Annotated in this window: 107 protein-coding genes (1 of these 107 running past the window's edge); 55 read left to right on the plus strand and 52 right to left on the minus strand. The window is 58.1% G+C overall.

Annotation, left to right across the window (positions count from 1 at the left end):
- The 7 genes in view from arnB to arnF are tightly spaced (at most 1 nt apart) and all read left to right on the plus strand, a layout consistent with a single transcriptional unit that may run on beyond the window.
- Positions 1-69, plus strand: the 3' end of a protein-coding gene (gene arnB, locus P346_RS03445; RefSeq protein WP_032662159.1) for a UDP-4-amino-4-deoxy-L-arabinose aminotransferase. It extends 1,071 nt beyond the left edge of the window; the window shows 69 of its 1,140 coding nt (coding positions 1,072-1,140); its start codon lies off the left edge, out of view; its stop codon occupies positions 67-69.
- A 1-nt stretch (position 70) separates the two neighbouring features.
- Positions 71-1,054: an undecaprenyl-phosphate 4-deoxy-4-formamido-L-arabinose transferase gene (arnC, locus tag P346_RS03440; protein WP_023333737.1), complete on the plus strand. Its 984-nt coding sequence runs from the start codon at positions 71-73 to the stop codon at positions 1,052-1,054.
- Positions 1,051-3,033, plus strand: coding sequence for a bifunctional UDP-4-amino-4-deoxy-L-arabinose formyltransferase/UDP-glucuronic acid oxidase ArnA (gene arnA / locus P346_RS03435; protein ID WP_032662160.1), 1,983 nt, complete (start codon positions 1,051-1,053; stop codon positions 3,031-3,033). The genes arnC and arnA overlap by 4 nt, the downstream gene beginning before the upstream one ends.
- Positions 3,030-3,932: a 4-deoxy-4-formamido-L-arabinose-phosphoundecaprenol deformylase gene (gene arnD / locus P346_RS03430; protein ID WP_032662162.1), complete on the plus strand. Its 903-nt coding sequence runs from the start codon at positions 3,030-3,032 to the stop codon at positions 3,930-3,932. Before arnA ends, arnD begins: the two co-directional genes overlap by 4 nt.
- The gene (arnT, locus tag P346_RS03425) at positions 3,929-5,584 is read left to right on the plus strand and encodes a lipid IV(A) 4-amino-4-deoxy-L-arabinosyltransferase (RefSeq protein ID WP_032662164.1); all 1,656 of its coding nucleotides are present in this window, start codon (positions 3,929-3,931) and stop codon (positions 5,582-5,584) included. The genes arnD and arnT overlap by 4 nt, the downstream gene beginning before the upstream one ends.
- Positions 5,581-5,919 (plus strand): 4-amino-4-deoxy-L-arabinose-phosphoundecaprenol flippase subunit ArnE, encoded by a 339-nt coding sequence (gene arnE / locus P346_RS03420; RefSeq protein WP_071995995.1) that lies wholly within the window; start codon positions 5,581-5,583, stop codon positions 5,917-5,919. The genes arnT and arnE overlap by 4 nt, the downstream gene beginning before the upstream one ends.
- A complete protein-coding gene (gene arnF / locus P346_RS03415) occupies positions 5,916-6,305 on the plus strand; it encodes a 4-amino-4-deoxy-L-arabinose-phosphoundecaprenol flippase subunit ArnF (protein WP_032662177.1) in 390 nt (129 codons plus the stop codon). The genes arnE and arnF overlap by 4 nt, the downstream gene beginning before the upstream one ends.
- Here arnF and acpT read toward each other — a convergent pair.
- The 20 genes from acpT to P346_RS03315 form a co-directional block, all read right to left on the minus strand.
- Entirely contained in the window at positions 6,253-6,870 is a 618-nt protein-coding gene (acpT, locus tag P346_RS03410) for a 4'-phosphopantetheinyl transferase AcpT (RefSeq protein ID WP_032662180.1), read from the minus strand. The genes arnF and acpT overlap by 53 nt on opposite strands.
- Before the next feature lie 2 nt (positions 6,871-6,872).
- Positions 6,873-8,102 carry a beta-ketoacyl-ACP synthase gene (locus tag P346_RS03405; RefSeq protein WP_032662184.1) on the minus strand — a complete coding sequence of 410 codons (1,230 nt, stop codon included), beginning with the start codon at positions 8,100-8,102 and terminating at the stop codon, positions 6,873-6,875.
- On the minus strand, positions 8,099-8,830 hold the full coding sequence (locus P346_RS03400) for a 3-ketoacyl-ACP reductase FabG2 (RefSeq protein WP_032662188.1): 732 nt from the start codon (positions 8,828-8,830) through the stop codon (positions 8,099-8,101). The genes P346_RS03405 and P346_RS03400 overlap by 4 nt, the downstream gene beginning before the upstream one ends.
- On the minus strand, positions 8,827-9,300 hold the full coding sequence (locus tag P346_RS03395; protein WP_032662192.1) for an ApeP family dehydratase: 474 nt from the start codon (positions 9,298-9,300) through the stop codon (positions 8,827-8,829). The genes P346_RS03400 and P346_RS03395 overlap by 4 nt, the downstream gene beginning before the upstream one ends.
- On the minus strand, positions 9,297-10,466 hold the full coding sequence (locus tag P346_RS03390) for a beta-ketoacyl-[acyl-carrier-protein] synthase family protein (protein WP_032662196.1): 1,170 nt from the start codon (positions 10,464-10,466) through the stop codon (positions 9,297-9,299). The genes P346_RS03395 and P346_RS03390 overlap by 4 nt, the downstream gene beginning before the upstream one ends.
- Before the next feature lies 1 nt (position 10,467).
- Positions 10,468-11,046, minus strand: coding sequence for a DUF3261 domain-containing protein (locus P346_RS03385; RefSeq protein ID WP_032662197.1), 579 nt, complete (start codon positions 11,044-11,046; stop codon positions 10,468-10,470).
- Positions 11,043-13,367, minus strand: coding sequence for an MMPL family transporter (locus P346_RS03380; protein ID WP_032662199.1), 2,325 nt, complete (start codon positions 13,365-13,367; stop codon positions 11,043-11,045). Before P346_RS03380 ends, P346_RS03385 begins: the two co-directional genes overlap by 4 nt.
- Complete coding sequence (locus tag P346_RS03375) at positions 13,336-13,941, minus strand: outer membrane lipoprotein carrier protein LolA (protein WP_032662200.1); 606 nt, start codon at positions 13,939-13,941, stop codon at positions 13,336-13,338. Before P346_RS03375 ends, P346_RS03380 begins: the two co-directional genes overlap by 32 nt.
- A complete protein-coding gene (locus P346_RS03370; protein WP_023309526.1) occupies positions 13,938-14,360 on the minus strand; it encodes an acyl-CoA thioesterase in 423 nt (140 codons plus the stop codon). The genes P346_RS03375 and P346_RS03370 overlap by 4 nt, the downstream gene beginning before the upstream one ends.
- A 3-nt stretch (positions 14,361-14,363) precedes the next feature.
- Positions 14,364-16,055: a glycosyltransferase family 2 protein gene (locus tag P346_RS03365; protein WP_032662203.1), complete on the minus strand. Its 1,692-nt coding sequence runs from the start codon at positions 16,053-16,055 to the stop codon at positions 14,364-14,366.
- Complete coding sequence (locus P346_RS03360) at positions 16,046-16,399, minus strand: ApeI family dehydratase (RefSeq protein ID WP_032662205.1); 354 nt, start codon at positions 16,397-16,399, stop codon at positions 16,046-16,048. The genes P346_RS03365 and P346_RS03360 overlap by 10 nt, the downstream gene beginning before the upstream one ends.
- Positions 16,386-17,747, minus strand: a complete 1,362-nt coding sequence (locus tag P346_RS03355; RefSeq protein ID WP_032662208.1) for an AMP-binding protein — start codon at positions 17,745-17,747, stop codon at positions 16,386-16,388. The genes P346_RS03360 and P346_RS03355 overlap by 14 nt, the downstream gene beginning before the upstream one ends.
- A complete protein-coding gene (locus tag P346_RS03350; RefSeq protein WP_208399516.1) occupies positions 17,740-18,279 on the minus strand; it encodes a hypothetical protein in 540 nt (179 codons plus the stop codon). Before P346_RS03350 ends, P346_RS03355 begins: the two co-directional genes overlap by 8 nt.
- Before the next feature lie 54 nt (positions 18,280-18,333).
- Complete coding sequence (locus tag P346_RS03345) at positions 18,334-18,585, minus strand: acyl carrier protein (RefSeq protein ID WP_032662212.1); 252 nt, start codon at positions 18,583-18,585, stop codon at positions 18,334-18,336.
- Positions 18,586-18,595: 10 nt separating this feature from the next.
- Entirely contained in the window at positions 18,596-18,853 is a 258-nt protein-coding gene (locus P346_RS03340; RefSeq protein WP_008503081.1) for a phosphopantetheine-binding protein, read from the minus strand.
- Entirely contained in the window at positions 18,834-19,649 is an 816-nt protein-coding gene (locus tag P346_RS03335; protein ID WP_032662215.1) for a lysophospholipid acyltransferase family protein, read from the minus strand. The genes P346_RS03340 and P346_RS03335 overlap by 20 nt, the downstream gene beginning before the upstream one ends.
- Positions 19,646-20,368: a beta-ketoacyl synthase chain length factor gene (locus P346_RS03330; protein ID WP_032662217.1), complete on the minus strand. Its 723-nt coding sequence runs from the start codon at positions 20,366-20,368 to the stop codon at positions 19,646-19,648. Before P346_RS03330 ends, P346_RS03335 begins: the two co-directional genes overlap by 4 nt.
- Before the next feature lie 68 nt (positions 20,369-20,436).
- Positions 20,437-21,501, minus strand: coding sequence for a methyltransferase (locus P346_RS03325; protein ID WP_032662220.1), 1,065 nt, complete (start codon positions 21,499-21,501; stop codon positions 20,437-20,439).
- A 69-nt stretch (positions 21,502-21,570) separates the two neighbouring features.
- Complete coding sequence (locus P346_RS03320; protein ID WP_032662223.1) at positions 21,571-21,960, minus strand: hypothetical protein; 390 nt, start codon at positions 21,958-21,960, stop codon at positions 21,571-21,573.
- A gap of 337 nt (positions 21,961-22,297) precedes the next feature.
- The gene (locus tag P346_RS03315) at positions 22,298-23,347 is read right to left on the minus strand and encodes an AI-2E family transporter (RefSeq protein ID WP_032662225.1); all 1,050 of its coding nucleotides are present in this window, start codon (positions 23,345-23,347) and stop codon (positions 22,298-22,300) included.
- Between the two features lie 145 nt (positions 23,348-23,492).
- On the opposite strand from P346_RS03315, the gene P346_RS03310 reads away from it, so the two are divergent.
- Positions 23,493-24,710 (plus strand): MFS transporter, encoded by a 1,218-nt coding sequence (locus tag P346_RS03310; RefSeq protein WP_032662228.1) that lies wholly within the window; start codon positions 23,493-23,495, stop codon positions 24,708-24,710.
- 4 nt (positions 24,711-24,714) lie between these two features.
- On the opposite strand, the gene P346_RS03305 is transcribed toward P346_RS03310, so the two are convergent.
- Together P346_RS03305 and P346_RS03300 are read right to left on the minus strand one after the other, a co-directional pair.
- Complete coding sequence (locus tag P346_RS03305) at positions 24,715-25,272, minus strand: DcrB family lipoprotein (protein WP_023309515.1); 558 nt, start codon at positions 25,270-25,272, stop codon at positions 24,715-24,717.
- A 72-nt stretch (positions 25,273-25,344) separates the two neighbouring features.
- Positions 25,345-26,010, minus strand: coding sequence for a 7-cyano-7-deazaguanine/7-aminomethyl-7-deazaguanine transporter (locus P346_RS03300; RefSeq protein WP_032648297.1), 666 nt, complete (start codon positions 26,008-26,010; stop codon positions 25,345-25,347).
- A gap of 167 nt (positions 26,011-26,177) precedes the next feature.
- On the opposite strand from P346_RS03300, the gene tusA reads away from it, so the two are divergent.
- Positions 26,178-26,420: a sulfurtransferase TusA gene (gene tusA, locus P346_RS03295; protein WP_008503071.1), complete on the plus strand. Its 243-nt coding sequence runs from the start codon at positions 26,178-26,180 to the stop codon at positions 26,418-26,420.
- A 142-nt stretch (positions 26,421-26,562) separates the two neighbouring features.
- Here the strand turns inward: tusA and yhgN are convergent, their stop codons facing one another.
- Complete coding sequence (gene yhgN / locus P346_RS03290; RefSeq protein ID WP_003861574.1) at positions 26,563-27,156, minus strand: NAAT family transporter YhgN; 594 nt, start codon at positions 27,154-27,156, stop codon at positions 26,563-26,565.
- Positions 27,157-27,335: 179 nt separating this feature from the next.
- Here yhgN and asd point away from each other — a divergent pair, with 179 nt between their 5' ends.
- The 6 genes from asd (at position 27,336) to glgP (ending at position 38,057) form a co-directional block, all read left to right on the plus strand.
- Positions 27,336-28,439 carry an aspartate-semialdehyde dehydrogenase gene (gene asd, locus P346_RS03285; RefSeq protein WP_032662235.1) on the plus strand — a complete coding sequence of 368 codons (1,104 nt, stop codon included), beginning with the start codon at positions 27,336-27,338 and terminating at the stop codon, positions 28,437-28,439.
- A gap of 249 nt (positions 28,440-28,688) precedes the next feature.
- The gene (gene glgB / locus P346_RS03280; RefSeq protein WP_032662352.1) at positions 28,689-30,875 is read left to right on the plus strand and encodes a 1,4-alpha-glucan branching enzyme; all 2,187 of its coding nucleotides are present in this window, start codon (positions 28,689-28,691) and stop codon (positions 30,873-30,875) included.
- The gene (gene glgX, locus P346_RS03275; protein WP_032662237.1) at positions 30,872-32,845 is read left to right on the plus strand and encodes a glycogen debranching protein GlgX; all 1,974 of its coding nucleotides are present in this window, start codon (positions 30,872-30,874) and stop codon (positions 32,843-32,845) included. The genes glgB and glgX overlap by 4 nt, the downstream gene beginning before the upstream one ends.
- Positions 32,846-32,862: 17 nt before the next feature.
- The gene (gene glgC / locus P346_RS03270; RefSeq protein ID WP_023309510.1) at positions 32,863-34,158 is read left to right on the plus strand and encodes a glucose-1-phosphate adenylyltransferase; all 1,296 of its coding nucleotides are present in this window, start codon (positions 32,863-32,865) and stop codon (positions 34,156-34,158) included.
- Positions 34,158-35,591 (plus strand): glycogen synthase GlgA, encoded by a 1,434-nt coding sequence (gene glgA / locus P346_RS03265; RefSeq protein WP_023309509.1) that lies wholly within the window; start codon positions 34,158-34,160, stop codon positions 35,589-35,591. The genes glgC and glgA overlap by 1 nt, the downstream gene beginning before the upstream one ends.
- Before the next feature lie 18 nt (positions 35,592-35,609).
- On the plus strand, positions 35,610-38,057 hold the full coding sequence (gene glgP, locus P346_RS03260; protein WP_029740650.1) for a glycogen phosphorylase: 2,448 nt from the start codon (positions 35,610-35,612) through the stop codon (positions 38,055-38,057).
- Positions 38,058-38,143: 86 nt separating this feature from the next.
- Here the strand turns inward: glgP and glpD are convergent, their stop codons facing one another.
- Positions 38,144-39,652 carry a glycerol-3-phosphate dehydrogenase gene (glpD, locus tag P346_RS03255; RefSeq protein WP_032662239.1) on the minus strand — a complete coding sequence of 503 codons (1,509 nt, stop codon included), beginning with the start codon at positions 39,650-39,652 and terminating at the stop codon, positions 38,144-38,146.
- A gap of 255 nt (positions 39,653-39,907) precedes the next feature.
- Between glpD and glpE the strand changes: the two genes are divergently transcribed.
- Genes glpE through P346_RS03240 form a run of 3 tightly spaced genes read left to right on the plus strand, consistent with a single transcriptional unit; the run spans position 39,908 to position 41,893 of the window.
- Positions 39,908-40,240 carry a thiosulfate sulfurtransferase GlpE gene (gene glpE, locus P346_RS03250; protein ID WP_006177908.1) on the plus strand — a complete coding sequence of 111 codons (333 nt, stop codon included), beginning with the start codon at positions 39,908-39,910 and terminating at the stop codon, positions 40,238-40,240.
- A 47-nt stretch (positions 40,241-40,287) separates the two neighbouring features.
- Positions 40,288-41,118, plus strand: a complete 831-nt coding sequence (gene glpG / locus P346_RS03245; protein ID WP_032662243.1) for a rhomboid family intramembrane serine protease GlpG — start codon at positions 40,288-40,290, stop codon at positions 41,116-41,118.
- Between the two features lie 16 nt (positions 41,119-41,134).
- Positions 41,135-41,893, plus strand: coding sequence for a DeoR/GlpR family transcriptional regulator (locus tag P346_RS03240; protein ID WP_008503060.1), 759 nt, complete (start codon positions 41,135-41,137; stop codon positions 41,891-41,893).
- A gap of 81 nt (positions 41,894-41,974) precedes the next feature.
- Here P346_RS03240 and malT read toward each other — a convergent pair whose 3' ends face one another.
- Positions 41,975-44,680: an HTH-type transcriptional regulator MalT gene (gene malT, locus P346_RS03235; RefSeq protein ID WP_032662245.1), complete on the minus strand. Its 2,706-nt coding sequence runs from the start codon at positions 44,678-44,680 to the stop codon at positions 41,975-41,977.
- 586 nt (positions 44,681-45,266) lie between these two features.
- On the opposite strand from malT, the gene malP reads away from it, so the two are divergent.
- Positions 45,267-47,660, plus strand: coding sequence for a maltodextrin phosphorylase (malP, locus tag P346_RS03230; RefSeq protein ID WP_032662247.1), 2,394 nt, complete (start codon positions 45,267-45,269; stop codon positions 47,658-47,660).
- A 9-nt stretch (positions 47,661-47,669) separates the two neighbouring features.
- Positions 47,670-49,748 (plus strand): 4-alpha-glucanotransferase, encoded by a 2,079-nt coding sequence (malQ, locus tag P346_RS03225; RefSeq protein WP_032662250.1) that lies wholly within the window; start codon positions 47,670-47,672, stop codon positions 49,746-49,748.
- A gap of 101 nt (positions 49,749-49,849) precedes the next feature.
- On the opposite strand, the gene gntT is transcribed toward malQ, so the two are convergent.
- From gntT to gntX, 3 genes are all read right to left on the minus strand, one after another.
- A complete protein-coding gene (gntT, locus tag P346_RS03220) occupies positions 49,850-51,166 on the minus strand; it encodes a gluconate transporter (RefSeq protein ID WP_032662252.1) in 1,317 nt (438 codons plus the stop codon).
- 394 nt (positions 51,167-51,560) lie between these two features.
- A complete protein-coding gene (gene nfuA / locus P346_RS03215; protein WP_003861601.1) occupies positions 51,561-52,136 on the minus strand; it encodes a Fe-S biogenesis protein NfuA in 576 nt (191 codons plus the stop codon).
- 61 nt (positions 52,137-52,197) lie between these two features.
- Entirely contained in the window at positions 52,198-52,881 is a 684-nt protein-coding gene (gene gntX, locus P346_RS03210) for a DNA utilization protein GntX (protein WP_032662254.1), read from the minus strand.
- A gap of 36 nt (positions 52,882-52,917) precedes the next feature.
- Here gntX and bioH point away from each other — a divergent pair, with 36 nt between their 5' ends.
- Together bioH and P346_RS03200 are read left to right on the plus strand one after the other, a co-directional pair.
- Positions 52,918-53,691, plus strand: a complete 774-nt coding sequence (bioH, locus tag P346_RS03205; protein WP_032662256.1) for a pimeloyl-ACP methyl ester esterase BioH — start codon at positions 52,918-52,920, stop codon at positions 53,689-53,691.
- 111 nt (positions 53,692-53,802) lie between these two features.
- The gene (locus P346_RS03200; protein ID WP_023309499.1) at positions 53,803-54,072 is read left to right on the plus strand and encodes a YdgH/BhsA/McbA-like domain containing protein; all 270 of its coding nucleotides are present in this window, start codon (positions 53,803-53,805) and stop codon (positions 54,070-54,072) included.
- Between the two features lie 33 nt (positions 54,073-54,105).
- On the opposite strand, the gene feoC is transcribed toward P346_RS03200, so the two are convergent.
- The 5 genes from feoC to greB form a co-directional block, all read right to left on the minus strand.
- Positions 54,106-54,342: a [Fe-S]-dependent transcriptional repressor FeoC gene (gene feoC / locus P346_RS03195; protein ID WP_032662258.1), complete on the minus strand. Its 237-nt coding sequence runs from the start codon at positions 54,340-54,342 to the stop codon at positions 54,106-54,108.
- Positions 54,343-54,352: 10 nt separating this feature from the next.
- Positions 54,353-56,671 carry a Fe(2+) transporter permease subunit FeoB gene (feoB, locus tag P346_RS03190; RefSeq protein ID WP_032662260.1) on the minus strand — a complete coding sequence of 773 codons (2,319 nt, stop codon included), beginning with the start codon at positions 56,669-56,671 and terminating at the stop codon, positions 54,353-54,355.
- Between the two features lie 30 nt (positions 56,672-56,701).
- A complete protein-coding gene (gene feoA, locus P346_RS03185) occupies positions 56,702-56,929 on the minus strand; it encodes a ferrous iron transporter A (protein ID WP_008503050.1) in 228 nt (75 codons plus the stop codon).
- A 319-nt stretch (positions 56,930-57,248) separates the two neighbouring features.
- Positions 57,249-59,579, minus strand: a complete 2,331-nt coding sequence (locus P346_RS03180; protein WP_032662262.1) for a Tex family protein — start codon at positions 59,577-59,579, stop codon at positions 57,249-57,251.
- Between the two features lie 88 nt (positions 59,580-59,667).
- Positions 59,668-60,141, minus strand: coding sequence for a transcription elongation factor GreB (greB, locus tag P346_RS03175; RefSeq protein WP_014885539.1), 474 nt, complete (start codon positions 60,139-60,141; stop codon positions 59,668-59,670).
- Between the two features lie 232 nt (positions 60,142-60,373).
- On the opposite strand from greB, the gene ompR reads away from it, so the two are divergent.
- Positions 60,374-61,093, plus strand: a complete 720-nt coding sequence (ompR, locus tag P346_RS03170; protein ID WP_001157751.1) for an osmolarity response regulator transcription factor OmpR — start codon at positions 60,374-60,376, stop codon at positions 61,091-61,093.
- A complete protein-coding gene (gene envZ, locus P346_RS03165) occupies positions 61,090-62,436 on the plus strand; it encodes a two-component system sensor histidine kinase EnvZ (protein ID WP_023309494.1) in 1,347 nt (448 codons plus the stop codon). The genes ompR and envZ overlap by 4 nt, the downstream gene beginning before the upstream one ends.
- Before the next feature lie 124 nt (positions 62,437-62,560).
- On the opposite strand, the gene pckA is transcribed toward envZ, so the two are convergent.
- The 5 genes from pckA to P346_RS03140 all read right to left on the minus strand — a co-directional run bounded on the left by pckA (position 62,561) and on the right by P346_RS03140 (position 68,723).
- Positions 62,561-64,180 carry a phosphoenolpyruvate carboxykinase (ATP) gene (gene pckA, locus P346_RS03160; protein WP_023309493.1) on the minus strand — a complete coding sequence of 540 codons (1,620 nt, stop codon included), beginning with the start codon at positions 64,178-64,180 and terminating at the stop codon, positions 62,561-62,563.
- Positions 64,181-64,536: 356 nt separating this feature from the next.
- Positions 64,537-65,421, minus strand: coding sequence for an Hsp33 family molecular chaperone HslO (gene hslO / locus P346_RS03155; RefSeq protein ID WP_202962607.1), 885 nt, complete (start codon positions 65,419-65,421; stop codon positions 64,537-64,539).
- 17 nt (positions 65,422-65,438) lie between these two features.
- Positions 65,439-65,840: a ribosome-associated heat shock protein Hsp15 gene (gene hslR / locus P346_RS03150; RefSeq protein ID WP_029740483.1), complete on the minus strand. Its 402-nt coding sequence runs from the start codon at positions 65,838-65,840 to the stop codon at positions 65,439-65,441.
- Complete coding sequence (yrfG, locus tag P346_RS03145) at positions 65,837-66,520, minus strand: GMP/IMP nucleotidase (RefSeq protein ID WP_032662264.1); 684 nt, start codon at positions 66,518-66,520, stop codon at positions 65,837-65,839. Before yrfG ends, hslR begins: the two co-directional genes overlap by 4 nt.
- Before the next feature lie 67 nt (positions 66,521-66,587).
- Positions 66,588-68,723, minus strand: a complete 2,136-nt coding sequence (locus P346_RS03140) for an intracellular growth attenuator family protein (protein WP_032662266.1) — start codon at positions 68,721-68,723, stop codon at positions 66,588-66,590.
- Between the two features lie 321 nt (positions 68,724-69,044).
- Between P346_RS03140 and nudE the strand changes: the two genes are divergently transcribed.
- Positions 69,045-69,605: an ADP compounds hydrolase NudE gene (nudE, locus tag P346_RS03135; RefSeq protein ID WP_008503041.1), complete on the plus strand. Its 561-nt coding sequence runs from the start codon at positions 69,045-69,047 to the stop codon at positions 69,603-69,605.
- Between the two features lie 88 nt (positions 69,606-69,693).
- Here the strand turns inward: nudE and mrcA are convergent, their stop codons facing one another.
- Positions 69,694-72,246, minus strand: a complete 2,553-nt coding sequence (gene mrcA, locus P346_RS03130) for a peptidoglycan glycosyltransferase/peptidoglycan DD-transpeptidase MrcA (protein ID WP_032662267.1) — start codon at positions 72,244-72,246, stop codon at positions 69,694-69,696.
- A 120-nt stretch (positions 72,247-72,366) separates the two neighbouring features.
- Here mrcA and P346_RS03125 point away from each other — a divergent pair, with 120 nt between their 5' ends.
- The 12 genes from P346_RS03125 to trpS all read left to right on the plus strand — a co-directional run bounded on the left by P346_RS03125 (position 72,367) and on the right by trpS (position 82,350).
- A complete protein-coding gene (locus P346_RS03125; RefSeq protein ID WP_032662269.1) occupies positions 72,367-73,143 on the plus strand; it encodes a hypothetical protein in 777 nt (258 codons plus the stop codon).
- Positions 73,140-73,634: a PilN domain-containing protein gene (locus P346_RS03120; protein WP_032662271.1), complete on the plus strand. Its 495-nt coding sequence runs from the start codon at positions 73,140-73,142 to the stop codon at positions 73,632-73,634. The genes P346_RS03125 and P346_RS03120 overlap by 4 nt, the downstream gene beginning before the upstream one ends.
- Before the next feature lie 3 nt (positions 73,635-73,637).
- A complete protein-coding gene (locus tag P346_RS23475; RefSeq protein ID WP_032662273.1) occupies positions 73,638-74,093 on the plus strand; it encodes a HofO family protein in 456 nt (151 codons plus the stop codon).
- A complete protein-coding gene (locus P346_RS0121965; protein ID WP_032662275.1) occupies positions 74,083-74,487 on the plus strand; it encodes a HofP DNA utilization family protein in 405 nt (134 codons plus the stop codon). Before P346_RS23475 ends, P346_RS0121965 begins: the two co-directional genes overlap by 11 nt.
- The gene (gene hofQ, locus P346_RS03110; protein ID WP_238555309.1) at positions 74,414-75,637 is read left to right on the plus strand and encodes a DNA uptake porin HofQ; all 1,224 of its coding nucleotides are present in this window, start codon (positions 74,414-74,416) and stop codon (positions 75,635-75,637) included. Before P346_RS0121965 ends, hofQ begins: the two co-directional genes overlap by 74 nt.
- Positions 75,638-75,923: 286 nt before the next feature.
- On the plus strand, positions 75,924-76,445 hold the full coding sequence (gene aroK, locus P346_RS03105) for a shikimate kinase AroK (RefSeq protein ID WP_003861630.1): 522 nt from the start codon (positions 75,924-75,926) through the stop codon (positions 76,443-76,445).
- A 57-nt stretch (positions 76,446-76,502) separates the two neighbouring features.
- Entirely contained in the window at positions 76,503-77,591 is a 1,089-nt protein-coding gene (aroB, locus tag P346_RS03100; protein WP_032662280.1) for a 3-dehydroquinate synthase, read from the plus strand.
- Between the two features lie 92 nt (positions 77,592-77,683).
- Positions 77,684-79,000 (plus strand): cell division protein DamX, encoded by a 1,317-nt coding sequence (damX, locus tag P346_RS03095; RefSeq protein ID WP_032662282.1) that lies wholly within the window; start codon positions 77,684-77,686, stop codon positions 78,998-79,000.
- A 67-nt stretch (positions 79,001-79,067) separates the two neighbouring features.
- Positions 79,068-79,880, plus strand: a complete 813-nt coding sequence (gene dam, locus P346_RS03090) for an adenine-specific DNA-methyltransferase (RefSeq protein ID WP_023309480.1) — start codon at positions 79,068-79,070, stop codon at positions 79,878-79,880.
- A gap of 41 nt (positions 79,881-79,921) precedes the next feature.
- A complete protein-coding gene (rpe, locus tag P346_RS03085) occupies positions 79,922-80,599 on the plus strand; it encodes a ribulose-phosphate 3-epimerase (RefSeq protein WP_008503032.1) in 678 nt (225 codons plus the stop codon).
- Positions 80,592-81,353, plus strand: coding sequence for a phosphoglycolate phosphatase (gene gph, locus P346_RS03080; RefSeq protein WP_024907924.1), 762 nt, complete (start codon positions 80,592-80,594; stop codon positions 81,351-81,353). The genes rpe and gph overlap by 8 nt, the downstream gene beginning before the upstream one ends.
- The gene (trpS, locus tag P346_RS03075; protein WP_032662284.1) at positions 81,346-82,350 is read left to right on the plus strand and encodes a tryptophan--tRNA ligase; all 1,005 of its coding nucleotides are present in this window, start codon (positions 81,346-81,348) and stop codon (positions 82,348-82,350) included. The genes gph and trpS overlap by 8 nt, the downstream gene beginning before the upstream one ends.
- A gap of 142 nt (positions 82,351-82,492) precedes the next feature.
- On the opposite strand, the gene P346_RS03070 is transcribed toward trpS, so the two are convergent.
- From P346_RS03070 to nirB, 4 genes are all read right to left on the minus strand, one after another.
- The gene (locus P346_RS03070; RefSeq protein ID WP_008503029.1) at positions 82,493-82,663 is read right to left on the minus strand and encodes a YhfL family protein; all 171 of its coding nucleotides are present in this window, start codon (positions 82,661-82,663) and stop codon (positions 82,493-82,495) included.
- A 143-nt stretch (positions 82,664-82,806) separates the two neighbouring features.
- Positions 82,807-84,180, minus strand: a complete 1,374-nt coding sequence (cysG, locus tag P346_RS03065) for a siroheme synthase CysG (protein ID WP_032662286.1) — start codon at positions 84,178-84,180, stop codon at positions 82,807-82,809.
- A 136-nt stretch (positions 84,181-84,316) separates the two neighbouring features.
- Positions 84,317-84,643, minus strand: coding sequence for a nitrite reductase small subunit NirD (nirD, locus tag P346_RS03060; RefSeq protein WP_032662287.1), 327 nt, complete (start codon positions 84,641-84,643; stop codon positions 84,317-84,319).
- Positions 84,640-87,183, minus strand: coding sequence for a nitrite reductase large subunit NirB (nirB, locus tag P346_RS03055; protein WP_032662288.1), 2,544 nt, complete (start codon positions 87,181-87,183; stop codon positions 84,640-84,642). The genes nirD and nirB overlap by 4 nt, the downstream gene beginning before the upstream one ends.
- A gap of 238 nt (positions 87,184-87,421) precedes the next feature.
- On the opposite strand from nirB, the gene P346_RS03050 reads away from it, so the two are divergent.
- Positions 87,422-88,738 (plus strand): cytosine deaminase, encoded by a 1,317-nt coding sequence (locus P346_RS03050; protein WP_032662290.1) that lies wholly within the window; start codon positions 87,422-87,424, stop codon positions 88,736-88,738.
- A gap of 3 nt (positions 88,739-88,741) precedes the next feature.
- Here P346_RS03050 and tsgA read toward each other — a convergent pair whose 3' ends face one another.
- The gene (gene tsgA, locus P346_RS03045; protein ID WP_032662292.1) at positions 88,742-89,926 is read right to left on the minus strand and encodes an MFS transporter TsgA; all 1,185 of its coding nucleotides are present in this window, start codon (positions 89,924-89,926) and stop codon (positions 88,742-88,744) included.
- A gap of 278 nt (positions 89,927-90,204) precedes the next feature.
- Here tsgA and ppiA point away from each other — a divergent pair, with 278 nt between their 5' ends.
- The 4 genes from ppiA (at position 90,205) to argD (ending at position 93,369) form a co-directional block, all read left to right on the plus strand.
- A complete protein-coding gene (ppiA, locus tag P346_RS03040; protein WP_023309471.1) occupies positions 90,205-90,777 on the plus strand; it encodes a peptidylprolyl isomerase A in 573 nt (190 codons plus the stop codon).
- Positions 90,778-90,883: 106 nt separating this feature from the next.
- Entirely contained in the window at positions 90,884-91,468 is a 585-nt protein-coding gene (locus P346_RS03035) for a putative adenosine monophosphate-protein transferase Fic (protein WP_032662293.1), read from the plus strand.
- Between the two features lie 30 nt (positions 91,469-91,498).
- The gene (gene pabA, locus P346_RS03030; RefSeq protein ID WP_032662295.1) at positions 91,499-92,062 is read left to right on the plus strand and encodes an aminodeoxychorismate synthase component 2; all 564 of its coding nucleotides are present in this window, start codon (positions 91,499-91,501) and stop codon (positions 92,060-92,062) included.
- 86 nt (positions 92,063-92,148) lie between these two features.
- Entirely contained in the window at positions 92,149-93,369 is a 1,221-nt protein-coding gene (argD, locus tag P346_RS03025; RefSeq protein WP_193743818.1) for a bifunctional acetylornithine/succinyldiaminopimelate transaminase, read from the plus strand.
- On the opposite strand, the gene P346_RS03020 is transcribed toward argD, so the two are convergent.
- Together P346_RS03020 and crp are read right to left on the minus strand one after the other, a co-directional pair.
- Positions 93,366-95,453: a YccS/YhfK family putative transporter gene (locus P346_RS03020; RefSeq protein ID WP_032662299.1), complete on the minus strand. Its 2,088-nt coding sequence runs from the start codon at positions 95,451-95,453 to the stop codon at positions 93,366-93,368. The genes argD and P346_RS03020 overlap by 4 nt on opposite strands.
- A gap of 57 nt (positions 95,454-95,510) precedes the next feature.
- Positions 95,511-96,143, minus strand: coding sequence for a cAMP-activated global transcriptional regulator CRP (gene crp, locus P346_RS03015; protein ID WP_000242758.1), 633 nt, complete (start codon positions 96,141-96,143; stop codon positions 95,511-95,513).
- A gap of 311 nt (positions 96,144-96,454) precedes the next feature.
- Between crp and P346_RS03010 the strand changes: the two genes are divergently transcribed.
- Complete coding sequence (locus P346_RS03010; protein ID WP_032662302.1) at positions 96,455-96,859, plus strand: OsmC family protein; 405 nt, start codon at positions 96,455-96,457, stop codon at positions 96,857-96,859.
- Between the two features lie 86 nt (positions 96,860-96,945).
- Here the strand turns inward: P346_RS03010 and P346_RS03005 are convergent, their stop codons facing one another.
- From P346_RS03005 to P346_RS02995, 3 genes are read right to left on the minus strand one after another with little or no spacing between them, the layout of a single operon-like run.
- Positions 96,946-97,815 carry a phosphoribulokinase gene (locus tag P346_RS03005; protein ID WP_032662303.1) on the minus strand — a complete coding sequence of 290 codons (870 nt, stop codon included), beginning with the start codon at positions 97,813-97,815 and terminating at the stop codon, positions 96,946-96,948.
- A gap of 30 nt (positions 97,816-97,845) precedes the next feature.
- Positions 97,846-98,064: a YheU family protein gene (locus P346_RS03000; RefSeq protein ID WP_008503016.1), complete on the minus strand. Its 219-nt coding sequence runs from the start codon at positions 98,062-98,064 to the stop codon at positions 97,846-97,848.
- The gene (locus P346_RS02995; RefSeq protein WP_032662305.1) at positions 98,061-99,083 is read right to left on the minus strand and encodes a hydrolase; all 1,023 of its coding nucleotides are present in this window, start codon (positions 99,081-99,083) and stop codon (positions 98,061-98,063) included. Before P346_RS02995 ends, P346_RS03000 begins: the two co-directional genes overlap by 4 nt.
- 228 nt (positions 99,084-99,311) lie before the next feature.
- Between P346_RS02995 and mdcA the strand changes: the two genes are divergently transcribed.
- From mdcA to mdcH, 8 genes are all read left to right on the plus strand, one after another.
- Positions 99,312-100,967, plus strand: a complete 1,656-nt coding sequence (gene mdcA, locus P346_RS02990) for a malonate decarboxylase subunit alpha (RefSeq protein WP_032648362.1) — start codon at positions 99,312-99,314, stop codon at positions 100,965-100,967.
- Complete coding sequence (locus P346_RS02985) at positions 100,967-101,824, plus strand: triphosphoribosyl-dephospho-CoA synthase (protein WP_032662307.1); 858 nt, start codon at positions 100,967-100,969, stop codon at positions 101,822-101,824. Before mdcA ends, P346_RS02985 begins: the two co-directional genes overlap by 1 nt.
- 9 nt (positions 101,825-101,833) lie before the next feature.
- Positions 101,834-102,133, plus strand: a complete 300-nt coding sequence (gene mdcC / locus P346_RS02980; RefSeq protein ID WP_014885504.1) for a malonate decarboxylase acyl carrier protein — start codon at positions 101,834-101,836, stop codon at positions 102,131-102,133.
- A complete protein-coding gene (locus tag P346_RS02975; RefSeq protein WP_032662309.1) occupies positions 102,126-102,959 on the plus strand; it encodes a biotin-independent malonate decarboxylase subunit beta in 834 nt (277 codons plus the stop codon). Before mdcC ends, P346_RS02975 begins: the two co-directional genes overlap by 8 nt.
- Positions 102,959-103,759 (plus strand): biotin-independent malonate decarboxylase subunit gamma, encoded by an 801-nt coding sequence (gene mdcE / locus P346_RS02970; protein ID WP_032662311.1) that lies wholly within the window; start codon positions 102,959-102,961, stop codon positions 103,757-103,759. Before P346_RS02975 ends, mdcE begins: the two co-directional genes overlap by 1 nt.
- A 128-nt stretch (positions 103,760-103,887) precedes the next feature.
- The gene (locus P346_RS02965; RefSeq protein ID WP_024907941.1) at positions 103,888-104,847 is read left to right on the plus strand and encodes an AEC family transporter; all 960 of its coding nucleotides are present in this window, start codon (positions 103,888-103,890) and stop codon (positions 104,845-104,847) included.
- Between the two features lie 2 nt (positions 104,848-104,849).
- A complete protein-coding gene (locus P346_RS02960) occupies positions 104,850-105,467 on the plus strand; it encodes a malonate decarboxylase holo-ACP synthase (RefSeq protein WP_032662313.1) in 618 nt (205 codons plus the stop codon).
- Entirely contained in the window at positions 105,467-106,363 is an 897-nt protein-coding gene (gene mdcH / locus P346_RS02955; protein ID WP_032662315.1) for a malonate decarboxylase subunit epsilon, read from the plus strand. Before P346_RS02960 ends, mdcH begins: the two co-directional genes overlap by 1 nt.
- A gap of 63 nt (positions 106,364-106,426) precedes the next feature.
- Here the strand turns inward: mdcH and P346_RS02950 are convergent, their stop codons facing one another.
- Positions 106,427-107,359 carry a LysR substrate-binding domain-containing protein gene (locus P346_RS02950; RefSeq protein WP_032662318.1) on the minus strand — a complete coding sequence of 311 codons (933 nt, stop codon included), beginning with the start codon at positions 107,357-107,359 and terminating at the stop codon, positions 106,427-106,429.
- A 15-nt stretch (positions 107,360-107,374) separates the two neighbouring features.
- A complete protein-coding gene (locus P346_RS02945) occupies positions 107,375-109,279 on the minus strand; it encodes an ABC transporter ATP-binding protein (RefSeq protein ID WP_032662320.1) in 1,905 nt (634 codons plus the stop codon).
- A gap of 138 nt (positions 109,280-109,417) precedes the next feature.
- Here P346_RS02945 and kefG point away from each other — a divergent pair, with 138 nt between their 5' ends.
- The 4 genes from kefG to slyD all read left to right on the plus strand — a co-directional run bounded on the left by kefG (position 109,418) and on the right by slyD (position 112,673).
- Positions 109,418-109,969: a glutathione-regulated potassium-efflux system ancillary protein KefG gene (gene kefG, locus P346_RS02940; RefSeq protein ID WP_014885493.1), complete on the plus strand. Its 552-nt coding sequence runs from the start codon at positions 109,418-109,420 to the stop codon at positions 109,967-109,969.
- Positions 109,969-111,774 (plus strand): glutathione-regulated potassium-efflux system protein KefB, encoded by a 1,806-nt coding sequence (gene kefB, locus P346_RS02935; protein WP_032641069.1) that lies wholly within the window; start codon positions 109,969-109,971, stop codon positions 111,772-111,774. The genes kefG and kefB overlap by 1 nt, the downstream gene beginning before the upstream one ends.
- A 13-nt stretch (positions 111,775-111,787) precedes the next feature.
- Complete coding sequence (locus P346_RS02930; RefSeq protein WP_010436300.1) at positions 111,788-111,988, plus strand: YheV family putative zinc ribbon protein; 201 nt, start codon at positions 111,788-111,790, stop codon at positions 111,986-111,988.
- 94 nt (positions 111,989-112,082) lie between these two features.
- Positions 112,083-112,673, plus strand: a complete 591-nt coding sequence (gene slyD, locus P346_RS02925) for a peptidylprolyl isomerase (RefSeq protein ID WP_014833521.1) — start codon at positions 112,083-112,085, stop codon at positions 112,671-112,673.
- 200 nt (positions 112,674-112,873) lie between these two features.
- Here slyD and P346_RS02920 read toward each other — a convergent pair whose 3' ends face one another.
- The gene (locus P346_RS02920) at positions 112,874-113,092 is read right to left on the minus strand and encodes a protein SlyX (protein ID WP_023309461.1); all 219 of its coding nucleotides are present in this window, start codon (positions 113,090-113,092) and stop codon (positions 112,874-112,876) included.
- Positions 113,093-113,263 lie beyond the last annotated feature (171 nt).

A 113,263-nucleotide genomic window follows, 5' to 3' on the forward strand; every position in this document is an offset into this window, starting at 1 on the left:
TTCCCGGACATGACTCATGACGACACAACCCGCGTCATTACCGCACTCCATCAGCTTGCAGGACATTGATATGTTCAGTGCACCGCCCGTACAAAAAGTTTCCGTGGTAATCCCGGTTTATAACGAGCAGGAGAGCCTGCCCGAACTGATCCGCCGTACAACCGCCGCCTGCGACACGATGGGCAAGGCTTATGAAATTCTGCTGGTAGATGACGGCAGTAGCGATAATTCCGCGCTGATGCTGACTGAGGCCGCGCAGGCAGAAGGCAGCCATATTGTTGCCGTGCTGCTCAACCGCAACTACGGCCAGCACTCGGCGATTATGGCGGGGTTTAGCCACGTCACGGGCGATCTGATCATCACCCTGGACGCTGACCTGCAAAACCCGCCGGAAGAGATCCCGCGTCTGGTCGCCAAAGCCGATGAAGGCTATGACGTGGTCGGCACGGTGCGTCAGAACCGTCAGGACAGTCTGTTCCGCAAGCTGGCCTCACGCACCATCAACCGTCTTATCCAGCGAACGACCGGTAAAGCGATGGGCGATTACGGCTGCATGCTGCGCGCCTACCGCCGCCACATTGTCGACGCGATGCTGCACTGCCATGAGCGCAGCACCTTTATTCCGATCCTCGCCAACACCTTTGCCCGCAAGGCAACGGAAATTCCGGTTCTGCATGCCGAGCGCGAGCACGGGGAGTCGAAGTACAGCTTTATGCGTCTCATCAACCTGATGTATGACCTCATCACCTGCCTGACCACCACGCCGCTGCGTCTGCTGAGCGTTTTCGGCAGCATCATCGCCGTGGCCGGGTTTGCGCTGTCCGTTCTGCTGGTGGTGCTGCGACTGGTCTTTGGCCCGCAGTGGGCGGCGGAAGGGGTCTTCATGCTCTTTGCCGTGCTGTTTATGTTCATCGGCGCCCAGTTTGTCGGGATGGGCCTTCTCGGTGAATACATTGGCCGTATCTATAACGATGTTCGCGCGCGTCCGCGCTACTTTATTCAACGTGTTGTCCGTCAGGAACACAAAGCATCTCAAGAGGAAATTCACCCATGAAAGCTGTTGTATTTGCCTATCACGATATGGGGTGCACGGGCACGCTGGCCCTGCTGGAAGCGGGCTATGACATTGCGGCAATCTTTACCCATCCGGACACGGCCGGAGAGAATAACTTTTTTGGCTCCGTGGCGCGTATCGCCGCCGAGCGCGGGATCCCGGTTTATGCACCGGACGATGTAAACCACCCGCTGTGGGTGGATCGCATCCGCGCGCTCGCGCCTGACGTGATTTTCTCGTTCTACTATCGCAATCTGCTTTCCGACGAGATCTTAGGTCTGGCCGCAAAAGGCGCCTTTAATCTTCACGGCTCTCTGCTTCCCGCCTACCGTGGCCGCGCTCCGCTGAACTGGGTGCTGGTGAACGGTGAAACGGAAACGGGCGTGACGCTGCACCGCATGGTGCGCCGTGCTGACGCGGGCGCTATCGTGGCACAGCAGAAGGTCGCTATTGATGCGGACGAAACGGCGCTGCAGCTGCATCAAAAGCTGAATGCAACGGCGCAGACGCTGCTGCGTGATGCCCTTCCCGCCATCCTCAGCGGCACCTTCAGCGAGACCGCGCAGGATGAGAGCAAGGCAAGCAGCTTCGGCCGCCGCGCGCCGGAAGATGGCCGTCTGGACTGGAACAAGCCCGCCCGCCAGCTGCACAACCTGGTGCGTGCCGTGACCGATCCGTGGCCGGGCGCGTACAGCTTTGCTGGCGTAAGCAAATTTATCGTCTGGAAATCCCGCGTGCGTGACGACATCCCTGCTGCCAAACCGGGCACCGTCGTCTCTGTCTCCCCGCTGATTGTGAGCTGCGGCGAGCAGGCGCTGGAGATCGTCACCGGACAAACCGACAACGGCCTGTACGTTCAGGGCACGCAGCTGGCACAGTCTCTGGGTCTGGTGGCCGGGGCGCTGATCACCAGCGCACCGGTTGTTGCCATCAAACGCCGTACCCGCGTGCTGATCCTCGGCGTGAACGGCTTTATCGGTAACCACCTGACAGAACGTCTGCTCAAAGACGATAACTACGAGATCTACGGTCTGGATATTGGCTCAGATGCGATCAGCCGTTTCCTCGATAACCCGCGTTTCCACTTCGTGGAAGGGGATATCAGCATCCATTCCGAGTGGATCGAATACCACATTAAAAAATGCGACGTGGTGCTGCCGCTGGTCGCCATTGCCACCCCGATTGAGTACACCCGTAACCCGCTTCGCGTGTTCGAGCTGGACTTCGAAGAGAACCTGAAGATCATCCGCGACTGCGTGAAATACGACAAGCGCATCATCTTCCCGTCCACGTCTGAAGTGTACGGCATGTGTACCGATAAGAACTTCGATGAAGACACCTCCAACCTGGTGGTCGGGCCGATCAACAAACAGCGCTGGATTTACTCCGTCTCCAAACAGCTGCTGGACCGCGTGATTTGGGCCTACGGTGAGAAAGAGGGCCTGCGCTTTACTCTGTTCCGTCCGTTCAACTGGATGGGCCCGCGTCTGGATAACCTGAACGCGGCGCGTATCGGCAGCTCCCGTGCGATCACCCAGCTGATCCTGAACCTGGTGGAAGGCTCGCCAATTAAGCTTATCGAAGGCGGGAAACAGAAACGCTGCTTTACCGATATCAGCGACGGTATCGAAGCGCTGTTCCGCATCATCGAAAACAAAGATAACCGCTGCAACGGTGAAATCATCAACATCGGTAACCCGGACAACGAAGCGAGCATTCGCGAGTTGGCAGAGATGCTGCTGGCCAGCTTTGAGCGTCATCCGCTGCGCGATAAATTCCCACCGTTTGCCGGCTTCCGCGAAGTGGAAAGCAGCAGCTACTACGGCAAAGGTTATCAGGACGTTGAGCACCGTAAGCCAAGCATTCGCAACGCGAAGCGCTGCCTGAACTGGACGCCGACGGTGAAGATGGAGCTGACCATCGATGAGACGCTCGATTTCTTCCTGCGCACCGTGGAGCTGTCGGAACAGGACTCATGAAAAAAGTCGGTTTACGCATTGATGTCGACACCTTCAGGGGAACGCGTGACGGCGTACCCAAACTGCTGGAACTGCTGAGCAAGCACGGTGTGCGTTCCAGCATTTTCTTCAGCGTGGGGCCTGACAACATGGGACGCCATTTATGGCGTCTGGTTAAACCGGCATTTCTGTTCAAAATGCTGCGCTCGCGCGCAGCATCCCTCTACGGCTGGGATATTTTGCTGGCCGGCACCGCCTGGCCCGGCAGACGTATCGGCGCGGGTAATGAAGCCGTTATCCGAGAGGCGGCCCGGCTACATGAGGTGGGTCTGCACGCCTGGGACCACCATGCCTGGCAAGCCTGGGCGGGCGTCTGGGATATCCCGCGCCTGTCCCGTGAGGTTGAGCGTGGGATGCTGGAGCTGGAGGCCATTACCGGTCAGCCCGTGCGCTGCTCCGCCGTGGCGGGATGGCGTGCGGATCAGCGCGTCGTGAAGGCCAAAGAAGCCTTCGCGTTTCGCTACAACAGCGATTGCCGCGGAACCGGGCCCTTTTTGCCGCTGTTAGGCGAAAATCGCTACGGTACCGTGCAAATTCCGGTCACGCTTCCTACCTGGGATGAAGTGGTCGGGCGCGAGGTGAAGGCTGATGAGTTCAATCGCTACATTCTGGACCGCATCCATCGTGACGCCGGCACGCCGGTGTATACCATCCATGCCGAAGTGGAAGGGATTGCGTATCAGCATGATTTCGACGAACTGCTGACGATGGCCGCTCAGGAGGGCATTGAATTTTGCCCATTGAGCGAGCTGCTGCCGGACGACCTCAGCACCCTGCCCGTGGGTAAAGTCGTACGCAATGAAATGGCTGGCCGGGAAGGCTGGCTTGGCTATCAACAAACCGTGAGTCCGGTCCCATGAAAACAGCCCGTTATGGCTTAGCGCTTTTCGCACTGTTTATCGTTTACTACCTCATTCCGGTCGATGTCCGTCTGCTCTGGCAGCCTGATGAAACGCGCTATGCGGAAATCAGCCGCGAAATGCTGGCATCCGGAGACTGGGTTGTCCCGCATTTTCTGGGGCTGCGTTACTTTGAAAAACCGATTGCTGGCTACTGGATCAACAGCATCGGGCAGCTGCTGTTCGGGCACTCCAACCTCGCCGTGCGCGCCGGTTCTATATTCTCTACCGGGTTAGCGGCGCTGCTGGTTATCTGGATGGCCTGGCGTCTCTGGCGAGATAAGCGGACCGCCATTTTCGCCGGTCTTATCTTCCTGACCCTGTTCCTGGTGTATGGCATCGGCACGTATGCGGTGCTGGATCCTATCATCACCCTGTGGCTGGTGGCGGCGATGTGCAGCTTCTGGCTGGCCTCACAGGCACAAACCGTTGCAGGAAAAGCGGGTGGCTATGTGCTGCTTGGGCTGGCCTGCGGGATGGGGGTGATGACCAAAGGCTTCCTGGCGCTGGCGGTACCGGTGATTGGCGTGCTGCCGTGGGTGATCGCCCAGAAGCGCTGGAAAGAGGTGCTGATTTTTGGCTGGCTCGCGATCCTGAGCTGCGTGCTGATTGTTCTGCCGTGGGGGCTGGCTATTGCCCAGCGTGAGCCTGACTTCTGGCGTTACTTCTTCTGGGTTGAGCATATTCAGCGTTTTGCCCAGAGCGACGCGCAGCACAAAGCCCCGTTCTGGTACTACATACCGTTCCTGATTGCGGGCAGCCTGCCGTGGCTTGCGCTTTTGCCCGGCGCGTTTCGTCTCGGCTGGAATGACAGACAAAACGCGGGTGGCGGGTTCTATCTGCTGGGATGGGTGGTGATGCCGCTGCTGTTCTTCAGCATCGCCAAAGGCAAGCTGCCGACCTATATCCTGCCGTGCTTTGCCCCGCTGGCTATCCTGATGGCGCGCTATGCCTGCCTCGCGGCGGAAAAAGGTGCCAGAGCGTTACGCATTAACGGCGGGATTAACCTGGCGTTTGGCATTATCGGCGTGGTGGCGGCGCTGGTGGTCTCGCCGTGGGGACTGTCTAAGCATCCGGTCTGGACGTCGGTCGAACTGTATAAAGTCTTCTGTGCGGTGGTGGCGTTCCTCATCTGGGCCGCGGTAGGCTGGTTTACGTTCAGACAGAGCCAGCAGCGCTGGTGGCTGGCGGCACTGTGCCCTGCCGGGCTGGCGCTGCTGATTGGTTTTGCCATTCCGAACCTGGTAGTGGATTCCAAACAGCCGCAGTCGCTGGTCGATACCGTGCGCGAGCCGCTTCAGGAAAGCCGCTTCGTGCTGGCCAATAACGTGGGCGTGGCCGCGGGCCTGGCGTGGGAGCTGAAGCGCAATGACATCACGATGTTCGATCAGAGCGGCGAACTGCGCTACGGGCTGGATTATCCCGATGCGAAAGATCGTTATGTTGATAAAGATGATTTCGCGCAGTGGCTGGCGGAGCATCGTCAGCAGGGGCGCGTATCGCTGGTGATTCTTCTGTCAAAACACGATGAAATCGCGCGCGCAAATCTGCCGAAACCGGACAGCCTGTATATCCAGGGGCGTCTGGCCTTGCTGGAGTACCTGCCGAAGTGATGACCTGGATCTGGCTGATACTGGCAAGCCTGCTCAGCTGTGCGGGCCAGCTGTGTCAGAAACAGGCCACCCGTCCGGCGAAAGCCGGGCGGCGCGGGGCGCATATCGCGCTGTGGCTTGGCCTGGCACTGCTGGCGCTGGGCTGCGGGATGCTGGTCTGGCTGGTGGTGCTGCAACGCCTGCCCGTCGGCATCGCGTACCCTATGCTGAGCCTCAATTTTGTCTGGGTGACGCTGGCGGCGAAGGCGTTCTGGCGTGAGCACGTTGCTGCGCATCACTGGCTGGGGGTGGGGTTCATCATCATTGGGATTGTTATCCTGGGAGGGAGCCTGTGAAAGGTGCATTCTGGGCCTTATGCAGCGTGCTGTTAGTCAGCGCGGCGCAGCTGCTGCTGCGCAATGCCATGCAGGCATTGCCACCGGTCAGTGAGATCCTGGCGTTTGTTTCCGCGCTGTGGCACTTCTCGTCCGGCACGGGTGCGCTGCTGCTGGGGTTGACGGGGTACGTGGCCTCGATGGGCTGCTGGTATCTGGCGCTGCACCGTATGGCGCTCAGCAAAGCCTATGCCCTGCTGAGCCTCAGCTATATTCTGGTGTGGGGCGCCGCGATCCTGCTGCCCGGCTGGGGAGAGCGCTTCTCCTGGCACGGGCTGGTGGGCGTCGGGTTTATTATTCTGGGCGTGTTAGTGATTTTTCTGCCCCGAATGTCCCAACGTGAATAATCGACTCGTGGGTCAGGGTATAAGGGGTCGATGTGCAGACGGCAAGGCTCAGCGAGCCGACCTGTAGCTGACTGACCGCGTGCGTCTGCGCGGTGCTGTCGATGCTGACAATCTGCCAGGCGCTGCCGCCACGCTGTTTCACAATCGCTTCTTTACGCGTCCAGATACGCCAGAAGGCGGAAAGCCGTTCCTCGGGCGCTTCACGCTCCAGCTCGTCATGCTCCGTCATGCTGAATACCGCATTAGCCAGCGCCTGCCAGTTTTTCCTCGGGCGAATCACTTCGATATCGCAGCCGACCTCGCCTTCATCGCTCATCAGCAGGGCGATATCGTCACCGCTGTGGCTCAGGTTAAACCACAGCGGATGACCCTTCGCAAAGGCCGGTTTGCCCTGCTCGCCGTAAATGATGTCGGGGAGTGGGTGAGGGGATAACGTTCTGGCGAGCAGCGTCCTCCCGGCCAGCCAGGAGGCCTGTCGGGCACCCTGAGGCGCCCTGTCTGCGAGCGCTGACGCCAGCGGGTCCTCGCAAAGGGTGGAGATTTTTCCCAGTACAAACTGGTACATAGTTACGCCCAGCGTTTAATGATAATCGAGGTGTTGATGCCGCCAAACGCGAAGTTATTGCTCTGCAGATACTCGCAGTCAATCTGACGGGCTTCTCCCATAATATAATCTAAAGCACCGCATTGCTCATCCGGCTGCGTTAAATTGAGCGTCGGGGCAAACCAGCCTTCACGCATCATCTGCAGGCTCATCCACGCTTCCAGCGCGCCGCAGGCACCCAGCGTATGGCCAAAATAGCTCTTCAGCGAGGACACCGGCACGCTGTCACCATAGATAGCGGCGGTGGCCAGGCTTTCAGCGATATCGCCGCGATCGGTGGCGGTACCGTGCGCGGAGATATACCCCATATCCCTGGCGCTTAATCCCGCCATGGCCAGCGACTGCTCCATGCAAATCTGCATGGTTTCACGCTGAGGCTGGGTGATATGGGCCGCGTCACAGTTAGTGGCAAAGCCCACGATTTCACCGTAGATCGTGGCCCCGCGCGCTTTGGCGTGCTCCAGCTCTTCGAGTATCAGGGTACCCGCACCTTCCCCAATCACCAGACCATCGCGCTGCGTATCAAATGGCGACGGGGTGTGTTTAGGCGCGTCATTGCGCTGGCTGGTGGCGAACAGCGTATCAAATACCGCCGCTTCAGACGGACACAGCTCCTCAGCGCCCCCCGCGACCATGACGGTCTGATAGCCGTGGCGAATGGCCTCCCAGGCGTAGCCAATCGCCTGGCTGCCGGAGGTACAGGCGCTTGAGGTCGGGATGACGCGGCCACGTAGTCCAAAGAACAGGCCGGTATTCACCGCCGTAGTGTGCGGCATCATCTGGACGTAGGTTGTTCCGGTGATGTTATTGGTGTGCTTTTCGGTGAGCATGGTCGCGAATTCGCTGACGGGCCCGGTACTGCCAGTCGAAGAACCGTAGGCGATACCGGTTTGACCGCTGGTGAGCACCGCTTCGCCAATCAGTCCCGCCTGCTCCAGCGCCAGCTCGGTGGCGCGGGTCGACATCAGCGACACCCGGCCCATGGCGCGAATACGCTTGCGGGTATAGTGTTCCGGCAGCGTGAAATCATCGATCGGCGCGCCCAGGAGGGTATGCAAGCCATCATACACCTGCCATTCCGGCATTTTACGCACCGCGTTTTCATACGCCAGCAGCCTGCTGGAAACGGATTGCCAGCTTTCGCCAAAGGCGGTCACGCCGCCCATGCCCGTAATCACCACGCGACGCGTCATAGCATGCCTCCGTTAATGGAAATGACCTGCCGGGTAACGTAGCCCGCAATATCCGACATCAAATAGCTTGCCAGCCCGGCGACCTCCTCAGCCTGGCCCATACGTTTCATTGGGATGATGGACATCGCTTCCTTCAGCGCGGCTTCTTCCATCTCAATCATGCCGGTATCAATCAGGCCCGGGGCAATGCAGTTGACGGTGATTTTGCGTTTTGCCAGCTCAATCGCCAGCGCTTTGGTGGCGCCGATAATGCCCGCTTTGGCCGCGCTGTAGTTGACCTGTCCGCGGTTGCCCATCACGCCGGACACGGACGATAAGGTGATAATGCGCCCCCCTTTACGGGTGCCAATCATCGGCATAATGCAGGGGTGAATGACGTTATAAAAACTGTCGAGATTGGTGTGGATCACGCTGTCCCAGTCGTCTTCGCTCAGCGCCGGAAAGGCGCCGTCGCGCGTAATTCCGGCGTTGCTGACCACGCCATACCATGCGCCATGGGCTTCAATCTCCTGCTCCAGCACCTCGCGGCACTGTTCGCGGTTGCCCACATCAAAGGCGAGTAAACGACCGTTGCCACCCGCCTGCGTGATGGCGTCCAGCGTCTCCTGCGCGCCTGCGGCATCACGATGGTAATGCACGCCTACGGTAAACCCGTCGGCGGCAAGCTGGCGGGCGATGGCGCGCCCTATGCCTTTGCTGGCCCCTGTGACCAGTACGGAACGACTCATGCGTTAGATCCCTGATTAAAAAGCGATGTTAATTCTTCTGCGCTCGGCTGGAAGGTGTTGACCCGGCCCGTGGCCAGCGTTTCTTCATTCGCGGAAATCGCGCATTCAAAACTGCCGAAGCGTTCGTCCTGCATCAGCAGCTTAACGGTGATGTCCAGCGTCAGGCCTGCGGCGAAATGCCCGCTGGCGCAAACCAGCTCGCGCGCGCCGAGCACCATGCCCAGCGCGATATGATCCTGCCCCTGCTGCTGGCGATTCCAGCCTGACCAGACGCCGACGGTCTGCGCCATCAGCTCAAGCGCGTACCAGCCCGGCAGGTCGCCATCGGCATTGAGAAACGGCGCCAGCGCGCTTTGCCCGTTGACGGCCACGCGGCAGACCGCCGTGTCGACCGTGACGCACTCAACGGACCCCAGCAGCATCATTGGCGCCTCGTGCGGCAGATAGGCTTCGGGTGATAAGTAGCTCATGAGGCTCTCCCCAGCAGGATGCTGGCGTTATTGCCGCCAAACGCGAACGAGTTAGACAAAATGACCGGTTTTTTCAGAGCGGTGCGGTGGTGCAGCAGGCCGCACGGCGCCAGCGTGTCGTCCGGTGCGTAGCGAGCGAAGTCCTGCGGCGGCAACGGCAGATCGCGCGTCAGGATCAGCCAGCTCAGGGCCGCTTCGGTAATACCGGCGGCGCCCAGCGTATGGCCGGTAAGGTGTTTGGTTGAGCTGCACGGCACGCCTTCCCCGAAGAGATCGTGAACCACCTGCGATTCAATCTGATCGTTGAGCGGCGTGGCCGTGCCGTGCAGGTTGATGTAGCCGATATCCTGCGGCTGCATACCCGCTTCGTTAAGCGCCTGCGCGATAGCCCTGATCGCCCCTTCGCCCTGCGGATGCGGAGCGGAAATATGGTACGCATCGCTGGATTCGCCCGTTCCGAGCAGCGCCACGTCGGCGGGCTCCCGGCTCAATACCATCAGCGCGGCGGCTTCACCAATGGTGATCCCCCGGCGGTCGCGACCAAACGGCTCGCAGAGCGTAGGGGAGAAGGATTCAAGGCTGTTAAAGCCGTTGACGGGCATCCGGCTCAGGGTATCGGCCCCGCCGACAATGGCGATGTCCACCAGCCCGGCTTCAATCAGACGTTTGCCGCCGATCATCGCCCGCGCGCTGGAAGAGCAGGCCGTGGAGATCGTATAGGCCGGGCCTTCGAGCTGAAGCCAGTTGGCGAGGAAGCGGGACGGATCGCCCAGCTCCTGCTGCGGATACTGCCAGCGCGTGCTCGCTTCGCCATGGGTCATGCGGCGCACGTGCTCATCGCCCTCATCCAGCCCGGAGGTGCTGGTCCCCAGCACCACGGCCACGCGGTCGCGACCGACGCGGGCGATGGCCTCGTCAACGGCGGGCTGAATCTGCGCCAGCGCGGCCAGCAGCAGCTGGTTATTGCGGGTGCGGTGTGCGGAGAAGGCGTCCGGGATGGGCGGCAGCTCGCCTTCCACGCCGCCCAGTACGGCTTCGGGTGAACCCTGCAGCCAGCCGGTCCGGGCGTGCATCCCCGGCGCCACGCCAGCCGTCAGGTTTGCGGCAATCTCGTCAGGCGAGTTGCCCAGCGCGTTGACCATGCCAACAGCGGATATATAAATCATCTCAGTCACCCAGATATTGAATGGTGATGTGGTATTTGAACACGTGCTGCTCGATGCTGATCGGCTCGCGCTTGCCTTTGCGCTGCAGGTAGACAATCTCCGTCACCAGCTTGCCGCTGGCGTTACGAAGCTCGCGTCGATCGCCATTGTCCGTTAACGTCCAGCCCTTCGGCAACTGCGGCTGCCAGGCGCTAATCGGCCAGTGGCTGAGCATCACGTCGGCCAGCACCTGGCTGGCGGGCGGCAGCTGCGGCACGACGATCGACTGCTCGGTATGAATACCGGTCTCATCGTACGTTGCCAGGAACAGGCGAATGCCCACGGAAGAGAGCCCGGCCAGCGTGACCTTATGCGCATCCGCGTTGAGCATCACCAGCAGAGACTGCGTTTGTCCGTTAAAGCTGCCGGTCAGCAGCTGCTGGGAGCTTACCGCCGGGCTGATGCCGGGCGGCGGCAGCGTAACTCTGGTGCCCGGCTGGAGCCAGGCCTGAGGCCGCGTCTCTTTGGTATCGGTCGAATGGCTGCAGCCTGCCAGCAGCAGCGCCGCGGCCAGCGCGGCGGCGCGGTATAAAGCGTTCATTTACGTTTTCTCTCTTTCTTATCCGGCATCGCCAGCGGAGCCAGCAGGAAGGCGGTAAAAATACCGCTCACCAGCACGATGCCAAAGCTGCTGATGGCCTGGGTGGCGCTGAAGACGAGCATGCCGAGCGTCAGCAGCGTGGTCATCATGGCCAGCGTAATCGCCAGCATTGAGGTCAGCGGCGTACCGCGCGGGTTGCTGAAAAACAGCGTGTAGTTAATGCCAATGCCGAGCACCAGTACCAGCGCCAGCAGTGAGAACAGATTCACCGGATGGCCCGTTGCGGCCAGCACCGCCAGGCCGCAGCTCAGTGACAGCACGGACGGCACCAGGCTTATCAGCCCTTTACGCCAGCCGAGGCGCAGCATCGCCCCGCAGGCAATCACCGCCAGCGCGGCAAACAGTAGCCCCGTCAGCAGCGTGCGATAGAGTGCAAACAGGCTGTCAAAGCTGGCTTTGCGATCGACCCAGACGACGCCGTCATGGCGCGCGGCCAGTTCACCGAGGTACGCGCTGTTTTTCGCGCCGTCCACCGGCACCAGCACGCCGCTTTCCCCGTCGGGCAGGGTCAGCCAGAGAAGACGCCAGCCTTCGCTGGCCGGGCTTTTAAGCCACGCGTCCACGCTGACCGGCATGGCGTCGAGATTCGGGGATACGGCGTTGAGCCCGGCGCTTTTCAGCACGTTTGTTACCGCAGGCGCGGCGTTCTGCAGCAGCGTAAGATCGCTTTTCTGGCGGGCCAGCGAGTTCAGCGGCAGGGTGCGCCAGCGGGCGATCTCCCCGGCTTTTTGCGCCTCGGCCAGCGCCGGGGTAAAGGCTTCCAGTCGCTCCAGCGTTTGCTGAGGCGAGGCGCCATGCACCACAAACCATTTCTGATCGACGCTCTGTCCGGTCAGGGCGGTAATGGCCTTCTCCTGCGCCAGAATATCCTTCGGCAGGGCCTGCAGCTGGGTGATGTCGTCGTCCACCATCAGGGTGCTCATCCCCACGGCGGAAAGCAGCGCCAGCGCGACGGGCAGGCCAACGGACAATTTTTTATTGCGTCGCCAGGCGGCCAGCCAGCGCAGCATGATAACCATCAGCGGAACCGGGCGCACCGGTAAGCCCCGGCACAGCCACGGATGCCAGAAAATCACCGTCAGGCAGGAGGCGCTCAGCCCCACGGCGGCGAACACCGCCATCTGGCGGATCCCGGGGAAGGGGGCCAGCATCATAATCAGGTAGGCGGCAACGGTCGTCAGCAGCGCCAGCAGCAGCGCATTGCGTACTTTGGCCAGGCTTTGCCAGGGGGAGTGCTCCGCGCCGTGCACCATCCGTTCGGTCAGGTAGTAGAGCGTGTAGTCGGCTGAAATACCGATGATGCTCATGCTCATCACCAGCGTCATCAGGTGCAGTTCGCCAAAGAGCAGCAGCGTCACCACCGTGCCCGCCAGCGCGCCGATGGCAATGGAGAGCACGCTCAGCAGCAGCGGGCGCAGAGAGCGGAACACCGCCACGATGAGCAGGAACACGCCAAGCAGGGTGGCGATGCCCAGCGTCGAGACGTCGCGTTTGGCCTGCTGGCTGGCGTAATCGCTGTAGAACACGGTTCCGCGTGAGAGCAGCTGCGCCTGCGGGAAACGGGCTTTTAGCGTCTCCTGCAGCGCGTTAAGCGTCGTCACCAGCCGGTGGGTCTGCTGCATATCAAATGACGAGCCCTTCAGCTCGCCGTGAAGCAGATACCAGTAGTTTCCCGCCTCATCTTGTGTGACCAGCCAGCCGTCCATCAGCCGCAGCTTCTGGCCGTTTTGCGCCAGCGCGAGCTGGGAGCCGCGAATCAGCATCAGGGGATCGTTTTGCAGCTCTTTGCCGCTGACGCCGGAAAAGGCCGAATAGAGCTGAGATAAAATCCACTGCGCCTGCGCTTCTCCGCCGTTTTGCAGGCGGGCGCGGGTGGCGGGATCGATCAGGCCATTCCGGTGCTGCCAGAAGAATTCTCCCCAGGCCTTTTGCCCGGCGGCGTCCATCGGGCCTTTGACCTCGCTGAGCGAATCGCTGCTTTGCAGCAGCGCCAGCCACTGCTGCGCCACGCGCGGATCGGGCTCTTTGCCGGGGCTGACCATCCAGACCAGCTGGCGGTCAAGACGCTGCATAAATCCGTCGTTGAGCGCTGGCGGGATCGCCCCCAGCGTCTGTTTCGGCAGCATGGCCAGCACGCTGCTGTTCAGACGCGCGCCGGGCAGCAGCGACAGCAGTACGCCCAGCAGAATGAGGCATAGCGTGGCCCACAGCAGCGCCGGGCGCAGGGATTTACGGTGCGGCAAAGCGTTGGCGTTCGTCATCGGTCAGGCTGGCGGGCGTCAGTTGGTGGCGTGAAAGGGCGATATCGGTACGGTCGCCCTGTTTGTCGTTGAGGCGAATCGTCTCCAGATAGGTCGCGCCGCCCAGCTCGAGGGTGGCGAAAATCTTGTCCAGCGGCGTCGTTTTGGGCGTGAGCACCAGCGACCAGCGGCCCGCGCCCAGGTCTTTAAAATCGATGCGGAAGTTCTCTTCAAGCACCTTGCGGTCGGCCTGGAACAGGGCCCGCAGAAGATGGTTGAACTGGAACATCTGCGGATTATTGTCGGCGGTGACGGTCTGCGGCGGCTGGCCGTTAATCGCCTGCACCATCCGCTTGTCGTCCAGCAGGAGAGTCATCGGAAACGGCGCTTTTTGATCCCACAGCAGGCCGCTGTCGCGGGCGATCAGCATCTCGCCCTGCGAGCGCAGCGGCTGCGGCATATCTTTTATCGTGCGAACCTGTTCGAAGTGCGCGCGCACGACAGGCTGCTCGGTGAAGCGCTGCTGCAGTTCATCCAGCGTCACGGCGCTGACCAGCGGGCTGACGATCAGCGCCAGCAAAGGCAACCATTTCATGGCGTCACTCCCATTCGTTCAAACAGTATTGCCGGGCTCACAAAGCACATTTCGCGGGTAGCTTCTTCTACCGCTACCTGGATGGTGTAACCGGTCGTGGTGCGTTTGCCGGTCTGCGCATCGAAAATTTGATAGGCAATGCGCAGACGGTTTTCATACTCTTCAACGTGCGCGCGGACGCGAATACGCTGCTCAAAGGTCACCGCATCGCGGTATTTCACCCGGGTATCGACGACGGGCCAGACGTAGCCGGAGGCCTTCATCTGGCGATAGCCATAGTCAAACTGATTGAGCAGCGCCTCGCGGGCGATCTCAAAGTAGCGGAAATAGTTACCGTGCCAGACCACGCCCATCATATCGACGTCGTGGAACGGAACGGTGATCTCGACTTCAGTCGTAAAGCGGGGATCGGTCAGCACCCTTTACTCCTTCTCTCTGGACTCTGGCAGATGCCAGAAATCGAAAAAATTAAACCAGTCGAGCGGCGACATGAGGGCGTAATGCTCCAGCCGCTGCGCGTAGCGATCGACGGTCTCCTGCAGCGCCTGCTGGCGTTCACCGCGCGGCAGGCGCAGCGGGTCGGCAAACGGTTCGCAGTGCAGGACGAGCTTCCCCCGCTGGTGCAGGGCAAAAATCAGCACCACCGGGCAGCGCAGGATAGAGGCCAGGATAAACGGCCCCTGTGGGAACGGCGCAGGCTGGCCCATGAACGGGCTCCAGATCACCCGCCACTCGCTGCCACGCTGCGGATTCACCGCGATGCGATCGCCCACAATCGCGACCCACTCTCCGCGCTCAAGCTTCTCTTTGATGGCGATGGCGGTGTCCGGGCCGATGTCGGTAACCGACATCAAATTCACGCCCGCCTGGGGCGCCATTTCGCTCATTATCTGCTTAAAGCGCTGGGCGTTCTCGCTGAAGACCAGGGCGGTGATAGTTTTGCTGCCGTCCAGCTGGGCCAGCGCCCGGCAGGCCTCTACGTCGCCAAGGTGCGAGGCGAGCAGGAGCTTGCCCTGCGGCGCCGCGATATCTAGCGCTTCGCTCGCGCCGGGGGCAAAGACCACGTCGCGATCAAACTTCAGCTCACCGCGCCAGCTGGCGACTTTATCCAGCATCGCGTTGCCGAAGCGCATGAAATGGAAAAAGCTGTTGAGCCGCGGGGGAACGGGCATGTTCCGCTGACGCAGCTCGTGCTTCACCCTTCCAATCCACTGCCGCGAGGCCTGCCGCGCCGGACGCGCGATAAGCCAGTACACGCCGATCGTTGGCCACAGCAGGACGGTAAAGGCCCGGCGCCCCATCAGCTTCCAGACGCGCAGCATCAGGCGCATGCCCCGCAGTCCCTTGACCTCGTCCTGCTGCGCCCAGTGCTGGCGGCGTCGACGGAAAAGCAGGCCGGGCATGCGGGGCAGCATGCCGAAGAACAGCCGGGTATGCATCAGGGAGATCCGCACGTTATCTTTTAACGCGTCGAAGTGGGATAACCCGTCCTGCGGATAGGTGACGCGGGTGGGCAGAAAGACGCTGGTGTTGCCCTGCCAGTAGAGACGGACCATCACTTCGGTGTCAAAGTCCATCCGTTTGCCGAGCGTTTCACGCGCTGCCAGCCGCAGCGTGGGCGCGACCGGGTAGACCCGAAAGCCGCACATGCTGTCTTTAAGCTGCAGGGATAAGGTCTCAATCCACACCCAGACGTGGGTTACCCAGCGTCCGTAGAGCCGCGAGCGTGGAATGGAATCATCGTAAATGGGCTGGCCGGAAATCAGCGCGTCCGGGTGGCGCTCCGCCAGCGCCAGCAGTTTGGGAATATCTTCGATGGCGTGTTGACCGTCCGCGTCCACCTGCACGGCGTGGGTATAGCCCGCGCGCGCGCACGCCTCCAGCCCCCTGATGACCGCGGCACCTTTCCCGGCGTTTTGCGCCAGACGGATCAGCGTCATCTGCGGCTGTTCTGCCGCCAGGCGTTCGAGCTCCTGACGGGTGCTCGCTTCGCTGCCGTCATCCACCACCAGGCACGGCAGGCCGAACGGCGCGAGACGCGACATCACGCGGGCGATCATGGCGCCGTGGTTGTAGCACGGGATCAGCACGCAGGGGCGAAAGATCACTGACATAGACGGATTTTTCCGCTGCTGGCGGTATGGCGTTCCGCCCCGGCGTGACGCTGGTAGCTGAAGGTCAGCATCTGACGTTCGGCATGCCACTCAAGCACCAGCGTCACCGTGGTTTCCGGCAGCAGAGGCGCCTGGAACTTCACGTTTTGAATGCTGTGAAAACGGTAGCCCGGCGCCAGTAACGTCGTGGCGTAGTGCATCACCCAGTCAAGCTGCGCAACGCCGGGCAGCAGCGGCTGTACGGCAAAATGGCCATGAAACCAGAACAGAGCCGCGTCGAGATGCAAAATGATTTCCAGCTTCTCCGGCTGTGTCTGGTGGCGCTCAATTTCATGAATTTTCATGAAATAACTCCTCTAACTGCGCATAGACACGCTTGTTCATACTGTTTACCGGCATTTCATCGACAATGCGCCAGTAGCGCGGAACGGCGACCGGCTCAAGCCACGGCAGCAGGGCGCGACGCCAGGCAAATTCCTGCGCTTTTTTATCCTGCATATACCCGCGCTGGCGAACCGCTTCGTCCAGGACCAGCAGTGCGCCAATCCCCTGACGGCCTCCGCGCGTGACAGGCAGTACAGCCGCTTCGCAAATGCCGTCGAGCTCCAGCAGGCGACGTTCGATCTCGTTAAGCGAGATGCGCTTTTCTTCAATTTTGACCACCCGCCCGCGACGACCGGCGATGCTGAACAGCCCCTCGCTGTCGAAGTGGAGGATATCGTCCAGCTGGAGTCCTTCAGCCTCGTGGATCAGTGGCGACGTGACGCGACAGGCTTCATCTTCCTGATGGAAGATAACGCCGGGGAACGCGAGCCACGGCACGTTATCCTGCTGGCGATGGCGCCAGGCGAGGATCCCGGTTTCGGTGCTGCCATAAATTTCATCCGGGCAGATGTTAAGCCAGCCCGCGGTGGTGGCGACGTCACACCAGGGCAGCATTCCGCCTGCTGAAATCAGCATTCTGACGGGCGGCGCGGGCAGCTCCGTATCCAGGCGCTTCAGGAACGCCGGGCTGCTGATGAACAGGTAATGCCGGTCATGAGGAAGGGCGGCCAGCTGCTCTGCGTAGTAGAGCATCGCGGCATGCAGCGGCAGGCCCAGCGCCATCGGCAATACGATGCGGAATGTCAGGCCGTACAGATGTTGCGGTACGACCGAAGCGACAATGCTACAGCCGGCCAGACGATTGCCGAAGCGGTCAGCCAGCAGACGGGCTTCGCGATCCAGGCTGACGATGTGCTTAATCACCCGGCGCGGTGTACCCGTGGAGCCGGAGGTGAACAGTTCAACGAAGCGGCTTTCGTCAATCTCCGGCAGGGGCGCCCAGCGGCTAGCCGTCTGATGGCTGGAGGCCACCACGATCAGCTTGCCATGGAAATCGAGAGTCCGATCGCTCAGAACGCCGCTAAACAACGACTGCTGTTCTTCAAGCTGCGAGACGCGGCTATGGCCGGGGATGACCGGCGTTTTACCGGCATGCAGCGAGGCCAGCAGCGCAACGATAAACAGGTAGCTGTTTTCAAAGCACAGCGCCCAGCGCTCGCCTTCCTGCTGACGCAGGGTGTCGACCAGCAAGGTCACGTCGTGGCGCAGCTGGCCCAGCGTCCAGGTGCGATCGTCAAGCCAGGCAACGGGCATGTCGTCAGGGCGGGGCGCATTTAACCACTGGCCCAGCGGAAGGGGGTTAGTCATTGTGCATCTCTTTTTTAATCACCCGCTGGCGCACCAGCCACTCGGTCGCCATCAGCGTTCCCATCAGGATATAAGCGACCATACCGTTCCACAGCGTCCACAGATGCATATCGCCGTGGAGCACGGTGAACAGCGCCATCGCGCCGTTTCCGATGAAAAAGCCGCACCAGACGACGGTCACCTTGCGGGTATAGCGCACGCCCTCCGGGGGCAGATCTGGCTCGCGCAGGCGCGCCAGCCGCTCGACCAGCGGCATCGCGGTCCACAGTGAACCGCCGAACACGGCCAGCATCACCAGGTTGACGACCACCGGGTAGAACAGCAGCCACTGGTGGGTTTTCAGCAGGTAGCTTGCCGCGCAGAGCGCAATGCCCGCGAGCGCCACGCACTGCACCACATACCGCATCGGGCCAGCGTTACGCCGCGCCTGGCGCAGCCGCAGCAGCAACACCAGCGCCATCACCGGCAACAGCCACTGCAGGCTGTTGTGGGTTAGCCCAAATCCAATCAGGAAGGGCCACGCCAGCAGCATCAGCCCCGTCAGCAGTGGGATGAGCGGGAACGTCCGTCCACCACGCACGCCGTCTTACTCTTCGCGCAGAAGCTGTTCGACGGCGTCTACCACATCCTGAACGGTACGAACCGACTTGAAGGTTTCCGGCTTGATTTTCTTGCCCGTTTTCTTCTGCAGATGAACAATCATGTCCACCGCGTCAATGCTGTCCAGCTCCAGGTCTTCGTAAAGACGGGCTTCGGGCGTAATGTCCTGCGGGTCGATTTCAAAGAGCTTGGTCAGAAGGCCGCAGACTTCCTGGTATATGTTTTCTTGTTCAGTCATCGTTCACATCTCAGGCGCGTTGAGCGTTGATAAAGGACGCCAGCGTGGCGACGGAAAAGAAGTGCTGGCGCATCTCTTCGCTTTCAGCAGAAAGCACCACGCCATACTGGTTTTTCACGGCCAGACCCAGTTCCAGCGCGTCAATGGAGTCCAGACCCAGCCCATCGCCAAACAGCGCGGCGTCGGTATCAATATCCTCTGCGGTAAGCTCGTCCAGATTCAGCGTAGTGATAATGAGATTCTTAATTTCAAGATAAAGCGCTTGCATCATTAATTCCTGACAAAGATTGAAGGCCTGATGTTAATCGATGCTGCAGATGCCGGTTTAACTGCCTTGCCGCCAGCGCCGGTTCTTGTTCATTTGCATCGTAAAATTCGTCGATGTTCACGCGGTCGCGGACATCCACGGTGAAAACAGGTTTTTCTGGCGGTACATCATACCAGCGGCTTTTTTTATCCAGCAGGTGTTCGCTACAGTGGATCAGCACCACCCGCAGATCGCTGTTACAGCGCACGGCGATATTTGCCGCGCCGCGCTGGAGGGAGATAGCCTCCCCAAACCGGGTACGCGTGCCTTCCGGGAAGATTAACAGCGTGTCGCCCTGAGCCAGACGCTGCTGGCTGGCCGCGAGCAGAGGCTCGGCTTCGCTGTTAATCAGGTAATCCGCCGCGCGGATGACGCCGCTGACAAAGGGATTGCGCAGCAGCGCGCTTTTCACCAGGCAGTCGGTTTCGGGCATCACCGACGCCAGAATCACGTAGTCTATTAACGTGGGGTGGTTTGCCACCACCAGACAACCCCGATCGCTTCGCAGCGCGTCAAGATTGTGAATGCGATAGTCCAGTACTCCGAGGCCGCGCGCCACGGTCAGGAAGAAGCGGAAGCTGGCCGCAATGCTGCGACGCGCCAGGCGACGACGGCTGGCGCGGTCGCGCTGGACGATCAGCAGCAGGTTGAACCAGACCAGCGACAGCAGCAGCCCGCCCACGCCAAACAGCGCGAAGCAGAAGCCGGTCATCGCCAGGCGCCATAACCAGTTGATACGGGCAGCAAGGCGGTTCATGCGCGCGTCCATTGCCACAGCAAACGTTCGCCGGGCACCACAAACTGACGTTCCTCGCTGAGATAGCGCTGCAGGAACATCAGGCTTTGCGGCAGGGCGGGTTCTTCACCCGTGCTGCCGCTGCGGGTTTCACACTGCATTTCGTTGCCGGATTCAATCACCAGCGCCAGCGCGTACGGCCAGGTGGGCATCTGCGGCGGTAGCGCCGGATGGTAAAATTCCGGCAGCGCGCCGTCAAAATCGACCAGCAGGACGCGGGAATAGCCCGCCTGCAGCAGGCTCAGCACTTCGCATAAGGCCTGCTGGAAGGTGTCCAGCCCGGCAGAAATGGATGACGAGACGATGGCCTGGCGTGCGGTGATCGTGAGATTACCGACCGCGGAATTGTGCACGGACATCGCGAAGTCGGTGGGTGAAACGGACTGCCCGGTCGCCAGAGCATGCAGAATACGGTCGTTGCGCTCCAGCTCGCCGTGGCGGCTGGCATAGACGACGGCATCAATAGCGTGGTTTTGCAGCATGACAAGACCAATATCCACCGCCAGCTTACTTCCGGAATTGAGGCGGCGCGCGGTCATCATGGGTAAAGCGGTCAGGCGGGGAAGCGGGGCCGCTGGATCGACGGTTAGCTGCAGGCGCGACCACGCCTGCCACTCTGTGGCATCGCTGAGTCCTGGCGCTCTTGCCTGCCAGTCGATAATGTTCAGTGAAAATTTCATCTACGCGCGTCCGCGACAAATAACCGTATTCAAAGGGCAGGCCTGGCCACCCGGGCAGCTAAGCTGCTCTATTGTTCACGTTTGGTGCATATCAGCAGGGTATGACCGACCCCAAGGTTGTCCAGCCGCTGTTCAACGCTGAAACCTGCGCTCTCCAGATAGCGATAAAACTTCTCTACGCTGTAAAACCGGCTATTACCATTCGCCATACAGGTGAAATAGAGCGAGGTGGCATTCAGGCTGAAAGAGGCTGCTTCAAATTTCTGAGCATCCCAGAAAAGCTCCATGATGCACAAACGTGCGCCTGGCTTCATGGCCTGTGCGACGCGCGTCAGCATGGCGACAATCTGATCCGGAGAGAAACAATCCAGGAACTGGCTCATCCACCAGACGTCGGCGTCACCCGGCAATGTTGCTGGGCTAAGCATATCGACAGCATGGAATGCAATACGATGAGAAAAACCTGCTTTTGCGATGTTTTCCTGCGCCAGCGCTATCTGCTGCGGCAGATCGAGGATCGTCACGGCAACATTTTCGTCATAGCGGCAGCAGCGTAACGACCATTTACCCGTATTTCCGCCCACATCGTACAATTTTGTCGGCGAGCTTGCGAATATATATGGCAAAGCAGCGTCAAAAGCGGCGTCAGAATAGTAATGATCGAAGGCGAACCAGCTCTCTTTCGCCGGAGCAGGCAATTGGGATAACGCCGGGTAGATGGTTGGCCAGTTGCCAAACACGGCTAATCCGGCCGGTTTTTCCTCCTGCAGGGCGTCCGCCAGGTGAAATAGCCCCTGATAACAAACGTCCTGGGTGAAATCCATATTTACGCGGGTCATTTCGTCGTGCAGTAAAAAATGGCCCACTTTCGCCAGGAAATAACGTCCATTCTGTTGGGTAACGATTCGACCGCTTAATCCCATATCCAGCAGTACGCTGACGCCATAGCTGCCGAGCGTGCTGTGTTCGGTTATTTCCTCGAGGCTTGCCCCCTCTTTACCTTGTTTATCGAGCCAGGCGAGAACGCCTGAGTTACGCAGACAAAGCGCAGTCTGGAATAACATCGGAGCAAAGGCGATGCGTTGCGCTTCGGTAATGGCATCCAGTGCGCTGAGTGTGTCCTTTTCGTACATTACTGCGTAACCTTTGAGGGCAATAAAGAGAGGTTATCGGGCCATACGCGGCCCGACTTTAGAAAAATATTACAGCGCTGCGCCTGCGGAGAGGTTCAGCTGAATATCGTGGTCGAGGTTATTCACCCAGCGGTTATAATTTTTGTGGATTTTACCGTCTGCCGCTTTCAGGTTAAGGCTGTTTTCATAGTTGATTGAATAGCTTGTTGCCGTGTACGGAATACTCACCTGGACCGAGTGATCGCGTGACTGCAGACGCCCTTTAATCATTCCCGGGCCGGTTTCCGTCATGATCCAGTCGCGTTTTTGGCCTGCTTTCAAAATTGCCGTTTTTACCTGATCGGCAGTATGGCCTGTGCTTACAATAGAGTGAACCTGAGCGATTGGCGCGGTACGCGCGCAGCCTGCCAGCGCGCCAACGAATACGGCAGCAGCACACCATTTAACGATCTTTTTCATCAACAACTCCATATCAATAATAACAATTAAAGGCAGTAGTTTTTACAAATAATATTCATCCGGCTTTTTGTTAGCGCCAGGTGTAATTTTTAATCAATATTAATGTTTGCATTACGTTGAAGCGAAGGTGGGAATAATAACATGGAAAAGAAATAAGGATTTCATTTTTTATAATTTGCGTTAAATCATGAATTGCGTTTGAACGTAATGCGCGTGGCGTAATTAAAAACAGAAAGAATATCGCCTTAACGCAAATAAAAATACCGCGACGGATTAGGGACGCGGTAATTTACGGTGTATTACTGACGGTTTAAACTTACCTGTACAGGCAGGTCCGTTACCCGGGTAATCGGCTTTTCGGCCTCCCCGGCCCGAGCAGGATCGCCAGCTTGCTGCCGCCTTTGGTGGTCTCCATCCAGATTTTACATACGCTGGTCAGAGGAACCGACAGCAGCATACCGACCGGGCCCAGCAGCCATCCCCAAACCAGTAAGGATAAAAATACCACCAGCGTCGACATGCCCAGCCGGTGCCCCATCATGCGCGGCTCAAGAATATTGCCCAGCACCATATGCACCACGAGGAACAGCGCGCCGACCAGCATGCATTCGTAGAATCCGTTAAACAGAAACGCCTGAATCATCGGCGGTACGGCGGAAAGCACCGCGCCAATATTGGGCACGTAGTTCAGCAGAAAGGCCAGCACGCCCCACATCAGCGCGAACTGCACGTCCATCAGCATCAGCCCCAGCCAGACAATCACCCCGGTCCAGACGCTCAGGAGCGTTTTCAGCGCCAGATATTTGGAGACGCCCTTCAGTGCCCGGTGTAAGCCGGCAATGTGAATTTGTGGATTGTTCAGCGCAAAGCGCAGCTTGTAGGGGACGTGGCGAACTTCGAACAGCATAAACACAACGGTCATGACCAGCAGCAGAATGCTGGCCATCGCGCCGGAAAGCCCCGTCATCAGGGTGGTGGCATAGGTCATGACCTTCTCGGAGTCCATCCTGCGCAGCATCCGTTCGGGTGAGATATGCAGATTAAGGAAGGGGACCATCTCCTGCAGCGCGACAATCTTACGCGTCAGCTCTTTATTGTACTGCGGCAGCATAGTGGAGAATTCGCTCAGCGATGCCGCCAGCACGCCGAAGAGCGCCGTCAGGCCAATCAGCATCACGATGACGACGATGGTGATAGCTACCGGACGGCTGACGCCCCGACGTAAAAACCAGGTGACCAGAGGATTAAGCACGATGGCAAAAAAGAGCGCCAGCAGGAGCTGAACAATAATGTCAGCGGCAGCATGGATACCCGCAAGGATAACCACCAGGCAGGCGAGTTTTAATAAGATGTGGAGTCCAGCTTTGTCGGACGGGTTAGCGATCATGCGTGTTCCTTAATATGATGACCCGATAAGTGTAGTGCCCGGGCTTCGCTTCGTCTGGCACCGTTAATCTGAAAGTCGGGGCTGATTTTCTTATTGCGCCGTGGTAATAGTGAAACACTGTTGTAAAAATTCCAGGTAAAACCCCATGCCCGAACCTGCCGCTGAACCGGCACTGAGCGGACTGCGCCTCAATCTGCGCATCGTTTCCGTTGTGATTTTCAACTTTGCCAGCTATCTGACCATCGGCCTGCCGCTGGCGGTCCTGCCGGGCTATGTCCATGACGTGATGGGCTTCAGCGCCTTCTGGGCGGGGCTGGTGATAAGCCTGCAATATTTCGCCACGCTCCTCAGCCGCCCGCATGCCGGGCGCTACGCGGACACGTTCGGACCAAAAAGCATCGTGGTGGTGGGACTGTGCGGCTGTTTCCTCAGTGGCCTGAGCTACCTGCTTGCTGCCACCACCGGCCACTGGCCGCTGGTCAGCCTGGCGCTGCTCTGCCTGGGCCGCGTCATTCTTGGCATCGGGCAAAGTCTGGCGGGAACCGGCTCAACGCTGTGGGGCGTGGGGGTGGTAGGCGCGCCGCACATTGGCCGGGTGATCTCCTGGAACGGGATTGTCACCTACGGTGCGATGGCGCTAGGGGCGCCGCTCGGCGTGGCCTGCTATGCGCTTGGCGGGCTGTATGGGCTGGCCATCACCATTATGGCGGTCGCGCTGCTGGCAATCCTCTTTGCGCTGCCGCGCCCGAAAGTGAAGGCCAGCAAAGGCAAGCCGCTGCCGTTTCGGGCGGTGCTGGGGCGCGTCTGGCCGTACGGCATGGCCCTGGCGCTGGCGACCACCGGCTTCGGTGTGATCGCGACTTTCATTACCCTGTTCTACGACGCCAAAGGCTGGGACGGCGCGGCCTTTGCGTTAACCCTGTTCAGCTGTGCGTTTGTTGGCGCGCGCCTGCTTTTTCCTAACGGCATCAACCGTCTGGGCGGGCTGAACGTGGCGATGATCTGCTTTGCGATAGAGATTGTCGGGCTGCTGCTGACCGGAATAGCTATGGTGCCCTGGGTCGCGAAAGTGGGCGTGTTCCTCGCGGGGGCAGGCTTTTCACTGGTCTTCCCGGCGCTGGGCGTGGTGGCGGTAAAAGCCGTGCCGCAGCAGAATCAGGGGGCGGCGCTGGCGACCTATACGGTATTTATGGATATGTCTTTAGGGATTACCGGCCCGCTGGCGGGGCTGGTGATGGCCTGGGCAGGGGTTCCGGTGATCTATCTTGCCGCGGCGGGGCTGGTGGTGATAGCGCTGCTGCTGACGTGGCGGCTAAAAAAATGGCCCCCGGTGCAGGCACCGGAGGCCACGTCATCGTCGTGAAGCGTTACTGGATCACGATGGTGTTAATGATGTTTTCAGCAGCCGTCTGCGCTTTCTGCTGATCTTCTGCTGGCAGAGTGATCTGCAGGGTCAGCAGTTTGTTATCAACCTTGCCCAGCACCACAGAAGAGTATGCGGTCTGGCCTTTTGCAGAGATGATGCTGTCGAGCTGTTGCAGCGTGTGGCCTTTCAGCTCGATGGATTTATTGGTGACGACCTGCAGCTGAGGATCGCGGCCGCGCTGCTGATCTTCCAGACGTTTGGACAGGACGGCCAGGTCTTCGCTGGTGTCGTCGCCCACAATCACAATGACCGCTTTCTGCCCGGTTGCGTCGGAGTAAACGTGCATGTTGTTCGCCTGGGTGCCCAGCTTGCCGCTCTGGTCAGTCATATCGGCTGGCAGAGAGAAACTGAGTTTGCCATCCATCAGATTCACCGGCTGGCCGGTCGCGTTGCTCTCTGCGGATGCGCCCTGAGCAGGCGTTTTCGTGTCGCTGTTATCACAGGCTGCAAGACCCACAACCAGCAGGCCAATCCCGACATATTTAACCAGATTGCGCATTGACTTCTTCCTTTCGATAAACGGCCATAACGGCTCATTCGCTCATCTTATCACAACTGATAAAGCGAACCCTTAACCAGCCTGCAATGCCGTGATTTCAGATTTATCTGCCAGCCTTTTCAGCAGCATATTGAGCAGCACGCCGTACATCGGCAGGAAGAACACAATGCTGATGAGCACCTTGAAGCAGTAGTCCACCAGCGCGATTTCCATCCAGTGTTCAGCCATGAACGCATCCGGGCTGCGCCAGAAGGCGATGAAGAAGAAGGCCAGCGTATCGCTCACGTTACCGAACAGCGTGGAGGCGGTTGGCGCCATCCACCAGCGATGATTCTGACGCAGGCGGTTAAACACATGCACGTCGAGGATCTGCCCCAGCGCGTAGGCCATAAAGCTTGCCGCGGCGATACGGGCAACAAACAGGTTGAAGTGGGTTAACGCCTCAAAGCCCTGCCAGCTTCCCATATAAAACAGAGACGAAATCACGTACGAGATGAACAGCGCCGGGAGCATGACCGAAAAAATAATGCGGCGAGCCAGCGGTGCGCCAAAGATACGCACGGTCAAATCCGTCGCGAGGAAAATAAACGGGAAGCTGAACGCGCCCCAGGTGGTATGAAAACCAAAGATGGAGATTGGGAGCTGCACCAGATAGTTGCTGGAGGTGATCACCAGCAAATGGAAAAGCGAAAGCCAGAACAACGCTTTTACGCGCTGTGATTCAGAAAACGACGTCATATTGTGACCTTTTTATACGTTGGGGTGAGGGAACCCAATAAAAACCGCAGCATGATACTGCTTTGGCAGGACATTGCAATGGTTAGTTTTTACGCAATCGTTAACCTGGTTTGCATTGATCGCAACCGGGCGTAAACTACAGCCGTTTTTACCAGACCGAGAAGACCATGACCGACCTGTTTTCCAGCCCAGACCACACTCTTGATGCCCAGGGCCTTCGCTGCCCGGAACCGGTAATGATGGTACGCAAAACCGTGCGCAACATGCAGACCGGTGAAACGCTGCTGATTATTGCCGACGACCCGGCCACGACCCGCGATATTCCAGGCTTTTGTACCTTTATGGAGCATGAGCTGGTGGCACAGCAGACCGAAGCGCTGCCGTACCGGTATTTGATTCGTAAGGGTTAAGTTTTGTAGGCCGGGTAAGGCGAAGCCGCCACCCGGCAAAAATACAGCCTCTGCGGCCTGATGCCCTCACCCCGGCCCTCTCCCACGGGGAGAGGGAGCAAACACTAAAAACGGCAATCTTTGATTGCCGTTTTGCGTTTACCTAGCCTTTCATCCACGCCCTGATCCCGTCCAGGAACATCTGCGTCGCCATCATTACCAGAATCAGCCCCATCAGGCGTTCCAGCGCGTTCACCCCTTTCTCACCCAGCAGGCGCAGGAACAGCGACGACTGCAGCAGGATGATAAACGTCCCGCCCCAGGCGATCAGCAGGGCAATCACCAGATGGCTCATCTGGTTAGGATACTGATGCGACAGCAGCATCAGCGTGGCCAGAATGGTCGGTCCGGCGACGAGTGGAATTGCCAGCGGCACAATGAACGGCTCTTCACCCGCAGGCAGGCCGCTGCTGCTGCCTTCCGCGCTCGGGAAAATCATCTTAATGGCAATCAGGAACAGAATAATCCCGCCGGAAATCGACACGGTTTCGGCGCGCAGGTTCAGGAACGCGAGAATTTTTTCACCGGCAAACAGGAAGATAAACATCACCAGCAGGGCGATGAGCAGCTCGCGGATCATGATCGCCCGGCGGCGCTTCGGCTCGGTGTGCTTCAGCACCGACATGAAGATAGGCAGGTTTCCCAGTGGATCCATAATCAGGATCAATAAAACCGCCGCGGAAATGATTTCACTCATCTTTAAATTATCCCTGATACTTAGTAGTGTTATTCCGATGATTAGCGCTTTTTCTGATTGCCGGGCAATCATCGATTAATTTCGCTTGCGACTTTGGCAGCATTTTGTAATGTGAAGCATATCCCAGTTCAATACTGGCTTGCACAATCAGCACACACCCTCAGCAGGAAAAAAATGCTATGAAAAACGTTGGTTTTATCGGCTGGCGCGGTATGGTCGGCTCTGTACTCATGCAACGCATGGTTGAAGAGCGCGATTTCGACGCTATCCGCCCGGTCTTCTTCTCCACTTCCCAGCTCGGCCAGGCTGCTCCGTCCTTTGGTGGTACCACAGGCACGTTGCAGGATGCTTACGATCTGGAAGCGCTGAAGGCACTCGACATTATTGTGACGTGCCAGGGTGGCGATTATACCAACGAAATCTATCCAAAGCTGCGTGAAAGCGGCTGGCAGGGCTACTGGATTGACGCGGCCTCTTCGCTGCGCATGAAAGACGATGCCATCATCATTCTCGACCCGGTGAACCAGGGCGTCATCACCGACGGCCTGAACAACGGCGTGAAAACCTTTGTTGGCGGTAACTGTACCGTCAGCCTGATGCTGATGTCCCTCGGCGGCCTGTTCGCGCAGGATCTGGTGGAGTGGGTCTCCGTGGCGACCTACCAGGCGGCGTCCGGCGGCGGCGCGCGTCACATGCGCGAGCTGCTGACCCAGATGGGCCAGCTGCACCACAGCGTCGCGACCGAGCTGGCAAACCCGGCGTCCGCGATCCTCGATATTGAACGTAAAGTGACTCAGCTGACCCGCAGCGGCGAGCTGCCGGTGGACAACTTCGGCGTACCGCTGGCCGGTGGCCTGATCCCATGGATCGACAAACAGCTGGATAACGGCCAGACCCGCGAAGAGTGGAAGGGCCAGGCTGAGACCAACAAAATCCTCGCGACCGCGAACACCATTCCGGTTGACGGTCTGTGCGTGCGTATCGGCGCGCTGCGCTGCCACAGCCAGGCCTTCACCATTAAACTGAAAAAAGATGTGTCTATTCCGACCGTGGAAGAGCTGCTGGCCGCGCACAACCCGTGGGCGAAAGTGGTACCAAACGATCGCGACATCACCATGCGCGAGCTGACCCCGGCTGCCGTTACCGGCACGCTGACCACGCCGGTTGGCCGTCTGCGCAAGCTGAACATGGGGCCGGAGTATCTCTCCGCGTTCACCGTCGGCGACCAGCTCCTGTGGGGCGCCGCCGAGCCGCTGCGCCGCATGCTGCGCCAGCTGGCGTAATAATTTGTTAACTACCGGGGGTGATTTTCACCCCTTTTTTTTGCGTACTACATGGAGTAACACGCGTATGTCTTATTTTTTATCAGGAGTCATCTAGAGCGTTGGCTATGCTTTAAGGAAGAGTCATTTCTTACCTGAGGTTCGAACGGAGCAGAATGGATGCACATTTTTGTGCTGTCCCGTTCAGGTCACATTAAAAGTCGTCCCGGAGCGCTTAAAAAGGACGACATAAAAAACAGGATGAATACCATGTCCGATCGTGTGGATAGAGACGTGATTAATGCGCTTATTGCGGGTCATTTTGCTGACCCCTTTTCTGTGCTTGGGATGCATCAAACTGAGGATGGCCTTGAAGTTCGGGCACTGTTACCGGATGCCACAGAAGTCTGGGTGATTGAACCCAAAACCGGCCGCAAGGTGGGTAATCTTGAATGCCTCGATTCCCGTGGCTTCTTCTCGGGCGTAATGCCCCGCCGTAAAAACCCTTTTCGCTATCAGCTCGCCGTTCTCTGGCACGGTCAGCAAAACCTGATTGACGATCCTTACAGCTTTGGCCCTCTGCTTAAAGAGATGGACGCCTGGCTGCTCTCCGAAGGAACGCATCTTCGCCCTTATGAAACCCTGGGTGCCCATGCCGATACCATGGACGGCATTACCGGCACGCGGTTCTCCGTGTGGGCGCCTAACGCCCAGCGCGTCTCCGTTGTTGGCCAGTTCAACTACTGGGACGGTCGCCGCCATCCGATGCGCCTGCGCCGGGAAACCGGCATCTGGGAGCTGTTTATCCCCGGGGCGCACCCCGGGCAGCTTTATAAATTCGAGATGATCGACGCTAACGGCAAGTTGCGCATTAAAGCCGACCCGTATGCCTTCGAAGCGCAGATGCGCCCGGATACCGCGTCGCTGATTTGCGGCCTGCCGGAGAAGGTCGTCCAGACGGAGGAGCGTAAACAGGCCAACCGTTTTGACGCGCCCATCTCCGTCTATGAGGTACACCTTGGCTCCTGGCGTCGCCACACCGATAACAACTTCTGGCTGAGCTACCGTGAGCTTGCCGACCAGCTGGTGCCGTATGCCAAATGGATGGGCTTTACCCACCTTGAGCTGCTGCCGGTCAACGAGCATCCGTTCGACGGCAGCTGGGGCTATCAGCCCACCGGGCTGTATGCGCCAACGCGCCGCTTCGGCACGCGCGATGACTTCCGCTATTTCATTGATGCCGCGCACGCCGCCGGGCTGAACGTCATTCTCGACTGGGTGCCGGGCCATTTCCCGTCGGATGACTTTGCGCTGGCAGAGTTTGACGGCACGAAGCTGTACGAGCACAGCGACCCGCGCGAAGGCTATCACCAGGACTGGAACACGCTGATCTACAACTACGGTCGCCGTGAAGTCGCAAACTACCTGGTTGGGAATGCCCTGTACTGGATCGAGCGGTTTGGCATTGACGCCCTGCGCGTCGATGCGGTGGCGTCGATGATCTACCGCGACTACAGCCGCAAAGAGGGCGAGTGGATCCCGAACGAGTTTGGCGGCCGTGAAAACCTGGAAGCGATTGAATTCCTGCGCAATACCAACCGCATTATCGGCGAGCAGGTGGACGGTGCCGTGACCATGGCGGAAGAGTCGACCGACTTTGCGGGCGTCTCCCGTCCGCCGTCATTAGGCGGCCTGGGGTTCTGGTATAAGTGGAACCTGGGCTGGATGCACGACACGCTCGACTACATGAAGCTGGATCCGGTTCACCGCAAGTACCATCACGATAAGCTGACGTTCGGGATGCTCTACAACTACACCGAAAACTTCATGCTGCCGCTGTCGCACGATGAAGTGGTGCACGGCAAAAAATCCATTCTTGACCGCATGCCGGGCGACGCGTGGCAGAAGTTTGCCAACCTGCGCGCCTACTACGGCTGGATGTTTGCCTTCCCGGGCAAGAAACTGCTGTTTATGGGCAACGAGTTCGCCCAGGGACGCGAGTGGAACCACGACGCCAGCCTCGACTGGCATCTGCTGGAAGGCGGCGACAACTGGCACCACGGGGTGCAGCGTCTGGTGCGCGACCTGAACCTGACCTACCGCCACCACAAAGCGCTGCACGAGCTCGACTTCGATCCGTACGGCTTTGAGTGGCTGGTGGTGGACGACCACGAGCGCTCGGTGTTTGTCTTTGTGCGTCGTGACAAAGCGGGTAACGAGATCGTCGTCGCCAGTAACTTCACGCCGGTGCCGCGCGAACACTACCGCTTCGGCATTAACCAGCCGGGTAAATGGCGCGAGATCCTGAATACCGACTCGATGCACTATCACGGCAGCAACGCCGGTAACGGCGGGCTGGTCCAGAGCGACGCCATCGAAAGCCACGGGCGACCCAACTCCCTGAGCCTGACGCTGCCGCCGCTTGGCACCATCTGGCTGATGCGGGAGGGCGAATGACGCAGCTTACGGCAGGTAAACCCGAACCGCTCGGCGCGCGTTTTGACGGAAAGGGTGTCAATTTCACCCTCTTTTCCGCTCACGCTGAGCGGGTAGAACTGTGCGTGTTTGACGGGGAAGGTAACGAGCACCGTTACGATTTACCCGAGCGCACGGGGGATACCTGGCACGGCTACCTGGCCGGAGGACGGCCAGGCATGCACTATGGCTTTCGCGTGCACGGTCCGTGGGATCCGGCGCAGGGGCACTGGTTTAACCCGGCGAAGCTGTTGATTGATCCGTGCGCGCACCGCGTGGACGGCGAATTTAAAGACGACCCGCTCTTCCACGTGGGCTACGGCGAGCCCGACCACCGCGACAGCGCGCCCGTCGCGCCAAAAAGCGTGGTGGTGAACGATCTTTATGACTGGGAAGACGATGCCCCGCCGCAGACGCCGTGGGGCAATACCGTCATTTATGAAGCCCACGTCAAAGGGCTGACGTACCTGCACCCGTCGATCCCCAAAGAGATGCGCGGCACCTATAAGGCGCTCGGGCATCCAACCATGATTGCCTACCTGAAACACCTCGGCATCACCGCGCTGGAGCTGTTACCCGTTGCCCATTTCGCCAGCGAGCCGCGCCTGCAGCGGCTGGGGCTAAGCAACTACTGGGGCTACAACCCGCTGGCGATGTTCGCGCTTGAGCCACGCTATGCCGCCCATCCGGAAAAGGCGCGGGACGAGTTTCGCGATGCGGTGAAGGCGCTTCATACGGCGGGCATTGAGGTCATTCTGGACGTCGTGCTGAACCACAGTGCCGAAAGCGATCTCGACGGTCCGACGCTCTCCATGCGCGGAATTGATAACCGTAGCTATTATTGGATCAGGCAGGATGGCGATTATGAGAACTGGACCGGCTGCGGTAACACGCTCAACCTCAGCCATCCGGCGGTCACGCATTTTGCTTATGAATGTCTGAAATACTGGGTGGAAACGTTCCACGTCGACGGTTTTCGTTTCGACCTGGCGCCCGTGATGGGGCGGACGCCAGCGTTCAGCCAGCAGGCGCCGCTGTTTGAGGCGATAAAAAACTGTCCGGTGCTCTCGCAGGTGAAGCTTATTGCCGAGCCGTGGGACATCGGTGAAGGCGGTTATCAGGTCGGGAATTTCCCGCCGCTGTTTGCCGAGTGGAACGATCACTACCGCGATGCCGCGCGGCGCTTCTGGCTGGAACGGAATCTGTCGCTGGGGGAGTTCGCCGGACGCTTTGCCGCTTCAAGCGATCTCTTTAAGCGCGACGGCAAACGCCCGTCGGCCACCGTCAATCTGTTGACGGCGCACGACGGTTTTACGCTCCGGGACTGCGTTTGTTTCAATCAGAAACACAATGAGGCAAACGGCGAAGAGAATCGCGATGGCACTAACAATAACCATAGCTTTAATCATGGTATAGAAGGGTTAGGCGGAAGCCTGGACGTCATCGAGCGGCGACGTGCCAGCGTTCATGCTTTGTTGACAACGCTTTTATTGTCGCAGGGCACGCCGATGCTGCTGGCAGGCGATGAACACGGCCATAGCCAGCACGGTAACAACAATGCGTATTGCCAGGACAACACGTTAACCTGGCTCGACTGGGGTGAAGCCAACAGCGGGCTGATTCATTTTACCGCTGCGCTGATCCATCTTCGCCAGCAGATCCCCGCGCTGACCGCCGACCGCTGGTGGGAAGAGGGTGACGGCAACGTTCGCTGGTTGAATCAAGACGCGCAACCGTTAAGCGCGCAAGAGTGGCAACACGGCGTACCACGCCTGCAAATCCTGCTGTCGGATAAATGGCTGGTCACGCTGAACGCGACGGATGACGTCGCAGAGATTGTTTTACCTGAAGGGGAATGGCGAGCTGTTCCCCCCTTTGCCGGAGCGGATAATCCGGTAGTAATGGCTGTCTGGCACGGGCCTGCGCACGGAGTGTGCGTATTCCAAAGATGATAAAAAAGGAGTTAGTCATGGTTAGATTAGAGAAGAACGATCCCTTAATGTTGGCACGCCAGCTACCATTAAAAACGGTTGCCCTGATACTTGCGGGTGGGCGTGGTACCCGTCTGAAAGATTTGACCATCAAGCGCGCGAAACCGGCCGTTCACTTTGGCGGTAAGTTCCGTATCATCGACTTTGCGCTCTCCAACTGTCTCAACTCGGGCATTCGCCGTATTGGCGTCATTACGCAGTATCAGTCGCACACGCTGGTTCAGCATATCCAGCGCGGCTGGTCATTCTTCAGCGAAGAGATGAACGAGTTTGTCGATCTCCTTCCCGCTCAGCAACGCGTCCACGGCGAGAACTGGTACCGCGGAACGGCGGATGCGGTGACGCAGAACCTCGACATCATTCGCCGCTACAGCGCGGAATACATCGTGATCCTCGCCGGGGACCACATCTACAAGCAAGATTACTCCCACATGCTCATCGACCACGTCGAAAAAGGGGCGCGCTGCACCGTAGCGTGTCTGCCCGTGCCCGTTGCTGAAGCGACGGCGTTTGGCGTGATGCACGTGGATGCCGACGACAAAATTATCGACTTTGTTGAAAAGCCGGCGAACCCGCCAACCATGCCGGGCGATGACACCAAATCGCTCGCCAGCATGGGGATTTATGTCTTTGATGCAGATTATCTTTATGAGCTGCTGGAAGACGACGATAAAGACGAAAACTCCAGCCACGACTTCGGTAAAGACATCATTCCGAAAATCACTAAAGCTGGCATGGCGTATGCACATCCTTTCCCGCTGTCCTGCGTGCAGTCCGACCCGAATGCGGAACCCTACTGGCGCGATGTGGGAACCCTGGAAGCGTACTGGAAAGCGAACCTCGACCTGGCGTCGGTCACGCCTGAGCTGGATATGTACGACCAGAACTGGCCGATTCGTACCCATATGGAATCGCTGCCGCCGGCCAAATTTGTGCAGGACCGCTCCGGCAGCCACGGCATGACGCTGAACTCGCTGGTGTCAGGCGGGTGCATTATTTCAGGCTCTGTGGTGGTGCAGTCGGTGCTGTTCCCCCGCGTGCGGATAAATTCATTCTGTAATATCGATTCGGCAGTCTTACTGCCTGATGTCTGGGTAGGACGCTCGTGCCGTCTGCGTCGCTGCGTTATCGATCGCGCCTGCGTCATTCCAGAAGGGATGGTGATTGGTGAGAACGCGGAAGAAGACGCGCGTCGTTTCTATCGTTCGGAAGAGGGGATCGTGTTAGTCACACGGGAAATGTTGCGGAAGCTGCAGATCAAACAGGAGCGATGATGCAGGTTTTACATGTATGTTCTGAGATGTTCCCGTTGTTAAAAACGGGCGGTCTGGCAGATGTTCTGGGTGCATTACCGGCAGCGCAAATTGCCGGAGGCGTGGATACCCGAGTCCTGCTGCCCGCCTTTCCGGATATCCGGCGCGGTATTCCCGATGCAAAAGTGGTGACCCGCCGTGAGACCTTCGCCGGACGCATCACCCTGCTGTTTGGACATTACAATGGCGTAGGGATTTACCTGATCGACGCGCCGCACTTATACGATCGACCGGGCAGCCCGTATCACGATACGAACCTGTTCGCCTACACCGATAACGTGCTGCGCTTTGCGCTGCTCGGCTGGGTCGGGGCAGAAATGGCGACGGGGCTGGATCCGTTCTGGCGCCCGGATGTGGTGCACGCGCACGACTGGCACGCCGGGCTTGCCCCGGCGTATCTCGCGGCGCGCGGCCATCCGGCGAAATCGGTCTTTACCGTGCATAACCTGGCGTATCAGGGGATGTACTATGCCCATCACATGAGTGAAATCGATCTGCCATTATCGTTCTATAACATGCACGGGCTGGAATTTAACGGGCAGATCTCGTTCCTGAAAGCCGGGCTCTATTACGCCGACCATATTACCGCCGTGAGCCCAACCTACGCGCGTGAGATCACCCAGCCGGAGTTTGGCTACGGCATGGAAGGGTTGCTGCAACAGCGCCACCGCGAAGGCCGTCTGTCGGGCATTCTGAACGGCGTGGATGAACAGATCTGGAGCCCGGAAACCGATCTCCTGCTGGCGGCGCGCTATGGCCGTGATTCCGTGGAAGACAAAGCGGAAAACAAACGCCAGCTGCAGATTGCGATGGGCCTGAAGGTTAACGATAAAGTGCCGCTGTTCGCGGTGGTCAGCCGCCTGACCAGCCAGAAAGGGCTGGATCTGGTGCTGGAGGCTCTGCCCGGTTTACTGGAGCAGGGCGGACAGCTGGCGCTGCTCGGCGCGGGCGACCCGGTGCTGCAGGAAGGTTTCCTTGCCGCCGCGGCGGAACATCCGGGGCAGGTGGGCGTGCAGATTGGCTATCACGAAGCGTTCTCGCACCGCATCATGGGCGGCGCGGACGTCATCCTGGTGCCGAGCCGTTTCGAACCCTGCGGCCTGACGCAGCTTTACGGCCTGAAATACGGCACGCTGCCGCTGGTACGCCGCACGGGCGGGCTGGCAGATACCGTATCCGATAGCTCTCTGGAAAACCTGGCGGACGGTATCGCCAGCGGGTTTGTCTTTGAGGACAGTAATGCCTGGTCGCTGCTTCGGGCGATTCGGCGTGCTTTCGTCTTGTGGTCCCGTCCATCGCTCTGGCGTTACGTTCAGCGTCAGGCGATGTCCATGGACTTTAGCTGGCATGTCGCGGCGCAGTCATACCGCGATCTCTATCAACGCTTGATGTAACGAGGCGAAGTTACTGATATGAACGCTCCATTTAGCTACTCTTCACCCACGCTCAGCGTTGAGGCGTTAAAGCACTCCATCGCCTACAAGCTGATGTTCACCATCGGGAAAGATCCGGTTATTGCGAACAAACACGAGTGGCTGAACGCCACCCTGTTTGCGGTGCGTGACCGTTTAGTGGAACGCTGGCTGCGCTCAAACCGCGCCCAGCTCTCGCAGGAAACGCGTCAGGTTTACTACCTGTCGATGGAATTTTTGATTGGCCGCACGCTTTCCAACGCGCTGTTGTCGCTCGGTATTTATGACGACGTCAAAACCGCCCTCGAAGAGATGGGGTTAGATTTAGAAGAACTGATCGACGAAGAGAACGACCCGGGCCTCGGCAACGGCGGCCTGGGGCGTCTCGCCGCCTGCTTCCTCGACTCGCTGGCGACGCTGGCGCTGCCGGGCCGCGGCTACGGTATTCGCTACGACTACGGTATGTTCAAACAGAACATCGTCGATGGGCGCCAGAAAGAGTCGCCGGACTACTGGCTGGAGTACGGCAACCCGTGGGAGTTCAAGCGCCACAATACGCGCTACAAGGTGCGCTTTGGCGGGCGTATCCAGCAGGAAGGCAAAAAATCCCGCTGGGTCGAAACGGAAGAGATCCTGGCCGTAGCCTACGACCAGATTATCCCCGGCTATGACACCGATGCCACCAACACGCTGCGCCTGTGGAGTGCCCAGGCCAGTAGCGAAATTAACCTCGGTAAATTCAACCAGGGTGACTACTTTGCGGCGGTGGAAGATAAAAACCACTCCGAGAACGTGTCCCGCGTGCTGTACCCGGACGACTCGACCTACTCCGGCCGCGAGCTGCGCCTGCGTCAGGAGTATTTCCTCGTCTCTTCGACGATCCAGGATATCCTCAGCCGCCACCATCAGCTGCACAAAACCTACGCCAACCTGGCGGAGAAAACCGCGATCCACCTTAACGACACCCACCCGGTGCTCTCCATTCCGGAGCTGATGCGCCTGCTGATCGACGAGCATAAGTTCAGCTGGGACGACGCGTTTGAAGTGACCTGTCAGGTGTTCTCCTACACCAACCACACGCTGATGAGCGAAGCGCTGGAAACGTGGCCGGTGGACATGCTCGGCAAAATCCTGCCGCGCCATCTGCAGATTATCTTTGAGATTAATGACTACTTCCTCAAGACTCTGCAGGAGCAGTATCCGAACGATACCGGGCTGCTGAGCCGCGCGTCCATCATTGATGAATCAAATGGTCGCCGCGTGCGCATGGCCTGGCTGGCGGTGGTCATCAGCCACAAGGTCAACGGCGTGTCCGAGCTCCATTCGAACCTGATGGTGCAGTCGCTGTTTGCGGACTTCGCGAAGATCTTCCCGACGCGGTTCTGCAACGTGACCAACGGCGTCACGCCGCGCCGCTGGCTGGCGCTGGCCAACCAGCCGCTCTCTGAGGTGTTGGACGAGAATATCGGCCGTACCTGGCGGACCGATTTGAGCCAGCTGAGCGAGCTGGAACAGCACATTGATTTCCCGACGGTGAACAAAGCCGTGCGCGAAGCCAAGCTGCTGAACAAAAAGCGTCTGGCGGTCTGGCTGGCGATGCACCTCAACGTGGTGGCAAACCCGAAAGCGCTGTTCGACGTTCAGATCAAACGCATCCACGAATACAAGCGTCAGCTGATGAACGTGCTGCACGTGATCACCCATTACAACCGCATCAAGGCCGATCCAACGGCCGAATGGGTGCCGCGCGTGAAGATCTTCGCCGGTAAGGCGGCCTCCGCCTACTACATGGCGAAGCACATCATTCATCTCATCAACGATGTGGCGAAGGTGGTTAACCAGGATCCGGACATTGGCGATAAGCTGAAGGTGGTGTTCATTCCGAACTACAGCGTAAGCCTGGCGCAGATGATCATACCGGCGGCGGATCTCTCTGAGCAGATTTCTACGGCGGGTACGGAAGCATCCGGCACCAGTAACATGAAGTTTGCCCTTAACGGCGCGCTGACCATTGGTACGCTTGACGGGGCGAATGTCGAGATGCTGGAGCACGTGGGCGAAGAAAATATCTTTATCTTCGGTAATACGACGGAAGAGGTCGAGGCGCTGCGCAGAAAAGGCTACTCGCCGCGTCAATATTACGAAGAGGATGAAGAGTTACGCCAGGTGTTGACGCAGATCGCGACCGGCGTGTTTAGCCCGGATGAACCGAGCCGCTATCGCGATCTGGTGGACTCGCTGATTAACTTTGGCGATCACTACCAGGTGCTGGCGGACTATCGCAGCTACGTGGACTGTCAGGATAAGGTGGACGAACTGTATCGTCAGCAGGAGAAGTGGACCAGCGCCGCGATGTATAACATCGCCAATATGGGGTATTTCTCGTCCGACAGGACCATCAAGGAGTATGCCGAGACCATCTGGCATATTGATCCTGTGAGGTTGTAAAAACAAAGCCCGGTGGCGCTGCGCTTACCGGGCCTACGGGATCGAGTAGGCCGGGTAAGGCGGAGCCGCCACCCGGCTTTTTTCAATTACGACGCCAGCGACAGCTCACGCTTCCCCGCATTTTGCAGTAACCACTGCGCCACGCGAGACTGCTGCTCGGCGTTGAGCCACATCCCTTCTTTGGTACGACGCCAGATTGCATCATCCAGGCGACGAACCCACTCGTGCTCAACCAGGTAGCGCAGCTCGGCTTCATACAGCTCGTGGCCGAAATGTTCGCCCAGATCCGCAATGTCCTTCGCATCGCCCAGGAACAGCTCGGTATTGCTGCCGTAGGTGCGGGCATAGTGGCGCGCCATTCCTTCGGTGATGAACGGGAAGCGACGGCGCAGCTTCGCGGCGTAATCATCGCGGTTATCGCCGATATCACCGCCGGGCAGTACCGCGCCTTTGGTCCATGCCGGGCCAATGCCTTTATAGTACGGAGCCAGTTTTTCCAGCGCGTGCTCGGCCAGCTTGCGGTAGGTGGTCAGCTTGCCGCCAAACACGGAAAGCAGCGGCGCCTGACCGTCAACGTCGTGAATATCGAGCGTATAGTCGCGGGTAATCGCCTGCGGTGAGTCAGACTCGTCATCGCACAGCGGACGCACGCCGGAGTAGGTCCAGACCACGTCATCGCGTGACAGCTGTTTCTTAAAGTGCGCGTTATACACTTTTAGCAGGTAGTTCACTTCGCTCTCGTCGATCTCGACGTTCTTCGGATCGCCTTTGTACTCCACGTCGGTGGTACCGATGATCGAGAATTCGTCCATCCACGGGATCACAAACACGATGCGCTTGTCTTCGTTCTGAAGAATGTAGGCCTGCTTCTGCGTATGCACGCGCGGCACCACAATGTGGCTGCCCTTGATAAGGCGAATGCCGTACGGGGAAGGCAGATGCATGCCGTCGTCGAAGAACTGCTTAACCCACGGGCCGGTAGCGTTCACCAGGCCGCGCGCTTTCCAGCTGAATTTCTCGCCGGTATCGATGTCTTCCGCTTCCACAATCCACAGGCCGTTTTCACGACGGGCAGCGGTCGCGCGGGTGCGGGTTTTCACCTCGCCACCTTTCTTCTCGACCATCTGGGCATTCGCCAGCACCAGACGCGCGTCGTCCACCCAGCAGTCGGAATATTCGAAACCGCGCACGATTTCAGGCTTAAGGACCGATTCTGAGCCAAAACGCAAACCTTTCGAACCCGGGAGGCTGGTGCGTTTACCCAGATGATCGTACATAAACAGACCAATTCGGATCATCCACGCCGGACGCAGATGCGGGCGATGGGGCAGGCGGAAGCGCATCGGAATAGCCAGATGCGGTGCCATTTTCAGCAGCACTTCACGTTCGGCCAGTGCTTCACTGACCAGGCGGAATTCGTAGTGTTCCAGGTAGCGCAGGCCACCGTGAATCAGTTTGGAGCTGGCGGACGACGTCGCGCAGGCGAGATCGTTAGCTTCCAGCATCAGTACGGATAAACCGCGTCCTGCGGCATCGACCGCAATACCGGCACCGTTGATGCCACCGCCTATCACAATCAGATCTTTGGTTTCCATAACACCCTCATGCACTTTCGTTAAAGCTCAGAAATGTTCGATATCGCTCATAATAGCAAAGGAACGCGCTTTTGGTAACATCAAAAAAACAATTTAGAGTGATATGGATAACATAATGGCGTTTACCCGCCGCCAGGACGTACACTACGGGGTAAAATAGTGCGGTCTGATAGCCCTCACCCCAGCCCTCTCCCACGGGGAGAGGGTATGGTGAGGGGAAAAACGCACCACACCTGAATATAAGATGAGAACACCATGGATCAGTTTGAATGTATTAACGTAGAAGAAGCCCACCAGAAGATGCACCAGGGAAAAGCGGTGCTGGTGGACATCCGCGATCCGCAGAGTTTTGCGATGGGCCACACGCCGGGCGCGTTTCATCTCACCAACGACACGCTGGGCGCGTTTATGCGCGATAACGACTTCGAGACGCCGGTCATGGTCATGTGCTACCACGGCAACAGCAGCAAAGGTGCGGCGCAGTATCTGCTTCAGCAGGGCTACGACGCGGTGTACAGCGTCGACGGCGGTTTCGATGCCTGGCATCGTCATTTCCCGGCAGAAGTTGAATACGCTTTTGAGCGCTGATCCCGCTATACTGTCCCCTTTTGTGTGGAAATAAGCGACCGCTGCCCATGTTGATGATCACCTCTTTTACCAACCCGCGCGTCGCCCAGGCGTTTGTCGACTATATGGCGACGCAGGGCGTTATTCTGACCATTCAGCAACATACGCAGACCGACGTCTGGCTGGCCGACGAGAGCCAGGCCGCGCGCGTAAACGAAGAGCTGGCGCGTTTTCTTGAGAACCCCGGCGACCCGCGCTATCTGGCGGCCAGCTGGCAGTCCGGGCAGACCGGCAGCGGATTGCACTACAGCCGTTTTCCCTTCCTCGCCACCATCCGCGAACGCGCGGGCCCGTTTACGCTGCTGCTGATGGCGGCCTGCATTATCGTCTTCATTATTATGAACGTGGTGGGCGACCAGAGCGTGATGATTGCCCTGGCCTGGCCCTATGACCCGTCTCTTGAGTTTGACGTCTGGCGCTATTTTAGCCACGCGCTGATGCACTTCTCGGTGATGCATATCCTCTTTAACCTGCTCTGGTGGTGGTATCTCGGCGGTGCCGTTGAAAAGCGTCTGGGCAGCGGCAAGCTGATCGTTATCACCCTTATCAGCGCCCTGCTGAGCGGCTATGTGCAGCACAAGTTCAGCGGGCCGTGGTTCGGCGGGCTGTCGGGCGTCGTGTATGCCCTGATGGGCTATGTCTGGCTTCGCGGGGAGCGCGATCCGGAAAGCGGCATCTATCTGCAGCGCGGATTAATAACCTTTGCATTAATATGGCTAATTGCCGGATGGTTTGATCTGTTTGGTATGTCTATCGCCAACGGTGCACACGTCGCCGGGCTGGCCGTGGGGCTGGCGATGGCGTTTGCCGACACGCTCCATGCGCGAAAACGAACATAATTCTCAGGGATAATTGATGAAACAAACACAACGTCATGACGCTATTATCGAACTGGTAAAAAAACAGGGATACGTCAGCACCGAAGAGCTGGTGGAGCAGTTTGCCGTCAGCCCACAAACCATCCGTCGTGACCTGAACGACCTGGCCGATCAGAACCGCATTCTGCGCCACCACGGGGGCGCGGCGCTGCCGTCGAGTTCAGTCAACACCTCCTGGCACGACCGTAAAGCCACGCAGACGGCAGAGAAAGAGCGTATTGCCCGCAAGGTCGCCAGCCAGATCCCAAACGGGGCGACGCTGTTTATTGATATCGGCACCACGCCGGAAGCGGTGGCCCATGCGCTGCTGGATCACGAGAACCTGCGCGTGGTCACCAACAACCTGAACGTGGCCAATACCCTGATGCAGAAAGACGATTTCCGCATCATCCTCGCGGGCGGCGAACTCCGCAGCCGCGACGGCGGGATTATCGGCGAAGCGACGCTCGATTTTATCTCTCAGTTCCGTCTCGACTTCGGCATTCTCGGGATCAGCGGCATCGACAGCGACGGCTCGCTGCTGGAGTTTGATTATCACGAGGTGCGCACCAAGCGTGCGATTATTGAAAACTCACGCCACGTGATGCTGGTGGTGGACCATTCGAAGTTTGGCCGTAACGCGATGGTAAACATGGGCAGCATCAGCATGGTGGATGCGGTTTATACCGACGTGATGCCGCCAGCGGGCGTGATGCAGGTGATTAAGGATAATAATTTGCAGCTGGAATTGTGCTAACGGTTGTGTCGGGTGGCGCTGCGCTTACCCGACCTACAAAACCCGTAGGCCCGTGCAAGCGTAGCGCCGCCGGGCAATGAATTACACTCCGTATCCCATCATCTTCAACAATTGCTGCGCATGCTGCACCGCATCCTGACGATGCGCCACGCCCAGCTTCTGATACAGATTGCGGATATGCGTTTTGATGGTGGTCGCCGCCACCGCCAGCTCGCCGGCAATCTGCTCGTTGCTGTAGCCTGAATAGATCAGCCCCAGAACCTGCCATTCGCGCTGGGTGAGCGGGCTGGTGCGGATAAGCTCCGGCACTTCCGGGTGGTTCAGCAGACGTTCAACGAAGTTCTCATCAAAATGCGCAAACTTGTGCCGATGATGCTGGTTTATCTCGCGCAGAATGCGCTGGGCGCGATGCTGATCCAGCTCCGGCAGCGTGTTGAGCTGAATAAGCTGACGCAGCTGCTGCGCCATCACTTCACCTTCAATCACAAAGTGGCTGATAAACCCGGTGCGGTTAGCCAGCTGCAGCGCTTCCAGCAGCACGCGCTGGGCATCGTTTTTACGACCCGCCTGCCAGTAAAGCTGGTTCAGAAGCAGCAAGTTACGGTTCAGGTCGCTCATCAGACGCAGGCTGCGCGCGTTTTCGTTCAACTCTTCCAGCACAATCTCTGCGGGCTCTAAATCACCGAGCAGGATCTGCACGCGGGCGATGTTGCGCCACTGGCTCTGCAGGAAGTGGTTGTTAGCAAATTCCGGTTTTGGCGTCTGACGCAGCCAGTTGGCGGCGGATTTTTTATCGCCGGTCATCTGCCAGTAAATCACCCGGACCTTATCGGCGTTAGAGACCCAGTCGCTATGATACTGACCGTTGCCGAGCAGGTTCTCCAGGCGGTTCAGATGGTTGCGGGCGTTATCGAGATCGCCGCGCGCCAGCGAGCACTGCACCAGCAGCGCCAGGCACTGCAGCTGCTGCTGAGGCTGGAAGCTGGAAAGGACATCCACGCCCTGGCGGGCGCAGCTTTCCGCTTCATCCAGACGCGACCATGCCCACAGCAGCTGAGCGCGAATACGCAACAGGAACTCGTGCATCGGCAGCTGTTCCAGATGCTGTTCACGAATCAGTTGGAACGCTTTTTCCTGGTTTTCCCAGGCGGCCTGCAGGAACCCCTGCGCGAATAAAATCTCGCTCTGTTGGATCAGGCTCCACAACGCGTAATGCCAGACATCATGACGACGCGCCATCTGTTCGGTTTGCTGCATCAGTGAAAGCGAACGGGTGAGGTCGCCCTTGCAGTGCAGAACCTCGCCGTGCACCGAGGTCGCAACGATGCGGCTGTAGAAGTTAGCCAGCGGCAGTTCATCCAGCGCGACCATCGCCAGCCGTTCAGCTTCGTCCGGGTCGCCGTCGTTAATGGCCACCTGAGCGCGTAGCGCGTTAAATTCGCCGTGCAGGGTGGTATCCATTTCGCTTTCCATCTCCTGCTCGGCGCGCGCCAGCAGGGTGTTCACTTCGCTGTAGCGGTGCTGGCTCTGCATCAGCCAGGCCTGCAGCAGCACCAGACGCGGGTTCTCCAGCAGGCTTTCCCACGGCAGTGCTTTGAGAGACTCTTCCAGCAGGGTCAGCTCGCTGTGGTTAAACAGGCCCCACGCATGATTAAGGAGAATATCGCGCAGCATGCTGGCATCGCCGGCGGCCAGCGCGTGGTGGATGGCCTCGCTCGGGAAGCCTTGCGCCATCCAGCTTTCGGCAGCGGCGCGGTGGATCTCCGGCAGTTCAACCGCCAGTTCCCACTGACAGCGCTGGCGCAGGAAGCTGCCAAACAGCGGGTGATAGCTAAACCACTCGCCCGGATCGTCCATGCGCGTCAGGAAAAGGCCCTGACGTTCAATCTCTTCGAGCTGCAGCTGGCCGTTTTCACAGCCCGTCACGCGCACGATGAGCGCATCGTTCATGGAACGCAGCAGGGAGCTTTTCAGCAGGAAATTCCGCGTCGAGGGATCGACGCTGTCCAGCACCTCATCCACGAGGTAGTCAGAAAGGTGGCTGGCGTTGATGCCCGCCAGACGCCGGGCAGACTGATGAGCCGGACTGTTGTTTTGTCGGGCAGAGAGCGCGATAAGCTGCAGCGCCGTGGCCCAGCCGGCAACGTCATCACACAGACGGCTGCTCTCGGCGGCCTCAATCGGTGATGTCAGGCGGCAGTCAAAGAACTGTTTCGCTTCCTGGTGGGTAAAGGCCAGCTGCTGGCTGCCCACTTCCAGAAGCTGATCGCGCACGCGCAGGTTGGCGATACCCAGCTGCGGCAGGTTGCGTGACAGCACCACTAAAGTCAGGTTTTCCGGCTGATGGCGCAGGAAGAAACGCATCGATTCATGAATCACCGGGTTAGTGATGAGATGGTAATCATCAATCACCACGTAAAGCGGGCGATGCCATTCGGCCAGTTCGATAAACAGCTGAGAGAAAAGGGAGGACAGGCTGGCGTACTGGCGCTTTTGCACCATTACCTCACTGGCGACGCAGTGTCCATGGGTGGCTTGCTGTATGGCGGCAATCAGATAGCTGGCAAAGCGCTCCTGCTGGTTATCGCCCTCGTCGAGGGAGTACCAGCCAAGATCGCTTTTACCCGCGGCCCATTGCGAAATGAGCGTTGTTTTTCCATAGCCTGCAGGGCTCGTAACCAGCGCCAGTCGGAAATTATGCGCGCCGGAAAGTTTAGCCAACAGACGCTCGCGGACCACTGTATGGTCAAGACGAACCGGGCGACTTAATTTAGACGGAATCAACATAGGTTTCACTTCACTGTGGGGAACGAGAGATTTTATTTTTTTTGCGCTTCGTAATTAATAGGATATAAGGTCGAACAGAAAGAGAACTATTGCAAGTTATGTCTGGGTTTTGTGGTTCTGAATTTGCACTCTGTCACAAAACATTCAGGCAAATGTTGGAACTTTCTCGAAAGGGCCGTAACGCCGCGTCACTGCTGGATTGTCTGTACTCGTTACCGCTGCGCTGAAACTGGTTTCAGAAAGGTATAGTGACGTCAAATTTAATAAAGTGCGGGTAAAGTTGAGTGAGAGTAATAGTCTCCTGAGATGTAACCCAATGACTAAATTATTATTCTAGGTAAGTAATCATTTCAGAACGGATTAATTTCACCCGAAACTGCATTTCATTTCTTTGACATTCTCCCCGGTTACTTTTTTATCTTCCGGGCACACTCGAACTATGCTCTGAGAGTGGCCTCGATCACACTTTTATGCTCATCCCCGCTACTCCTCCCTGTCTAATCCCCCACAGGAGGAGGAAGAGGGGAAATGAGCCAGGCACACTAGCGCCAACTTGTGTTTTCTTTCTAAAGGATGCCGATCCCCTATGTCACAGCCTACCTTCAACAAAGCTCAATTCCAGGCTGCCCTGACGCGTCAGTGGCAGCGTTTTGGCCTTCATGCTGCAAACGAGATGACGCCTCACCAGTGGTGGCAGGCCGTGAGCGGTGCGCTCGCAGAGCAGCTGGATGCTCAACCGATGGCGAAGCCTGTTAAAGGCCAGCGTCACGTGAACTATATCTCGATGGAATTCCTGATTGGCCGTCTGACGGGCAACAACCTGTTGAACCTTGGCTGGTATCAGGATGTCGGTGACGTCCTCAAAGAACACGACATTAACCTGACCGACCTGCTCGAAGAAGAGATTGACCCGGCGCTGGGCAACGGTGGCCTGGGGCGTCTGGCAGCCTGTTTCCTTGACTCTATGGCGACCGTCGGCCAGTCGGCGATTGGTTACGGTCTGAACTACCAGTACGGCCTGTTCCGTCAGTCGTTTGCCGATGGCCATCAGATGGAAGCGCCGGACGACTGGCATCGCAATACCTATCCGTGGTTCCGCCACAACGCGCAGCTGGATGTGCAGGTCGGCATTGGCGGGAAAGTGACAAAGCAGGGGCTCTGGGAACCTGCGTTCACCATTACCGGTGAAGCCTGGGATCTGCCGGTGCTCGGCTACCGTAACGGCGTAGCGCAGCCGCTGCGTCTGTGGCAGGCGAAGCACGCGCATCCGTTTAACCTGACCAAATTCAACGACGGCGATTTCCTGCGCGCCGAGCAGCAGGGCATCGACGCCGAGAAGCTGACCAAAGTCCTCTACCCGAACGACAACCACCTGGCCGGAAAAAAGCTGCGCCTGATGCAGCAGTACTTCCAGTGCGCCTGCTCCGTGGCGGACATTCTGCGTCGCCATCACCTGGCGGGCCGCAAGCTGGCGCAGCTGCCGGACTTCGAAGTGATTCAGCTCAACGACACGCACCCGACGATTGCGATCCCGGAACTGCTGCGCGTGCTGATCGACGAGCATCAGCTGAGCTGGGACGACGCCTGGGCCATCACCAGCCGTACCTTCGCCTACACCAACCACACCCTGATGCCAGAAGCGCTCGAGTGCTGGGATGAGAAGCTGGTGAAAACGCTGCTGCCGCGCCACATGCAGATCATCAACAAGATTAACGACCAGTTTAAAACCCTGGTGGATAAAACCTGGCCGGGCAACAAAGCGGTCTGGGCGAAGCTGGCGGTGGTTCACGATAAGCAGGTGCGCATGGCGAACATGTGCGTGGTCAGCGGCTTTGCGGTGAACGGCGTGGCGGCGCTGCACTCGGATCTGGTGGTCAAAGATCTCTTCCCGGAATACCACCAGCTGTGGCCGACCAAATTCCACAACGTGACCAACGGCATCACGCCGCGCCGCTGGATCAAGCAGTGCAACCCGCTGCTGGCCGGTCTGCTGGATAAGACCCTGAAGAAAGAGTGGGCCAACGACCTGGACCAGCTCATCAACCTGGAAAAATACGCCGACGACGCGAAGTTCCGCGAGCAGTACCGGGCGATCAAGCTGGAGAACAAGGTTCGCCTGGCGGAGTTCGTGAAAGTGCGTACCGGGATTGAGATCAACCCGAACGCCATTTTCGATATCCAGATCAAACGCCTGCACGAGTACAAACGTCAGCATCTCAACCTGCTGCATATTCTGGCGCTGTACAAAGAGATCCGCGAGAACCCGCAGGCCGACCGCGTGCCGCGCGTGTTCCTGTTCGGTGCGAAAGCGGCGCCGGGCTACTATCTGGCGAAAAACATTATCCTCGCCATCAATAAAGTGGCGGCGGCGATCAACAGCGATCCGAAAGTGGGTGACAAGCTGAAGGTGGTGTTCCTGCCGGACTACTGCGTCTCGGCGGCTGAAATGTTGATCCCGGCGGCGGATATCTCCGAGCAGATCTCTACCGCAGGGAAAGAAGCGTCCGGCACCGGCAACATGAAGCTGGCGCTGAACGGCGCGCTGACCGTCGGTACGCTCGACGGGGCCAACGTCGAAATCGCCGAGAAGGTCGGTGAAGAGAATATCTTTATCTTCGGCCATACCGTGGAAGAGGTGAAGGCCATCAAGGCCAAAGGCTACGACCCGGTGAAATGGCGTAAGAAAGACAAAGTGCTGGATGCGGTGCTGAAGGAGCTGGAAAGCGGCAAATACAGCGACGGCGACAAGCACGCGTTTGACCAGATGCTGCACAGCATGGACAAACACGGCGGTGACCCGTATCTGGTAATGGCGGACTTCACGGCCTACGTTGAAGCGCAAAAACAGGTTGACGTGCTGTATCGCGACCAGGAAGCGTGGACCCGCGCGTGCATTCTGAACACTGCCCGCTGCGGTATGTTCAGCTCTGACCGCTCAATCCGTGATTATCAGGCCCGTATCTGGCAGGCAAAACGCTAAGGAAGCGCGATGGAGAGTAAACGTCTGGACAGCGCCGCGCAGGCGGCGGGGATCAGCCTCAGTTACATTAATGCGCACGGCAAACCGCAGTCTATTGGCGCCGACACCAAAAGACGTTTGCTGGACGCCATGCACAAAGCCGACGCGAAAGCGTCGGTTGCGCCGGTGCCGAACGTGAAGGTATTCACCGCAGGCAAAAAGATGGCGCTGACGGTGGAGGGGCGCGGCGAGTTTAGCTGGCTGCTTACTACCGAAGAGGGGCATCAGCACAAAGGCCACGCCACCGGCGGCAAAACGCTTAACCTTCCGGCGAAGCTGCCGGAGGGGTATCACACCCTCACGCTCACCCAGGATGACCTGCGCTTCCACTGCCGGGTGATCGTCGCGCCAAAACGCTGCTACGAGCCTCAGGCGCTGCTCGAAGGCAAAAAGCTGTGGGGCGCCTGCGTGCAGCTCTACACCCTGCGTTCAGACAGCAACTGGGGCATCGGTGATTTTGGCGATCTGAAAAAGATGCTGGTGGATGTGGGCGAGCGCGGCGGCGCGTTTATCGGTCTCAACCCGATCCACGCGCTCTATCCGGCCAACCCGGAGAGCGCCAGCCCGTACAGCCCGTCGTCCCGTCGCTGGCTGAACGTGATTTATATCGACGTTAACGCGTTAGAAGACTTCAAAAACAGCAAAGAGGCGCAGGCGTGGTGGAAACTCAGCACCACGCAGCAGGCTCTCAAGCAGGCGCGCGACGCAGACTGGGTGGACTATTCCACCGTCACGGCGCTGAAAATGGCCGCGCTGCGTCTGGCGTGGAAAGGCTTTTCGCAGCGCGACGACGAGCAGATGGCCGCGTTCCGCCAGTTTGTGACGCAGGAGGGCGAGAGCCTGTACTGGCAGGCGGCGTTTGATGCGCTGCACGCGTATCAGGTGAAAGAGGACGAAATGCGCTGGGGCTGGCCGGTCTGGCCGGAAGCGTATCAGTCCGTCGACACGCCTGAAGTGAAAGCGTTCTGTGAAAAATATGCCGATGAAGTGGACTTCTACCTGTGGCTGCAGTGGCTGGCGTACAGCCAGTTTGCCGCCTGCTGGCAGGTGAGCCAGGGCTATAAAATGCCGATCGGCCTGTATCGCGATCTGGCCGTGGGCGTGGCGGAAGGCGGCGCGGAAACCTGGTGCGATCGTGAGCTTTACTGTCTGAAAGCCTCCGTGGGTGCGCCACCGGATATCCTTGGCCCGCTCGGCCAGAACTGGGGATTGCCGCCGATGGATCCGCACGTCATGGCGGCGCGCGCCTACGAGCCGTTCATCGACCTGCTGCGCGCGAACATGCAGAACTGCGGCGCGCTGCGCATCGACCACGTGATGTCCGTGCTGCGCCTGTGGTGGATCCCGTACGGTGAAACGGCCGATCACGGGGCGTACGTGCAGTATCCGGTTGACGATCTGCTGTCGATCCTGGCGCTGGAAAGTAAGCGCCACCAGTGCATGGTGATCGGTGAAGATCTCGGTACCGTGCCGGTGGAAATTGTCAGCAAGCTCCGCGACAGCGGCGTCTACTCCTATAAAGTGCTCTATTTTGAAAACGACCATGAGAAAACCTTCCGCGCGCCGAAAGCGTACCCTGAACAGTCAATGGCAGTCGCGACGACGCATGACCTTCCTACGCTTCGTGGCTATTGGGAAAGCGGCGATCTGACGCTCGGTAAAACGCTGGGTCTGTATCCTGACGAAGAGGTTTTGCGCGGCCTGTATCAGGATCGCGAGCTCTCTAAGCAGGGGCTGCTGGATGCGCTGCACAAGCAGGGCTGTCTGCCGAAACGTGCCGGACATAAGGCGTCCATGATGTCGATGACCGCGACCCTTAATCGTGGCCTACAGCGCTATATTGCCGACAGCAACAGCGCGCTGCTGGGCCTGCAGCCGGAAGACTGGATTGATATGGCGGAGCCGGTGAACATTCCGGGCACCAGCTATCAGTACAAGAACTGGCGTCGCAAGCTGTCCACAACGCTTGAGAAGATGTTTGCCGATGACGGGGTGAACAAGCTGATTAAGGATTTGGACAAGCGGCGAAAAGCAGCCGCTAAGAAGTGATAAAAAAACCCGCCAGTGGCGGGTTTTTTATTGCCCGGTGGCGCCGGGCCTACATGGATCGAGTAGGCCGGGTAAGCGTAGCGCCACCCGGCTTTTTTACATCAAACCACCATATTCAACAGCAGCACCCCGACCAGACCGCACACCGAAATAATGGTTTCCAGCGCGGACCAGGATTTGATGGTTTCACCGATCGTCAGGTTGAAGTACTCCTTGAACAGCCAGAAGCCAGGGTCGTTAACGTGAGAGAAAATCACGCTACCGGAACCGACGGCGATAACCATCAGCTCAGGGCTTACGCCCGTGGTCGCAATCAGCGGGGCAACGATACCGCCCGCAGTGATCGCCGCAACGGTCGCAGAACCCAGCGCAATACGCAGAACCGCAGCAATAGACCAGGCCATCAGGAGCGGCGACACGTTGGTTTCATGCATCATGGCAGCGATGTATTTGTCCACTCCGCTGTCGACCAGAACCTGCTTGAATGCACCGCCGCCGCCGATGATCAGAAGCATCATGGCAATAATTTTGATGGAAGAGGTCAGCGTGTCGTTGATCTGATCCATTGAACGACCGCGGTTCAGACCGAAGGTGAACATCGCGATCAGCACCGCAATCAGCGTTGCCATTACCGGGTCACCCAGGAATTCCGCAACGGCCAGGAACGCGTGACCTTTCGGCAGGATCATCTCCGCCACGGCGCGCATCGCCATCAGGATCACCGGTACCAGAGAGGTCCAGACGCTGACGCCAAAGCCAGGCATCTCTTCTTCGGTGAAGGTTTTGGCGCTGTACAGACCTTCCGGGATCGGCTTATCAATGCCTTTCAGGAAGCGGGCGTAAACCGGGCCGGCCAGAATCACGGTTGGGATCGCCAGAATCGTACCGAACAGCAGGGTTTTACCCATATCCGCGTGGAAAATGGTTGCGATAGCGGTTGGGCCCGGGTGCGGCGGCAGGAAGCCGTGGGTCACGGACAGGGCCGCAGCCATTGGCACACCGACATACAGCAGCGGGATGTTTGCCGCAGCCGCGATGGTGAACACCAGCGGCAGCATCAGCACGAAGCCCACTTCATAGAACAGCGCGAAGCCGACGGTAAAACCGGTTAACACCACGGCCCACTGAATGTGCTGTTTACCGAATTTGGCAATCAGGGTGGTGGCGATACGCTGCGCGCCCCCGCAGTCCGCCAGCATTTTGCCGAGCATGGCACCGAAGCCCATGATCAGCGCCAGGCTGCCGAGCGTGCCGCCGACGCCGGCTTTGATGGAACTGATAACTTTAACCAGCGGCATACCCTGCATCAGACCGACTGCAAGTGCCACCAGAACCAGAGCGATAAACCCGTTCATTTTGAAACGGATCATCAAGAGCAGTAATAACACAACACCGATAGCAACGATGACTAATGGCATGATTTACCTGGCCTTTGAATTGTTATGGGTAACGTCATTGTTTCAACGACAAATTCCGATTGTCCCAACTGGGAACAGAGTGTTAACGGCACTCATACTGATGCCTTCGAAACCATTAAGTTTAGTCGGCTGTTATAAGGATGCTGAGTGCCCACGAGAATGATACGGGTAACATGATGTGATTGAGAATCACCCAGGCAGGCAAAATGTGAATTATGAGACGCAGGTCAACATATAGAAGGAGAGGTAAACGCAAAACGGTAACCACGAGGTTACCGTTTTTAATGTTTTCACCCTCTCCCGTGGGAGAGGGCCGGGGTGAGGGCATCAGACCTCACTATTTTTGTAGGCCCGGTAAGCGCAGCGCCACCGGGCGATACAGACGGATACTGAATTAGTAGTAAGAGTGCTCGCCGCGCTGGTGCTCGGTCAGGTCACGCACGCCTTTCAGTTCCGGGAACTCGTTCAGCAGCTGCTTCTCGATCCCTTCCTTCAGGGTCACATCGACCATAGAGCAGCCGTTACAGCCGCCGCCGAACTGCAGGATCGCCAGACCGTCTTCCGTGATTTCCATCAGGGAAACACGACCGCCGTGGCCCGCCAGCTGTGGGTTGATCTGCGATTGCAGCAGATACTCAACGCGCTCCATCAGCGGGGCATCGTCAGACACTTTACGCATTTTCGCGTTCGGCGCTTTCAGGGTCAGCTGAGAACCCAGCTGGTCGGTGACGAAGTCGATCTCCGCATCTTCAAGATACGGTGCGCTCAGCTCATCAACGTAGGCGGTGAGCTGCTCAAATTTAAGGGCAGTGTCAGTGGCTTCCACAGCGTCCGGAGGACAATAAGAAACACCACATTCTGCATTCGGAGTGCCTGGATTAATCACAAACACGCGGATCTGCGTCCCTTCTTCCTGATTTGCCAGCAGTTTGGCAAAGTGCGCTTGTGCAGAATCGGAAATACGGATCATAGCTTTGGCCTAATAGTTGACTAAATTACCTGGGTATAATCATACGCCCATTGAAGAAGGGCTACAAGGTACGGCACAGACACCATACCTGAACCGACGCGGCGCCGCTTCGCAAAAGCAGTCGGGAAAGTTCAGCGACGGTACTGCCCGTGGTGACGACATCATCCACAATCGCGATATGGAGACCGTCGACCGGCAATTCAAGGCGAAAGGCATTTTTGAGGTTTCTTTTGCGCAGCCGGGCGCTGAGCTGATGCTGGATGGCGGTGGCATGAACGCGTGTCAGCGCGCGGGCCTCATACCGACAGCCGAGCCACCGCGCGAGGGGACGGCAGAGCAGGTCACTCTGGTTATAGCCGCGCCGCCAGTGCCGACGTCGGTATAAGGGGACATTCACCACCATGTCGATTTTCGGCAGTGCCCGGTGACGTCGCGCCTGCAAAACCGCCAGCAACAGCAGTCGGGAAAGGGGCTGTGCCAGCGAGCTCTGCCCGGAAAACTTCAGCGCGTGGATCAGCCTGTTCAGAGGCGGAACATAATCATCCACGGCTACCAGCGCGCTCCACGGTGGGGATTTTTTCAGGCAGCGGCCACAGGGCAACGATGGGTTCGTGGCCGGTAAACCACATTGTGGACAGGTCCCGATACGCCATTCCAGCGCTCGCGTACAGACGGAGCAGACGCCCCACCCGCTGAGCGCCAGCGGCATTTGGCATAGCCAGCACAAGCCGGGTACTGTTAGCATGTGCAACCTCCTTGTGAAAAAAGAGAACAGTAACTGATGAAGACGCTGTGGTGGCAGACCGTAGGGACAGGAAATTGCCATCTTGTGCTGCTGCACGGATGGGGCCTGAATGCGGAGATATGGCATTGCATAAGTGAGGAACTTGCCTCGCATTTCACACTGCATCTGGTGGATTTACCCGGCTTTGGCCGCAGCCGCGGGTATGGCGCGTTGTCGCTTGATGAGATGGCGCAGCAGGTTCTGGACGCAGCGCCGCAAAACGCGGTCTGGCTGGGCTGGAGCCTGGGCGGGCTGGTGGCGAGCCAAATTGCGCTGTCGCAGCCTGAACGCGTAAAAGCGCTGGTAACTGTGGCATCGTCACCCTGTTTTAGCGCGCAGGACGCGTGGCCAGGGATCAAACCTGACGTGCTGGAGGGCTTCCAGCAGCAGCTGAGCGAAGACTTCCAGCGGACCGTAGAGCGGTTCCTGGCATTGCAGACAATGGGCACTGACACCGCGCGTAAAGATGCCAGAATGCTGAAGCAGACCGTGCTTTCGCTGCCGATGCCGGAGGTTGAGGTGCTTAACGGCGGTCTTGAGCTTCTGAAAACGGTTGACCTGCGCGAGCCGCTCGCCGCGCTGACGGTGCCGCACCTGCGTATCTACGGTTACCTCGACGGGATTGTGCCGCGCAAAGTGGTTCCGCTGCTGGATTCACTCTGGCCGGAGAGTGAATCGCAGATCGTTGCCAAAGCCGCACATGCCCCGTTTATCTCCCATCCGACGGAGTTTTGTTCAGCGCTCATTGCGTTAAGTCAACGTTTAGACTGATTATTTTCTATCCAGCCTGGAAAAAGTAACACACCGCAACCATACTCCAGATGTCGTTGCGGTTGTTCTGCCTACGATAATCAAAACAACAATCCTATGGAGAGTCAGGCTATGAAACTTGTTACAGGTATTGTCACTTCTCTGGTTATTGGGTCACTGTCATTTGGCGTCTTTGCGGCAAAAGAGCTGGAAAAAGATAAAGTTGCCGGCATGAATTTGACGAAAATTGGTGAGATTTCTACGTCTGACACCACCGCGCCGATGGACGCGAGAAAAGAGCTGTCGAAGAAAGCGGATGAGCTGGGCGGAACGTACTACGTCGTCACCAGCGCAGAAAAACAGACCAAAAACGTACGCGCAACGGCGGACGTCTACAAGTAATACGATAAAGCCAGGCAGCGATGCCTGGCTTTGTTAACGCAGCGCCCACCACTCCCTGAGGCAGGCCTTTCCTTCCGGACAGCTTTTACAACTGCCGGAGAGACAGCCGTCGGCTTCTTCCTGAATCCGCACGGCTTTCCCAATGGCTTCCAGTCTTTCCAGCATGGCATCGATCATCGGTTGCGGCGTATGCAGGCTAAGGCTCAGCTGTTTCGCCTCCATCCGCCCTTGTAGTGCCAGCAGGTCACGAACCTGAATCAACGATGCCATGGTGTGCTCCTTAGTGACAGTCGCCCGCCGGGCTGCTGCAGCAGGTCGCGGCGGTTTTACGGTTTGCCAGCAGGTCGATGTCGACGCGGCTGCGTGCCCGCCGCAGCAGACCGAGCACGATCGCGTTAAACAGCACAACCGAGAGGATGCAGACCAGGCTGTAGCGCGGATGCTGGCTGAAGTTAACGGTTTGATAAAAGAGCGTCGACAGCGAGTACGCAATGTTTAACCCCCACAGGATGGAGAAGCCCATCCAGCCGCGGCTGGACTCGCGGGCAATCGCCCCCATCACGGAGATGCACGGAATGTAGAGCAGAACAAAGATGAGGTAGCTGTAGGCCGCGGACGCGCTGCCAAATTTCTCGCCCATCACGCCCATGGCACCCGTCGCCATTTCGCCGTCGCCTTTGCTCGCCTCAATAGGGTTCGCCAGCACGCTCAGGCTGAAGGTGTCTTTCAGGCTCTGCCAGGTCTCCTCTACCGCACCCAGCAGTTCATGACCGAGATGAAACTCTGCCGGATTAAATTCCTGTTCCTGAATGTTCTCAGCGGTGTAAAGCGTGTTCAGGGTGCCGACAACCACCTCTTTCGCCATCGCACCGGTGAACAGCCCGACGGTTGCCTGCCAGTTATCCTCATGCACGCCAATCGGTTTGAAGACCGGCGTGATGACGCGGCTGACGGAGGCGAGGGCAGAGTCGTTGATGTTATCTGCCGCCTGTCCGCTGAGGGTGAAGCTGTTCAGCGCGCTCAGGAAAATGCTGACGATGACAATGACCTTACCGGCGCGCAGCACAAAGCCTTTCAGGCGCTGCCAGGTCTGGATAGCCAGGCTTTTCAGATGCGGCACGTGATACACCGGCAGCTCCATCACAAACGGTGACGCTTCACCGCGCATGATGGTGTGCTTCAGCATCAGACCGGTGAGGATCGCCATCACGATGCCCAGCACGTACAGCGAAAAGACCGCCAGCGCGCCCTGCTGACCGAAGAAGGCTGCGGCAAAGACCGCAAAAATGGCCAGACGGGCACCGCAGGACATAAACGGTGCCATCATGATGGTCATCAGACGCTCGCGCGGCGCATCAAGCGTGCGTGCGCCCATCACCGACGGTACGTTACAGCCGAAGCCGACAATCAGCGGGACGAAGGATTTACCCGGCAGACCCAGCGCCTGCATCAGACGATCCATCACGAACGCGGCGCGCGCCATGTAGCCTGAATCTTCCAGGAACGAGAGGAACAGATACATCATGCCGATCTGCGGCACCAGAGGCAGAACGGTGTTGATACCGCCGCCGATCCCCTGTGCGAGGAAGATGGTTAACCATTCCGGGAAGTGCAGGGTGTAACCCACCCACTGAATACCGTGCACGAAGACCGCGACGGAACCCGCGTCGAAAATGGGCTGGAGTGCGCCACCGATGTTAATGGCGAGCAGGAACATCACGTACATGACCAGCAGGAAGATGGGCAAACCGAGGAAGCGGTTAAGCACAACCTTATCCACCGCTGCCGTAAAGCGGCTGGGCTCTGCCGTCAGGGCGTTGCTGACAACGTCGCAAATCGAGGCGATGGCCTGGTAACGCGCATCGGCGATGTGCAGCGCCGGGTCGTCCAGCTCGTCGCTAAGACGGGCCACCGTCGCGTCCAGCTTATCGGCCGCATGCCCGGCGTAAGCGCGGCTGTAGATATCCCCTTCCAGCATCTGCAGGCCAAGCCACAGGCGCTGTTTCGCAGGCATACTGTTGTCCATCTCCTTCGCCAGCACATTGGCTTCGCGCAGGAGAGGCTGCGCGTAATGCACCAGCTCAATGTCATGATTTCCCTGGTGACGGTCAATGGCCAGCTTCAGCGCGTCAATACCGCGAGCGCGCGTCGAGACCAGCGGAACGACCGGGCACCCCAGGCGCGCGGAGAGGGCATCGACGTCGATGCGCAGCTTTTGTTTCTCCGCAATGTCGAGCATGTTGAGCGCCACGATGCAGGGGATCCCCAGCTCCAGCAGCTGCAGCGTCAGATAAAGGTTACGTTCGAGATTGGAGGCGTCGACCACGTTGATCAGCAGGTCCGCGTCGCCGCCAAGAATATAGTGGCAGGCAATCTGCTCATCGAGCGAGGTTTGCGACGAAATGGTGGTTAAGGAGTAGGTGCCGGGAAGGTCAACCAGCGTCACCTGGTTGTCCGTTGTCGTGAACTGGCCCTCTTTACGCTCAACCGTCACGCCCGCCCAGTTGCCCACGCGCTGGCGGGCGCCGGTCAGCTGGTTAAAAAGGGTGGTCTTGCCGGAATTAGGATTGCCAATTAAGCCAATAGTTAACTTTTTCATTTTTTTAGACTCACTGAAACCGCTGGCTTGTTATCGGGATAAGGCTTCGACTTCTATTAACGCGAGGTCTTTCTTACGCAGCACCAGATTCACGCGGCGGGTTTCGATATGAACCGGATCGCCTAGCGGCGCCACGCGCACGACCTGGAATGACGAGCCGGGCAGCATGCCCAGCGACAGCAGCTTTTGCCGATAGGCCGGGCTAATTTCGCGGGTAAAACCGGTAATCTTCCATGCACTGTCTGGAGTGAATTGCATAACGCCTGATTCCACGAAAGGTTAAATTATCTACTATGGGATGATAATGAGAATAGTTTTTATCAGCAATATTAAAACTGTGACGGAATGTTGTTTACGGTATTAATTTACGGCCTGTTTGACCTTGCTCAATATTTGCTGAAATGGCTGGAAAACGAAAAGGGGAGTATTTGTTAACGGGGTGATAATTCGTGGTTTAAATATGGCTACATCCTATTTATTTTAATTTCCTGCGGCCTTCTTGCCGGGCGGCACTGCGTTTGCCCGGCCTACAAAATCGTAGGCCCGGTAAGCGCAGCGCCACCGGGCATTGACAACCTTAGCGTTTCTTACCCATCGCTGCCGCCAGCGCATCCATCATCGCGCTGTTGCCTGAAGGTTGGGCGTCACGGCCGCGCGGTTTTGCCGCCTTCGCGGCCGGGCGCTGCTGCTCGCGGCCACCGCCGTTTCCGCCGCGGCGCGCGTTGGTGTCGCCCGGCTGCTCGTCCAGACGCATGGTCAGCGCGATACGCTTGCGCTGCAGATCCACTTCCAGCACTTTCACCTTCACGATGTCGCCCGCTTTGACCACGGTGTGCGGGTCTTCAACGAACTTGTCGGCGAGGGATGAGATATGCACCAGACCGTCCTGATGCACGCCGATATCCACAAACGCGCCAAAGTTGGTGACGTTGGTCACCGCGCCTTCCAGCACCATGCCGGGCAGCAGGTCGTTCATGGTCTCCACGCCGTCGGCAAAGGTCGCCGTTTTGAACTCAGGACGCGGATCGCGGCCCGGCTTTTCCAGCTCTTTGATAATGTCGGTGACGGTTGGAACACCAAATTTGTCGTCGGTGAAATCAACGGCTTTCAGGTTGCGCAGGGCGCTGTTATCACCCATCAGATCTTTCAGTGCCTGCTGGGTGGCGGCCAGAATGCGTTCCACCACAGGGTACGCTTCCGGGTGAACGGTGGAGGCATCCAGCGGGTTATCGCCGTGGTTGATGCGCAGGAAGCCCGCGCACTGCTCAAAGGCTTTTGGCCCCAGACGGCTCACCTTCAGCAGCTGCTGACGGTTCTGGAACTGACCGTTCTCATCACGCCAGGCGACGATGTTCTGGGCCATCATGCGGGTTAAGCCCGCCACGCGGGTCAGCAGGGGAACGGAAGCGGTGTTCAGGTCAACGCCGACGGCGTTTACGCAGTCTTCCACCACCGCATCCAGCTTGCGCGCCAGCTGGGTCTGGCTCACGTCGTGCTGATACTGGCCCACGCCGATGGATTTCGGGTCGATCTTCACCAGCTCCGCCAGCGGATCCTGCAGGCGACGTGCGATAGAGACCGCACCGCGCAGGGAAACGTCCAGGTCCGGGAACTCCTGGGCCGCCAGCTCGGACGCAGAATAGACGGATGCCCCCGCTTCGCTGACGATCACTTTCTGCGCCGTCACTTTCGGGAACTGCTTCTGCACGTCGAGGTAGAAACGCTCGGTTTCGCGGGATGCCGTACCGTTGCCGATGGCAACCAGCTCCACGTTGTATTTTTCGCACAGCGCCGCCACCACGACGGCCGCTTTCGCTGCCTGGCCGGTGTGCGGATAAATGGTATCGGTCGCCACCAGCTTGCCGGTGCCGTCAACCACAGCGACCTTCACGCCGGTACGCAGACCCGGATCGAGACCCATAGTCGCGCGCAGGCCGGCAGGGGCGGCCATCAGCAGGTCGTGCAGGTTACGGGCGAAGACGTTAATCGCTTCGTCTTCGGCGCGCTCGCGCACGGTGCCCATCAGCTCGGTTTCGAGGTGCATCAGCACCTTGATGCGCCAGGTCCAGCTCACCACGCCTTTACGCCAGCTGTCTGCCGGGGCGTTGTTCAGGCGCAGGCCGAGATGGTCGATGATGATCTGCTCGCAGTGGCTCTCTTTCGGCGGCTCGTCAAACTGCGGGTCGGCGTTCAGGGAGAGCTGGAGCACGCCTTCGTTGCGGCCGCGGAACATCGCCAGCGCGCGGTGTGAAGGGGCGGTAGAGATCGGTTCGTGGTGATCGAAGTAGTCGCGGAATTTCGCGCCTTCTTCCTCTTTACCCGCGACGACGGTAGAGACGATGTGGGCATTCTTCCACAGGTAATCGCGCACTTTAGCGAGCAGGGCGGCGTCTTCGGCGAAGCGCTCCATCAGAATGTAGCGCGCGCCGTCGAGGGCGGCCTTGGTGTCCGCTACGCCTTTGTCAGCGTCGATAAATTTCGCCGCTTCGGTATCGGGATCGTGGGACGGTTCGTTCCACAGCAGGTCGGCCAGCGGCTCAAGACCCGCTTCAATCGCAATCTGCCCGCGCGTGCGGCGCTTCGGTTTGTACGGCAGATAGAGATCTTCGAGTTCGGTTTTGCTCAGGGTACCGTTAATGGCGCTTTCCAGCTCGCTGGTCAGCTTGCCCTGTTCGCCGATGGATTTGAGGATCGCCTGACGACGTTCTTCCAGCTCGCGCAGATAGCCCAGACGGGTCTCCAGGTTACGCAGCTGCGTGTCATCCAGACCGCCGGTGACTTCCTTACGATAGCGTGCAATAAACGGCACGGTGTTCCCTTCATCAAGCAGGCGAACGGCAGCTTCTACCTGTTCGGCTCTGGCCTGAATATCACCCGCAATAATGCGGCAGAGCGAATCTTTCATCATGGCTTTATCATCTGTTGAGTCGAAAAAATCAGGGGATAGTTATACGGGCTGACACGGCAAAATGCCAGCCGGGGAGGGCGCTCTCGGACTATTTTACGTAGACGATCTCATTGACGTACCAGCTGGCTTCACCGGCAGGGGTCTGAACGACGGCCAGATCGCCCACTTCCTTTTTCAGCAGCGCGCGGGCCATCGGGGAGTCGATGGAGATGTAATCCTTACGACCAAAAATTTCATCGTAGCCGACAATGCGAAAACGCAGGGTGTCACCGTCGTCGTTTTCAATCTCCACCCACGCGCCGAAGAACACTTTGCCCTCCTGCTGCGGGGAGTAATCGACAATTTTGAGATTCTCGAGGCACTTCGTCAGATAGCGAACCCGGCGGTCAATTTCGCGCAGCCGCTTTTTGTTGTACTGGTAGTCAGCGTTTTCGCTGCGGTCGCCCAGGCTTGCCGCCCAGGTCACCTTTTTGGTTACTTCAGGACGCTCTTCGCGCCAGAGGTAATCCATCTCTTTTTTGAGCTTTTCGTACCCTTCGCGGGTGATCAGGGGCGTTTTCATGGTAAAGCCTTTGCTGCCTGCCGGTTAACTGTCTTGCGCACAATACGTACCACACAGTGTAACAGACAGGATTAATAATGATTTATGTGATGAAATGAGCAGATAAGCTGCTGTTAAATATGCTTTGTAACAATTTCGACTAGAATTTATACCAGAATTAACTGGTCGAATACGTGCACTTTTTTAGAATACGCTGTTACAAAGACTATCCGAACCTTTGGGAGTACACACAATGCAAGAGAACTACAAAATTCTGGTCGTGGATGACGACATGCGCCTGCGCGCGCTGCTGGAACGTTATCTGACCGAGCAGGGCTTCCAGGTTCGTAGCGTCGCGAACGCTGAGCAGATGGACCGTCTGCTGACCCGTGAATCTTTCCACCTGATGGTTCTCGACCTGATGCTGCCTGGCGAAGACGGGCTTTCTATTTGCCGCCGTCTGCGCAGCCAGAGCAACCCGATGCCAATCATCATGGTGACGGCGAAGGGCGAGGAAGTTGACCGTATCGTGGGCCTCGAAATCGGCGCGGACGACTACATTCCAAAACCGTTTAACCCGCGTGAACTGCTGGCGCGTATTCGCGCTGTGCTGCGCCGTCAGGCGAACGAACTGCCTGGCGCACCGTCTCAGGAAGAAGCCGTCATTGCCTTCGGCAAGTTCAAGCTGAACCTCGGCACGCGCGAGATGTTCCGTGAAGATGAGCCAATGCCGCTTACCAGCGGTGAGTTTGCGGTACTGAAAGCGCTGGTCAGCCACCCGCGTGAACCGCTTTCCCGTGACAAGCTGATGAACCTGGCGCGCGGTCGCGAATACTCCGCAATGGAACGCTCTATTGACGTGCAGATCTCCCGCCTGCGCCGCATGGTGGAAGAAGATCCTGCGCATCCTCGTTATATTCAGACCGTATGGGGTCTGGGCTACGTGTTCGTCCCGGACGGCTCTAAAGCATGAGGCGAATGCGCTTCTCGCCGCGTAGCTCGTTTGCCCGCACCCTGTTGCTGATCGTCACCCTGCTGTTCGTCAGCCTGGTGACGACCTATCTGGTGGTGCTGAACTTTGCGATCCTGCCGAGCCTCCAGCAGTTTAATAAGGTCCTGGCCTACGAAGTCCGTATGCTGATGACCGATAAACTGCAGCTGGAGGACGGCACGCAGCTCGTCGTTCCCCCGGCGTTTCGCCGTGAAATCTACCGTGAGCTGGGCATTTCGCTCTACTCCAACGAAGCGGCGGAAGACGCGGGCCTGCGCTGGGCGCAGCACTACGAATTCCTCAGCCAGCAGATGGCGCAGCAGCTGGGCGGCCCAACGGAAGTGCGCGTTGAGGTCAACAAAAGCTCGCCCGTCGTCTGGCTGAAAACCTGGCTGTCACCCAATATCTGGGTGCGCGTCCCGCTGACCGAAATCCATCAGGGCGACTTCTCGCCGCTGTTCCGCTACACCCTGGCGATTATGCTGCTGGCGATAGGCGGCGCGTGGCTATTTATTCGTATACAGAACCGACCGCTGGTCGACCTGGAGCACGCTGCGCTGCAGGTCGGTAAAGGGATTATTCCACCTCCGCTGCGCGAGTATGGCGCCTCGGAAGTCCGTTCGGTGACGCGCGCGTTTAACCATATGGCGGCAGGCGTGAAGCAGCTGGCGGATGACCGTACGCTGCTGATGGCGGGCGTCAGCCATGACCTGCGCACGCCGCTAACGCGTATTCGTCTGGCGACGGAGATGATGGGGGAAGAGGACGGTTACCTTGCCGAGTCCATTAACAAGGATATCGAAGAGTGTAACGCCATCATCGAGCAGTTCATCGACTACCTGCGCACCGGGCAGGAGATGCCAATGGAGATGGCGGATCTGAACGCGGTGCTGGGCGAGGTGGTGGCGGCGGAAAGCGGCTACGAGCGTGAGATTGATACCGACCTGCAGGCGGGGGAGATCCAGGTACGCATGCACCCGCTCTCGATCAAACGTGCGGTCGCCAACATGGTGGTCAACGCGGCGCGGTACGGTAACGGCTGGATTAAAGTCAGCAGCGGGTCTGAACTCAACCGCGCCTGGTTCCAGGTGGAAGACGACGGTCCGGGCATCAAGCCCGAGCAGCGTAAGCATCTGTTCCAGCCGTTTGTGCGCGGCGACAGCGCCCGTAGCACCAGCGGTACGGGCTTAGGCCTGGCGATTGTGCAGCGTATTATCGATAACCACAACGGACTGCTGGAAATTGGCACCAGCGAGCGGGGTGGGCTGAGCATTCGCGCCTGGCTGCCGGTCCCGGTGACGCGGGGACAGGTGAAAGAGAGTTAAAAAAGGGTGGCGCTAGCCACCCTTTTTGTAGGTCGGGTAAGGCGAAGCCGCCACCCGACAACATAAGACCTCTGCGGCCTGATGCCCTCACCCCGGCCCTCTCCCACAGGGAGAGGGAGAAGGACTACAGCTTCGGACCCGCGCTCACCAGCGCAGCACCCGCCGGGGTATCGGTATACTTCTCGAAGTTCTCGATAAACAGCTTCGCCAGCGATTCCGCCTTCTCGCGCCACTGCTCCGGAGAACCGTACGTGTTGCGCGGGTCGAGGATATGCGTATCCACACCCGGCAGCGACGTTGGGATCGCCAGGTCAAACATCGGCAGCGTAAAGGTTTCGGCGTCGTCCAGAGAACCATCCAGAATGGCGTCGATAATCGCGCGGGTATCTTTGATGGAGATACGTTTGCCGGTACCGTTCCAGCCGGTGTTCACCAGGTATGCCTGCGCGCCGGATGCCTGCATGCGTTTCACCAGCACTTCAGCGTACTGCGTCGGGTGCAGCGACAGGAAGGCCGCGCCGAAGCAGGCGGAGAAGGTTGGGGTTGGCTCCGTCACGCCGCGCTCGGTACCCGCCAGCTTGGCGGTAAAACCGGAGAGGAAGTGGTACTGCGTCTGGCTGGCCGTCAGGCGAGACACCGGAGGCAGCACGCCGAACGCATCCGCGGTCAGGAAAATGACCTTCGTGGCATGACCCGCTTTTGACACCGGCTTCACGATATTGTCGATGTGGTAGATCGGGTAAGAGACGCGGGTGTTTTCCGTTTTCGACGCATCGTCGAAGTCGATGGAGCCGTCGGCACGCACGGTGACGTTTTCCAGCAGCGCATCGCGACGGATCGCGTGGAAGATATCCGGCTCGGCCTCTTCGGACAGGCGAATGGTCTTCGCGTAGCAGCCGCCTTCAAAATTGAATACGCCGTCGTCATCCCAGCCGTGTTCGTCATCGCCAATGAGACGACGTTTTGGATCGGTGGACAGGGTGGTTTTCCCGGTGCCGGACAGGCCGAAGAATACCGCCACGTCGCCTTTTTCACCGACGTTAGCCGAGCAGTGCATGGAAGCGATGCCCCGCAGCGGCAGCAGGTAGTTCATGACCGAGAACATCCCTTTCTTCATTTCACCGCCGTACCAGGTACCGCCGATCAGTTGGATACGCTCGGTCAGGTTGAAGGCCACAAAGTTTTCGGAGTTCAGACCCTGCTCTTTCCACTGTGGGTTAGTGCATTTCGCACCGTTCATCACGATGAAATCCGGGGTGAAATCCTGCAGTTCTTCGTCGGTTGGACGAATAAACATGTTTTTCACGAAATGCGCCTGCCAGGCCACTTCAGTAATAAAACGCACGGAGAGACGGGTATCGGCGTTTGCGCCGCAGAAAGCGTCGACAATGAACAGACGCTTGCCGGAAAGTTGATGGGTGACGAGCCCTTTCAGGTGCTGCCAGGTTTCCGGGGAGAGCGGTTTATTGTCGTTCTTCCCTTTGCCCTTGTCAGCCCACCACAGCGTATCGCGGGTGGTTTCGTCTCGGACGATATACTTATCTTTCGGCGAACGACCGGTAAAGATACCGGTATCGACGGCGATAGCACCAAGATTCGTCAACACACCACGCTCGTATCCTTCCAGTGCTGGATTGAGCTCTTCCTGATACAGCGTATCGTAGTCGGGGTTGTAGACGATTTCCTGGACGTCGTGAATACCATAAGCCTTGAGATCTTGCGGGGTTAAACCAGTAACACGCATATCACTGCTCCTTAGCCAATATGTACTGCCTGAAATTGTAGGGTTTTTCTGAGGTTGTTAACCGCGACGGGGCTCATAGATTTACGCATCTGGACAAAACCCTTACTAACGGAAAACGCTGCGACTCCAGTCACAGCGCAGGCGGATTATCGCAGGAATCGCTTTTTGGTTGGGGAAAATGTTCCGAAAAGGTTAAAGAGTGGTGATTTTATCGGAAAGAATGTGAATGTAATCGCATACACGTAAGAAAATTACGTAAGAGTTACATAAGGAAAACGATTCAGCTTAAGCGGGGTTTTTGCCCCTCATCCTAGCCACTCCCAAAGGGGAGAGGGTCAGGGTGAGGGGAAGGAGGTTTAGTGAACCTGCGGATCCGCCGGGGAGGCGTTATTGCGGATCTCAGCGATATCCATCGAATTGAACACGTAGTGCGTACCGCAGTAGTCACAGTGCATATCAATTTCGCCATCTTCCGCCATGATGCTGTCGATCTCTTCATCCGGCAGGGTTTTCAGCGCGCCAGCGCAGCGCTCGCGGGAGCAGGTGCACTTAAATTCCACGGACTGCGGTTCGTAAACCGTCACTTCTTCTTCGTGGTACAGACGCCACAGCACGTCTGTCGCCGGCAGGTTGAACAGCTCTTCCGCTTTGATGGTTTCGGTCAGCGTCGCCAGGTGCTCAAAGTCATTGGTCTGTGCGTCCTGCGCAGGCAGAACCTGCAGCAGCATACCGCCCGCAGCAGGCTGACCGTCCACTTCACCGGTGCGGATGAAGAGACGCGTCGGCAGCTGTTCAGAACGCATGAAGTAATCTTCCAGGCAGGCTGCCAGGGTATCGCCTTCCAGACCTACCACGCCCTGATAGCGCTCGCCTTCCTCAGGGGAGATGGTGATCACCAGGTAGCCATTACCCACCAGCGTTTTGAGGTCTGCATTTTCAGGCACATCGCCCTGAACGCGCGCCACGCCGCGCATCTGCTGCTGGTTATTGCCGTTGATCACCGCCAGCGTCATCGGGCCGTCGCCCTGCAGCTGCACGGTGATATCACCGGCAAACTTCAGCGTCGCCGTCAGAAGGCTGGTGGCAACCAGCAGTTCGCCCAACAGGGTCTTCACCGGCAGCGGGTAGTTGTGGTTTTCCAGAATCTGTTTCCAGGTTTCGGATACGGTGACCAGCTCGCCGCGCACGGCGAATTGTTCAAACAGATAGCGGTGTAATTGGTCGTGTTGGGCCATTTTCATCTCTCGTGCGGGTGAGGTTAATCAGTCTCACCGTGTTTAAATTTCATCAGATCGCGGCGCTCTTTTTTATCCGGTCGCCGGTCCGGGTGGGGCATCGTCAGCGCGTTCATTTTGCGCGCCAGCGCGGTCTTCTCGCGCTTTTCAATGCTCTCCGCCGTCTCTTCATAAAGCAGTACGGCTTCCGCTGCAGGTCGACGCTGTTCGGTAATGGCTTTAATCACCACCGTACGTTCATCGTTGCCCTGACGCAGCGTTAAGGTGGCATTCAGCTCAACCAGCTTGCTCGGTTTGCTGCGCTGGCCGTTGTAATGCACTTTTCCGCCGTCAACCATCTCGCGGGCAAGGGCGCGTGTTTTATAAAAACGCGCTGCCCACAGCCATTTATCCAGTCTTACCCCGTCAGAGGGTTTTTCTTTCATGGCGTCTCCTTCACGGTTAGTGAGGGGATCATCTGGCGATAGTCGTTCAGTCCAGGGTGGCGCAGATAGCTTTTTTCAGCCAGGCCAGAGTCAGGATTGGTCACGCCCAGACAGTAGCGAATGCCAAACCTTGCCGCGGAATCCAGAATGGGCTCGCTGTCATCAATGAACAACGTACGTTCTGGCTGCAAACCCGTCTCTTCCCTCACCGCATGCCACAACCGCTGATCCTCTTTCGGATAACCAAATGTGTGGGTGGAAAGTAATAAATCAAGGTGCGACGCCAGACCGGTATGCTCCAGCTTCACCGCCAGATTATGTGGATGCGCGTTGGTCAGCAAAATACGGCGCTTGCCGCTTGCTTTCAGCGCATCCAGAAAGGGCACGGTATCCTCGCGCAGAACGGCGCGCGGCCCCTGGGCGGTGGTCATGGCACAAATATCCAAACCGAGGCGCTCGCTCCAGTAGTCAAGACAGTACCAGTTTAGCGTATGTTGCACCGCGCTATATTGCGAACGAATGAATGCCTGCGCTTCTGCCGGGGAGATCCCCTGCTGCTCGCCATAGGTTTCTGGAACCAGCGTTTGCCAGAAATAGTTATCAAAGGCGAGATCGAGCAGCGTGCCGTCCATATCCAGCAGAACGGTATCTACCTCCTGCCAGGCGATATCAAGATGCATAAGGGGGAACTCCAGCCAGAAGAAACGTGCGCGACAGGGTAGCACATCTTGTCGCGCAACGACGTTATCAGATCAGGCTCTCAGACGAGGGGATCAGCTTAGGATTGAGGCAGTTTTCATAATACTGCTGAATGTCGGCAAGCCGGGTGCGCGAGCGCTGGTAGCGGCGCAGGGCCATAAAGCCGTTCCAGAAAATGGCGATCAGCATTGCGGTCATCAGCAGAGAGGTGCCGATGTAACGCCACAAGCCTGCGCTATCCGGCATCCGGTGCAGGCCGATATGGCGAGTGCCGTTGGCGTCGGTATAAATACTCGTAACAATCCCTTCGGCGCTGAACGGCGTTTGCATCAGCATCTGCGCCAGGCGCTGGAACTGGCTCCACTGCTCCTGCGCCGGGTAGTCATAAAGCGCTACCTGCGGATAGGGCTGATCGACCAGGTCGCTGCCTTCATCGCTTGCTATCACAAAGCCGCCCGGCGCCGGGCTGTTCAGCGCCTGAGCCGCACGGGTGGTCTCGCGCATCATGAACGGCGACGTCGAGGTGGCGACCAGGTTATCCAGCGATTCAGCGCTCACCGGACGCAGCAGAACATTAACGCCATCCAGTCGTCCCGCTTCGGCGCGTTTCACCAGCGAGTCCCAGTCTTTGCTGTTCCCCAGGTTTACCAGGGCGTTTTTAAGGCGTATGCACTCATCCTGAGAGGAGCATAAATCCTGCGTTTTCAGGACGATGTCCCCAAAGTCATCCAGCAGAACCATGCCTGATTTCTGAATGGCCGAGCGCAGCGCGGGGCTGACGCGCGAATCATCGTCCGGTTTCGGGTGCAGCTGGCGGTTAACCGTCTGGGTGAGAGCCGTGGCCTTGTTCACCACTTCGGATTCCGGCAGCGGCAGCGGCGGCGCGTCGTTCCAGATAATTTGCGAACAGTCGAACGGCATGAACGGAGAGCTCTGACGCGTGTTCCACGCCCCCGGGGTGTGAATATTACACATCCCGGTCCCCTTCAGGCGCAGCGTGTCCCCCACGCGTACACCGGCTTCATCCAGTTTATTGACGCTGCTCGCTTCAATGGTTTGCGCCCCTTTGATCCACGACAGGGTGAATTTAATGGGCATATCCAGCGGCACGAAAAGCAGCAGCATGGCTAAGACCAGCGCGGCGCCGCCGGCAATGACCGTACTGCGTAGCCAGTGCTGAAGCGGGAAATTTTTCACTTCATCATGCAGGGATAAGAAGCGCCCCTGGCGCACAACGTGGCGGTCAAGGTAGATATCAATATCGGTTTTCTGCCCTAGGTCCTGCGCGATCCACGGCTGCCAGTGACGCGGGTAGATCAGGTCGATAATACCGAGCGAAATATTGTTGAGATGTTCCTGATCGTTTTCACCGAACAGGCCCCAGCGTTTTGGCGTCCCGCGCAGGCAGTGGATCTCGCGCAACGAGTTTTTAGCCGGTGGAGCAAAGAGACCCCAAAGCCCACCGGCCAGCAGCAGCACCGCGCCGCCAGCCAGCCAGGGGACAAACACATCCGGCGTCAGCAGGCAGATAAAAAAGAGCAGGAAGGCAGCAACGATCAGAATGGCTTCACGGATGCCGTCCGGGCGGCTCAGGGCGTACTCTTCATGCGTCTCCTGGCGAATGTTCAGCAGTTCGATCTGCTCTGTCTCTTCGCCACGAATGGACGCCTGCGTTGAACTCGCGCGTTCCAGTGCAAAACGCGGGGCTTCCTGAAGGTATTCATTCAGCGTATGGCCGTTAAGCGTGATAACCAGAGGCAATGAATCGGTGTGAATCAGCTCAACGCTGTTTTCGTCATTAATGTATTGCTCCCAGGACGGGGGCAGATGCACTTCGACGGAATCAAGGTAATAGCGCCATTTGTTGGGGTCATCAGTGGTGATGCCATAGCGCGTGATGGAGCGCGTCACGCAGAGCACGGTATCACTTTGCGCATTAAGCTTTAGCGCGACGGGCGCAGCGGTGGCTCCCGTTGGCCCAGGCGTTAACTGAGTACGGTTCAGGATTTCGAGATAGTTTTCAACCGCATCGCGCTCGTCCTGCGTGAGTTTACGCGTGCTCGCACCCGCAAATGCATTTAAAAAGGGCAGACGATAACGGCGCTGTACGCGGCGCCTGTACAACCACCCTGCAACCAACGCGCCGGCCAGCATAGCAGCGAGAACAATCAAAATGGTGCTCATGCTTTCCCCATCTTACTTATCTTACAGGTGTAGTCTGTAGCACCTTTACATTGAATGAGAGTCTGTGGTTGGCTATCGGCAAGTATGGAGTCGAACTTGAGCATTCTGAAGCGCATCCCAGTGACCTGTGATGATAGCAAAGCCTGTTATGGCGCGATATCAGCAAATTCCTGGAAACATTTCAACCTCTTGACATTTGTTTTGAATTGAGGATTGATCTCAGTTACGTTGCATAAATGTAAATAAACAACGATTGACATTGCCGAAACCGTGCGGCATATCGCACAATAACGCCAGTTCTCACTGCTAAGACCCATCACGATGAGCAAACCACTACAAAAACCCACCATTCTGAATGTTGAAACTGTCGCCAAATCGCGCCTGTTTAATGTCGAAAGTGTGGACCTGGAGTTCAGCAACGGTGTGCGTCGCGTTTATGAACGTATGCGCCCCTCTTCGCGCGAAGCGGTGATGATTGTTCCCATTGTCGACGATCATCTGATTTTGATCCGCGAATACGCTGTGGGAACGGAATCTTACGAGCTTGGATTCTCGAAAGGGCTTATCGACCCGGGTGAAACCGTCTTTGAAGCGGCAAACCGCGAGCTAAAAGAAGAGGTGGGCTTTGGTGCGAATGAGCTTTCATTCCTGAAAAAGCTGAGCATGGCGCCGTCCTATTTTTCCAGCAAAATGAATATCGTGGTGGCTGAAGACCTCTATCCTGAATCGCTGGAAGGGGATGAGCCGGAGCCGCTGCCGCAGGTTCGCTGGCCGTTAGCGCACCTGATGGATCTGCTGGAAGACCCTGACTTTAATGAGGCTCGCAACGTGAGCGCGCTGTTCCTGGTCCGGGAGTGGCTGAAGGGGCAGGGGCGACTGTAGTGGCCTGATGCCCTCACCCCAACCCTCTCCCACGGGAGAGGGAGCAAACACAAAAACGGCAACCAGAGGTTGCCGTTTTGCTTTGTTGTCAGAACAGCTCGTGCGTCTCGCCGTTATCAATAATCTCTGTACCCACCTCGTGCACCGCCTGCGTGGTTGGCTGCGTGCCCTCGATGAAATACTCTTCGCGGCTATTACCGCCGTTGGCGAGCTGACCCGTGCTGCGGTCGATATTAACCGTCACCACGCCTGGCGGTGGCGTTAGCGGCTGCTCCGGCACGCCTTCAAGAACGGACTTCATGTAGGCGTCCCAGGCCGGCTGCGCGCTCTTCGCTCCGCCTTCGTAGCCGGAAATCTGGTCCTTAATCGCGCCGGAGGCCGTTGTACGACCTAAGTCACGACGGTGATCGTCGAAACCGATCCAGACCGATGTCACCACGCCCGGGCCGTAGCCGGAGAACCACGCATCTTTCGAACTGTTGGTTGTCCCCGTTTTACCGCCGATATCATGGCGCTGCAAATCACGCCCTGCGCGCCAGCCTGTACCCTGCCAGCCCGGTTCACCGAAGATGTTGGTGTTCAGCGCGCTTTTGATCAGGAACGACAGCGGCGTGTTGATCACATGCGGGGCATACTCCGGCGCACCGGTCTGTGCCACCAGCGACTGGTTAGCCTGCTCGAGCTGCGGCTGCGGCACGACGCCGTTCTGCTGCTCCTGAGACACGGCAGGGTCTTCCATGTCCTTGTTTTCAAGCACTTCGGATTTCGGCGTATTGCCATAAATGACCGGAATATCGCAGTCAGGACAGGCAATTTTCGGCTTCGCTTCGAACAGCACGCCGCCCTGGTCGTTCTCGATCTTGCTGATGAAGTACGGGTCAATCAGGAAGCCGCCGTTGGCCATCACCGAGTAACCGCGTGCGACCTGAAGCGGCGTAAAGGAGGCGGAGCCTAACGCCAGCGACTCGGTGCGAACGATGTTCTGCGCCGGGAAACCGAAGCGCTGCAGATACTCTGCGGCATAGTCGACGCCCATCGCGCGCATGGCGCGCACCATCACCACGTTTTTCGACTGCCCCAGCCCCTGACGGAGACGAATAGGACCGGCATACTCCGCAGGGGAGTTCTTCGGCTGCCAGTCGGAACCGGCACCGGCATCCCAGCGGGAGATTGGCACGTCGTTAAGGATGCTGGCGAGGGTCAAGCCCTTATCCATCGCTGCCGTGTAGAGGAACGGTTTGATATTGGAACCGACCTGACGCAGCGCCTGGGTGGCGCGGTTAAATTTGCTCTGGTTGAAATCAAACCCGCCGACCAGGGCCAGGATGGCACCGTTCTGCGGGTTGATAGAGACCAGGGCCGAGTTGACGTCCGGCACCTGTGCCAGCCACCAGGATTCGCCTACCTTGCGCACCCAGATTTGCTGCCCGGTCTGCACGGCATCGGTCACTTTACGCGGCGTTGCGCCCTGCAGCGTATCCGAGCGGTAAGGACGCGCCCAGCGGATACCGTCCATGCGCAGCGAGACGGAAGTACCGTCCGCGAGCGTCGCAACGGCTTCCTGAGGATCGGCCTGCGTGACCACGGCAGGAAGAAGCGGACCATAGGTTGGCAGCGCCTTCAGCGTACTGGTGATTTTTTTGCTGTCCCACGCGCTTTCGCCCACTTTCCAGAGCACGTTTGACGGGCCGCGATAGCCGTGACGCATATCGTAGTCCATCACGTTGTTCCGCACCGCTTCCTGAGCCGCCTGCTGGACCTTGCGGGTGACGGTGGTGTACACGCGATAGCCATCTTCATAGGCCTTGTCACCATAGCGATTCACCATCTCCTGGCGAACCATTTCGGTCAGGTAAGGGGACGCGAAGGCGATCTCAGGGGCGTGGTAGTTAGCGTCAATGGCATCGTTACGCGCCTGGTCGTACTCGCTCTGGCTGATGTAGCCTTCGCTCAGCATACGTGACAGGACGACGTTACGGCGCGCGGTGGCGCGATCGAGCGAGTAGAGCGGGTTAAACGTGGACGGCGCTTTCGGCAGACCGGCGATGGTCGCCATTTCGCTTAAGGTGAGTTGCTCAACGGGCTTACCGAAGTACACCTGTGCGGCAGCCCCCACGCCATAGGCGCGGTAGCCCAGGTAGATTTTGTTGAGGTACAGCTCAAGGATTTCGTCTTTGCTCAGCAGCTGCTCAATACGGATCGCGAGGAACACCTCTTTGATCTTACGTATCAGCGTCTTTTCAGGGCTGAGGAAGAAGTTACGCGCCAGCTGCTGCGTAATGGTACTCGCCCCCTGAGAGGCGTGACCAGAGAACAACGCAATGCTCGCGGCACGGAAAATCCCCACCGGATCGACACCGTGGTGCTCGTAAAAACGGCTGTCCTCCGTGGCGATAAAGGCTTTCACCATCACGGGTGGAATTTGGTTTAAGGTCAGCGGAATACGACGCTTCTCGCCATACTGCGCCATCAGCTCGCCATCGGCGCTATAGACTTGCATCGGGATCTGGAGGCGCACATCGCGAAGCGTGGCGACATCAGGTAGCTGTGGCTCAATATATTTGTATAAACCGTAAATCGAGCCTGCTCCCAGCAGAATGCAACAGACTGCAAGGATGAATAAATACTTTACGAACTTCACCGGAGATTTCCCATTTGGTTTCACTTGGGCAGTTTCTAAACAATCGCGCGGTAGTATAAAGGCAAGCCTGATTCATTGATATAGCCGTCAAGACGACGGGCGATAAGGAGATCGTGAAGCATGGCTTTCAAAACATGGCAAACGGGCGTTCATATTCAACAGGATAGGGTGCTGATCGTCGCCTTGGCCCGGGAGAAGTTGGGCTGGTGCTTGCGCCGCTGGTGGGCGATTCCTCTGGACGAGGGCATCATTCGTGACGGCAAAATTTGTCAGCCAGAACAGCTGGTTGATGCGTTACGCGACTGGCGGAAAACGCTGCCGCACTACCACCGGGTGTTCCTCTCTTTTCCTGCAGCACGGACTCTGCAACGGGCGCTCCCCCGCCCGACCGTTGCGCTGCGCGACAGCGAGCAGCTCTCATGGCTTGGCGCGGCGCTCGCACGCGAACTGGAGATGTCTGCCGATACGCTCTGTTTCGATTACGCGCAGGATACCTTCAGCAATACCTTTTACGTGACCGCCGCGCAAAACAACGAGATTGACACCCTACTGGCGCTGGCGAAAACGCTGCGTTTGCGGCTGGTGGCCATTACGCCGGATGCCAGCGCGCTGGCGAATCTTCTTCCCGCGGTGGCGCCAGCGACGTGCGTCGCCTGGCGGGATGATCGGCAGTGGCTGTGGGCGATGCGCCACCAGTGGGGACGCCGCTTTACCACAGAAGCCGAAAACGTGTCTGAGCTTTCAGCGCTGCTGGCGCTTGGTTCGGATGACATCGCGCTGTTTGATAGCCGACGTGATCCGTGGGAAATCCTGGAACGCTGCCATGCCCCGCTACCGGACTGCGGCGCTGATTATACCGTTGCGCTGGCGTTGGCCATGAGCGAGGTGCCCGGATGAGCATCATGAACTTTCTGCCCTGGCGACAGCAGCGGCGCGCGCGATGCCTGCGCTTCTGGGGCGTAATGTGTGTCGGCACAGTGCTGTTAATGTTCGCGATCATTTTCTGCCTGCGGATAAACCCTCTTATGAGGCTGCACGCGCTGCAAACGGATCTGACGGGAACGCAGACCGTGCAGCATGCGCTTCTCTCCCGGCAGAAACACGCCTCACAGGCGCAGATGCCAGCGCAGACCCTTCAACGACGCGCATGGCAACCGGTGCTGGGATCCCTTTCCCGCGCCATTCCGGCACAGGTCTGGCTGACAGAGCTGCGCTATCAGCCTCCCGCACTGATGCTGAGCGGGTATGCCCTAACCCTGCCGGCCCTGTCTGCTCTGCGCGATGCGCTTGGCCAAATCGCGGGTTTTACGCCCGGGACGGCGGGTGAGCTTCGGCAGGACAGCCAGGGGCGCTGGATGTTCACCCTCCATCTTAAAAGCGAGGGGTAACGCATGGATATCCTGTTAGAACGCTGGTGCGAAAGCCGCCCCTGGTATCGGGTACTTTTTTGGTGTCTGGGGAGTCTCCTGGCAGGACTGGCCGCGTGGGGCACCATGCTCAGCCCCCTAGACAGGCAGTGTGCTGAACGACAGCGACAGCTGATTCAGGACGCGAGAGCTAACGCAGCGTTATGGCCTGCCGTCAGAAAGGTGCCGTTTCGTCCGGAAACAACGGACACACGAAAGCTGATGCCGTTTTCCCCGCTCGATTTTCAGGGCGATAACGCGACGCTGGTTCACTGGAAGCCGCTGCAGAACGGAGGGGAACTGATGCTGGAGGCTGAGTGGCAGGCGCTTCCGGCGCTTTTTTCCCGGCTGGCGCAGCGGGATGTGCAGATCGCCGCTTTTGCGATTTCGCCACAAGGTACAGCGTTGCGCCTGCGGCTGGAGCTGGAACATGCGAAATAGCGCGCGATATTTGCTGGTTTGCTCAGCGCTGCTATTGACCGGCATGCGCGATCCGTTTCGCCCGCCGGACGATCCCTGCGCCATTGGCGAGCTGGCGCAGTGGCGCTATCGCGGCATGGTGGTAGGACAGCAGGCTATCGGCATTGTACAGGATGGGCAAAAGCGCTGGTACCGGCTGAAAACACATGAACGCTTCCCGGCGGGCTGGACGATAACAGCCATCAATGAAACGAAACTGGTTGTTGATGTGGGTGACACATGTGAACCAGGAACATGGACGTGGCAACGAGAAGGAACGGATAAGAATGAATTTACGGATAATGCTGTGGCTGATGGCGTTCAGCCATCCGCTGTGGGCCGCCGCGCCAAAACCGGTCACGCTGGTGGTGGATGACGTTCCTGTAGTCCAGGTGCTGCAGAGCCTGGTTGCACAGGAGAACCGAAATCTGGTGATATCCCCTGATGTCGGCGGCACGCTTTCGCTCAACCTGACGCGCGTCCCCTGGCGCCAAGCGTTACAGACGGTTGTCACCAGCGCTGGGCTCGTTTTGCGAGAGGAGGGCGGCATTTTTTATGTGCATACCGCGGCCTGGCAGCGTGAACAGCATGAGCGCTCAGAACAGGAGCGAACGCGTCGACAGCTTGAGGCGCCGCTGGTTTCTCACAGTATCCCTTTTTCCTATGCCGATGCCGGCGAGCTGCAAAAAGACGCGGAAAAGCTCCTGAGCCCCAAGGGAAGTTTGTCTCTCGACAAACGCACCAACCGGCTGCTGATTCGGGATAACCAGACGGTGTTGGAGACGCTGCAGCGCTGGGCCGCTCAGATGGATATTCCCGTCGAACAGATCGAGCTGGCGGCGCATATTGTGACCATTAATGAAAAAAGCCTGCGTGAGCTGGGGGTGAAGTGGAATCTCGCCGACGCCGCCGACGCGGGCAAGGTTGGCCAGCTCACCACGCTTGGCAGCGATCTTTCCGTCGCCAGCGCCACCAGCCACGTGGGTTTTAACATCGGACGGATCAATGGTCGGCTGCTGGATCTGGAGCTCTCTGCGCTGGAGCAAAAACAGCAGGTCGATATCATCGCCAGCCCGCGGCTGCTGGCCTCGCATATGCAACCGGCCAGCATCAAGCAGGGGAGTGAAATTCCGTATCAGGTCTCAAGCGGTGAAAGCGGGGCAACCTCCGTTGAGTTTAAGGAGGCGGTATTAGGGATGGAGGTCACGCCGGTGGTGTTACCGGGAGGGCGCGTGCGCCTGAAATTGCACATAAGCGAAAATATGCCGGGACAGGTTCTGCAGCAGGCTGACGGCGAAACGCTGGCTATCGACAAACAGGAGATAGAAACCCAGGTGGAGGTAAAAAGTGGAGAAACGCTGGCATTGGGTGGAATTTTTTCGCAGAAGAACAAAACCGGCAGCGACAGCGTGCCGGGGCTGGGGAAAATCCCCTGGCTTGGGCAGCTTTTTCGCCATGATGGTAAGGATAATGAACGGCGTGAGCTAGTGGTGTTTATTACGCCACGTCTGGTCGGTATTCGCTGACGGGTAACGATCCCCGCAATGATTTTGCATTCAGTTTGTTGCAGATGTTTGACGTGGGGCATGAATTAGCATACAAGGAGTACCGATTTGAGTTGGACTTACGTCTTATTACCTTATGCGCCCGACGCGGTGATTTAATCAGTTGCCAAACAAGCCGGAGTATTGAGATAATTTTTAGTCTGACTCTCGCTCTATTGCATATGAGGTTTCAGTTCATGTCCTGCTACGCTGGGTGTCTGCGAAGCGGGGATTACCATTAACGAATAGTCTTAGTAGTACCGATAAAATGGCAGAGAAACGCAATATCTTTCTGGTTGGGCCTATGGGTGCCGGCAAAAGCACTATTGGGCGTCAGTTAGCTCAACAACTCAATATGGAATTTTACGATTCTGATCAAGAGATTGAGAAACGAACCGGAGCTGATGTGGGCTGGGTTTTCGATGTAGAAGGCGAAGAAGGTTTCCGTGACCGAGAAGAAAAAGTGATCAACGAACTCACGGAAAAACAGGGCATCGTTCTGGCAACAGGCGGCGGTTCTGTGAAATCTCGCGAAACCCGTAACCGTCTCTCCGCCCGTGGCGTAGTGGTCTATCTTGAGACGACCATAGAGAAACAGCTGGCACGTACGCAGCGCGATAAAAAGCGCCCGCTGCTGCAGGTTGAAACGCCACCACGCGAAGTTCTGGAAGCGTTGGCCGATGAACGCAATCCGCTGTATGAAGAGATTGCCGACGTGACCATTCGTACTGACGACCAGAGCGCTAAAGTGGTTGCAAACCAGATTATTCATATGCTGGAAAGCAACTGATTCTGGCTTTATATACACTCGCCTGCGGGTAAAAGCATTAAAGGTGGATGTCGCGTCATGGAGAGGATTACAGTTACTCTCGGGGAACGTAGTTACCCTATCACCATCGCGGCTGGTTTGTTTAACGACCCAGCTTCCTTTTTACCACTGAAAGCGGGTGATCAGGCGATGCTGGTCACCAATGAGACGCTGGCTCCGCTTTATCTCGACCGCGTACGCCACCTGCTTGAGCAGGCGGGCGTAAAAGTCGACAGTGTGATTCTCCCCGATGGCGAGCAGTATAAAAGCCTGACGGTACTGGATACCGTCTTTACCGCATTGCTGCAAAAACCGCACGGTCGCGATACAACACTGCTTGCCCTGGGCGGCGGTGTTGTGGGCGATCTGACCGGCTTTGCGGCCGCAAGCTATCAACGTGGCGTCCGTTTTATTCAAATCCCGACCACGTTGCTGTCCCAGGTCGACTCCTCTGTGGGTGGCAAAACGGCAGTCAACCATCCGCTCGGCAAAAACATGATTGGCGCGTTCTACCAGCCCGCATCGGTGGTGGTGGATCTCGATTGTCTGAAAACGCTGCCGAAGCGCGAACTGGCTTCTGGTCTGGCGGAAGTGATCAAATACGGCATTATTCTCGATGGCGAGTTCTTTAACTGGCTTGAAGAGAATATGGATGCGCTGCTGTGCCTGGATGAGGCTAAACTGGCATACTGCATTCGTCGTTGTTGTGAACTGAAAGCAGAAGTTGTTGCAGCAGACGAGCGTGAAACGGGCTTACGTGCTTTACTGAATCTTGGGCATACGTTTGGCCATGCCATTGAAGCCGAGATGGGTTATGGCAACTGGCTGCACGGTGAAGCCGTCGCGGCCGGTATGGTCATGGCTGCCCGCACCTCTGAACGTCTGGGGCAGTTTAAACCTGAAGAGACGGCACGCATTATTGCGCTGCTTGAGCGTGCAGGTTTGCCGGTAACCGGGCCGCAGGAGATGTCGGCGCAAGCGTATTTACCCCACATGATGCGCGATAAAAAAGTATTGGCAGGTGAGATGCGTCTTGTACTCCCGCTTGCAATAGGGAAGAGTGAAGTGCGCGGCGGAGTGCCGCACGATGTCGTTCTTGGCGCTATCGCTGATTGTCAGCAGGCGTAACAACTAGAAAGGTCAGGCCACTGTCGCAGGTGGTCGTTTAGCTTCAGGTGAAATGCAAAGTCGTTAGCATAAGCCTTTGAGTGGGGTGTTAAATGGATGAATTCAAACCAGAAGACGAGCTGAAACCCGATCCCAGCGATCGTCGTACTGGTCGTTCTCGTCAATCTTCAGAACGTGATAACGAGCCGCAGATCAACTTTGACGATGTTGATCTGGATGCAGACGATCGTCGCCCTTCGCGCAGCCGCAACGCGCACGAAGAGCGAGCAGAAGAGGATTATGAGTCCGAAGAAGATTCAATGGACGAACAGCCTGTAGAGCGTCGCCCGCGTAAACGTAAAAAAGCCGCTGCGCCTAAACCGGCTTCCCGCCAGTACATCATGATGGGCCTTGGCGTTCTGGTGCTTGTGCTGCTGATTGTCGGCATTGGCTCCGCGCTTAAAGCACCGTCAACGAACTCAACCGAGCAAACAGCTTCCGCTGAGAAGAGCATCAACCTGTCCGGTAACGATGCGACCAATCAGGCGAATGGCGCACAGCCTGCACCGGGTGCGACTTCCGCAGAGCAGACCGCAGGTAACACCACAGCGCCGCAGGATGTTTCTCTGCCGCCCGTTTCTTCAACCCCTGCTCAGGGTCAGGCACCTGCTACGCCTGAAGGCCAGCAGCGCGTAGAAGTTCAGGGTGACCTGAACAATGCGCTGACGCAGCCGCAGAACCAGCAGCAGGTTGATAACGTCGTGGTTAACTCCACGCTGCCAACCGAGCCGGCAACCGTTGCCCCGATTCGCGGTGGTAACGCACAGCCGCAAACGGCCGCGACGGAAACTAAACCGCGCCAGACGCAAACTGCGACGCGTCCTGAACGTAAGCAGGCGGTGATTGAGCCTAAGCGTGAAACCAAACCTCAGGCAGTCGTCAAAGCGCCTGAAGTGAAAGCCGTACCGGCACAGCCGAAACACACCGAAACGGCTGCGGTGAGCGAGCCTGCTAAAGCGCCAGTCACTCAGACCGCGCCGAAAGCAACAGCGACCACAACGGCACCAGCTGCCACAGCTGCGCCTGCAGCAACGGCTCCAGCAGCCACGGCAACAGCCTCCAGCGCCACAGCAGGCAAAACGGCAGGTAACGTTGGCTCGCTGAAGTCTGCGCCATCCAGCAACTACACCCTGCAGCTGAGCAGTTCGTCTAACTATGACAACCTCAACAGCTGGGCGAAGAAATCAAATCTGAAAAACTACGTTGTTTATCAGACGACCCGCAACGGTCAACCGTGGTATGTGCTGGTCAGCGGCGTTTATTCGTCCAAAGATGAAGCGAAACGTGCCGTAGCGGCACTGCCAGCTGATGTTCAGGCAAAAAATCCCTGGGCGAAGCCGATTCATCAGGTTCAGGCCGATCTGAAGTAATGTTCAAAGCGCAGGATGCTGTCGGAGCTTTCTCCACAGCCGGAGAAGGTGTAATCAGTTAGTCAGCATGAAAAAAAATCGCGCTTTTCTGAAATGGGCAGGGGGGAAATACCCCCTGCTCGATGATATTAAAAAGCACCTGCCAAAAGGCGAGTGTCTAATTGAGCCTTTCGTGGGTGCGGGATCGGTGTTCCTCAACACCGATTTTTCTCGTTATATCCTGGCGGATATCAACAACGACCTTATCAGCCTCTATAACATTGTTAAGCTGCGTACCGAAGAGTATGTCGCAGAGGCGCGCAAGCTGTTTACGCCGGAGAATAATCACCCGGACGTTTACTACCAGTTCCGCACTGAGTTTAATCAGAGTCAGGATCCGTTCCGCAGAGCGCTGCTGTTCCTCTATCTCAACCGTCATGGTTACAACGGCCTGTGCCGCTATAACCTGCGCGGGGAATTTAACGTGCCGTTTGGTCGCTATAAGCGCCCGTATTTCCCGCAGGACGAGCTGTATCACTTTGCCGAAAAAGCACAGAACGCAGAGTTTCATTGCCTCTCTTATGAAGAGTGTATGGAACTGGCAGGCGTCAACTCGGTGGTTTACTGTGACCCGCCTTACGCACCACTGTCTGCAACGGCGAATTTCACCGCTTATCACACCAACAGCTTCAGCCCGGCCGAACAGGCTCGTCTGGCGGAGATGGCGGAAAAGCTGGTCAGCAAAAGAATTCCGGTGTTAATTTCGAATCACGATACCCCTGATACGCGCGAATGGTACAAAGCCGCGAAGCATTTTCAGGTCAAAGTGCGGCGTAGCATTAGCAGCAACGGCGGCACACGTAAAAAGGTGGACGAACTTCTGGCTCTTTATCGCCCCTGAGCCGTTTTGCCCGCCGGTAAACACATTTCAAGGAGAAGCGGATGAAACAGTTTTTGATTGCTCCCTCAATTCTGTCGGCCGATTTTGCCCGCCTGGGTGAAGACACCGCCAATGCTCTCGCGGCTGGCGCAGATGTCGTCCATTTCGACGTTATGGACAACCACTACGTCCCTAACCTGACCATTGGCCCAATGGTGCTCAAGGCATTGCGTAACTATGGCATTACCGCCCCGATCGACGTTCACCTGATGGTGAAGCCAGTCGATCGCATCGTGCCTGACTTCGCCGCAGCGGGTGCCAGCATCATCACTTTCCATCCGGAAGCCTCTGAACACGTGGACCGCACGCTGCAGCTGATCAAAGAGAACGGCTGTAAAGCAGGGCTGGTGTTTAACCCGGCCACGCCGCTGAGCTATCTCGACTATGTCATGGACAAGCTGGACGTGATCCTGCTGATGTCCGTTAACCCGGGCTTTGGCGGTCAGTCATTTATCCCCCACACGCTGGATAAGCTGCGTGAAGTGCGCCGTCGTATTGATGAGTCAGGTTACGATATTCGTCTGGAAGTGGACGGCGGTGTGAAAGTGAATAACATTGGTGAAATTGCGGCAGCGGGCGCGGATATGTTCGTTGCAGGTTCGGCAATTTTCGACCAGCCGGATTACAAAAAAGTCATTGATGAAATGCGCCGCGAGCTGGCGAAGGTAAGTCATGGATAAATTGCAGGCAATTCGGGGTGTGGCATTCGACCTCGACGGCACGCTGGTCGACAGCGCGCCGGGCTTAACGAGCGCCGTAGACCAGGCGCTGTACGCGCTCGAACTCCCCGTTGCGGGGGAAGAGCGCGTCGTCACGTGGATTGGCAACGGCGCCGATGTTCTGATGGAGCGCGCGTTGACGTGGGCTCGCCAGGAGCGCGCGTCGCAGCGTTCCGCGCAGGGTAAACCGAGCGTTGACCACGCTGACATCCCTAAGGATGAGCAGCTGCGTATTCTGCGCAAACTGTTCGATCGTTTCTACGAAGAGACCGTCGAGGAGGGCAGCTTCCTGTTCCCGGACGTTCAGGAAACGCTGAGCGCGCTGCACGCGAAGGGCATCCCGCTTGGGCTGGTGACCAACAAACCGACGCCGTTTGTTGCGCCTCTGCTGGAAGCGCTGGATATCGCGAAGTATTTCTCCGTGATTGTGGGCGGCGACGACGTGCAGAACAAAAAGCCGCATCCGGAACCGCTGTTGCTGGTGGCAGGAAAATTATCCTTAACCCCTGCGGAGCTGCTCTTTGTCGGGGATTCGCGCAATGATATTCTGGCTGCCCGAGCGGCAGGGTGTCCTTCCGTCGGATTAACCTATGGCTACAACTACGGTGAGGCCATCACGCTAAGTGAGCCGGACGTGGTCTTCGACCACTTCAAAGATTTGTTGCCCGCACTCGGGCTTTCGCACAGTGAACATCAGGAATTGAATAATGACTAAGCCCATCGTTTTTAGTGGCGCACAGCCTTCAGGTGAATTGACCATTGGTAACTACATGGGTGCGTTACGTCAGTGGGTCAGCATGCAGGATGAGTACCATTGCATTTACTGCATCGTCGATCTCCACGCGATTACCGCGCGTCAGGATCCTGAGAAGCTGCGTAAAGCCACCCTGGATACGCTGGCGCTGTACCTGGCCTGCGGCATCGATCCTGAGAAGAGCACCATTTTCGTTCAGTCTCACGTGCCAGAGCACGCGCAGCTGGGCTGGGCGCTGAACTGCTACACCTATTTCGGCGAGCTGAGCCGCATGACGCAGTTCAAGGATAAATCCGCACGCTACTCTGAAAACATCAACGCCGGTCTGTTCGACTATCCGGTGCTGATGGCGGCAGACATCCTGCTGTATCAAACCAACCAGGTGCCGGTAGGTGAAGACCAGAAGCAGCATCTGGAGCTGAGCCGCGATATCGCCCAGCGCTTTAACGCGATTTACGGCGATGTGTTCAAAGTGCCAGAGCCGTTTATTCCGAAGTCCGGCGCGCGCGTGATGTCGCTGCTGGAGCCGACCAAGAAGATGTCCAAGTCTGACGATAACCGCAACAACGTTATCGGCCTGCTGGAAGATCCGAAATCCGTCGTCAAAAAGCTCAAGCGCGCGGTCACCGACTCCGACGAGCCGCCTGTTGTGCGCTACGACGTGCAGAACAAAGCGGGCGTTTCCAACCTGCTGGATATCCTTTCCGGCGTGACTGGCCAGAGCATCCCTGAACTGGAAAAACACTTCGAAGGCAAGATGTACGGCCACCTGAAAGGTGAAGTGGCAGACGCCGTTTCCGGCATGCTGACCGAGCTTCAGGAGCGTTATCATCGCTACCGTAACGACGAAGCTTTCCTGCAGAAGGTGATGAAAGACGGCGCGGAAAAAGCCAGCGCGCGCGCGTCCGAAACCCTGAAAGCGGTATACGAAGCGATTGGGTTTGTTGCGAAGCCGTAAGTCTGCTTGCCGGGTGGCGGCTTCGCCTTACCCGGCCTACGGACAGTGTAGGTCGGGTAAGCGTTAGCGCCACCCGACAAAGAAACCGCTCAGCACCAAAAAAAAACCGGGATATCCCGGTTTTTTTACGCCTGAAAAACGCTTACTGCTGCGCCGCCGGGCCGCAGCCGCCGATGATCTTCGAAATGGAGATCGCCGGGTGCAGCAGGTAATCGTAGCTGCAGTTATTTTTGGTGTTCTGTACGTGACCGGTGCAGGCAGTCAGAGTCGATAACAGGCCAACCAGAACGGCGGCTTTTGCCAGTTTGAACATACGCATTCCTTGTCTTAAAAACGAAAGTTGGATGTAACTCAAGGGAATAAAGGGAGAAATTCCACTTCGGGGCGGTATGTTATCGACAGCAGTAAGAGGGGAGTAGTCCGCATAAGGACTACTCCGCAAAGGAAGAGTATGCGTTAGTGATTTGAGAACCAGTTCAGCTTATCGCGCAGTTCAACCACGCGACCCACCACAATCAGCGCCGGGCTTTCGACCTGCTGCGCCAGTTCACCGAGCTGCGTCAGTACACCATCCACAACGCGCTGTTTGATGGAGGTACCGTTTTCCACCAGCGCAACCGGCATATCAGCCTCCATGCCGTGCTCCAGCAGCTTCGCCTGAATCGTCGCGGCCTGATTCAACCCCATGTAGAACACCAGCGTCTGCTTTTCGGCGGCCAGGTTATGCCAGTCCAGCTCGCAGCCGGTTTTCAGATGGCCCGTCACCAGACGCACGCTCTGGGCATAGTCGCGGTGGGTCAGCGGAATGCCAGAGTAAGCTGAGCAGCCGGATGCCGCCGTAATGCCCGGCACCACGGAGAACGGAATGCCCGCGTCACACAGGGTTTCCAGCTCCTCGCCGCCGCGACCAAAGATAAACGGATCGCCACCCTTAAGGCGCACCACGCGCTTACCTTTCTGCGCCTCGCGCAGCAGGATCTGGTTAATCTCCTCCTGCGGCACGCAGTGGTAGCCCGCCCGTTTGCCGACGAATACGCGGTCGGCGTCGCGGCGCACCAGGTTCATGATGTCATCGGAGACCAGGCGATCGTAAACCACGATATCGGCCTGCTGGATCTGCTGCAGTCCTTTCAGCGTCAGCAGGCCCGCATCGCCGGGGCCTGCGCCCACCAGCACCACTTCGCCGCGATGGTCCAGCGGCTCGCTCAGGAGCCGTTCGGTCGTCTCTTCAACGGCCTTGGTGTCCTGATTCGCCAGCGACTGCGCCAGCCTGTCGTTCACAAAGAATTTTTCCCAGAAGCGGCGGCGCTCGCCCACGGTGGAGAAAGTTTGCTTCACGCGGGAGCGGAGCTGCCCGGCATAATGCGCAATCTGACCAAGGTGCTGGGGCAACAGGGCTTCCAGTTTTTCCCGCAGCAGACGCGCGAGAACCGGTGAGCGTCCGCCGGACGATACTGCAATCATCAGCGGCGAGCGGTCGATAATCGACGGCATGATAAAGCTGGCCTCTTTCGGCGCATCCACCACGTTGCAGAAAATTCGGCGCGCTTCGCAGGCGTCGCTAACGCGCTGGTTCACTTCATCGTTATCCGTCGCGGCGATGGTCAGCCAGCAGGTATCCAGCAGGGATTCATTAAACTCACCTTGTTCCAGCGTGAGCATCCCTTCCTGAGCCCAGACCTCAAACTGTGGGGCAAAGGCGAGGGCGTTGACGGTGAGCCGGGCGCCAGCCTCTAACAGCAGGCGCGCTTTGCGTTCAGCCACGTCGCCGCCGCCCACGAGCAGGCAGTCGCGGTTGCGTAATTGACAAAAAATCGGCAGGTGATCCACGACGTTACCTCGCAGCATTCATGGAGGGGGGAAGAATTGACGTCAGGATAACAGCAGGGATCGTACAAAACATACGGTTTTTCCTGCCGTTACCCATAAGGAGTCATAAGCTCTTCATATTGAAAAGGCGAGGGGATTAGCCTTTCAGCTGCACCTTGCCGTCCTTCACGCGAACGTCATAGTGCTTCACTGAATGACTCTCATCTTCCATGCAGTATCCGTCGCTTAAGCGGAAACGCTGCTTTTTCAGCGGGCTGGCGACCCACAGTTGGCCCTGATGCTCGGCAATCAGTCCGCGGGAGAGCACGCTGGCCTCGAAGAACGGGTCGATATTGCTGATCGCAAAAACCTGTTCATCGTGGCGAGGGCGGAAAATCGCAACCTGCTCGCTGCCCAGCAGCGCGCATACGCCGGTGGCCGGGATGATGTCGTTAATATCGCAAATGTTTATCCACTGGCTCATGCGTTTTCCTCCACCAGCGTGACCGGAATACGTTCATACGGCGTCGCCGGACGATGCTGTTCACGCTCCGGCACAACCTGTACGTTCGGGTCGCGCTGGGTGCTGTTGATAAAGTGTTTGAAGCGCGTCTGCGCCGCCGGAGTGTTGACGGTTTCCGTCCACTCGCAGATCACCGCCTCGCGAAGGCGCGCCATCTCGGCTTCCAGATGTTCGTTCAGGCCCAGCTTGTCGTCGATGATGACCGATTTCAGGTAGTCGATGCCGCCTTCCAGGTTATCGAGCCAGGAAGCGGTACGGGTCAGCTTATCGGCGGTACGGATGTAGAACATCATGAAGCGGTCGAGATACTGAATCAGCGTGTCGCGATCGAGATCCGCCGCCAGCAGGTCCGCGTGGCGTGGCTTCATCCCACCGTTGCCGCAGACGTACAGGTTCCAGCCTTTCTCGGTGGCGATGATACCCACGTCTTTACCCTGCGCTTCCGCACATTCGCGGGTACAGCCGGAGACGCCAAACTTCATTTTGTGCGGGGTGCGGATGCCTTTGTAGCGGTTTTCCAGCTCCACGCCGAAGCCCACGCTGTCGCCGACGCCGTAGCGGCACCAGGTGCTGCCCACGCAGGTTTTCGCCATGCGCAGCGCTTTGGCGTACGCGTGGCCGGTTTCGAAGCCGGCTTCAATCAGCTGACGCCAGATTTCCGGCAGGTCGCCTTTCTGCGCGCCAAACAGGCCGATACGCTGGGAGCCGGTGATTTTGGTGTACAGGTTAAATTCACGCGCAATACGACCCACGGCCACCAGCCCTTCCGGCGTGATTTCGCCCCCGGCGGAACGGGGAATAACGGAGTAGGTGCCGTCTTTCTGGATGTTGGCCAGGAAGTTGTCGTTGGTGTCCTGCAGCGGCGTATGCTCGGGCTTGAGCACGTACTCGTTCCAGCAGGAGGCCAGCAGGGAGCCGACGGTCGGCTTACACACTTCGCAGCCGTAGCCCTGGCCATGCTTCGCCAGCAGTTCGTCGAAGGACTTAATGCCCTCCACGCGGATCAGGTGGTACAGCTCCTGGCGAGAATACGCGAAGTGCTCGCACAGGTTGTTGTTCACTTCGATGCCCTGTTTCGCCAGCTCGGCGTTCAGCACCTGTGTGACCAGCGGAATACAGCCGCCGCAGCCGGTACCGGCTTTGGTTTCGGCTTTCAGGGCCGCCACGGTGTGGCACCCTTTGTTGATGGCGGAGATCAGCATGCCTTTGGTGACGTCGAAGCAGGAGCAAATCTGCGCGCTATCCGGCAGTTTATCCACGCCGATAGACGGCTTGCCGCTGGACGCGTGCGCCGGGAGGATCAGCGCGTCCGGGTTTTCCGGCAGCTCGATGGCGTTCAGCACCAGCTGGAGCAGGTTGCCGAAGTCGCTGGTGTCGCCCACCAGCACCGCGCCGAGCAGAGTTTTGTTGTCCTGGCTAACGATGAGGCGTTTATAGACTTCTTTGCTTTCGTCGAGATAGACATAGCTGCGAGCGCCGGGCGTGCGGCCATGCGCATCGCCAATACCGCCCACGTCCACGCCCAGCAGCTTCAGCTTGGCGCTCATGTCTGCACCGGTAAACGCGTTTTCGCTGCCGAGGATATGGTCCACGGCGACCTGCGCCATTTTGTAGCCCGGCGCCACCAGGCCGTACACGCGGTTGTTCCAGCTGGCGCATTCGCCGATGGCGTAGATATCCGGATCGGAGGTCTGGCAGGTGTCGTTGATCATGATCCCGCCGCGCTGCGCCACGGCCAGACCGCACTGGGTCGCCAGCTTGTCGCGCGGACGAATACCGGTGGAGAAGACGATGAAGTCCACTTCCAGCTCGCTGCCGTCGGCAAAGCGCATGGTTTTGCGCGCTTCAGTCCCTTCCTGAACGATCTCTTTGGTGTTTTTGCTGGTGTGAACCTTCACGCCCATACTTTCGATTTTACGACGCAGCTGGTCACCGCCCATATGGTCCAGCTGTTCGGCCATCAGCATCGGGGCAAATTCGATGACGTGGGTTTCAACGCCGAGGTTTTTCAGTGCGCCAGCCGCTTCCAGGCCCAGCAGACCGCCGCCGACCACCGCACCGCGACGGCTTCGACGGGCGCAGGATTCGATGGCGTTGAGGTCTTCAATGGTACGGTAGACGAAGCAATCCTGAGTTTCCGAGCCTTTGATCGGCGGGATCCACGGATAGGAGCCCGTCGCCATGATCAGCTTGTCGTAAAAAACCGTACGCCCGGCGCTGGAGTGGATCACTTTTTCCTGACGGTTGATGGTGATAGCGCGTTCGCCCACCAGCACTTTTACGCCATGCTTCTCGTAGAAACCTTCACGCACCAGAGAGAGCTCTTCGGCGGTATGATGGGAGAAGTAGGAAGACAGGTGCACACGGTCGTACGCCTTGCGGGGTTCTTCACAGAACACGGTAATATCGAACTGCTCAGCATCGGCCTTATCGAGAAGATCCTCAATAAAGCGGTGGCCGACCATGCCGTTACCGATGATAGCGAGTCTGACTTTGCTCATTATTGCCTCGATTTCTTTTCTATTATTGCCTACCTTAACGATTCAGCAGGGGCGCTTATTGATGCAAATCAAATACGTCTTCGCCTACTCCTTAGGTGGTATGCGACTGATTTGTCAGGATTTTTATAAGTGGCGGAAATCGCAGGCTTTTCGTGCTCGTTGAATTTGTGTACAAATCAGGGGCGGTTTTCAAAAATCGATACGCCTGAATATCAGCGGCGTTTTTTAGGGGAAGGGTATGTCTACAACACCGTTATGGCTTGTTCAGAATGTTCGTTTACCGGGTCGGGAAGGGCTGTGGCAGCTTGCCATTGAGAACGGGCGATTCGGTGACATCACCCCGATGGACGACACCCACGCCGAAAGTTATGAAGTATTGAACGCGCGCGGCGGGCTTGCTATCCCGCCGTTCATTGAGCCGCATATCCATCTTGATACGACCCAGACCGCGGGTGAGCCGAACTGGAACCAGTCCGGCACGCTGTTCGAAGGCATTGAGCGCTGGGCGGAGCGCAAGGCGCTGCTCAGCCATGAGGATGTGAAAGCGCGCGCCTGGAAAACGCTGAAGTGGCAAATTGCCAACGGCATCCAGTTTGTCCGCACCCATGTGGATGTCTCCGACCCGACGCTCACCGCCCTGAAGGCGATGCTGGAGGTGAAGCAGGAGGTTGCCCCGTGGGTGACGCTGCAAATCGTCGCGTTCCCGCAGGAAGGTATTCTCTCTTACCCGAACGGCGCGGCGCTGCTGGAAGAGGCGTTAAAGCTGGGGGTCGACGTGGTGGGGGCGATCCCGCACTTCGAGTTCACCCGCGAGTATGGCGTGCAGTCGCTGCACATCGCTTTTGAACTGGCGAAGAAGTATGACCGTCCGCTGGATATACACTGCGATGAAATCGACGACGAACAGTCGCGGTTTGTCGAGACGGTGGCCGCGCTGGCGTATGAAGCAGGTATCGGCCCGCGCGTGACGGCCAGCCACACCACCGCCATGCACTCCTACAACGGCGCTTACACCTCGCGGCTCTTCCGTCTGCTGAAAATGTCGGGGATTAACTTCGTCGCTAACCCGCTGGTCAATATTCATCTGCAGGGGCGCTTTGATGACTATCCGAAGCGCCGCGGCATCACCCGGGTGAAAGAGCTGCAGGAGGCGGGCATTAACGTCTGCTTCGGTCATGACGACGTCTTCGACCCGTGGTACCCGCTCGGCACCGGCAACATGCTGCAGGTGCTGCATATGGGGCTGCACGTCTGCCAGATGATGGGCTATCCGCAAATCGACAGCGGCCTGAATCTCATCACCCATAACAGCGCCCGGACCTTTGGCCTGAGCGATTACGGCATTAAGACGGGGAACCCGGCGAACCTGATTATTCTGCCTGCGGAGAGCGGGTTTGAAGCGGTGCGCTGCCAGGTGCCGGTGCGCTGGTCGATTCGTCAGGGACGGGTGATTGCCACAACGCAGCTGGCGCAGACGTGGATCCAGACGGACGTCGGGGGAGAAGAGGTAAGCTTTGCCAGAAACAGCCCCTCTGCCGAGCGCAAAGGGGCGTAGGGGTTAGTGAGACGCTGCCGCCGCGTTGTGCTGGCGGTGGCGGGTCACGAAGCCCAGGATGAAGCACATGATGAATACCACGGCATACAGACCGTTAGCGGTGTGCAGCGCCGCCAGCGGGCCGCTGTGGGCCACGATCGGGCCCGTCACCACGAAGGTCAGCATGGTGCCGATGGTGCCGCAGGTCAGGACGAAGTTAACCAGCTTCGGCGAGGCCACTTTGGTCTGCAGCGAACCCAGGGTGATGATCGAGGTATAAATGGCGCTGGAGAAGAAGCCCAGGGTCAGAATGAACCACGGCATATGTTCCGGTGAACCGTTGATGAACAGGTACATCAGTACGGTCGCCATACCTGCCAGCACGGTCAGAATGCGCTGCAGGTCGAAGAAGCGCAGGATAAAGCTAAACGCCCACATGCCGAACATGTAAGACATCCAGAAATCGCTCACCAGTTTACCCGCATCGTTCAGACTCATGCCCAGACCTTTAGCATACTCCGGTACCCAGGAGATAAAGCCCAGCTGGCCCAGGATGTAGCACAGGGCGGCAACGGAGAGGAACAGCACGCCAATGCCCCACTTTTCTTTCGCAACGGGCTCTGCGGCGGTTTGCGCTTTCTTGCCCAGCACCGGGAACTCGCAGCCGAAGGTCAGAATAAAGATCGCCACGTAGACCAGGCCGATGCAGGCATAAACCCAGTACCACTCAATGCTGCGCGCCAGCAGAATGGCCGCGACCATCGGGAAAATCATTCCGGCCATGCTGAAGAAGGAGTCGGTAAACAGCAGACGCGCGCCGCGCTGGCGGCCTTCATACATGTGGGTAATCAGGAACGTACCGATCGACATGGTGATCCCGCTGACCAGACCAAGCACGAACATCGCGGCGGAGAACAGGGCGATGCTGTGGCTCAGCATCAGGCCCGCCACGGCGGCGATCATCAGCACAAAGCCAAAGCGCAGCTGGGTTTTCAGCGGGACGATTTCCATCAGCCAGGCATTCAGGAAGATAGAGATGAGGATCCCTGCGTTGAGGAAGGTGAAGGTATTACTCATGCTGGAAACGGGCAGCTGGAAGTAGTCTGCGATATTTCCCATCACCATCCCGGTGACGATCACCAACGCGCCGGTCAGGGCGTAGGAGAAGAAGCTGATCCATGTGAGCTTGATGCGATTGCTGTTAGTCATGTCTGGCCTGTTCAGAAAAAGAAAAGCGCCCAGGGGGCGCTGATAGCGGGCAGATTTTAGACATTAAAGTGATCCATTCATATCTTTTAAGAGAAATTAGAAGTTCATTGCATGGGTTTGTGTGATCGTGATCACACAAAAGGGCGCGAAAGCCAACCGTTTGCGCGGTTACAACTGTTTCAATTTCGTAAAATTAGGTAAAAGGCTGGTCTCCGTTCATACTGCTCTTTAGAATCAAGCCATTCGCTTTTTATACTGCGCTTTGTTAAGGAATTCTCATGCTCAAATCAACACTGGCGGCTGTCGCAGCTGTGTTTGCTCTTTCTGCCGTTTCCCCTGCTGCGCTGGCAGCCAAAGGGGACCCTCACGTTCTGCTGACCACCTCCGCCGGGAACATTGAGCTGGAACTGAATAGCCAGAAAGCTCCGGTTTCTGTGAAAAACTTCCTCGACTACGTGAACAGTGGTTTCTATAACAACACCACCTTCCACCGCGTGATCCCGGGCTTTATGGTGCAGGGCGGCGGCTTCAACGAGCAGATGCAGCAGAAGCAGCCTAACCCGCCTATTAAAAACGAAGCGGACAATGGCCTGCTGAACAAGCGCGGCACCATCTCCATGGCGCGTACCGCGGACAAAGACAGCGCGACCAGCCAGTTCTTCCTGAACGTGGCGGATAACGCCTTCCTCGACCACGGTCAGCGCGACTTCGGCTATGCCGTTTTCGGTAAAATCGTGAAAGGGATGGACGTGGCCGACAAGATTTCTCAGGTGCCTACTCACGACGTCGGTCCGTATCAGAATGTGCCGTCAAAACCGGTGGTTATTCTCTCCGCGAAAGTTCTGCCGTAATCTTCTTAAATACGGGCGATCCTCGCCCGTGTGATTTAGCCCTCCCTGCGAAAGCGCGTTTTGCTGCTTATACTTGTGGCAAACGGACTATTCAGGGAGGCGTTAAGTGAAAAAACTCACCGACAAGCAAAAATCCCGTCTCTGGGAGCAGCAGCGTAACGTCAATTTACAGGCCAGTTGTCTCCTTGAAAAAGGTAATGGTCCCTCAGAACCCCATATTGAGACGCTGGAGCTTGGGCCTTCCGCGCCCGGGTTGCCCCATCTGTGCCTTATTCATCGTCATTTGTACCGCAGCGAGATGAAGCGGGCTGGCGAACTCCGTACCGACGATATTTTTAAAGGTGACATTCCCTTCTGCCATTTTGAGTACATCGAGAAGATGGGCAACGAGCTGATGGCGGCGCTGGAAAGCGAAAAGTATCTTGTGGGTCTTGAGAAAGCGGCGTTTGTTGACCGGGTTAGCCACTATTACTGCGAAATCAACATGCTACATCCGTTTATGCGCGGCAACGGTATCGCCCAGCGCGTTTTCTTCGAGCAGCTGGCGCTCCACGCGGGCTACGCGCTGGACTGGCGCGATATCGATCCCGAGCAGTGGGTGGCGGCTAACCGAAGTGGCGCAACGGGAGATTTAACCGCGTTAAACGCTATCTTTGCCAAAGTAGTGAGCGAAGCGCGGGAATCTGAGTAGAATAGGGCGGCATTTTTTTCGGGAGCCGCCATGATTCTGCTGATTGATAACTACGATTCCTTCACCTGGAACCTTTACCAGTATTTTTGTGAACTGGGTGCAGAGGTGGTTGTCCGCCGCAACGACGAGATCCATCTCGACGATATCGACACGCTGGCTCCGCAGAAAATCGTGATTTCTCCGGGGCCGTGTACGCCGTCGGAGTCGGGGATTTCTCTGGATGTGATCCAGCACTATGCCGGCAAGCTGCCGATCCTGGGCGTCTGCCTGGGCCATCAGGCGATTGCTCAGGCGTTTGGTGCCACCATCGTGCGCGCCGCGAAAGTAATGCACGGTAAAACCTCTCCGGTCACCCACGCCGGCTCCGGGGTATTCACGGGGCTCAATAATCCGTTAACCGTGACGCGTTACCATTCCCTGGTGATTGACCCGTCGACGCTGCCCGACTGCTTTGAGGTGACCGCCTGGAGCGATACGCAGGAGATTATGGGGATTCGTCACCGCGAATGGGACCTCGAAGGCGTGCAGTTCCACCCGGAAAGCATCCTCAGCGAGCAGGGGCACGCGCTGCTGGCGAATTTCCTCAATCGCTGAATATCTGTTGCCTTGCTGTGATTTTTTATGCATATTTTGTGATTATATTTTCACAATCACTGTGACATAAAATGGATGGTCATGACATGGCAACTGAACAACCAGCAATTACCCGCGCGACATTTGATGAAGTGATCCTGCCGATTTATGCACCGGCTGAGTTTATCCCGGTGAAGGGAAAGGGCAGCCGCGTCTGGGATCAGCAGGGTAAAGAGTATGTGGATTTCGCGGGCGGTATTGCGGTCACGGCGCTGGGTCATTGCCATCCCGCGCTGGTGGAGGCGCTGAAAACCCAGGGCGAAACCCTGTGGCACACCAGCAACGTGTTCACCAACGAACCGGCGCTGCGCCTGGGGCGTAAGATCATCGATGCCACCTTCGCCGAGCGCGTGCTGTTTATGAACTCCGGCACCGAGGCTAACGAAACCGCTTTTAAGCTGGCGCGCTACTACGCCACCACGCGCCACAGCCCGTACAAAACCAAAATCATCGCCTTCCACAATGCCTTCCACGGACGCTCCTTCTTTACCGTTTCCGTTGGCGGCCAGCCGAAGTATTCCGACGGGTTTGGCCCGAAACCGGCCGACATCGTCCACGTGCCGTTTAACGATCTGCATGCCGTGAAAGCGGTGATGGACGACCATACCTGCGCGGTGGTGGTCGAGCCGATCCAGGGCGAAGGCGGCGTGACCGCAGCGACGCCGGAATTCCTGAAAGGGCTGCGCGCGCTTTGCGACGAACATCAGGCGCTGCTGGTCTTTGATGAAGTGCAGTGCGGGATGGGGCGTACCGGCGATCTGTTCGCGTATATGCACTACGGCGTGACGCCGGATATTCTGACCAGCGCTAAAGCGCTCGGCGGTGGTTTCCCGGTGAGTGCGGTACTGACGACGCAGGAGATCGCCTCCGCGTTCCACGTCGGCTCTCACGGCTCTACCTACGGCGGTAACCCGCTGGCGAGCGCCGTGGCGGGCGCCGCATTCGACATTATCAACACGCCGGAGGTGTTGAACGCCGTGAGCGCGAAGCGCGAGCTGTTCGTAAAACACCTGCAAAAGATTGATGAGCAGTACGACGTGTTCAGCGAAATTCGCGGGATGGGGCTGTTGATTGGCGCCGAGCTGAAGCCGCAGTACAAGGGCCGCGCGCGTGATTTCCTGCACGCCGCCGCGCACGAAGGGGTGATGGTGCTCAATGCCGGGCCGGACGTGATGCGCTTTGCGCCGTCGCTGGTGGTGGAAGACAAAGACATCGTAGAGGGGTTAACCCGCTTTGCCGCGGCGGTCGCGAAGATCGTTAAAGGCTAATACTCGGTTCGCTTTAACCGGCGCGTTAACCAAATCCCGTGATGCGGACGCTGACGCCATGCCACCGACGAAATGGTGTGCATGGTGTTCAGATGCCCGAGAACGCGCTGCAAATGCTGCTCCAGCGTGCTCATTGGCCCGTGGGTTAACGTCTCTGGCGCTTCCAGAATGTTTGAGTCGCCTGACTCGCCCGGCGCGTCATACTCCAGACGCTGCTGACACCTCTGCAACGCAATTTCACACGACTGCAAATAGCGCTGCGCCAGATCCGGCGTCAGCATAGTGTGCTCGCGCGCCAGCGTGGTCATGGCGTTAATGTGCTCGACGATAAACTGGCTGTGCGTCACCCAGAGCTTCATGTCTGCCAGATAGTGCGAGTTAAAGCCCGGCTCCTGCATCGCCTGGTTGAGCGAGTTAAACAGGGCGTTGTGCGCCTGGTTGACCTTCATCCGCTGATAGGCCAGCGGCGAGGGCTGCGGGTCGTCGCTCAGGATCAGGCGAATTGCCTGCTGGTCGGCTTCCAGCGCGTCGTGGGCGTTCTGGCGCAGCAGTCCGCTTTGCCACTGCGGCCACAGCCAGACCATGCCGCCAAAGGCAATCAGGCAGCCGATCAGGGTATCAATCAGCCTGGCGACAATAAACTGTTCGCCATTGAGCGTGAGCAGCTGCAGGGTATATACCGCCGTCACCGTAAAGCCTACCATCGCCCAGCCGTAGTTTTTGCGGATAATCAGGTAGCTCACCAGCGTAACCGCCAGCATGCCTGCCAGGGTATAGCCTTCCGGCACGTGGAAGTGCAGCGTCACGCCCGCAATGATCAGCCCGGCCATCGTTCCGCCAGCCCGATGCAGAATACGCACCCGCGTGGCGCCGTAGCCGTTCTGGGTAACAAACAGCACGGTCATTAAGATCCAGTAGGGTTTCGGCAGGTGTAGCGCCATGCCCATCAGGCTGGCGGTACTGAGCATCACGCTAATCCTTGCGGCGTTGCGCAGTGCGGACGATTTAAGAGAAAGATAGCTTTTGAGGGCGGGCAATAGCGGAAGCCGTTTCTGCTTATCCGCCATCAGGTCACGGGGATAAAGCGGGCGCTGCGTGCGCAACACGCGGGCGATGCGGCTGAAGTGCCAGGCGGCAAACTGGCCGACGGGGTTATCCGGATGCTGACGGGCGATTTTCTCCAGCGCGCCCAGCTGCTTATCCATATTAAAGCGCGTGGGATAGCGGTGGTAGAGAATATCGTCGGCCAGCACCCGCAGGCGTGCCGAGACGGTCTGCGCGTTCCAGCGGATCACCGCTTCTGCGTGGCTGCGCTCGACCAGCTTTTGCACTTCCTGCGGGTGGTGAAGGCTCACGGAGATATGCTCCTGCAGATCCAGCCCGACCTGGAAGGTGCGCAGCAGCCGTTTGTACTCGTGGTTCTTGTTGGCGGCGAGCATATGCAGCTGCTGATAGCACTGGCTTATCAGATCCACCACCTTCTGCTGGCGCGTCAGCAGCGGCGGTAAGGACTTTTCCGGATCGGTATGCTGGGTGAGCAGGGTGTATTTGGCCTCGCAGTAATCCGCAAGCTGCACATAGAGCAGGCTCAGGGATTCACGCAGCGGCTGTTCGCGCCACAGCCAGAACCAAAACCAGTTAAACAGCCCGTACCATAATGTCCCCAGGGCGTAGATCAGCAGCGGCTCCCACACCGGCATATTCCCGGCGAGGCTCAGTGTGAAAATGGCCGCAATCAGCGAGGCGGGAAGCAGGCGGGCATGCAGCGAACTGATTTCCGCCGTCACGCCGAGGGTCATCGCCAGCACGGTCAGGATCAGCGGCAGCGGGATATCCCGGGCAAGCAGAAGCTGCACGGCGAGGCTACAGCCCGCAAACAGGCAGCCGCCGATAATCAGGCGTTTGAAAAAGCGCTTATGCGGCGTGTCCAGACCGGCGATGTTGCAGCAGGCGGGCACGAGGGAAAACAGCAGGCCTTGCTGAAGATGTCCGAGGATCAGACCTATGGCCACAGGAAGACACAACACCAGCGTTTGTCGCAGTGCGTAGTTAACTTCCGGGTGATAGATCAGCCTGCGCCACATGGGGAGTAGAGACAAAAACGGCGTGACACCTTGCGATGGCACGCCGTTTAAGCGGAATTAACGCGTTCCGTAGACCACGATGGTTTTACCGTGGGCGGAGATCAGGTTTTGATCTTCCAGCATTTTCAGGATACGGCCCACTGTTTCACGGGAGCAACCGACGATCTGACCAATTTCCTGACGGGTAATTTTAATTTGCATGCCGTCCGGGTGGGTCATGGCATCTGGCTGTTTCGCCAGGTTCAGCAGGGTCTGCGCGATACGGCCGGTAACGTCCAGGAAGGCGAGGTTACCCACTTTTTCTGACGTGACCTGCAGACGGCGCGCCATCTGGGAAGAAAGACGCATCAGGATGTCAGGGTTAACCTGAATCAGCTGACGGAATTTCTTGTAAGAAATTTCAGCCACTTCACATGCTGTCTTTGCACGAACCCAGGCGCTACGTTCCTGGCCCTCTTCAAACAGGCCCAGTTCACCGATGAAATCGCCCTGGTTCAGATAAGAAAGGATCATCTCTTTCCCTTCTTCATCTTTGATCAGCACTGCCACCGAGCCTTTAACGATGTAATACAACGTTTCCGCTTTTTCACCCTGGTGAATCAGCGTGCTCTTTGATGGGTACTTATGAATGTGGCAATGAGACAAGAACCATTCGAGAGTCGGGTCTGTTTGCGGTTTGCCAAGCACCATGCGCTGTTATCCTCTGTTATAAGCTGTCACCAGAGTCATCAGATGCATCCGGACTCTGGGGTTGCAATCGAATTCTTACCCATACCCTGGGAAGTCGGCTACCGTAACGTTTCGCAGCCAGTAAAGTTTGATGTCCTCTGCATACATGTGTAACGTCAATGTATTACTGTAGCATCCAGAGTGTTTTAGCATAGCTTTCGCCGCGTGTCTCCTGGTGTCTCGCTTCAGCATGATGCAGGTCGCCTTCCATTGCGAGAAATGTAACGCACGCGTAATCTGTCACCAAAAATGCAACGTTGGAGTTTAAGAATATGCAAGCGCGCGTGAAATGGGTTGAAGGTTTAACGTTCCTGGGCGAGTCCGCGTCAGGACACCAGATTTTGATGGACGGTAACTCCGGCGATAAAGCGCCAAGCCCAATGGAAATGGTGCTGATGGCGGCAGGGGGATGCAGCGCAATTGACGTGGTGTCGATTCTGCAAAAAGGTCGTCATGACGTGGCGGATTGTGAAGTCAAACTCACATCAGAACGTCGCGAAGAGGCGCCACGCCTGTTCACCCATATTAACCTGCACTTTGTGGTCACCGGTAAAGAGCTGAAAGACGCGGCGGTCTCGCGTGCGGTTGACCTGTCTGCGGAGAAGTACTGCTCTGTGGCGTTAATGCTGGAGAAAGCGGTAAAAATCACGCATTCGTATGAAGTGATCGAGGCTTAATCTTTTGGCGGGTGGCGCTTCGCTGACCCGCCCTACAAAAGCACGACCGTAGGCCCGGTAAGCGCAGCGCCACCGGGCAAAACAACTCACGCGATCTGCTTCCCTTCCATCAGTCGCTCCACCAGCGGCGTCATGATGAGCTCCATCGCCAGCCCCATTTTTCCGCCCGGCACGACTAACGTATTCATGTGCGAAATAAACGAACCCTGCAGCATGGCCAGCAGCCACGGGTAATCAATACCGTCGAGATTGCGGAAATGGATCACCACAAAGCTCTCATCCAGAGACGGGATGCTTTTAGCGGCAAACGGGTTGGATGTGTCCACCGTCGGCACGCGCTGGAAGTTGATATGGGTGCGGGAGAACTGCGGCGTCAGGAAGTTAATGTAATCCTCCATGGAGCGCACCACGGAGTCCATCACCGCTTCGCGAGAATGGCCGCGCTCGCTCATGTCGCGCGTCAGCTTCTGGATCCACTCCAGGTTAACGATAGGGACCACGCCGACCAGCAGATCCACGTGGCGCGCCACGTCGTGTTGAGGTGTGACCACGCCGCCGTGCAATCCTTCGTAAAACAGGACGTCGGTAGGTTCCGGCAGCGGCTGCCACGGGGTAAAGGTTCCCGGCACCTGATTCCAGGGAACGGCTTCATCATAGGTATGCAGATATTTGCGGGACTGCCCTTTGCCGCTCTGACCGTACTCAATAAAGGTTTGTTCCAGCAGGCCGAAGTCATTGGCTTCCGGGCCGAAGTAGCTGATGTGTTTACCCGAATCGCGCGCCTTACGGATGGCCATGTCCATTTCCGGACGCGTGTAGCGGTGAAAGCTATCGCCTTCGACCTCCGCCGCACGGAGATTCAGCTGGGCGAAAATCTTGCGAAATGCGAGGCTGGTGGTGGTGGTTCCCGCACCACTCGACCCCGTAACGGCAATAACCGGATGTCTGGCAGACATAGCAACTCCCTGACTGAAAAGGGTGGAAGATCAGCCGTGAAACGCGTTGCGGGGCATGATATTGACCGTCTCATGCAGTTCTGACCACACCAGCACCACGTCGCCGCTTTTCAGCTGGCGCTTAACATCGTTGACCTTTTGCTCAAGCGAGCGTTCCTGTTCACCATAATCGGTGCCTTCGCGTAATACAAAGCTTTCAATCAGATTATCGAGCGTTTCGGGAGCCAGATCCTGCCAGGGAATAATCATTTTACACCCTCCAGATAAGGGGTTAGCCAGTCAGGAATTCGCGCCTCAAGCCACATTTTCGGGCGGCGCAGCGTGCCGCCGATAAACCCGACGTGGCCGCCGTGCTCGGTCAACTGATAGTGAACGTTGTCGGGCAGGAACTCCTGAGCGGGGATCGAGTGATGATCCATAAACGGATCATCTTTGGCATGAATGATCAGCGTCGGCTGCGTGATCTTGCTGAGCAGCGGCATGGCGCTGCACTGACGATAATAGTCAATCGCATCGGCGAAGCCGTGGATTTTCGCGGTGATCAGGTCGTCGAACTCGCGGATACGGCGCACCTTTTTCAGCTGGCGCAGGCTTACCGGCAGGGTATCCGGGTAGGCCTTCAGCTTACGCGCCGCATTGGCCTTCAGAAGGTTGAGCAGGTAGCGCTGATAGACACGGGAAAAGCCTTTATCCATGTGGTAGCTGCACTGCTCCAGCATAAACGGCGCGGAGACAATGACGGCGGCATCCAGCGGTACGCTTTCGCCCTCTTTGGCCAGCAGACAGGCCAGCATATTTCCGCCCAGCGAGTAGCCCACCGCGGCGGTTGGCACGGTGCCAAAGTTGTCCCGCAGCCAGTGTAAAAACCACGTTCCGTCTTCGGTTTCACCCGAGTGATAAATGCGTTTCTGACGATTCGGTTCGCCGCTGCAGCCGCGAAAATGCATCACCACGCCGAGCCAGCCGCGCGCTTTTGCCGCCTCAATTAATCCATGCGCATACGGGCTGTGCAGGCTGCCTTCCAGACCGTGGAAAACCACCAGACGCGGCTTATGGCGGGCCTGTTCAGGCGCTTCGCTCCAGGCGAGATCCAGAAAATCACCGTCTGGCAGGTCAAGCCGTTGCCAGTGCGGGGTGAACTGAACCTTGCGGCGGATCAGTCGCGGCAGCATGGTCTGCAAATGGGGATTGGCCACGCCGCGCATAGGCACGAACTCAGTGCTGTCTTCGGCCGCAATGTCGAAGTCTGATGGAATGATTTGGGTCATAAGCGCGATGCTGATTCTTGTCAGAAATTTACGGTACTTTCCGAATTGTACCCCGTTTAGCCTGGTTTTCCGAAACATGAACTGATCCCGATCACAAATCTTTACCTTGATTATTACTCTCAGGCTAATGATTCCGCTCTACGCTTAATTGATGCCTTTCTCACCAGAGCGCACACTTTACTCAACGTTAAGCAAATCAAAATGATTAGCTGAATCAGGAGGTTAATAATGTTATCTGGGCAAACACCCACCCGGCAATGGAACACGCGACGCAGCGAAAAAGCGCGTCGTCTGGCCTCCGTACCGGTGCAGGGCAAGGTACTGCCAACCGGCGATCTTGTCGCCATGCTGGAAAAATTAATCGCGCCTGGCGACAAGGTCGTTCTGGAAGGTAACAACCAGAAGCAGGCGGATTTCCTTTCCCGCTCGCTCGCCGAAGTGAACCCGCAAATTGTCCACGACCTGCATATGATCATGCCGAGCGTCGGCCGCAGCGAGCATCTGGACATCTTCGAGAAAGGCATTGCCCGCAAGCTGGACTTCTCCTTCTCCGGGACGCAAAGCCTGCGTATTTCGCAGCTGCTGGAAGACGGTCAGCTCGAAATCGGTGCGATTCACACCTACATCGAACTTTACTCACGCCTCTACGTCGACCTTTCGCCCAACGTGGCGCTGATTGCCGGTTTTAAAGCCGACCGCAAAGGCAACCTCTATACCGGGGCGAGTACCGAAGATACCCCAGCGCTGGTGGAAGCCGCCGCGTTCCACGACGGCATCGTCATCGCGCAGGTGAACGAGCTGGTGGACGACGAGTGCGAGCTGCCGCGCGTGGATATTCCGGGCTCCTGGATCGACTACGTGGTCGTTGCGGACAAACCGTTCTTTATTGAACCGCTGTTCACCCGCGACCCGCGCCTCATTAAGCAGGAACATATTCTGATGGCGATGATGGCCATCAAAGGCATCTACGCGGAGCACCAGGTGCAGTCCCTGAACCACGGTATCGGCTTTAACACCGCGGCGATTGAGCTGCTGCTGCCCACCTACGGCGAACAGCTCGGCCTGAAGGGCAAAATCTGTAAACACTGGACGCTGAACCCGCATCCGACGCTGATCCCCGCCATTGAAAGCGGCTGGGTGGAAAGCGTGCACTGCTTCGGCGGCGAGCTGGGGATGGAAGAGTACATCCGCGCCCGTCCGGACGTGTTCTTTACCGGTGCCGACGGCTCCATGCGTTCCAACCGCGCCTTCTGCCAGCTGGCCGGTCAGTACGCGGTGGATATGTTCATCGGCTCTACGCTGCAGGTTGACGGCTACGCCAACTCCTCAACCGTGACGCGCGGTCGTCTTTCCGGCTTCGGCGGCGCGCCAAACATGGGCCATGACCCGCACGGTCGTCGCCACGCTACCCCGGCCTGGCTGAACATGATCACCGAGCCTGACCCGATGCAGCGCGGTAAAAAACTCGTCGTGCAGATGGTGGAAACCTTCCAGGCGGGCGTGAAGCCAACCTTCGTGGAAAAACTTGATGCCGTTGACGTGGCGAAAGCCTCCGGCATGCCGCTGGCACCGGTGATGATTTACGGCGATGACGTGACGCACGTGCTGACGGAAGAGGGGATTGCCTACCTCTATCGCGCCAAAGATCTGGAAGAGCGTCGGGCCATGGTTGCCGCCGTCGCGGGGATCACCGATATCGGCCTGGGCGTTGATGCCAAACGCGTGGCGGAACTGCGCCAGAGCGGCAAGGTGGTGTATCCGGAAGATATGGGGATTCGCCGCACCGACGCCACCCGCTCTCTGCTGGCGGCGGGCAGCGTGTCTGACCTCGTGGAGTGGTCCGGCGGTCTGTATAACCCACCTGCGAAATTCCGGAGCTGGTAATGAAACTTCTGCCCCAGATTCAGGTTGAAGGCGGTGCCGAATGGCTGGCGCGAACCGCCACGCAGTGTCTGATTGACGAAGCACGTTTAAGCCCGAAACCCGGTCTGGTGGACAGTCGGGGGAACGGCGCACACCACGATCTATCCCTTGCGCTGATGGAGCGCTCCGCGCGCAGCCTGACCCCCACGTTTCAGGCGCTGGCGCAGCAAAGCTGGCTGCGTCCGGCAGATATTGCGCTTCGGCAAACCGTTGGCCGTCTTGGCCGCGAAGGCGAACAGCAGATGATGGCGGCCACCGACGGGGTGAATACCCATCGTGGCGCGATCTGGGCGCTGGGATTGCTGGTGAGCGCGGTGGCGATGCTGGGCGGGGAGGCAACTGCGCAGGTCGTCGCGAATACCGCCGCTCAGCTGGCGAAACTCCCGGACGACACGGCACCGAAGGTGTTCAGCAAAGGCCTGCGCGCCACGCACCGCTACCGAGTGCCGGGCGCACGCGAAGAGGCGCAGCAGGCGTTCCCGCACGTTATGCAGCGTGCACTGCCGCAGCTTCGCCTCAGCCGTCTCAACGGCAGCAGCGAGGCGCAGGCCAGGCTCGACGCGCTGATGGCCATCATGACCTCCCTCACCGACACCTGCGTGCTGTCGCGCGCCGGAATGGAGGGGCTGGACGCCATGCAGAGCGGTGCCCGTGCGGTACTGAACGCCGGAGGCTGTGAAACGGCGGCGGGCCAGCAGGCGCTGGCGAACTTAGACCGTCAGATGCTCTCGCTCAACGCTTCACCGGGCGGTGCTGCCGACCTGCTTGCCGCCACGCTGTTTCTCGACCGCGTCGAAACGCCTTATTCAAAGCATTAAGAGGAAGTTATGGAAAAAATTACATTGACCGTGCCAGCCAGCCGCGCGTTAAGCGGCAGGGCGCTGGCGGGCGTCGTCGGCTCCGGGGATATGGAGGTGCTCTTCACCGCCGAACCGGGCCAGACGCTAACCATTGATATCACCACCTCAGTCGACAACAGCCGTGGCCGCTGGGAGGCGCTGTTCAACCGCCTGCAAACGGTCAGCAGCCTGCCGGCAGGCAAACTGACCATTCATGACTTCGGCGCGACGCCGGGCGTGGCCCGCATTCGCATCGAACAGGTTTTTGAGGGGGTGAGCCATGCGTGATGACAGCAGCTTTATCGAACTAAAAGCGCGCCAGCGCGCGCAGGCCCTGCTGGATGACGGCAGCTACCGCGAACTGCTGGATCCGTTTGAAGGCATTATCTCTCCGTGGCTTGGGCCGCAGGGGATTGTTCCTCAGGCCGATGACGGTATGGTCGTCGCAAAAGGCACCATCAACGGTCAGCCTGCGGTCGTGGTCGCGATTGAAGGCGCGTTCCAGGGCGGCAGCATGGGCGAAGTGTCCGGTGCAAAAATGGCGGCGGCGCTGGAGCTGGCGGCGGAAGATAACCGTAACGGCATTCCGACGCAGGCAGTGCTGTGCCTCGAAACCGGCGGCGTGCGCCTGCAGGAAGCTAACCTCGGCCTGGCGGCGATTGCCGATATCCACGCCGCGATTGTTGACCTGCGCCGGTATACCCCGGTGGTCGGGATTGTTGCCGGGACCGTGGGCTGCTTCGGCGGGATGTCCATCGCCGCGGCGCTGTGCAGCTACCTGATTGTGACCCGCGAAGCGCGTCTCGGCCTCAACGGCCCGCAGGTTATCGAGCAGGAGGCGGGCATTGAAGAGTACGACTCCCGCGACCGTCCGTTTATCTGGAGCATGACCGGCGGCGAAGTGCGCTATCAAAGCGGGCTGGTGGACGCGCTGGTGGGCGACGGCGTAAATGCGGTGAAGGCGGCGATGAACGACGCGATTGCGAAAGGCGTGCCGGCGAAACACCGCACTGATAACTACGACGATTACCTGAACCGTCTGACGAATTTCGATACCCGCAAGCAGGCCGATGCCGAACAGATTAACGCGCTTTTTGCCCGGGAGGTGAAATGATGAGTAATTCAAAAAGCCGTGGCGAGCTCTGGCTGGAAACCCTCGCCCCGAATGCCAAACGTATCGAAGGGCTCTGCCCGTCCGTGCAGGCGGCAGACGGCGAGCTGAACGGCGAGGCGGTGCGCTTTGTGGCCGTGGTGCCGGATGCCAACAACCACTTCCCGCGCGCGGCGCAGGGCGAAGTCGGTCTGCTGGAAGGCTGGACGCTGGCGAAAGTGGTTAGCGAAACCGTCGCGGCGGATGCCGATAAAGCCGTGAAGCGCCCGATGGTGGCGGTGATCGACGTCCCAAGCCAGGCCTATGGCCGTCGCGAAGAGGCGTTTGGTATTCATCAGGCGCTGGCAGGAGCCGCTGCCGCGTATGCTAACGCGCGCCTGGCCGGTCACCCGGTGATTGGGCTTATCGTCGGCAAGGCGATGTCCGGCGCGTTCCTGGCGCACGGCTACCAGGCCAACCGTCTGATCGCCTTTAACGACAAGGGCGTGCTGATCCACGCGATGGGGAAAGAGTCCGCCGCTCGCATCACGCTGCGTACCGTCGAGGCGCTGGAAAAACTAGCGGCGACCATTCCGCCAATGGCCTACGACATCAGCAACTACGCGACGCTGGGGCTGCTCTCCAGCCTGCTGGACATCAGCAATCCGGATGCCCCGTCCGATCGCGATCTGGCGCAGGTGAAAACCACCCTGCAACAGGCCATCAGCGATGCTCGTCAGGACGCGACGCTTAAAAACCGTCTGGGTGCTGACAACCGCCGCAGCTCGGCGCTCGTACGCGAACGTATGCGAGCCAGCTGGTAAGTAAAAAAAAGACCTGCCAGAGATGCAAACCCCCGCGAGCGCGTCCGCTGCGCCCGCGTGGGAGCCTGCATCCTGAAAAATAATAAACATCGCACCAGTGCTAAAACTTTTTTTACTACAGGTGATTTATGACTTACGTAATTGTTCATGCTCTTGCACCGATTTTCGTCATCATGCTGCTGGGTTTCTGGGCCGGTAAGGCAAAGATGGTCGATAACAAAAACGTTTCCCTGCTCAATATCTTCGTGATGGATTTTGCACTGCCTGCCGCGCTGTTCAGCGCCACCGTGCAAACGCCGTGGACCGGCATTGTGGCGCAGTCGCCGCTGATTCTGGTGCTGACGCTGGCGATGTGGATTACCTATGCGGCCATCTACTTCCTCGCGACTAAAGTCTTTAAGAAATCCCCGCAGGACGCGGCCGTGCTGACCCTGACGGTAGCTTTACCGAACTACGCGGCGCTGGGCCTGCCGATTCTGGGCAGCGTGCTGGGTGAAGGATCTTCCACGTCGCTTTCCGTTGCGGTCTCTATTGCCTGCGGTTCGGTGCTGATGACCCCGTTCTGCCTGCTGATCCTGGAGCGTGAAAAAGCGCGCGCCGAGGGGAATAACTCCGGCTCAACGCTCTCCATGCTGCCGGTGCTGATGTGGCGTTCCATTAAGAAACCGATCGTGATGGGCCCGCTGCTGGGCGTGATTCTTTCCGCCATCGGGATCAAAATGCCGGAACTGGTTCTTGCCGCGATTAAACCGCTGGGGCTGTCGGCGACCGCTGCGGCGCTGTTCCTGACCGGGGTGATCCTCTCTGCCCGTAAGCTGCAGATCAACACCATGGTGATTACGTCCACCATCGCCAAGCTGCTGATTCAGCCCGCTATTGCCTGGGGTATTGTGCTGATCTTCGGTCTGCACGGCTCCGTGGCGATCACCGCTATCCTGATGATTGCGCTCTCCGCAGGCTTCTTCGGCGTGGTGTTCGGTAACCGCTTTGGCGTGCAGTCGCCGGATGCTGAAGCCGTGCTGCTGTTAAGCTCCGTACTGTGTATCCTGTCGCTGCCGCTGTTTATCTCGCTGACTTCAGGAATGTAATTATGACCACAACATTACGCCCTCACGACCTCATCTGGCTTACCGCGCGCGACGCGCTGGAAGGTATCACCGAATCCTGGGTGGAGGCGGCCTGGCATACCGGCCTGCCGGTGGTGGTGCGGCGTGATGTTGATAGTGAAGGCCGCATTCCCGTTGGTGTGCGCGGATTGCGCCGCGACCAGCGGGCGGCCGGATGGGTGAAGCCGGAAAACGTGCGGCGCGTGGTGTCGCCGGAAGACCTGTGCGCCACCGCCGATCTGCTGCGTTCGCCGTTTGTCACCCAGCCGCCGGTTCAGGTGGCGCTGCAGCTTGCGCAGCAGGCGTGGCCGTGGACGTGGGGGATCACCGGCAGCACCGGCTACGCGCTGGCGACGGGCATTCCGGTGATCCATGCCGACAGCGATCTCGATCTGCTGATCCGCGCGCCGCAGCCGATTTCCCCCGATGCTTTTACCGCATGGCAGTCGCAGCTGAGCCGCGCGCTGTGCCGGGCGGATACGCAGGTGGATACGCCCGAAGGGGGCTTTGCGCTGGCGGAGTGGCTGCGTGACGGCAAAACGCTGCTGAAAACCCACCGCGGACCGCGCCTGGTGGCGGATCCGTGGCGCAGGGAGGAGTGATGAAAATACTGTTTACCTTTCCGGGACAGGGCACGCAGCATGAAGGCATGCTGCAAAATTTGCCGGGAACGGAGCTGGAACGTGCGCGAGAGGTGCTTGGCGCCGAACTGGATACGCTGGACAGCGCGGACGCGTTAACCCATACCCGCGCGGTTCAGCTTTCGCTGCTGATTGCCGGTGTGGCCTGGGGGCGCGAGCTGGAGCGTCGCGGCGTGACGGCGGATATCGTCAGCGGGCTGTCCATCGGCGCTTATCCGGCGGCGGTTATCGCGGGCGCGCTGGACTTTTCGGACGCGCTGAGGCTGGTGGCGCTGCGCGGCGATTTGATGGAGCAGGCGTACCCGCACGGCTACGGCCTGACGGCAATCATGGGCTTAACCCTGCCGCAGGTGGAAACGCTGATTGAAGGCACCGGAACCTACATTGCCAACCTGAACGCTGAAACGCAGATCGTGATTGCCGGAAGCGATGACGGGATGGCCCAGGCCGCCGGGCGTGCGCTGGCAAAAGGGGCGAGCAAGGCCAAACGGCTGGCGGTAAGCGTGCCGTCGCACTGCGAGCTGCTGGCGAAACCGGCACAAAAGCTGGCGGCGGCGTTTGAGTCCGTCACGCTGGCTCGTCCACGCTGCGCGTACCTGAGCGGCAGTACCGGCCGCGTGCTCTGGCAGCCGGAAAAAATCGCCGACGATCTGGCGATGAACATGGCGCGAACCGTGCGCTGGCAGGAGGCGGTGATTTCCGCTAACGAGCGCGAAGCGCGGCTGGCAATTGAGATGCCGCCCGGCGGCGTACTGACCTGCCTGACGCGGCAGGCTGCGTGGGAAGGGGAGACCCTTTCGCTGGAGCGCAGCGGGGTAGACGTGGCGGTGCATCTGGCGAAGCGGCTTCGTGCGTGAGTTTTTTTGCCCGGTGGCGGCTGCGCCTTACCGGTCCTACGGGTTCGGTTGCCTTGTTTTGTATCACACACTTTCCTGCAAACTGCGCGCATACATCCGCCCTTCGGCGGCTAATGCCCGCAGGCTCGGGTCCTGCTCGCGGTTGCGGGCAAAGACAATCGCGATCAGCTGCTGCATCTGGTACGGCTCCGCCAGCTTCAACAGCTGCACCGAATTCTCGTAGACCTTCTTCATCCTGCCCGGCATCAGCGTAAATCCAACGCCTGCCTGCACCAGGCTCAGCATCGAGAAAATGTCATTTACGCGCGTGACGATTTCCGGCTCGAACCCGGCGATATGAAACGCTTCCTGAAACCCTGCATACGTGGCGAACCCTTCTGCCAGAGCGACAAACTTCTGATCTTTGTAATCACGCAGATCCGCTGGCCCGCTGGTATTAAGCGTGGCGGAAGCCGGTGCGGCGAGGAAGATGTCGTCGTGGAAGAGCGGCAGAACCTCAAGGCTGTTGCGGTCGATGTCGCTTTCGGAGATGGAGATAAGAATCGCGTCCAGCGAGCCTTCATCCAGCATGTGCAGCAGGGTGTCGTTGGAGCCCATCGTCAGATCCATCTCCAGATCCGGACGGCGCAGCTTCATGCCCATAATCAGGCGCGGCACGGTTTCCAGCGTCAGGGAGTAGAGCGTGCCCACGCGCAGCCTCCCCTGGCCGATACCGGCGATTTTGCGCGACTCTTCCAGCCCGCGCTCCATCACCTGCATCACCTCCTGGCAATACTCCAGCAGCGTCCAGGCGGAAGGCAGGGCAATCAGGTTGCGCCCCTTGTGGGTAAAGAGCGGGCAGCGCACGTTCTCTTCCAGCGTGTGCAGCGCGCGGTGCACGCTCACGCCGCTCAGGCCCAGAGTTTCGGCGGTACGCGCGATATTCCCTTTCTCCATAAACGTCATGAAGATGCTGAGCTTGCGGAACGTAATCTCGCTCGTGATATCGAAACTCATAACCCTCCCGGCGTGTTATTCAGCCTGCAGCATCGCTTCCAGCTGTTCCTGCGCGTCGAGCCACGCCATCTCGCACTCTTCGAGGCTGGATTTGGTCTTCGCCTGCGTTTGCAGGCAGTCCGTCAGCTCAGCCTTGCGGCTCTGGTCATACAGACCGCTATCGCCGAGCTTCTCTTCCACGGTAGCCAGCGTGGCGTTGAGCTTTTCCATCTCTTTTTCGAGACGGGTAATCTCTTTACGTAGCGGCTGCGTCTGGGTGCGAAGCTCCGCTTCACGACGCTTCTGGTCTTTACGCGCCTGCGCGCTGTTGGCGTTGTCTTTTGCTGACTCTTCCGGCTGGTTTTCCTGCTTCTGCACGTCCGTCAGCCACTGCTGGTAGTCTTCCAGATCGCCGTCGAACGGTTCGACTTTGCCGCCGTGCACTAAATACAGATCGTCCGTGGTGGAGCGGATCAGGTGACGGTCGTGCGAAACCACAACCAGCGCGCCTTCGAACTCAATCAGCGCTTCGGTCAGCGCCTGGCGCATGTCGAGATCCAGGTGGTTGGTCGGTTCATCGAGCAGCAGCAGGTTCGGGCGCTGCCAGACGATTAGCGCCAGCACCAGACGGGCTTTTTCGCCGCCGGAGAAGCGCTCGGTGTTTTCAGTCACCTTATCGCCCTGGAAGCCAAAGCCGCCGAGATAGTCGCGCAGCTTCTGCTCCATCTCCTGCGGCGCCAGACGCGCGAGGTGCTGAATCGGTGATTCATCCGCGCGTAAAAATTCCAGCTGATGCTGGGCGAAGTAGCCTAGCTTGATGCCCTTCGCCAGGCCGATTTCACCGCTGACCGGGTTAAGCTCGCCCGCCAGCAGTTTGATCAGCGTCGATTTACCGGCGCCGTTACGCCCCAGCAGGCCAATGCGTGAACCCGGCACCAGGTTGAGCTTTATGAAGTCGAGAATAATGCGGTCGGCATAGCCCGCGCTGACCTTCTCCATCTTGAGGAGCGGGTTTGGCAGGCTCTCCGGCTCGCGGAAGCTGAAGTGGAACGGGTTATCCACGTGCGCCGGGGCGATCATCTCCATGCGTTCCAGCATCTTGATGCGGCTCTGGGCCTGCTTGGCTTTTGACGCCTTGGCCTTGAAGCGATCCACGAAGCTCTGCAGGTGCGCCACGCGCTGCTGCTGGCTTTCGTACATGGACTGCTGCTGGGCAAGACGCGTCGCGCGCTGGCGCTCGAAGGAGCTGTAGTTGCCGGTGTACTCGAACATCGTTTGCTGTTCGATATGAATGATTTTATCCACCACCGGGTCAAGGAAGTCGCGGTCGTGGGAAATCAGAATCAGAGTGCCCTGATAGCTCTTGAGCCACTTCTCCAGCCAAATAACCGCATCGAGATCGAGGTGGTTGGTCGGTTCGTCAAGCAACAGCAGGTCCGAGCGGCAGATCAGCGCCTGCGCCAGGTTGAGGCGCATACGCCAGCCGCCGGAGAAATCGCTGACCGGGCGTTCCAGCTGTTCGTTGCTGAAGCCCAGGCCGTGCAGCAGGCTGGAGGCGCGGGAGCGAATGGTCCACGCGTCGATGGCGTCCAGCTTGCCGTGAACGGTGGCGATGGCATGACCATCGTTGCGCTCGTTAGCAGAATGAAGTTCCGCTTCCAGCTTGCGGTATTCACGGTCGCCGTCGATAACATAGTCGAGTGCCGGCTCGCTCAGCGCAGGCGTCTCCTGGTTTACCCAGGCGAGCTGCCAGTTCCCCGGGAAGGTAAAGTTACCGCCATCCGCGCTAATCTCGTTTTTCAGCAGCGCCAGCAGGGTGGATTTACCGCAGCCGTTTTTGCCGACCAGGCCCACTTTTTGGCCCGGGTTGATGGTAGCAGTGGCGTTATCCAGCAGGACGCGCACGCCGCGACGAATTTGTAACGAGGAGAAAACAATCATAGAAGCGCCGTATGTTCCGACTATGTTAATTTGTCATTATGATAATGTAAGGTGTGGGCCATTTTCCGCACCGGGCCGCCATGGTAGCCCAAAACAGCGACGATACACAAAAACAGAAACAAGACCGGGAGGGGAATGATGTCTCAGACAGCAAAAGTGCTGCTGCTGTATGCCCATCCGGAATCTCAGGACTCGGTGGCAAACCGGGTGCTGCTTAAGCCGGCCACACAGCTTAGTAACGTAACGGTGCACGATCTCTACGCGCACTATCCTGATTTCTTTATTGATATCCCTTACGAGCAGGAGCTGCTGCGTCAGCATGACGTGATTGTGTTCCAGCATCCGCTTTATACCTATAGCTGTCCGGCGCTGCTCAAAGAGTGGCTGGACCGCGTGCTGAGCCGGGGCTTCTCCAGCGGGGTGGGGGGCAACCAGCTGGCGGGAAAGTACTGGCGTAGTGTGATTACGACCGGTGAACCCGAAAGCGCTTACCGTCACGACGGGCTGAATCGTTATCCGATGAGCGACATCCTGCGGCCTTTCGAGCTGACGGCGGCCATGTGCCGTATGCACTGGATGAGCCCGATTATTGTCTACTGGGCGCGGCGTCAGGATCCGAAAGAACTGGCAAGCCACGCCAGAGCCTACGGTGAATGGCTGGCGTCACCGATTCCGGCAGGAGGTCGTTAATGGAAGGATCGAATTTGCTCCTCGCCGGGGTGCTGTTTTTATTTGCGGCCGTCGTCGCGGTGCCGCTTGCTGCACGCATTGGTATCGGTGCGGTGCTGGGGTATCTGCTGGCGGGGATCGCGATTGGTCCCTGGGGACTGGGATTCATCAGCGATGTAGATGAGATCCTCCATTTCTCCGAACTGGGCGTGGTGTTCCTGATGTTCATCATCGGCCTGGAGCTGAATCCTTCGAAACTGTGGCAGCTCCGACGCTCTATCTTTGGCGTGGGCGCCGCGCAGGTGTTGTTCAGCGCCGCGATCCTGGGCGGCCTGCTAATGCTGACCAACTTTTCATGGCAGGCGGCGGTGATTGGTGGGATAGGCCTTGCGATGTCGTCGACGGCGATGGCGCTGCAGCTGATGCGCGATAAGGGGATGAATCGCAACGAAGCCGGTCAGCTGGGCTTTTCGGTGCTGCTGTTCCAGGATTTGGCGGTGATCCCGGCGCTGGCGCTGGTGCCCCTGCTGGCGGGCTCCGGGGACGATCATTTCGACTGGGCTAAAATTGCCATGAAGGTGCTGGCCTTCGCGGGCATGCTGATTGGCGGACGTTTCCTGCTACGTCCCGTGTTCCGCTTTATAGCCGCGTCTGGCGTTCGCGAGGTGTTTACCGCCGCGACGCTCCTGCTGGTGCTGGGATCGGCGTTGTTTATGGACGCGCTTGGGCTGTCGATGGCGCTCGGGACCTTTATCGCCGGGGTGCTGCTGGCGGAGAGCGAGTATCGGCACGAGCTTGAAATTGCCATCGATCCCTTCAAAGGGCTGCTGCTAGGCCTGTTCTTTATTTCGGTGGGGATGGCGCTCAACCTCGGTGTGCTCTATACCCATCTGCTGTGGGTGGTCGTGAGCGTCGCTATCCTGGTGGCGGTGAAGATGCTGGTGCTGTACGTCATGTCACGTATCTACGGGCTGCGCAGTTCGGAACGCATGCAATTTGCCAGCGTGTTAAGCCAGGGAGGCGAGTTCGCGTTTGTGCTGTTCTCTACCGCATCCTCCCAGAAGCTGTTTAAAGACGATCAGATGGCGCTTTTGCTGGTTACGGTCACGCTGTCTATGATGACCACGCCGCTGCTGATGAAGCTGGTGGATAAACTGCTGTCGCGCCGCCTGAATCCAGCTGACGATGAAGACGAAGCGCCGTGGGTGGAAGACGACAAGCCGCAGGTGATTGTGGTGGGCTTTGGCCGTTTCGGACAGGTTATCGGGCGTTTGCTGATGGCGAACAAAATGCGCATTACGGTACTGGAGCGGGATATCAGCGCGGTCAACCTGATGCGTAAATATGGCTACAAGGTTTACTACGGCGATGCGACCCAGCTCGAGCTGCTGCGCTCGGCGGGGGCCGAAGCGGCAGAGTCCATCGTGATTACCTGTAACGATCCGGAAGACACGATGAAGCTGGTGGAGCTGTGCCAGCAGCATTTCCCGCATCTGCATATTCTGGCGCGTGCGCGGGGACGTGTTGAAGCTCACGAATTGTTGCAGGCGGGTGTGAAACACTTCTCCCGTGAGACGTTCTCCAGTGCGCTGGAGCTGGGCCGTAAGGCGCTGATCTCGCTCGGCATGCATCCGCATCAGGCGCAGCGCGCCCAAATGCACTTCCGCCGGCTGGATATGCGGATGTTGCGCGAGCTGATGCCGGTCCATACCGATACGGCGCAGATCTCCCGCGTGCGGGAAGCGCGTCGCGAGCTGGAGGAGATCTTCCAGCGAGAGATGCAACAGGAACGACGCCAGCTCGATGGCTGGGATGAATTTGAATAAAGGGTAACGAAAGATGGCTGTACGTAAACGCTTTATTGCGGGTGCAAAATGCCCGACCTGCCAGGCACAAGATACCCTGGCGATGTGGCGGGAAAATAATATTGATGTTGTTGAGTGTGTTAAGTGCGGTCACCAGATGCGTGAGGCCGATAAAGAGGCCCGCGATCACGTTCGCAAAGAAGAGCAAGTTATCGGGATTTTTCATCCGGACTAGCGATATGCCCTGAGTTTTTTTAAGCTAAAGGGTACACGGGTGCAGATTTCCGCTACAATCTGCGCCAGCAATTTTCCCACGCTCAGGAGATATCATGAAAGTAGCAAAAGACCTGGTGGTCAGCCTGGCCTATCAGGTACGTACAGAAGACGGTGTGTTGGTTGATGAGTCTCCGGTGAGTGCGCCGCTTGACTACCTGCATGGTCACGGTTCCCTGATTTCTGGCCTGGAAAACGCGCTGGAAGGTCATGAAGTTGGCGACAAATTTGACGTTGCTGTAGGCGCGAACGACGCTTACGGTCAGTATGACGACAACCTGGTTCAGCGCGTTCCTAAAGACGTGTTCATGGGCGTTGACGAACTGCAGGTTGGCATGCGCTTCCTGGCTGAAACCGACCAGGGTCCGGTTCCCGTTGAAATCACCGAAGTGGAAGATGACCACGTCGTGGTTGACGGCAACCACATGCTGGCTGGCCAGAACCTGAAGTTCAACGTAGAAGTTGTTGCGATCCGTGAAGCGACCGAAGAAGAGCTGGCTCATGGCCACGTTCACGGTGCGCACGGTCATGACCATGACCACGATCACGGCCACGACGGCTGCTGCGGTGGTCACGGCCACGATCACGACCATGGCCACGACCACGGTAAAGGTGGTTGCGGTAACGGCGGCTGCGGCTGCCACTAATACCCGTCGTCTTTCAAGCCGCAGGTGCGTTGGCTGCGCTTTCAAACCCCGGTCACATAGTTATCTATGCTCCCGGGGATTTTCAAGCTTGCCGCCTTCATGCGACTCGAAATCCATAGGGTATTTGGTATGTAGGCCCGGTAAGCTTCGCGCCACCGGGCACAAAAAAAGCGGGATAATAATCCCGCTTTTTTTACGCCTCAATAATGAGGAGGTGGCGTCTCTTCTGACTGAGAGGCAATGTTTGACGGCTGTGTAGCCTTCAGCTTTTCCGTCAGCAGGCGCATATGATCCCGCAGTTTTGCCATTTCGAGCTCATGTGCGGTCACGGTCTGGTTTAGCTCTTCGATGGTGATGTCCTGAAAAGCCAGGCGGCTTTCCAGCTCAGCCATTCTCGCTTCTATTGCTGTATCCTTCATCATTCACCTCGTTTATTTCAGATTCGCCATAATGGCCCTGCGGCGGCGCAGTTTAACCGAGTTTAACCTTAAGTACAGTCTGCATCCCCTTGGCAGGAAACTTATTTAAACAAAAATAGTCTGAAAAGTGGCGAGAATTGGAAGTGTCTGTCTGTAGATTTCTTCCGCAAC

Origin of the sequence: Enterobacter sp. DC1 (genome assembly GCF_000568075.1) — a bacterium.
In the GTDB taxonomy this organism is placed as follows: domain Bacteria; phylum Pseudomonadota; class Gammaproteobacteria; order Enterobacterales; family Enterobacteriaceae; genus Enterobacter; species Enterobacter asburiae.

What these genes read in the sequence shown, in the direction of transcription:
- ppiA (WP_023309471.1), top strand. Translation starts at nt 90,205, where the DNA reads ATGCTCAAATCAACACTGGCGGCTGTCGCAGCTGTGTTTGCTCTTTCT.
- aroB (WP_032662280.1), top strand. Translation starts at nt 76,503, where the DNA reads ATGGAGAGGATTACAGTTACTCTCGGGGAACGTAGTTACCCTATCACC.
- P346_RS03005 (WP_032662303.1), bottom strand. Translation starts at nt 97,815, where the DNA reads ATGTCTGCCAGACATCCGGTTATTGCCGTTACGGGGTCGAGTGGTGCG.
- P346_RS03355 (WP_032662208.1), bottom strand. Translation starts at nt 17,747, where the DNA reads ATGACTAACCCCCTTCCGCTGGGCCAGTGGTTAAATGCGCCCCGCCCT.
- trpS (WP_032662284.1), top strand. Translation starts at nt 81,346, where the DNA reads ATGACTAAGCCCATCGTTTTTAGTGGCGCACAGCCTTCAGGTGAATTG.
- tsgA (WP_032662292.1), bottom strand. Translation starts at nt 89,926, where the DNA reads ATGACTAACAGCAATCGCATCAAGCTCACATGGATCAGCTTCTTCTCC.
- mdcH (WP_032662315.1), top strand. Translation starts at nt 105,467, where the DNA reads ATGAAAATACTGTTTACCTTTCCGGGACAGGGCACGCAGCATGAAGGC.
- mdcC (WP_014885504.1), top strand. Translation starts at nt 101,834, where the DNA reads ATGGAAAAAATTACATTGACCGTGCCAGCCAGCCGCGCGTTAAGCGGC.
- P346_RS02995 (WP_032662305.1), bottom strand. Translation starts at nt 99,083, where the DNA reads ATGACCCAAATCATTCCATCAGACTTCGACATTGCGGCCGAAGACAGC.
- P346_RS02985 (WP_032662307.1), top strand. Translation starts at nt 100,967, where the DNA reads ATGAAACTTCTGCCCCAGATTCAGGTTGAAGGCGGTGCCGAATGGCTG.
- damX (WP_032662282.1), top strand. Translation starts at nt 77,684, where the DNA reads ATGGATGAATTCAAACCAGAAGACGAGCTGAAACCCGATCCCAGCGAT.
- kefB (WP_032641069.1), top strand. Translation starts at nt 109,969, where the DNA reads ATGGAAGGATCGAATTTGCTCCTCGCCGGGGTGCTGTTTTTATTTGCG.
- arnT (WP_032662164.1), top strand. Translation starts at nt 3,929, where the DNA reads ATGAAAACAGCCCGTTATGGCTTAGCGCTTTTCGCACTGTTTATCGTT.
- hslR (WP_029740483.1), bottom strand. Translation starts at nt 65,840, where the DNA reads ATGAAAGAAAAACCCTCTGACGGGGTAAGACTGGATAAATGGCTGTGG.
- P346_RS03240 (WP_008503060.1), top strand. Translation starts at nt 41,135, where the DNA reads ATGAAACAAACACAACGTCATGACGCTATTATCGAACTGGTAAAAAAA.
- aroK (WP_003861630.1), top strand. Translation starts at nt 75,924, where the DNA reads ATGGCAGAGAAACGCAATATCTTTCTGGTTGGGCCTATGGGTGCCGGC.
- asd (WP_032662235.1), top strand. Translation starts at nt 27,336, where the DNA reads ATGAAAAACGTTGGTTTTATCGGCTGGCGCGGTATGGTCGGCTCTGTA.
- acpT (WP_032662180.1), bottom strand. Translation starts at nt 6,870, where the DNA reads ATGTACCAGTTTGTACTGGGAAAAATCTCCACCCTTTGCGAGGACCCG.
- nirB (WP_032662288.1), bottom strand. Translation starts at nt 87,183, where the DNA reads ATGAGCAAAGTCAGACTCGCTATCATCGGTAACGGCATGGTCGGCCAC.
- malQ (WP_032662250.1), top strand. Translation starts at nt 47,670, where the DNA reads ATGGAGAGTAAACGTCTGGACAGCGCCGCGCAGGCGGCGGGGATCAGC.
- dam (WP_023309480.1), top strand. Translation starts at nt 79,068, where the DNA reads ATGAAAAAAAATCGCGCTTTTCTGAAATGGGCAGGGGGGAAATACCCC.
- P346_RS03300 (WP_032648297.1), bottom strand. Translation starts at nt 26,010, where the DNA reads ATGACGTCGTTTTCTGAATCACAGCGCGTAAAAGCGTTGTTCTGGCTT.
- P346_RS03365 (WP_032662203.1), bottom strand. Translation starts at nt 16,055, where the DNA reads ATGTCAGTGATCTTTCGCCCCTGCGTGCTGATCCCGTGCTACAACCAC.
- P346_RS03315 (WP_032662225.1), bottom strand. Translation starts at nt 23,347, where the DNA reads ATGATCGCTAACCCGTCCGACAAAGCTGGACTCCACATCTTATTAAAA.
- malP (WP_032662247.1), top strand. Translation starts at nt 45,267, where the DNA reads ATGTCACAGCCTACCTTCAACAAAGCTCAATTCCAGGCTGCCCTGACG.
- mdcE (WP_032662311.1), top strand. Translation starts at nt 102,959, where the DNA reads ATGAGTAATTCAAAAAGCCGTGGCGAGCTCTGGCTGGAAACCCTCGCC.
- arnC (WP_023333737.1), top strand. Translation starts at nt 71, where the DNA reads ATGTTCAGTGCACCGCCCGTACAAAAAGTTTCCGTGGTAATCCCGGTT.
- malT (WP_032662245.1), bottom strand. Translation starts at nt 44,680, where the DNA reads ATGTTGATTCCGTCTAAATTAAGTCGCCCGGTTCGTCTTGACCATACA.
- bioH (WP_032662256.1), top strand. Translation starts at nt 52,918, where the DNA reads ATGAAGACGCTGTGGTGGCAGACCGTAGGGACAGGAAATTGCCATCTT.
- P346_RS02950 (WP_032662318.1), bottom strand. Translation starts at nt 107,359, where the DNA reads ATGAGTTTCGATATCACGAGCGAGATTACGTTCCGCAAGCTCAGCATC.
- P346_RS03360 (WP_032662205.1), bottom strand. Translation starts at nt 16,399, where the DNA reads ATGAAAATTCATGAAATTGAGCGCCACCAGACACAGCCGGAGAAGCTG.
- nudE (WP_008503041.1), top strand. Translation starts at nt 69,045, where the DNA reads ATGAGCAAACCACTACAAAAACCCACCATTCTGAATGTTGAAACTGTC.
- P346_RS03400 (WP_032662188.1), bottom strand. Translation starts at nt 8,830, where the DNA reads ATGAGTCGTTCCGTACTGGTCACAGGGGCCAGCAAAGGCATAGGGCGC.
- P346_RS03395 (WP_032662192.1), bottom strand. Translation starts at nt 9,300, where the DNA reads ATGAGCTACTTATCACCCGAAGCCTATCTGCCGCACGAGGCGCCAATG.
- P346_RS03340 (WP_008503081.1), bottom strand. Translation starts at nt 18,853, where the DNA reads ATGCAAGCGCTTTATCTTGAAATTAAGAATCTCATTATCACTACGCTG.
- P346_RS03345 (WP_032662212.1), bottom strand. Translation starts at nt 18,585, where the DNA reads ATGACTGAACAAGAAAACATATACCAGGAAGTCTGCGGCCTTCTGACC.
- crp (WP_000242758.1), bottom strand. Translation starts at nt 96,143, where the DNA reads ATGGTGCTTGGCAAACCGCAAACAGACCCGACTCTCGAATGGTTCTTG.
- P346_RS03180 (WP_032662262.1), bottom strand. Translation starts at nt 59,579, where the DNA reads ATGATGAAAGATTCGCTCTGCCGCATTATTGCGGGTGATATTCAGGCC.
- P346_RS03020 (WP_032662299.1), bottom strand. Translation starts at nt 95,453, where the DNA reads ATGTGGCGCAGGCTGATCTATCACCCGGAAGTTAACTACGCACTGCGA.
- glgA (WP_023309509.1), top strand. Translation starts at nt 34,158, where the DNA reads ATGCAGGTTTTACATGTATGTTCTGAGATGTTCCCGTTGTTAAAAACG.
- greB (WP_014885539.1), bottom strand. Translation starts at nt 60,141, where the DNA reads ATGAAAACGCCCCTGATCACCCGCGAAGGGTACGAAAAGCTCAAAAAA.
- mdcA (WP_032648362.1), top strand. Translation starts at nt 99,312, where the DNA reads ATGTTATCTGGGCAAACACCCACCCGGCAATGGAACACGCGACGCAGC.
- P346_RS02965 (WP_024907941.1), top strand. Translation starts at nt 103,888, where the DNA reads ATGACTTACGTAATTGTTCATGCTCTTGCACCGATTTTCGTCATCATG.
- P346_RS02930 (WP_010436300.1), top strand. Translation starts at nt 111,788, where the DNA reads ATGGCTGTACGTAAACGCTTTATTGCGGGTGCAAAATGCCCGACCTGC.
- glpE (WP_006177908.1), top strand. Translation starts at nt 39,908, where the DNA reads ATGGATCAGTTTGAATGTATTAACGTAGAAGAAGCCCACCAGAAGATG.
- nfuA (WP_003861601.1), bottom strand. Translation starts at nt 52,136, where the DNA reads ATGATCCGTATTTCCGATTCTGCACAAGCGCACTTTGCCAAACTGCTG.
- P346_RS03350 (WP_208399516.1), bottom strand. Translation starts at nt 18,279, where the DNA reads ATGCTGCTGGCGTGGCCCTTCCTGATTGGATTTGGGCTAACCCACAAC.
- feoB (WP_032662260.1), bottom strand. Translation starts at nt 56,671, where the DNA reads ATGAAAAAGTTAACTATTGGCTTAATTGGCAATCCTAATTCCGGCAAG.
- glgC (WP_023309510.1), top strand. Translation starts at nt 32,863, where the DNA reads ATGGTTAGATTAGAGAAGAACGATCCCTTAATGTTGGCACGCCAGCTA.
- gntT (WP_032662252.1), bottom strand. Translation starts at nt 51,166, where the DNA reads ATGCCATTAGTCATCGTTGCTATCGGTGTTGTGTTATTACTGCTCTTG.
- feoC (WP_032662258.1), bottom strand. Translation starts at nt 54,342, where the DNA reads ATGGCATCGTTGATTCAGGTTCGTGACCTGCTGGCACTACAAGGGCGG.
- P346_RS03310 (WP_032662228.1), top strand. Translation starts at nt 23,493, where the DNA reads ATGCCCGAACCTGCCGCTGAACCGGCACTGAGCGGACTGCGCCTCAAT.
- envZ (WP_023309494.1), top strand. Translation starts at nt 61,090, where the DNA reads ATGAGGCGAATGCGCTTCTCGCCGCGTAGCTCGTTTGCCCGCACCCTG.
- gntX (WP_032662254.1), bottom strand. Translation starts at nt 52,881, where the DNA reads ATGCTAACAGTACCCGGCTTGTGCTGGCTATGCCAAATGCCGCTGGCG.
- arnD (WP_032662162.1), top strand. Translation starts at nt 3,030, where the DNA reads ATGAAAAAAGTCGGTTTACGCATTGATGTCGACACCTTCAGGGGAACG.
- glgX (WP_032662237.1), top strand. Translation starts at nt 30,872, where the DNA reads ATGACGCAGCTTACGGCAGGTAAACCCGAACCGCTCGGCGCGCGTTTT.
- P346_RS03120 (WP_032662271.1), top strand. Translation starts at nt 73,140, where the DNA reads ATGAGCATCATGAACTTTCTGCCCTGGCGACAGCAGCGGCGCGCGCGA.
- glpD (WP_032662239.1), bottom strand. Translation starts at nt 39,652, where the DNA reads ATGGAAACCAAAGATCTGATTGTGATAGGCGGTGGCATCAACGGTGCC.
- P346_RS03405 (WP_032662184.1), bottom strand. Translation starts at nt 8,102, where the DNA reads ATGACGCGTCGCGTGGTGATTACGGGCATGGGCGGCGTGACCGCCTTT.
- tusA (WP_008503071.1), top strand. Translation starts at nt 26,178, where the DNA reads ATGACCGACCTGTTTTCCAGCCCAGACCACACTCTTGATGCCCAGGGC.
- P346_RS02975 (WP_032662309.1), top strand. Translation starts at nt 102,126, where the DNA reads ATGCGTGATGACAGCAGCTTTATCGAACTAAAAGCGCGCCAGCGCGCG.
- P346_RS03335 (WP_032662215.1), bottom strand. Translation starts at nt 19,649, where the DNA reads ATGAACCGCCTTGCTGCCCGTATCAACTGGTTATGGCGCCTGGCGATG.
- P346_RS02960 (WP_032662313.1), top strand. Translation starts at nt 104,850, where the DNA reads ATGACCACAACATTACGCCCTCACGACCTCATCTGGCTTACCGCGCGC.
- P346_RS03375 (WP_032662200.1), bottom strand. Translation starts at nt 13,941, where the DNA reads ATGAAATGGTTGCCTTTGCTGGCGCTGATCGTCAGCCCGCTGGTCAGC.
- P346_RS03325 (WP_032662220.1), bottom strand. Translation starts at nt 21,501, where the DNA reads ATGTACGAAAAGGACACACTCAGCGCACTGGATGCCATTACCGAAGCG.
- kefG (WP_014885493.1), top strand. Translation starts at nt 109,418, where the DNA reads ATGTCTCAGACAGCAAAAGTGCTGCTGCTGTATGCCCATCCGGAATCT.
- gph (WP_024907924.1), top strand. Translation starts at nt 80,592, where the DNA reads ATGGATAAATTGCAGGCAATTCGGGGTGTGGCATTCGACCTCGACGGC.
- P346_RS03000 (WP_008503016.1), bottom strand. Translation starts at nt 98,064, where the DNA reads ATGATTATTCCCTGGCAGGATCTGGCTCCCGAAACGCTCGATAATCTG.
- P346_RS02945 (WP_032662320.1), bottom strand. Translation starts at nt 109,279, where the DNA reads ATGATTGTTTTCTCCTCGTTACAAATTCGTCGCGGCGTGCGCGTCCTG.
- P346_RS0121965 (WP_032662275.1), top strand. Translation starts at nt 74,083, where the DNA reads ATGCGAAATAGCGCGCGATATTTGCTGGTTTGCTCAGCGCTGCTATTG.
- P346_RS03320 (WP_032662223.1), bottom strand. Translation starts at nt 21,960, where the DNA reads ATGAAAAAGATCGTTAAATGGTGTGCTGCTGCCGTATTCGTTGGCGCG.
- glpG (WP_032662243.1), top strand. Translation starts at nt 40,288, where the DNA reads ATGTTGATGATCACCTCTTTTACCAACCCGCGCGTCGCCCAGGCGTTT.
- P346_RS03330 (WP_032662217.1), bottom strand. Translation starts at nt 20,368, where the DNA reads ATGAAATTTTCACTGAACATTATCGACTGGCAGGCAAGAGCGCCAGGA.
- argD (WP_193743818.1), top strand. Translation starts at nt 92,149, where the DNA reads ATGGCAACTGAACAACCAGCAATTACCCGCGCGACATTTGATGAAGTG.
- yrfG (WP_032662264.1), bottom strand. Translation starts at nt 66,520, where the DNA reads ATGCATCTTGATATCGCCTGGCAGGAGGTAGATACCGTTCTGCTGGAT.
- P346_RS03140 (WP_032662266.1), bottom strand. Translation starts at nt 68,723, where the DNA reads ATGAGCACCATTTTGATTGTTCTCGCTGCTATGCTGGCCGGCGCGTTG.
- P346_RS03010 (WP_032662302.1), top strand. Translation starts at nt 96,455, where the DNA reads ATGCAAGCGCGCGTGAAATGGGTTGAAGGTTTAACGTTCCTGGGCGAG.
- hslO (WP_202962607.1), bottom strand. Translation starts at nt 65,421, where the DNA reads ATGAAAATGGCCCAACACGACCAATTACACCGCTATCTGTTTGAACAA.
- P346_RS03070 (WP_008503029.1), bottom strand. Translation starts at nt 82,663, where the DNA reads ATGTTCAAACTGGCAAAAGCCGCCGTTCTGGTTGGCCTGTTATCGACT.
- nirD (WP_032662287.1), bottom strand. Translation starts at nt 84,643, where the DNA reads ATGAGCCAGTGGATAAACATTTGCGATATTAACGACATCATCCCGGCC.
- P346_RS03050 (WP_032662290.1), top strand. Translation starts at nt 87,422, where the DNA reads ATGTCTACAACACCGTTATGGCTTGTTCAGAATGTTCGTTTACCGGGT.
- pabA (WP_032662295.1), top strand. Translation starts at nt 91,499, where the DNA reads ATGATTCTGCTGATTGATAACTACGATTCCTTCACCTGGAACCTTTAC.
- P346_RS03390 (WP_032662196.1), bottom strand. Translation starts at nt 10,466, where the DNA reads ATGATTTATATATCCGCTGTTGGCATGGTCAACGCGCTGGGCAACTCG.
- glgB (WP_032662352.1), top strand. Translation starts at nt 28,689, where the DNA reads ATGTCCGATCGTGTGGATAGAGACGTGATTAATGCGCTTATTGCGGGT.
- ompR (WP_001157751.1), top strand. Translation starts at nt 60,374, where the DNA reads ATGCAAGAGAACTACAAAATTCTGGTCGTGGATGACGACATGCGCCTG.
- rpe (WP_008503032.1), top strand. Translation starts at nt 79,922, where the DNA reads ATGAAACAGTTTTTGATTGCTCCCTCAATTCTGTCGGCCGATTTTGCC.
- P346_RS03200 (WP_023309499.1), top strand. Translation starts at nt 53,803, where the DNA reads ATGAAACTTGTTACAGGTATTGTCACTTCTCTGGTTATTGGGTCACTG.
- yhgN (WP_003861574.1), bottom strand. Translation starts at nt 27,156, where the DNA reads ATGAGTGAAATCATTTCCGCGGCGGTTTTATTGATCCTGATTATGGAT.
- arnA (WP_032662160.1), top strand. Translation starts at nt 1,051, where the DNA reads ATGAAAGCTGTTGTATTTGCCTATCACGATATGGGGTGCACGGGCACG.
- P346_RS03125 (WP_032662269.1), top strand. Translation starts at nt 72,367, where the DNA reads ATGGCTTTCAAAACATGGCAAACGGGCGTTCATATTCAACAGGATAGG.
- P346_RS03305 (WP_023309515.1), bottom strand. Translation starts at nt 25,272, where the DNA reads ATGCGCAATCTGGTTAAATATGTCGGGATTGGCCTGCTGGTTGTGGGT.
- feoA (WP_008503050.1), bottom strand. Translation starts at nt 56,929, where the DNA reads ATGCAATTCACTCCAGACAGTGCATGGAAGATTACCGGTTTTACCCGC.
- P346_RS03385 (WP_032662197.1), bottom strand. Translation starts at nt 11,046, where the DNA reads ATGAACGCTTTATACCGCGCCGCCGCGCTGGCCGCGGCGCTGCTGCTG.
- P346_RS02920 (WP_023309461.1), bottom strand. Translation starts at nt 113,092, where the DNA reads ATGAAGGATACAGCAATAGAAGCGAGAATGGCTGAGCTGGAAAGCCGC.
- slyD (WP_014833521.1), top strand. Translation starts at nt 112,083, where the DNA reads ATGAAAGTAGCAAAAGACCTGGTGGTCAGCCTGGCCTATCAGGTACGT.
- P346_RS23475 (WP_032662273.1), top strand. Translation starts at nt 73,638, where the DNA reads ATGGATATCCTGTTAGAACGCTGGTGCGAAAGCCGCCCCTGGTATCGG.
- pckA (WP_023309493.1), bottom strand. Translation starts at nt 64,180, where the DNA reads ATGCGTGTTACTGGTTTAACCCCGCAAGATCTCAAGGCTTATGGTATT.
- P346_RS03380 (WP_032662199.1), bottom strand. Translation starts at nt 13,367, where the DNA reads ATGACGAACGCCAACGCTTTGCCGCACCGTAAATCCCTGCGCCCGGCG.
- hofQ (WP_238555309.1), top strand. Translation starts at nt 74,414, where the DNA reads ATGCTGTGGCTGATGGCGTTCAGCCATCCGCTGTGGGCCGCCGCGCCA.
- glgP (WP_029740650.1), top strand. Translation starts at nt 35,610, where the DNA reads ATGAACGCTCCATTTAGCTACTCTTCACCCACGCTCAGCGTTGAGGCG.